We start from the raw sequence: 109,351 nt of genomic DNA, 5'->3' as shown, positions 1-109,351 counted from the left end.
GCGCCCGACCGGCGCTGATCGACGATGTCGATGCGCGCGCTATCGACGAACAAGGCCTGTTTCATCTGATCAATGCGGTGCGTGGTGCCGGCTCGACGCTGCTGTTGACCGCACGACGCTTTCCCTCGGCCTGGGGCGTGTCGCTGCCTGATCTGGCCTCGCGGCTGAAGGCGGCGGCGACCGTCGAAATCCACGAACCTGACGATCTCCTGCTGGCCGGTGTCATCACCAAACTGTTCGCCGACCGTCAGGTCGAGGTCGAGCCGCATGTCGTGCAATATCTGGTGCGACGCATCGAGCGCTCGCTGGCGACAGCCATGCGCGTGGTGGAGCGGCTGGATCGCACCGCGCTCGAGCGCAAGATGCCGATCACGCGGGCGCTCGCCGCCGAAACGGTCAACGCCATGGACGAGGGGCAGGGCGCGTTCGAGATCTAGCGTATCTCGATGCTTGGACCGTCGACAAACGCGGGACGTGTCCCATTTTGGGAAACAATAGCTGGCACCTATCTTGCAACGCGAGCTTGCCGGCTGACCCCGGTCCTGATTGCGTTCCAAATCAGGTTGTAGGCTCGTCGGGCATGAGGCGGTTGGGGTTCTCGCCCGGCGAGCTTGCCTTCAGGTGTATCGAGCGATCGCCCGTGCCGCGGCAGCGGCATGCGACACGCATCGCTTACATCATCGGAACTCGAGCTTGGCCAATCTCACAGCCACATTCTGACGAAATGCTGGACCAGCAGATAGACGGCCGAATGAGCGGCGACGTAGCAGGCTGCGATCAGCACAAAAATCCCAATGCTGACAGGCCAGGAACGGGAGGCAATGGTGCCCTGGGCCAGCCTGGCCTGTCTGCGGCTCTCACGATTGTTCCATGTCGCCAGCGCCGCACAAGCGACCGCCCACGCCACCATGAATGGAACCGTCACGCCCGCATAGGCAAAGTAAGCTGGCCCAAACAGCGACACCCAGGCATCGATCCCAAGCATCTTCTATCCCCCGTTTGCGGGAGTGTAGGCCGGCAAGGGCGACGGATGCGAGCTTGAAATGGTGAAACGCGGATACGGGGATCAGCCCTTGTCTGACAATTCGGCCGCGCGGCGGTAGCCGGTGAGCTGAGCGTCATCGACGTTGGGAAGATTGATCACGATGTTCTCTGGATTGCGGCAGGCAGCCACCACAATTCTTCCGTCGTGCTCGTATTGGCTTCGAGATGCGGCAGGAATGGCGGCACGAACATGAAGTCGCCAGCCGAGAGCTCGACAAGCTCCTGATAGTCCTTGCCCAAATAGATGCGGGCGTTGCCGGACAGCAGATAGGCACCGGTTTCCGCCCCGCCATGGTGGTGCGGCAGCGAACGAAAGCCGGGCGCGTTGCTGGCCGTGCCGAACCACAATTTCGTTGCCGAGGTGTGTTGCGGCCCGACCCCGGTCACCAGCGCCATACCGCCGGACTGGCTGGTCTTGCTGCTCTCCTGGCCTTTGCGGGTGATCACCGGCCTGTCGTTGGCTGCCATTCGAAGCGCTCCCGTTGCAGTAACAGACTCGCACCGGAAAACTGTCGCGGCAAGGCCCGCGACCGGAGCCGCGCAAGATGGCCAGGTGGCCACGCCGATGGCTATCGATACTGCATTTTCGAGAGGATGGTCGGAGTGGAGAGATTCGAACTCCCGACCCTCTGGTCCCAAACCAGATGCGCTACCAGCCTGCGCTACACTCCGAACGGTCTGTTGCCTATTCATTTCGGTGTTACATGGCAAGTGCAAAAACCTTGCCGCCATGCGCATTGCGCAGTAATGACGGGCGAAGGGGCGGCGATGCTGCCTTGTACAACCATGAGGTGGTCATGTCCGCGCGCATTTTCAGCCCAGCCAAAACCGCGATGCAGTCCGGCAAGGCCAAGACCGGCCACTGGGTGCTGGAATTCGACCCCGAGATGCGCAAGAAGATCGATCCCTTGATGGGCTATACGACGTCGGGAGATATGAGAAGCCAGATCAGGCTGACCTTCGACACGCGCGAAGAGGCCGTGGCTTACGCCGAGAAGGAAGGGCTTGCCTTCCGTGTCGAGGAGCCGAAAGAGACCAAGCGCCGCCAGATTTCCTATGCGGAGAATTTCCGCTATGACCGCAGGACGCCCTGGACGCATTGAACGGCGCCAGCGCCAGATACCCAGCCGGCCTCTTTGGCCTGCCAGCGGTCCCGTAGCTCAGCTGGATAGAGCACCGGCCTTCTAAGCCGATGGTCACAGGTTCGAATCCTGTCGGGATCGCCAATAAACTGCGGATTTACCAAGCTATTTCTCTTCATATTTAGGGAGCGCAGGACGTCTGCCGTATCGGAACGGCGTCAGTCCGCGCCGAAAAAGAAATCACCGGCGGGAACCCGATAGCCGCCAGCGCGTTGCCTCGGATGCTCAAAAAGATCGCCTTCGCCGCCGTGTTGTTTCAGGTCGCCGTTTTCTCGGCTTTGATAACTCAGACGGTTCTCTTCGCATCCACAGCGACTCAAGCGGCCGGCGTGCAGCCCAGCGAACCCGTTGCGGTCGCCGACAAGGAATGCGCCGCCGCGATTTGGCCGAACCTTCCGGGTCGGTGCCTGGAGCGGGTCGAGGCGCGGAATTCTGTTACGACAAGAGTTCTGGTGGCCGGGCAATAGGGCAAAGCTGCCCGGAATTATTTCGTGATCCTCCAAGGTTGGAACCTTAGCCCACATCAGGCGTTCGGGGCCTTGTATTCGCCGAGACTCATAAAAGAAGGCAATGTGCGGCCGGCGAATGGGCGGGGCAAAACAAGCACGGGTTGGGGGAGGAGAAAACGAGGCCATGTCGAAACGTGAAATTGGAACGTCCCCTGCCTTGGGGCGGCGTATCGCTCAACTCAAAGCCAGAATGCAGCATGCCGAAATTTCCGATTATGAGATGAAGACCTTCCACAAGGTCGCAGCCATCATGGGGGCAGGCGACGGGTCCCTACGACTGGATGCCGACGACCTGATCGCCGCATCCTTCGTCGTCGAGGCGGGTGAATCGGCGTCCAGCCGCTGACGTTCGGGATTTCTCCGCAGTAGCGCAAAATTCAGTGAACGAGCTTGCTTTCATCGCCGGAGCACGGCCGTCCAGCGCGCGTGCTCCGGCTCCTTGATCTCGAATTGAAGGGAAAGTCTTATCATTTTGTTTGTGTTGGCGCGTCATAGTAGGGACGGCTAACGGAGTGAAATGGGATGAAGCTCGACCTCTCGCCGACCAGCTGGGGTAGGGTGATCGCGGTCACCGCCGCCGGCACGGCATTCTTCATTGCCGTGGCGTTTTTCGTCGATTCGTTCAATTTCCCCTATCTCTCGCCCGAGGCCGTCTGGCGGGCACAAATGACGGACCTGATGCTCCCCCTGGTGCTGGGCGGGTCGTTTCTGTTTTTTCTCATGTGGAAGATCCGCCAGCTGGCCATAGCCCAGCGTGACCTCAGCGTCATCGCGGCGACCGACAGCCTGACGGCGGTGCTGAACCGTGGCGCCTTCTCGATGCTGGTCGAGGCCTATCTCGAGCAGACCCGCAAGCAGGAGGATGCCCGCTCCGGCGCGCTGCTGATCATCGACGCCGACCACTTCAAGTCGATCAACGACCGCCTCGGCCACGACTGCGGCGACCAGGCGCTCAAGCTGATCGCGCAGGCAATCAAGGGACAGCTGCGCGGCAGCGATATCGTCGGCCGCATCGGCGGCGAGGAGTTCGGCGTGTTCCTTCCCGGTGTCGACCCCTCGCAATCCTGGCTGGTTGCCGAAAGCATCCGCCGGCGCATTCGCGAAATGGACTTTTCGCCCGGCGGCCGCGCCTGTCCGCTTTCCGTCTCGATCGGCGGCACCAGCTTCAGCGGGCCGACGACCTACGAGGCGATATTCTCAGCCGCCGACAGACGGCTCTATGCCGCCAAGTCGAATGGGCGCGATCAGGTCAGCTTCGACCCGACGGAAGCCTCGCAGGTGCCCCAGCCCAGCGTCGCCACGGTGCATTGACCCCAGCCTTGGACCGGGTGACGGCCAACGTTCACCGCTTCCTTGACGCTTTCTTGTCGGTGTGCTTCCTCCGGCGTTCGGGCCGCCCAGGTAAGCGCAACGCATGATCCATTTGTTCAACGGTTTTCAGAACCCGTTTGGCGGCAGCGAGCGCGAAACCCTGGACCTGTACCGGCTGTTGAGCGCCGACCAACAGGTGCGTCTTTGGGCAACCTCCTCGCGCGTGTCCGACGAACTGATGCGGCAATTTCCGATTCGCCGTGTCTCGCCGGCAAAGCGTGACGTGCCGGATGGGGGCACCTATGTCTTCCTCGGTGCGCATTGGCGCAACAAAATCTGGCCTTATCTGATCCGGCGGCCGCGCCGGCTGATCTATGTCTTCAACACCTTCCATCCGAAGATCATCGCGCTGACGACCGGCATGCCGCGCCTGCTGGGTTGGCCCGACGCCGAGCTGGTGCTGATCTCCGATTTTCAGAAGCGCATGCTGCAGGTCGAAGGCACCGTGCATCCGTCGCCGATCGATATCGGGCGTTTCTCACCACGGCCGGCAAGGCCGGACGGTCCGTTCACGGTGGGGCGGCTGAGCCGCGACACGGCGGACAAGCATCACGCCGACGATGTGACGCTCTACGAAGCCTTGCTGGCCGACGGCGTTGCGGTGCGGATCCAGGGCGGCATGCCGCTCAAGGACAGGCTCGCGCCACATCCACAGCTCGAGCTCCTGCCGCAGGGCCAGTTTGCCGCCGAGCAATTCCTGCCGACGCTCGACGTGTTCTACTACCGCACCGGCTCGCATGTGGAGACGTTCGGCCGCGTGGTGTTCGAGGCAATGGCCTGCGGTTTGCCGGTGGTCTGCCATTCGCATGGCGGCTACGCCGACCATATCAGCCATGGCGAAAACGGTTTTCTGTTCGAGACGACGCAACAGGCATTGCACATACTGGCCGAGCTCAAAGCCGATCCGGCGCTGCGGGCGAGAGTGGGCCACAAGGCGCGGCAGACCGTCGAGCGACTGTTTTCGCCGCAGGCATTGCAACAGCGGCTGGATTTCTATCGACGTTAGCGATACCGCCCGGAACGACATTTTGCCCACTCCGTTTGTCATCAATCTCGACATCGCCAAAGCTGGCATGCAAAAGAACCAACGGTCGGACCGCATCGGTGCCACCAGATCGAGCGGGGCTTCCTACCGATGACATTCACGGGTTCCGCCGCACTGCTGATCCTGGTCCTGACCTATGCCGGCGTCGCCATCGGCCGCATCCCCGGCCTGCGTCTCGACCGCGCGGGCATTGCGCTGCTCGGCGGTGCCGCGATGATTGCCATTGGCGCGATCAGCATGGAGGATGCCTACCGCGCGATCAATTTCGACACCATCACGCTTCTGCTCGGCATGATGATCGTGGTGGCACATCTGAAAGTCTCCGGCGCCTTTCGCGGCCTCGGCGCCATCGCCATTGAACACGCACATGCACCGTTCATGCTGCTGGTGATGGTGACGCTGCTGACCGGCGTGCTGTCGGCCTTCCTTGTCAACGATGCCATCTGCCTGGTGATGGCGCCGATCGTCGTCCACGTCACCCGTGTCATCAACCGCAACCCGATCCCGTATCTGATCGCCACCGCCACCGCGTCGAACTGCGGCAGCGTCGCCACCATCACCGGCAATCCGCAGAACATGGTCATCGGCGCGCTGTCGGGCATTTCCTATCCCGCCTTTTCGGCGGCGCTCGCACCGGTCGCCCTGTTCGGCCTCGTCGCGGTCATCGTCATCGTGCGCATCGTCTATCGCGCCGAATTCAACCGCACCGCTGAATTGACGCCGCATGTCGCGCGCGGCCGCATGCATCGCGGGCAGGTGCTGAAGGCCGTGATCGTCTGCATCGGGCTGGCCATCGCCTTCTTCGCCGGCGTCCCCGTTGCCAAGGCCGCGTTGATCGGCGGCGCCATCCTCCTGTTCACCCGCGCCATCAAGCCCGAACGCATCTACCGCGAGATCGACGGGCCGCTGCTGTTCATGTTCGCCGGTCTGTTCATCGTGGTCGCCGGTGCCGAAAGGACGCTTCTGACGCCTGATCTCATTGCTTCGGCCAAGAATCTCGGCCTGGACGACGTCTGGCGCCTGTCTGGCTTCACCGCGGTGCTCTCCAACATCATGAGCAATGTGCCGGCCGTGCTGGCATTACGCCCCTTCATACCTGGACTGGAAAACCCCGAACGCGCCTGGCTGGTGGTGGCGATGAGCTCGACGCTTGCCGGCAATTTCACGCTGCTCGGCTCGGTCGCCAACCTGATCGTCGCCGAGCAGTCCAAGGCTGCCGGCACGCCGCTGTCTTTTGGTGCCTTCTTCAAGGTCGGCTTGCCGCTGACACTGATCACGCTCATGGTCGGTACCGCGTGGCTGGCGTTCGGGTTCTAGAGGGAGCTTAATTTCGTGGTCAGCACCAGTCAGGGCGATAGCGGAGATCTGATCCGCCGGGCTGTGGCCGCTTTCAATTCCGGTAATCATGGCCAGGCAGTGGATTTGTGCGAGCTGGGCTTAAAGCAGCACCCGGGCGATTCGGCGCTTTGCCATCTGATGGCCGCGGTCCTCTTCGCGAGGGCCGACTTGCCGGAGGCTCGTGCGCGCATCGAAGCGAGCCTTGCCGCTCGTCCGGACAATGTACCAGCCTTAATTCTCGCCTGCCGGATTGCCCGGGCCCAAGGCAGGCTCGAAGCGGCGTTGCAGCATCTGGACCGCGCGGCAAGGCAATCATCGCAGGCGGAGATTCTGCTCGAGCGGGCACGTACCCTCGACCAGGCAGGCGATGCCGCGGCTGCGCGTGAATGTTGGACACTTGTCTTGCGGCAGGATCCGGAATCGGCGGAGGCTGCGGCGCGCCTCGGGCGCCTTGCCTGGAAGAGCGGTGCGTCTGTTGAGGCAGAGGGCTTCCTCGAGCGCGCCGTCGCCGGCGGTGGGCAGCCGGCTGCGTGGTTTGACCTCGGACTGGTGCGCCAGGACATGCGCAAGTTCGGCGGCGCCGCCGAAGCCTATCGACGCGTGCTTGAGATGAACCCGGACGCACCGGAGGCTGCCGTCAATCTGGGCGTCGTCTTGCAGGAAACCGGCGACCTCGAGGGGGCCATGGCGGCGTATTCGATGGCCTATCGTTTGCGCCCATCCACGTTCGGCGTGATCGCCATGGCACTCACATCGGCACCGAGCGGCAGGCTGTGGCTCGATGAGGAAGCGCTGCGTCGCTCACTCGCCGGTGGCGCGCCCCCGCCTGGCGCGAAACCGCTTGCGGTAGACGCCGGGCGTTGACAGGACATCCGCGACCGTCTGCGCATAGGATGCCTGCCGTTTCTCGTCAAACACCTCGTATTCCAGCTGAGGCGCGGCCCGCGGAACCGCAAAGCATTGCGCGACCGGAGTTCCTTTCCGGAGCACGCCGGAGAATTCGGGCTCCGTCCAGACCGCCGGGAAATTGATGCCGCCATCGCTGAATCGGTCAGAATCCACCAGGCCCGTCACCAGCCTGAAGGGAAGATCCTCGCGATTGACCGGATGTGTCGCGAACAGTGACCAGCCGTCCTCGACCTCAATGGTCCAGAAGCTGTTGAATTTAAGGGCGGCCTGGCTTGGGTTGGCAAACGGGCTGCCGGCGAGCTGGCCCGGCGTATGGAAGCTCAGTGGCGCCCTGGGGTGGTTTTTAGTGACCGGCTCTGGAATTTGCCAGTCCCAGGAAAAAGTGCCTTTGTCGACGACGACGTCGCATGGCAGCAAGACCATGAAGCCATAGGTCATCGCGTCGACCACCGGTGGGCACTGCTTGAGCGTGCGAATGTCGCGACCATGGATCGCAGAGTAGGCCGTGGCGGGCATTGCACGCAGCCAATCTGGCAGAGCGCTGCGCGCCAGGATCGGGCGCGGCAAATGCTCAACCAACATTGGATCACATCGGAAAATGACACGCATCGCCGCCTCCTGGCACCTGCGATACCATGCTTGCCGGCCACGTTCCAAGCGCGGTTGGTCAGTCCTTGTTACGGCATCTCGCCCCAACAAGCGTGGCAGCGGCTCGTCCTGCTGCTTCGATGTAGTCGGGATTGCGATGGATCAGCATGATCGAAAAACAGCCGTCTATCAGCAGCACGATCTCGCGGGCCAAGGCTTGCGGCTCCTCAATGTCGTGCCCGGACAATTCGCCAGCCAGCCATGCCTCGAAGTTGGACTTGTGTCGTGACCCGACCTTGACCGCCGGATGGCCGGGCATCGAGGCGAGTTCCGCGGCCGTGCGCAGAAAACCGCACCCCTTCCATTTCGGATGGCGCGCAACCCGTGCCAGATTGCTGAAGATCGCTTCGACCTTGCGGTCCGCACCGCCCTCCGCGGCATCAAACCAACTGGCCATCTGCCGCAGATTGGGCTGGTCGCGGCCGTCGAGATAGGCGGCGATGAGGTCGTCCTTGCTCTTGAAATGGTAGTAAAGCGTACGCTTGGTGAGGCCTGCCTTTTCGGCAACGGCATCGACGCTGACACGACCGATTCCCTCGGCATAGAACAGCTTCGTCGCGGCATCGACAATGCGTTTGCGGGTCGGGCTGGCGGCTTCAGGCATGGGGCATGTATACCGACTAGTGAATATACACGCAATCGAAAGCATGATCCCTTTCCGCCGTATCTGGAAAGGAAGAACAATGGCCGATCTTGTCCTGAACGAGACCCGTGACGGTGTGAGCGTCCTCACGCTCAACCGCCCGGAAAAGCTCAACGCGCTGAACTATGCCCTGATCGATCGCCTGCTCGCGGTCCTCGACGACATTGAAGTCGATGGCAGCATACGGGCTGTCATCCTCACCGGAGCAGGGGAGCGGGCGTTTTCGGCGGGTGGCGATATCCACGAATTCTCGGCGAGCGCGGCTCGCGGTGCGGATGTGGCGCTGCGCGACTTCGTCATGCGCGGCCAGCGGCTGACGGCAAGGCTTGAAGCCTTCCGCAAGCCCATCATCGCCGCGGTCAACGGGATTGCCTTCGGTGGCGGCTGCGAGATCACCGAGGCCGTGCCGCTGGCCATCGCCAGCGACCGCGCGCTGTTCGCCAAGCCGGAGATCAACCTCGCAATGCCGCCGACCTTCGGCGGCACGCAGCGTCTGCCGCGGCTCGCCGGGCGCAAGCGCGCGCTGGAACTGCTTTTGACGGGCGACTGGTTTCCGCCGCCGCGGGCGCTCGAACTTGGTCTCGTCAATCAGGTCGTGCCGCATAGCGATCTGATGCCGGCGGCGCACGATCTTGCCCGCCGCATCATCACGCATTCGCCGGCAGCACTCGCCGGCATCCTCACCGCGGTGGCGCGCGGCATCAACCTCAGCATCGCCGAAGGGCTGCTGGTCGAGGCCGAGCAGTTCGCCCGCATGGCCCCGACCGCCGATCTCAGAGAAGGCCTCGCCGCCTGGATCGAGCGGCGCAAGCCCAGCTATGACGGTTCCTGGACGCACATCGCAAGGCCGGACGAGGCAAGGCGCGCCTCACTGCGGCTCGACCAGGCCATGGGGGAGGCCAAGGCGTCGAGATGAGGTGCCATGTCGGGGGAGCGTCGCTACGGCCGTCACTTCGCCCTGAGGCAAGTCTCCTCCTTTCACGTCAGCGCAGGAAGTCGCGGATAGCTGCGGCGATCTCGTTGGCATGCGTTTCCAGCGCGAAATGGCCGGTGTCGAGGAAACGCACCACCGCGTCCGGCATGTCACGCTTGAACGCTTCGGCGCCGGGCGACAGGAAGAATGGGTCGTTCTTGCCCCACACCGCCAGGAACGGCGGCTTGTGGGTGCGAAAGTAGGACTGGAAGGCGGGATAGAGGGCAACATTGCTCTTGTAGTCGCCGAACAGGTCGAGCTGTATTTCCTCGGCGTCGGGCCGGCCGAAGTAGAAGCTGTCCAGCGAATAGCCGTCGGGCGAGACCAGATCCGCCGGCGCGCCATGCGTGTACTGCCAGGCGATCGCCTCCGGCTTGAAGGCGGGGCGCAGTGCCTCGCGGTTGGCCGGCGAGGGGTCGCGCCAATAGGTGCGGATCGGGTTCCAGTCCTCGCCGAGACCTTCCTCATAGGCGTTGCCATTCTGCGAGATGATCGCGCTGATGCGCTCGGGGTGCTTCACCGCCAGCCGGAAACCGGTCGGCGCGCCATAGTCGAACACATAGAGCGCATAGGGGTCGAAGCCGACCACTTCGGTGAAGCGGTCGATGATTTCGGCAATGTGGTCGAACGTATAGGCAAATTTTTCGCGCGGCGGCATGTCGGAGCGGCCAAATCCCGGCAGGTCGGGCGCGACGATATGGAAGCGACCGGCAAGCAGCGGAATGAGGTCGCGGAACATGTGGCTCGAGCTCGGGAAGCCGTGCAGCAGAAGCAGCTTCGGCGCGCCTGGTGTACCGGCCTCGCGATAGAAGATGTTGAAGCCGTCGACATCGGCGTTGCGGTAGGCGGTCATGGTTCTCTCCGTTGTGGTAACCGAAAAATCGGCATTGGTAAGGTTATTGAGATCAAGAGCGGCAAGCCCGCCGCTGGGCTCAGGCTCACGCTTTGCCGGCACGTGCCGCTTCGATGATGATGTCGACGACGGCATCGGGCGCGGTGACCATCGGCGTGTGGTCGACTGGCTGCACTCGCGTCATGGCGTTCATGCGCGTGGCCATGAAATGTTGGGTTTCGGCAACGATCATGCGGTCCTGCTCGGCAATCAGGAACCAGGCCGGCCGGTCCTTCCATAACGGCCGCGCCATCGGCACCGTGATGCAGGCCGGCGAGATCGGCCGCTGGACCGCCCGCAGCACCGCCAGCTCATCGACCGATGCGTTCTGCGCGAAAGCGGAAGCGAACGCAGTGTCCGGCAGGTAGATCAGGCCATGATCGTCCGGCGCGAGCTTGGGCGCCTTGGCATGCGGCGTCGCGCGGTAGAAGACATCCGCCACGGTCTCGCCTTCGTCGGGCGCCAGTGCGGCGACATAGACCGGTGCCTGCACCTTGTCGCTGCGTGTTGCCCCGATCACCGCGCCGGCATAGGCATGGCCGGCGAGCACGACAGGCCCGGCGACGCGCTCCAGCGTCCGGTCGAGTGCCGCCACATCGTCGGCGAACGAGGTCAGCGGCAGCGGCGCGGCAACCACGTTGAAACCCTTGGCCGCGAGCGGCGCGACGACCTTGGCCCAACTCGACCCGTCGGTCCAGGCGCCATGGACGAGCACAACACTGACATCGTTCGAGGGCATCGCGGCATCTCCTCCCGGGTTGAATTGACTAGTAACCTGTTAAAGTGATGCAAAAGGGTTACGAGATGTGAGCGTAACTTGTCAACCGGCCTCGAAGGGGTTATCACTGATTTGTGTTTAGAGCGCTCGGCGGGACCGACGCGCGATTGGAGTTACGATGACCCCTGCGATCTTTGTCGGTGACGCGCTCGGCCTGGATTTCCTCAATTCGATCGCGACGCCGGTCGATACCCCTGTCGATTGGATCAAGGACGGCGAGGGATTGCTGGATTGGGTCGAACAGGCGCGGCTGGCGCCGCCCGAGGCGGTCGTCAGCGTTCGCACGCACGCTCTCCCGGGTGAACTCGATAAGGTGGCCGACCAGGCAAGGCATCTCAGGGAGTGGTTCCGCGGGTTCGTGTACGAACACAAGGGGCGTCCGCTGGCCGCTGAGGATCTTGCGCAATTGGAGCCGCTCAACCGTCTGCTCGAGCGCGACGAGATTTTCACGCGGATCGCCCCCGTCCTTGCCGACAACGACATGTCCGTGGGTAACGAGATCCCTTTTCAGCTTCAGACGGCCCGCAAGTGGCGCACACCCGAGGCGCTTCTGCTGCCGATCGGCGAAGCACTGGCACGGTTCGTCTGCAGCGAGGATTTCTCACATGTGAAAGCCTGCGAGGGCCCGGCCTGCACGCTGCTGTTCGTCGACCATACCCGCGGCCACCGCCGCCGCTGGTGCAGCATGGCGCAGTGCGGCAACCGGGCAAAGCAAGCCGCGCATCGCCACCGCGTCAAGGCGCATCACGACTAGAGTTGCGACGGCTCGCGAACACATATCGCGCGACCTGACGAGGCCGGAAGAAGCCCGCGTCCTCCAAACAAGCGCAGCCTGATAGGCTTAATTTTCCTAAGCCTAGGCGCTAGAACTACTCGTTTGCTTCAAGACAATCACAAGCGCCATCCTCGTCGCCATCCGCAGCCGGCTTGTCGGCGAAGGCAATGGAGGCATCGTTGGTCGCTCTCGCTCGCAGGTCCTGGGTCCCCTCACATTGCGAAATGTTGGCCCAGCAACTGGCAGAGCAAACCAGTCATCAGACGACCGATGCGGTCATGGCGGCAATCGCCGGAAGTATTGAACTCAACCGCTCGATCCACGAGAGCGACTGCATCAACCTCAACCCCGCGACCAATGTCATGAACCCTAAGGCCGAGGCAGCGCTCGCCTCGGGCCTCGGATCGCGCCCATCGCTTGGCTATCCCGGCGACAAATATGAAATGGGCTTGGAAGGTGTCGAGCGGATCGAAGTCATCGCGGCGGAACTCGCCGCGGAGGTCTTCGGCGCGAAATATGCCGAAATCCGGGTGCCGTCGGGGGCGATCGCCAATCTCTACGCCTTCATGGTCGCGGCCCGGCCGGGCGACAGCATCATTGTCCCGTCGCCGGCGGTCGGCGGCCATGTCACCCACCACATGGCTGGTTGCGCTGGACTCTATGGACTTGATATCCACACCGCACCGGTTGATGCGGACGGCTACACCGTCGATGTCGGGAAACTGCGCGACCTGGCCAGATCGACAAAACCGAAGATGATCACGATCGGAAGCAGCCTCAATCTGCTGCCGCATCCTGTCCGCGAAATCAGGGCAATCGCCGACGAGGTCGGCGCGCTGGTCCTCTTCGACGCCGCGCATCTGTGCGGCATGATTGCCGGGCACGCCTGGCAGCAGCCCCTGCAGGAGGGGGCTCATCTGATGACGATGAGCACCTACAAGAGCCTTGGCGGTCCGGCGTCGGGGCTGATCGTCACCAACGATGCTGCAGTCGCCGAAAAACTCGACAGGATCGCATTCCCCGGCATGACGGCCAATTTCGATGCCGCCAAGTCGGCGGCGCTGGCAATCACGCTTCTGGACTGGAAAGACCACGGCAAAGCCTATGCCGCAACGATGGCGCGGACCGCAAAGGCCCTGGCCGATAGCCTTGCGGATCACGGTCTGCCGGTGTTTTCGACGAGCAAGGGCTACACGACATCGCACCAGTTCGCCATCAAGGCAGCCGAATTCGGCGGCGGTCAGGCCGCGGCAAAAAAGCTGCGGCTGGCCAACATTCTGAGCTGCGGCATTGGCCTTCCCGTAGATACGGTTGACGGCGACATGAATGGGCTGCGCCTCGGCACGCCCGAGATCGTTCGTTGGGGTATGACCGAAGACGACATGCCGGAACTCGCGGCGCTTATCGCCAGGGGGCTGCGCGGCAACGACGCCAGCGAACAGGTCGCCGCTGATGTCACGGCATTCCGGCGTCGGTTCAACAAACTTCATTTTGTGAACTGACGGCCAGAACCCGCGGGCAATGCCCGCCACTCTAAAAACAGGGGAATGAAATGCGCATAATCGTGCAGATGATGACTGCTGCCCTAATCACGGCTGCCGCTGTCGGCGTTGCGAGGGCGGATATCGTGTTCGGCGTCGCGGGTCCGATGTCGGGACCGAACGCGGCTTATGGAGAACAGTACCGCGTCGGTGTCGAAACCGCGGTCGAACGCATCAACGCCAATGGCGGCGTTCTCGGACAGAAGCTTGTCGTATCGGTCGGTGACGACGTCTCCGACCCGAAGCAGGGCGTTTCGGTCGCCAACAAATTTGTCGCCGACGGCGTCCACTATGTCGTCGGGCACTACAATTCCGGTGTCACCATTCCGGCCTCCGAAGTCTATTCGGAAAATGGCGTCCTGTTCGTGACGCCGACAGCCACCAATCCGACGGTTACCGAGCGCAGTCTGTGGAATGCGTTCAGGGCATGCGGCCGCGACGATCAGCAGGGCTCGATCGCCGCCAAATTCATTCTCGGCCGTTTCAAGGACAAGAAGATCGCCATCGTCGACGACAAGTCTACTGCGGGCAAAGGCCTCGCCGATGAAATGACCAAGGCCTACAATGCCGGTGGCGGCAAGGAAGTCCTCCACGAGGAGGTTAACCCGGGCGAGAAGGACTACAGTCCACTGGTGACCAAGATCAAGCAATCGGGTGCCGATCTCGTCTATTACGGCGGCCAGCACACGGAGGCCGGGCTCATTGTCCGTCAGATGCACGATCAGGGCGTCGCCGCGAACCTGATGGGCGGTGACGGCATCAGCAACAGCGAATTCGGCGCCATAGCCGGTGACGGTGCTGCTGGAACCCTGATGACGTCGTTCCCCGATCCGGCGACATTCCCGGAAGCCAAGGACGCCGTCGCCGATCTGAGGGCCAGGAACGTGCCGACCGAAGCGGTGACCCTTTACGCCTACGCGGCAACGCAGATCCTTGCCGAGGCCATCGCCAAGGCCAGGGCCGATGATCCGAAGGCTGCTGCCGACTACCTCCATTCCGGCGCTGCCATCTCGACGGTCCTTGGTTCGATCTCCTACGACGACAAGGGGGATATCAAGCAGCCGGGCTTCGTCGTATTTGAATGGCAGAAGGTCGACGGCAAGCTGGTTCCCGTCGCCCTCAAATAGAAACATCGCGTCGGCGGCCACTGGCCGCCGACGCCGTCCTGGGATGCTGGATGGCTGTCAATCCGCCGCGACCTCGAATGCCGCCCCTCAACTCCTTGCGGGCCTTCGAGGCCGCTGCTCGGCATGAGAGCTTCGCCAAGGCCGCGGATGAACTCGGTGTCACGCCCGCGGCCGTGTCGCATCAGGTCAAATCCCTCGAAGCGTGGCTTGGCTCGCCGCTTTTTGTCCGGCATGCGCAAGGGCTGCATCTGACGGAAGCGGGACGCGCGGCAATCCCGGCCTTCTCCACTGCGTTTGACGCCTTGGGCCTTGCCGTTCAGGAACTGCGCATCTGGGCGCCGAAATCGCAAGTGAGTATCGCTGCGCTGCCGTCCATTGCCCAACTGTGGCTGGCCCCGCGCTTGCCGGCTCTGCGCGCTGCCTTGCCGGCTCTTCGTCCATCCATACACGCGCTCGAGGAGCCGCCGGATTTCAGGCGAGAACCATTCGACCTCGCCATCTTCCTGACAAGGCAAAGAGCCGGCGGCAGCCGTTCGTTCAAGCTTTGCGACGATGTCCTGTTTCCGGTCTGTACTCCCGGCTTGGCCGCACAACTGAAAACGCCCGCGGATCTCGCCTCGCAGCTCTTGTTGTGGGACACCACCTGGACCGGTGATTGGAACCTTTGGTTTGACAGTGTCGGCATGAAAGGCCCATCGATCGATGCCGGATCGGAGTTTTCGCTTTATAGCCTTGCACTTCAGGCCGCTATCGATGGCGCCGGCGTGCTGATGGGGCATGAAGTGCTGGTCTCTCGCGCCCTGGCGTCCGGCGCGCTCGTGGCGCCGTTTTCCCAGCGTGTCCAGAGTGGCCTCAGCCTCGAAGTGCTGGCTCCAGACCGGCCACCTGCCCAAGCAGCGCAAATGATCGAATGGCTGCTTTCGCAGGCAGAGTTGACCAGCTCGGGATAGCGATCGACGGCGAAGCGGTTTTCGCCGTCGATCTCTCAGTCTCAGGGCGCCACCACCAAGCGGCCTTTCATGTTGGGGTGAAAGCGGCAGAAATAGTCGACCGCTCCGGCCGCCTTCACTGTCAGGCTTGCCGATTTCTTCGGCGGGATCATCACCTCCCAGCCGCCCTTCACGGTGGCCGTATGGGCAATCACGTCCTTGTTCACCCACTCGATCGTGTCGCCGACCTTCGCCTCGACGGTTGCCGGCGAGAAGACGAGCTTGTCGATGGTGACCTCTATGGTTGCGGCGGCCGCCGGCGCCACCGTAAGCGCCAGGGCGGCGAGCCATGACAGACGGATCAAGGCACCCGCTTTCATTTCAGCATGCCGGCGACATGTTCGGCATGCTGCTCATGCCCCTGGAAGATCTTGAGGCCGGTCTCGAGCAGGCTCTTCAGCTCGGCATTGCTGGCCGAAGGAATGAGCAGCGTTTCGAGCGCGCCGTTGACCTGCTTGTGATAGGCGACTTCGTTCTCGATATAGGCCTTGTCGAAGGCTGCCCCTTTCAGCTTGGCGAGCTTGGCGCGTTCTTCTTCCGCCGCCTTGCTCAGCGCCTGGCTGGTGGCGTTGTCCTCGGGTTTCACCTTGAGCTTCTTGACCAGGTCGAGCGCCTGCTTGTTCACCGCCTCATGGTCGCGCTCCATGTCCTTGGCGAAGGCGACGACCTCCTTGTTCTTCGATGTCTTGATCGCCAGCTTGGCCGCCTCGATGTCGAGGACGCCGGCAGTGTAGGCGATGTGGGCGATCTGCGGATCGGTCGGCTTGTCCGCGGCTTGCGCGAAAGGGGCGGCGCTGACGAAGAGCAGGGCGGCAAGGGCGGCGGTATATCGGGTGAACATGGCATCCTCCTTCGCCCGGCCGCGCTGGAGGCGCCGGGCTTACATTTTCAGTTGACGCTGATTGGATGCGCAGCCGGGACAAACGTTCCCGAAAATCAGAACAGGATCACTCGAAACCCAGCCGTCCCATCACGGCCTTGGTCAGCCGCTCGCAACGGCGGCCGGCGAAGGGAAAGGCGTCGAGCAGCACCGGGCCGATCTCATCGTCCAGGGCCCTGCGCAACAAGGTACGCGCCCGGTGCAGCCTTGTCTTGACGGTCTCCGGCCGCACGCCAAGCAGATCGGCGGTTTCCTCCATGCTCAGGCCCTCGATGACGCGAGCCACGAAGACCATGCGGTAGATGTCGGGCAGACTGTCGGTCGCCCGTTCGACGAGTGCCAGAATCTGCCGCTGCGCCATCGTCCGCTCCGGGTCGTCGCTGGGGTTGAGGGGAAAGCGGATGATCTGCGCTTCCGGGTTTTCGGGCATCGCCACGGTGCGGCGCCTCTTGCGCAGGCGGCCCAGCGCTTCGTTGATGACGATGCGCGACAGCCAGGTGGCGAGCGAGGAGTCGCGGCGAAATGCGGCGAGGCCGGCGAAGGCGCGGACATAGGCCTCCTGGACGACGTCCTCGGCTTCGGCGTCGTTGCGCAGTATGCCGCGCGCGATGCGGTAGAGCCGCTGGTTGTGCATCTTGATGATGACGCGAAAGGCGCCCGCCTCGCGTGCCAGTGCTCGCTGTACGAGCAGCACGTCGCCGGAAGGGGCCTCGGCCACCCCAGGCATTTTGACGGGCATTGCGAGCTTGCTCATCGCGACCGGATCTCCCCGAACAGGCACTTGACTGTACGTTGGATGCACCTGCCTGAAAAAGGTTCCCGGATTTCGGCACCTGGCTTCGCTATTCTAAGCCGCCGCCAATCCCTTGTCTGCGGCTTGCACGCGTGCGGCCGCCGCCAGCAGGTCGGTCTGGGTGATCAGGCCGAGAATGCGCCGCTCGCCGTCGACGATGACCACGGCATGGCTGCGGCCGTCGGTCAGCACGGGAAGCAGGCTCATCGCCGGCGTGTCGGGCGAGGCGGTGCCGGCCTTCGACATCACGCCCTTCACCGTATCGGTGGCCTTCGTCAGCTCGCGCAGGCCGACGGCCCCGACCAGCCGGACATCCGCGTCAACCACCGGCAAGGTGCGGATGTTGTGATCGAGCAGTTGCTGTCGCGCCTCGTGGGCCGTGGCCTGCTCGGACACCGAAATCACGTCGCGGGACATGATGTCCTGGCACAGCAGGGTCCGGTGCGAGCGCACCATGGCCTGTAGCTCGACTTGTCTCAACAGCCGTTCGAGGTCGTTGCGGTTGATGTCGAAGGTTTCGTCGAGCGTGGTCAGCGCCGCGTCGATATCCTCGGGCCGGAAGCCGACGCGCTGTTGCGCCGGCGGATCGGCGGTCCCGTGGCTGTTGGCGGCGGGTGCGGCGACATGCGGGTAGTTGCGCCGCGCCAGCCTGTGGAAAAGGAAACCCAGCGTGACCAGGATGATCGAATTCAACGCCACCGGCACGAAGGGAAACAGGAAGCCCGCGCTGACAACGGCAGGCCCGCCAAGCACTCCCGTCAATGCCGCCGCGCCACCTGGCGGATGCAGGCAGCGCGTGAACGACATCGCCGCGATGGCGAGCGCCACGGCAAGGCCCGAGGCAAATACCGGATCATGGATGAAATGCGCCACGGTCACACCGACCAGCGCCGATATGGAATTGCCGCCGATGATCGACCAGGGTTGCGCCAACGGGCTCGCGGGCACGGCGAAGAGAAGCACGGCGGAGGCGCCCATCGGCGCCACCAGCAGGGCCACATGCGGGCCGCCGCCCATCGCCAGCCCGCTGATCACGCCGGTCAGCGCGATGCCGATCGTGGCTCCGATACACGCCAGGATGCGTTCACGCAGCGTCGCGCCGGCAAGGATGGGGACAAAAAGACGAAAGGCCATGGCAAGCTTTGTGACAAATGGATTGCTGACGATGCCGTGCAGCAGGCAATGCAGCCGAACCCATGGATTTGAAAGTCAAACAAATCCGCCAAGTCGACGGCCAAGAGAATAATATTGCGCGCCACGCCTCGCTGGGATGCTGCGAACGGCTCGCACTTTGTCATCAGCGTCAGAGCCTTGCGCCCTTCTGCCGATTCTGCCCGGCAGCCAGCCCGTATGCGCCGTCAGGCGGCGGCAGCCGCCAGCCCGCGCAGGATGTCGGCTTTCAGGTCGTCGACATCCTCAAGGCCGATCTGCAGGCGGATGAGTGGTCCCTCATAGGGGCCTTTTGCAACGACACGGTCGCTGAGCCAGACCGGCACCGCGAGGCTCTCATAGCCGCCCCAGGAATAGCCGAGCCCGAAGATCTGCAGCGCGTCGAGAAAGGCGTGCTGCTCCTTCTGGCCGCCGCCGGCCATCACGAAGGAAAAGATGCCGCTCGAACCGCAAAAGTCGCGCTTCCACAAATCGTAATCCGGGTGGCTGGGAAGGGCAGGGTGGAGCACGCGTGCCACGCCCTTCTGGCCTTCGAGCCACGATGCGATGGCGAGTGCGCTGCGCTGGTGATGTTCCAGGCGCACGCCCATCGTGCGCAGGCCGCGCAGCACCTGGTAAACATCATCGGGGCCTGCACAGCAGCCAAGCGTGCAAAAGCTCTCGAAGAGCTGCTTCCAATGGCTCTCATTGGCCGAGACCGTACCAAGCAGCACGTCGGAATGGCCGGCCGGATACTTCGTCGCCGCGTGGATGGAGATGTCGACGCCGTAGTCGAGCGGCCGGAAATAGAGCGGCGTCGCCCAGGTGTTGTCCATCATCACGATGGCGCCGGCGGCATGCGCCGCCTTGGCGATCGCCGGTATGTCCTGCACCTCGAATGTGTTGGAGGCCGGCGATTCCGTGAACACCACTTTGGTGTTGGGCTTGATCAGGGCTGCGATATCAGCGCCGATATGCGGATCATAATATTCCACCTCGACGCCGAGCCGCTTCAGCATCGTGTCGGCGAAATTACGGGTCGGATGGTAGACGCTATCGACGATCAGCAGATGATCGCCGGCCGATACGAAGGCGAGCAGCGGAATGGTCACCGCCGCCAGGCCCGACGGCACCAGGATCGTGCCGGCGGATCCCTCCAGCGCGTCAATGGCATGGGCAAGGGCGTCCGTCGTCGGCGTACCGCGTGTGCCGTAAGTGTATTTCTGGTCGCGCGCCGCCATCGTCGCGGCATCGCGGAACAGCACCGTCGAGGCGTGCACGACAGGCGGATTGACGAAGCCGAAATAGTCGTGCGGGTTGTTGCCCGAATGGGCAAGCCGCGTGTTGATGCCCATTTTTCCGGAAACCTGCTCGTTGCCGTCCTTAGCCATTCTTCGTCTTCGCCTTGTTTGACAAGGCGCTAGCCATAGTGCGGTGTCAGGGACCGTGCAACCGCCCACCGTCCGCCAGGGATAGACTTCGAATATGCCAATTCTCTCGCGGACCGGCGTCGCCGTCAGGTCGTGAAAGCGGCTGGCCGGATGCGGCAGTGCGCGAGCGAGCGACGCGGCACCTGGCCTTGCCAGCGGCTAGGGGAAGCCTGTGGATCGCCGGCATCGCCATCCTCCTCCTCCTCCTGGAAAGACAGTCACGAGCGGGCAGTTGATTCCGCGCATTTCCGGTGTGTTGATGGCGGCGGCCGACGTGTGGCTCGTTTCTCGCGCGTTTTAACAGCACATGTCTGATGACAGTCTTCGGGCGTGCCAATTCATTCCGTATCCAGATCAGTGACGCAACGCTGGTGCCAGGGATGGATTTCGCCGCTGGCCCGCATTTTGCGTTGAATACGCTTTGCCGACTTTATTCGCGCCGTGACTAAATTGCGGGCGCGTTTGTCTGCAATTCGGGCATTTTAGGCAATCGATTTTCAAACACGTTCGGATTCGGTCATTTTCCTTGACCTCACGAGAATTATCGCCTTCGATGCTGTTCGTGAATGGGAGGCGGCGCGTCGGTTACGATGTGGAATTCCGGGGAATGGGCTGGAATGGGAGCTGCGTTCACACGGGAAAAAGAATCAGGGTTTGCCTGAAAAACAGAGAAAAGGGTCTGTGGGTCATGAAACATATTGCTATCGGCATTCTTGGCGCCGCTACGCTCGGGCTTATGGCGTCGGCCGCGTCGGCGACGACGCTCGACACCGTCAAGGCGAAGGGCTTCATCCAGTGCGGTGTCTCGACCGGTCTCGCCGGCTTCTCAGCGCCGGACGACAAGGGCGACTGGCAAGGCATCGATGCGGATTTCTGCCGCGCTGTCGCGGCCGCCGTCTTCGGTGACGGCACCAAGGTCAAGTTCACGCCGCTCAGCGCCAAGGAGCGCTTCACCGCGCTGCAGTCCGGCGAGGTCGACATCCTGTCGCGCAACACCACCTGGACGATCAACCGCGACACCGCACTTGGCCTGAATTTCGTCGGCACGACCTACTATGACGGCCAGGGCTTCATGATCAACGCCAAGAAGCTGCCGGGCGTCAATTCGGCGCTCCAGCTCTCCGGTGCCGCCGTCTGCGTACAGAGCGGCACCACCACCGAGCTCAACCTCGCCGACTACTTCAAGGCGAACAAGATGGAGTACAATCCGGTCGTCTTCGAAAAGCTCGAAGAGGTCAACGCCGCCTATGACGCCGGTCGCTGCGACGTCTACACCACCGACCAGTCGGGCCTTTACGGTATCCGCCTGACGCTGGGCGCGCCGGCCGATCACGTCGTGCTGCCCGAGATCATCTCGAAAGAGCCGCTCGGTCCGGCCGTGCGCCAGGGCGACGACCAGTGGTACCACATCGTCAAGTGGACCTATTTCGCGCTGCTCGACGCCGAGGAACTCGGCATCACCAAGGCCAATGTCGACGAGATGAAGAATTCCCCGAGCCCCGAGATCAAGCGCGTGCTCGGCCAGGAAGCGGACACCAAGATCGGCACCGATCTCGGCGTCTCCAACGACTGGGTCGTCAACATCGTCAAGGCCGTCGGCAACTACGGCGAAATGTTCGACCGTAATGTCGGCTCGGGCAGCCCGCTCAAGATCGCCCGCGGCATCAACGCACTGTGGACCAAGGGCGGCTTGCAATACGCTCCGCCGATCCGCTGACCGAAATGTGATCCGGAAGGCAGATATCTGCCTTCCGGTTTCTCTTTCCAGGGGACGGTCACATGGCATCGCAGGAAGTTATTCGCGAGGAGCCGAGCCGCGGTTCCTTCATCAACGACCCGAAAGTTCGCAGTCTTGTCTTCCAGACGGTGGTCGTCGTCCTGCTTGTTGGGGGCGTCTGGTGGATCGTCAACAACGTCATCGACAATCTGACGCGCCTTCACATCGCTTCCGGCTTCGGCTTCCTCCGGGGGCGCGCCGGCTTTGACATCAGCGACAGCGCGATCGCCTACACGTCGGATTCGACCTATGGCCGGGCTATTATCGTCGGCATCATCAACACGCTGATTGTCGCCGCCGTCGGCATTGTCACAGCCAGTATCATCGGTTTCTTTGTCGGCATTGGCCGGCTGTCGCGCAACTGGCTGATCCAGAAGATCTGCACGGTTTATGTCGAGATTTTTCGTAACATCCCTCCGCTGCTGGTCATCTTCTTCTGGTATTCCGGCGTGCTGGCTGTGCTGCCAACACCGAAGGAGAGCATTCATCTGCCGTTCGGCTCCCTTCTAAATCAGCGCGGCATCTATTTTCCGCGCGCCGTGTGGGGCGACGGCTCCTGGCTGATCTTCGTCGCTTTTCTTGTCGGCATCGCCATGGCGTGGTTCGTCGCCCGCATGGCACGCCAGCGGCAGATGGCGACCGGCCAGCAATTCCCGGTGCTTTGGACATCGGTGGCGTTGATCGTCGGACTGCCACTGCTTGCTTACGCGCTGAGCGGCTTCCCGCTGAGCCTTGACTTTCCAAAACAATCGACCTTCAACCTGACCGGCGGCTTCGTCGTGAAGCCGGAGTTCCTGTCGCTTTATCTCGCCCTTTCATTCTATACGGCCGCGTTCATCGCCGAGATCGTGCGCGCCGGCATTCGCGGCGTCGCAAGGGGCCAAAGCGAGGCCTCGGAGGCACTCGGCCTGCGGTCGGGGCAGGCGTTGCGCCTGGTCGTGGTGCCGCAGGCGATGCGCATCGTCATCCCGCCGCTGGCGAGCCAATACCTCAACCTGACCAAGAACTCCTCGCTCGCCATCGCCATCGGCTATCCCGATCTGACGGCAACCGCTGGCACCGTGCTCAACCAGACCGGCCAGGCGATCGAGTGCGTGCTGATCATGATGACAGTCTACCTGTCGATCAGCCTGCTCACCTCGCTGTTCATGAACTGGTTCAACGCCAAGATGGCGCTGGTGGAGAGGTAGGGCCATGCAAGAACACGACATGTCCTGGGTCCGTACGGAAATGGTGTTGGCGCAGCCGGCGCCGGCCGGAGTAACCGGTATGGGCGCCTGGGTTCGCAAGAACCTGATCGGTTCGGTCAGCGACACCATCATGACCATCATCGGTATCGCGCTGGTGGCGCTGATCGTGCCGCAAGTCATCAACTGGGCTTTCATCAACGCCCAGTGGACTGGCCCCGACCGCACCGTCTGTCTCACGGCGGCGCAGGCGCAGGGCGGCATCCAGCCGGACGGCTGGTCCGGCGCCTGCTGGGCCTTCGTCAACGCCAAGTTCGGCCAGATCCTGTTCGGCACCTATCCGACCGAGGAGCGTTGGCGGCCGATCCTGGTCGGCATATTGCTGTTCGTGCTGCTGGTGCCGATGCTGATGCCCAAGGTGCCGCGCAAGGGCCTCAACGCTGTCCTTCTGCTCATCGTCTTGCCGATCGTGTCCTTCTTCCTGCTTTCCGGCGGGGCGTTCGGATTGCCTCACGTCGAGACGCCGCGCTGGGGCGGGCTGCTGATAACGCTTAGCCTGTCCTTCGTGGCGATCGTGGTGTCGCTGCCGCTCGGCATCGTGCTGGCGCTCGGCCGGCGTTCGAATATGCCGATCGTCAAGATGCTGTGCGTGATCTTCATCGAGGCGGTGCGCGGCGTGCCGCTGATCACCGTGCTGTTCATGGCCAGCGTCATGCTGCCGCTGTTCCTGCCGGCCGGCGTCACCTTCGACAAGTACCTGCGCGCGCTGATCGGTGTGTCCCTGTTCTCGGCCGCCTATATGGCCGAGGTGGTGCGTGGCGGCCTGCAGGCCATTCCGAAAGGCCAGTATGAAGGCGCCGATTCGCTCGGTCTCGGCTATTGGCAGAAGATGTATTTCGTCGTCATGCCGCAGGCGCTGAAGCTGGTCATTCCAGGCATCGTCAACACCTTCATCGGCATGTTCAAGGACTCCAGCCTGGTCTCGATCATTTCGATGTTCGACCTGCTCGGCATCGTCAAACAGAATTTCTCCGACCCCAACTGGGCAACGCCGGTAACGGCCAAGTCCGGCCTGGTGTTCGCGGCCTTCATCTTCTGGCTGTTCTGCTTCGGCATGTCGCGCTATTCAATGTACACGGAACGCCGGCTCGACACCGGCCACAAACGCTAAAAACAAAAAGGGGACCCTGTCATGGCCACCGAAAATGCCGTCAGCGCGGAAGAGATCAAGGTCAACGCCGCCAAGATGCACATCTCGACCACCGATGTCGCCATCGACATCATCGCCATGCACAAATGGTATGGCGAGTTCCATGTGCTGAAGGACATCAACCTGAAAGTGATGCGCGGTGAACGCATCGTCATTTGCGGCCCATCGGGCTCGGGCAAGTCGACCATGATCCGCTGCATCAACCGGCTGGAGGAACACCAGAAGGGCAAGATTATCGTCGACGGCAAGGAACTGACCAACGATCTGAAGAAGATCGACGAGGTGCGCCGCGAGGTCGGTATGGTGTTCCAGCACTTCAACCTGTTCCCGCATCTGACCATCCTGGAGAACTGCACGCTGGCGCCGATCTGGGTGCGCAAGACACCGAAGAAGCAGGCCGAGGAAATCGCCATGCATTTCCTCAAGCGGGTGAAAATCCCGGAGCAGGCCAACAAATATCCGGGCCAGCTGTCGGGCGGCCAGCAGCAGCGCGTGGCGATCGCTCGCTCGCTGTGCATGAACCCGCGCATCATGCTGTTCGACGAGCCGACTTCGGCGCTCGACCCGGAGATGATCAAGGAAGTGCTGGAGACGATGGTGGGCTTGGCCGAGGAAGGCATGACCATGCTGTGCGTCACCCACGAGATGGGCTTTGCGCGAAAAGTCGCCAACCGGGTGATCTTCATGGATCAGGGCCAGATCGTCGAGCAGAACACGCCGGCCGAGTTCTTCGACCATCCGCGCCACGAGCGCACCAAGCTGTTCCTCAGCCAGATCCTGCACTGAGCGGGTTCACACCGAGCGCAAGAGCCCGGCCGCAATGCGGCCGGGCTCTTTTCTTGTGGATCGGCCGATGCGATTGGCGGCGGAGCAGCGGGGGGCGTCATCGATGAGAAAAGTCCTGCGTTTCCTCTCCATAGTGCTGGCAACCGCCCTCGGCACGCTGGTGCCGCGCCCGCTCTGGCCGGCGGCATCCGCGGGCGAGGGTACGCGCCACATACTGGTGCTGAAGAACCCGATCCATACCGACATCGCCATTCCGGTGGACGATGCCGTGCGTCAGCGCTTTCATTTTCTGGTAGACGCCGGACTGCCGTCCGATGCGCCCGAGGTGCGCTATATCGTCTTCGGCTGGGGCGGCCGCGCCTTCTATCTGGAAACACCGACCTGGTCTGAGCTGAAAGCCGTTCCGGTAATGAAAGCGCTGACCCTCGACGACTCGGTCATGCATGTCGATGTCGCCGGCGATATCGTCGAACCGCATCCAGATGTCGCCGGCTTCGATATTGGTGACGACCAGTTTGCGGCACTGCTCGATTTCATCGAGGCCAGTTTTCAGCAGGGACCGAGTGGTCCGATGCATATCCAGAATGCCGCTTATTCCAAATTCGACGGCTTCTTCGAAGCCAACGGCCATTTCAACGCACTGGTCGGCTGCAACACCTGGACCGCCGCCGCACTGCGCACTGCCGGTCTGCGGACCGGCTGGTGGAACCCGCTGCCGGTGTCGCTGGGGTGGTCGTTGAGGCTGTACAATTAGCTAACCGGCTTTGCGGTCCTGCTTCGTCACATATTCGCGCAATGCCTTGTTAATCGCGCTCTGGTAACCGCGACCGTCGGGCGTGCGCCCCTTGAACCATGCGACGAGGTCAGAGTCGAGGCGAAGGGTCAGCTGCTGCTTGATCGGTCTGAAGTACGGGTTCCGGACAGCCTTCTGCCAGAACTCTTCCGTCAATTCTGGGATATCGCTGGTATCAACATCGTCCTCCGGGCGTGCCTTCAAAGCCGCGATTTCTGCCTTCTGGGCTTCCGTCAGCGGAGGCGGATTTGCCGGATCAAACTTATATCGAACGACTTTGCGCATAACGTTTTCTTTCTACCGGCGTGGCCCGCCGCGCTGAAATGATCCGGATCACCTCTATGCCGTCTTCCTCCCTGTCGGCATGGGCAACCAACAACACAAGCGCGCCGTCAACCACGCCCGTCGTCTGCCAGCGGTATTCGCCGTCGTCGACCCTGTCCTGCTCCACCAGCGCGAAGGGATCGGAGAAAACGCGAACGGCAGTCTCGAAACTCACGCCATGTTTACGCAGATTTGACCTAGCCTTTTCCGGATCCCATTCAAATCGCAATTCTTCCATATGACGTAACCACAAAAATGTAACTACAAATAGCCATTATGTCAATGTAGCTGGCTTCAACGTCCTATCGCCTGACGACCTTCTGCTCCTGCCAGCCATAAAGCCAGTCGAGGTCCGCGGCGAGCTTCTCCGCCGGCCGCGCCGCCAGCACCAGGTTGCGGGCAAGAGCCACCGGGCCTCTGGCATGCCAGGCGAGGCGGTTGAGTGCACCGCGCCGGGCGACTTTGGCGACACGCGGCCGGCGCAGGTTCTCCCAGATTTGAAGGCTTCCCGCCGAACCGGTGGGAAAGTCAGCCATGGTATTGGCAAGCATCGCGGCGTCCTCGATCGCCATCGCCGCGCCCTGTGCCGCGAACGGCGTCATCGCATGCGCGGCGTCGCCGACCAGTGCGATGCCTTGCGGGCTGGTCCACCGCCTCTGTTGGACAGTATGGATCGGAAAGGCCGTCCAGGGGCCGGCCAGTGCGACAAGCTTTCTCAGCGCCTGCGCGGTACCGCGCATGGCCCCGCTGAGGATGGCGGGGTCGGCGTGACCCGACCAACCTTCCGCGATCCGCTCGCCTCTGGTGAAGGCAGCAAGATTGAAGGCGCTGCCTTTGCTGACGGGATAGGCGACCATGTGGAAGCCGGGGTGTAGGAAGGTGGTGACGCAGTCGACGGCGCCAATGGCGGCAAAGGCCTGTCCAGCGGGGCTGTCGGCCGCCACGGTTGCACGCCATGCCAGTTCACCGGAAAAACGGCTGGCCGCGAACACGGTTCCGCTTTCCGAACCGGCAAGCCCGCGCACCGATGACCATACGCCGTCGGCTCCGACCAACAGCACGCCATGCGCCTCGGTGGTCTCGCCCCCGGTCTCCACGCTTGCCGTGATGCCATGGGGACCGGCCGCAATTCTGCCGACGCGCGCGCCAGTGGTGAGATGGATATCGCGCATCTCGGCAGCACGCGCCATCAGCGCCGCCTGCAGGTCGGCGCGGTGCGCGACGAGATAGGGGGCGCCCCAGCGGTCTTCACCCGATTGCCCGAGCGGTACGTGCGCCAGTTGACGCAGCGTCCTTGCATCCTTCAGCACCACGGCCCCAGGCCGCACCGCCGACGACAGCAGCCGGTCGAGCACGCCGAGCTGGCGAAGAATGCGCGTCGCGTTGGGGGAAAGCTGGATGCCGGCACCTGCCGCTTCGAGGCGCTGGGCCTGTTCGAAAACCTGCACGGAATAACCGCGTTCGGCAAAGGCGATGGCTGCTGTCAGCCCGGCGATGCCCGCTCCGGCGATGACGACTTGCCGGGAGCGCGTGTCGTCCATCAGCTCTGTCGCGAAAGAATCAGGCGGCCTGGTCGATGTAGAGGCAGCCGGCCGGCACCGTTTCCGTCGCCTTCAGCTTCGGCGAATAGCGATAGAGCGTCGAGCAATAGGGGCAAACTTTCTCATTGTCGTCGCCCATGTCGAGAAACACATGTGGGTGGTCGAAAGGCGGGTTGGCGCCCGTGCACATGAATTCCTTGACCCCGATGTCGATCGCCGGATGGCCGGCATCGTTCTGGAAATGGGGAATGGAACCGCCTGCCATCGTCGTCTCCTTAACGCAGTCTCGCATGCATCTGGATCATAACAGGTCTCTTTGCAAGATCGATGAAATGAAACTGTCGCAAAAGCCTGTCAGAGGATAAGTTGAGCCGGTTAAGCGTGTGACCGCGGACGCAAAGCGATTCCGCGACCGATCATGCGTCACAATGGCATGTTAGAGCGTCCATCGCCATCTGGCGGCGCTGCAAAAGGAACGGTTGCGGGCAGGAATCATGAATGAACTGAAGCCGGTACAGAGCGAATTCGTCAACGTCGAGGCGGCCAGTTCAGAGGGCGGTAACCCGGATCGCTTCGTCAACCGCGAGTTTTCCTGGCTGCAGTTCAACCGCCGCGTGCTCGAGGAATCGCTGAACACCCATCACCCGCTGCTGGAGCGCGTCCGCTTCCTGTCGATCTCGGCAGCCAATCTCGACGAGTTCTTCATGGTGCGTGTCGCCGGCCTCGCCGGCCAGGTGCGCGAAGGCATCACGCTGAAGAGCCCCGACGGCCGCACCCCCGAACAGCAGCTCGAACAGCTGCTGCGCGAGGTCGAGCGGCTGCAGGAAGACCAGCAGAAGAGCCTTTCGGCGCTCACCGTGCTGCTCAACAAGGAAGGCATTGAGAGCATTGCGCGCGATGCGCTGACCAAGGACGAGAAGGTCTGGCTGGAAGACCATTTCCAGGACCAGGTGTTTCCGGTGCTCACGCCGCTGTCGATCGACCCGGCGCACCCGTTCCCGTTCATTCCCAATCTCGGCTTCTCGATGGCGCTGCAGCTGCGCCACCGCAAGAATGGCGAGGAGATGAGCGCGCTCTTGCGTCTGCCGGTCGCGCTGAAGCGCTTCATCCGTTTGCCCGATCGCAAGCACCATGTCCGCTTCATCCCGCTGGAAGAGGCGGTCGGCCTTTATATCGGCAAGCTGTTTCCCGGCTATGAGGTCAAGGGTTCCGGCACATTCCGCATCATCCGAGACAGCGATATCGAGGTAGAGGAGGAGTCGGAAGATCTCGTGCGCCTGTTCGAGACGGCGCTGAAGCGCCGCCGCCGCGGCTCGGTCATCCGCATCGAGTTCGACAAGCTGATGCCGGCCGAGCTGCGCGACTTCGTTGCCGGCGAACTTGGTGTCTCGTCGAGCCGTATCAGCGTGCTAACCGGTCCGCTGGCGCTCAGCCAGATCTCCGAGATCGTCTCCATCCCTCGCGATGACCTGAAGTTCACGCCCTACAATCCGCGCTTTCCCGAGCGCATCCGCGAGCATGGCGGCGACTGTTTTGCCGCCATTCGCGAGAAGGACATCGTCGTCCACCACCCCTACGAATCCTTCGACGTCGTTGTGCAGTTCCTGCGCCAGGCGATGGCCGACCCCGAAGTGGTGGCGATCAAGCAGACACTTTACCGCACCTCCAACGACAGCCCGATCGTGCGCGCGCTGGTCGACGCCGCCGAGGCCGGCAAGTCGGTGACCGCACTTGTCGAGCTCAAGGCGCGCTTCGACGAGGAAGCCAACATCCGCTGGGCGCGCGACCTCGAGCGCGCCGGCGTCCAGGTCGTGTTCGGTTTCCTCGAGTTGAAGACCCACGCCAAGATGTCGCTGGTGGTGCGGCGCGAGGATGGCAAGCTGCGCAACTACGTGCATCTTGGCACCGGCAACTACCACCCGGTCACAGCGCGCATCTACACCGACCTGTCCTTCTTCACCACCGATCCGACGATTGCCCGCGACGTTGCCCAATTGTTCAACTTCATCACCGGCTATGCCGAGCCGACCGATGAAATGCGGATCGCGATCTCGCCGTTTACGCTGAGAAGCCGCATCCTCAAGCACATTTCCGACGAAGTCGCCCATGCGCTGGAAGGAAAGCCGGCGCGCATCTGGATGAAGATGAACGCGCTCGTCGACCCGATCATCATCGACGCGCTCTATGATGCCAGCCGCGCGGGGGTGGAAATCGACCTCGTCGTGCGCGGCATCTGCTGCCTGCGGCCGCAGGTGCCGGGTCTGTCGGAAAACATCAGGGTCAAGTCGATCGTCGGCCGGTTCCTCGAGCACAGCCGCATCTACTGCTTCGGTAACGGCCATGGCCTGCCGTCGGACGAGGCGATCGTCTACATCTCCTCGGCCGACCTGATGCCGCGCAATCTCGACCGTCGTGTCGAGACCATGGTGCCGATCACCAATCCAACTGTGCATGAACAGATCCTGGGCCAGATCATGCTGGGCAATATCATGGACAATCAGCAAAGTTTCGACGTATTGGCTGATGGAACCTCCCGGCGCGTCGTGCTGGAAGAGGGCGAGGAACCGTTCAACGCGCAGGAATATTTCATGACCAATCCGAGCCTGTCCGGACGGGGTGACGCGCTGAAGTCGCATGCGCCCAAGCGCATTGCGCAGTTCAAGCGCCGCAAGAAGAACGCCGCAGCGTCCACCTGATGCTGTCTGATTCCCAGGGCCGGCTACAGGACCGCCGACCGCTGTCCATCATCGACATCGGGTCGAATTCGATCCGCCTCGTTGTCTATGAAGGACTGGCGCGCTCGCCGACCATGCTGTTCAACGAAAAGATGCTGGCTGGTCTTGGCCGCGGCATCGTTTCGACCGGAAAGCTCGACCCCGAAGCGGTGACCCGCTCGATGGAAGAGTTCCGCCGCTTTCGCGCGCTGTCCGACCAGGCCGGCGCCGAGCATATGTATGTCTTGGCCACCGCCGCCGCGCGCGAGGCGATCAACGGTCCCGATTTCATCCACCGCGCCGAAGACGTGCTCAAGACCGAGATCCGCGTGATCAGCGGGCGCCAGGAAGCCTATTATTCGGCGCTCGGCGTCATTTCCGGCTTCCATCCAGCCAATGGCATCGCCGGCGATCTGGGCGGTGGCAGTCTCGAACTGGTCGACGTTAGCGGCGAAGCCATCGGCGACGGCATAACGCTGCCGCTGGGTGGCCTGCGCCTGCAGGACATGGCGAAGAACTCGCTCACCCAGGCGCAGAAGATCGCACGCGACGAACTGGCGCGGGCCAAGCTGTTGAAGGGCGGGCAGGGCAGGCCCTTCTATGCCGTCGGCGGCACCTGGCGAAACCTCGCCCGGCTGCACATGGAGATGAACAACTACCCGCTCGGTGTCATGCACCACTACGAGATGTCGGCCGACAGTGCGACGAACTTTCTCAAGCAGGTGGCCAAAGCCGAGATCGAGAAGGTCAAGGGGATCGAGGGCGTCTCGAAGAACCGCCGCTCGCTGCTGCCCTATGGCGCCATCGTGTTGCAGGAGATCATGGCGGCGATGCAGCCGTCGAAGATCATCGTTTCGGCGCTCGGCGTACGCGAAGGCTTCCTCTATTCACTGCTCGACGAGGCCGAGCAGAAGGCCGATCCGTTGATTTCGGCGTCCGAGGAACTCGCCCGTCTGCGCTCGCGCTCGGTCACTCATGCGCATGAGCTGGTCGACTGGACGGCCAAATCCTTTGCCGCTTTCGGCATCGACGAGACGGAGGACGAAGCGCGCTATCGCCACGCCGCCGCCTTGCTGGCCGACATCGGCTGGCGCGCACATCCGGAATATCGCGGCAGGCAATCGCTCAACATCATTGCCCACGCCTCCTTCTTCGGCGTCGACCATCCCGGCCGTGCTTTCCTGGCTTTGGCCAACGCCTATCGTCACGACGGCATCTTCAACGAGTCCATTGCGCCGGAAATCAAGGCGCTGGCGACGCCGCGCTACCTCGAGCGGGCCCGGGTGCTGGCGGCGATGATGCGCGTCGTCTATCTGCTGACAGCCTCGATGCCCGGCATCATGCCCAGGCTGAAATGGGAGCAGCGCGCCAATGGCGTGCTGGCGCTGGTGTTGCCGGCTTCGCTCTCCGACCTCTACGGCGAGCGGCCGGCCGGCCGGCTGGCGCAGCTGGCGCGCATCACCAACCGCAGGCTGGTGCTGGCGGTGGAGGGCGGGCCGAGCGTTTCGGTCAAATAGAGCGTTCTGGCAGCATGAGGCTCAGGTCACGTCTGCACCGACACCGAAACCGCGCCCGTCGGCCGACCAGGCTCCCGCACCGGCCATCGCCAGCGCCAGGAAACCGCCTGCTATCGCAATGTCCTTCATCAGCATCTGCTGGTGCAGGAAGGCGAGCGTTGCGTCGTCGGCCCCCTGGCCGTAGTGGCCGATAAAACCGGCCACGACGCAAAAGGCCGCCAGAAGCAGCGCCACGATCTGGGTCTGGAAGCCGATGAGGATCAGAAACCCGGCGATCAGTTCAAACAGGCCCGTGCCCCACGCAGCGAGCCCCGGCAGCGGCAGGCCGAGGCCGGCGAAATAATCTGATGTACCGGCGATGTTGGCCAGCGCCTGGAAGCCGGACGGTACGAACAGCACGGCAATCAGCAGTCGCGAAACCAGAAGCAATGCGTTGCGGGTCATGGCCACCTCCCTTGCCGGCGCCCGGTTGGGCTCCCGGCCACCGCACAGTCTACGCCTGCGCGGCTGCGGCCGAAACCGGCGAGCCAGCTATTCCAGACAACGAAAAAGCGGCGCGGAAAATTCCGCGCCGCTTCTTTCAAGGTCTGGGAGGGGGGCTTGGGAGGGAGGCTCAGCCGCGCTTGGCGTCGATCGAATAGGCGCCGGCGCCCGACGAGGCGAGCAGCAGGAAGCCGCCGGTGATGGCCACGTTCTTCAGGAAATGGATCATCTGGTTCTGATCGGCCCAACCGGTATGGGCGACAAGAGCCGTTGCGATGGTGAAGACAGCAAGCGCCCAGGCGGCGATGCGGGTCTGGAAGCCGACGAGGATGGCAAGGCCGCCGAGCAGTTCGATCAGGCCGACGACAATCGCCGTGACGGTCGGCGCCGGCAGGCCCATCGCACCGAAATAGGCAGCGGTACCGGAAATGGCGGTGAGCTTGCCGAAACCGGAAAGCAGGAAAATGACCGCGAGTAGGATGCGGCCGAGCAGGATGGTGACAGAGCTGTTGGACGCGGTGCCGGCGCCGGCGGTGGAAGTGTTGATGGACATGGTGACTCTCCGAATGGGTTGAATGATCCAGAGATAGATGATGGCGACTGTTCACCAAAGCCGCCTATCCGGCGACACATCGTTCACAGGATGTACATTTCTGTGAGTGGGCAAGAAGCGCGAAATTCGTGTCGGGAGATGCGGTGGCGGGAGTAAATTCTCCCGCCGAAAAACACATTACCCCGGATGCGTCATGTCTTCCGGCCGCACCAGTCGGTCATAGTCGGCCTCGCTGACCAGTCCGGTGGCCAGCGCTTCTTCGCGAAGAGTCGTGCCCTTCTTGTGCGCCGTCTTGGCGATCTTGGCGGCATTGTCATAGCCGATGCTGGGCGCCAGCGCCGTCACCAGCATCAGCGAGCGGTCGAGCGCCGCCTTGATGTTGTCTTCGCGCGCCTCGATGCCGACGACGCAATTGTCAGTGAAGGAGACCGAAGCGTCGGCGAGCAGCTGCACCGACTGCAGGAAATTGTAGGCCATCAGCGGGTTGTAGACGTTGAGTTCGAAATGACCCTGGCTGCCGGCGAAGGTCAGCGCCGCATTGTTGCCGAACACCTGCACGCAGACCTGCGTCATCGCCTCGCACTGCGTCGGGTTGACCTTGCCCGGCATGATCGACGAGCCGGGTTCGTTTTCCGGCAGCGACAGTTCGCCGAGGCCCGAGCGCGGGCCCGAACCGAGGAAGCGGATGTCGTTGGCGACCTTGAACAGTGCGGCGGCCGCCGCGTTGATGGCGCCGTGCGAGAACACCATGGAATCGTGCGCGGCGAGAGCCTCGAACTTGTTCGGCGCGGTGACGAAGGCGATGCCGGTGATGGCGGCGATGCGATCGGCCACTTTCTCGGCAAAACCAACCGGCGCGTTGAGGCCGGTGCCGACGGCGGTGCCGCCCTGCGCCAGTTCCTGCAGGCCGGGCAGCGTCAGTTCGATGCGCTTGATCGACGAGGCGACCTGCGCCGCATAGCCGGAAAATTCCTGGCCCAGCGTCAGCGGCGTGGCATCCTGCGTGTGGGTGCGGCCGATCTTGATGATGTGGTTGAAGGCCCTGGCCTTGGCGTCCAGCGCCTTGTGCAGATGGTGCAGCGCCGGGATGAGGTGATGGACGACCTGTTCGGCGCAGGCGATGTGCATGGCCGTCGGATAGGTGTCGTTCGACGACTGGCTCATATTGACGTGGTCGTTCGGGTGCACCGGCTTCTTCGAGCCCATGACGCCGCCGAGCATCTCGATCGCCCGGTTGGAGATCACCTCATTGGCGTTCATGTTCGACTGCGTGCCGGAGCCGGTCTGCCAGACCACCAGCGGGAAATGATCATTGAGCTTGCCGTCGATGACCTCTTGCGCTGCCGCGATGATCGCCTTGCCGATCGCTGGATCGAGCCGGTTCAGCTCCATATTGGCTTCCGCCGCCGCCCGCTTGACGATGCCCAGCGCGCGCACGATCGAAGCCGGCTGCTTTTCCCAGCCGATCTTGAAATTGCCGAGGGAACGCTGCGCCTGCGCGCCCCAATAGCGGTCGGCAGCAACCTCGATGGGGCCGAACGTATCGGTTTCGGTTCTGGTCTTTGGCGTGCTCACGGCAAGTCTCCGGTCTGTCGATTTGGGCAACGGCGTATCGCGTTGCACAAAACGCATCAAGCGGAGATTGCGGGCGGCGCGGATGCAAATCGGTTGAAGGAACGCACCTCGCTCCCGCGGCGCAACCGCGTGCGCGGGAAGGAGATGTTGCCGAAGGGGAGAGTTGGCTTGCTTCTTGTCAGGCTAAGGGTGGGCCAACAATGTCGATGCCATTGCTTGCGCAGAGCTGCACCAGTGCCGCGATGATCTCCGGCGTTGGCTCCATCTGCGACGGCAGTTCCGGCCGTTCTGCCGGACGGCTCGCCCTACGCAGCATCGTCTCGAAATCGGAGCCGCGCGTGACGGTGAGGCTGCGCGCGCCTTCGGGCGACTCGACCCGGTAGGTGTGCGGCAGGCCTTTCGGCGCGATGACGGTCTCGCCGACGCCCGCGATGCACTCGTGGCCGTCGATGGTGAAGCGCATGACCCCTCCCAGGATATGAAACACCTCGTCCTCGTGCCGATGCACATGCAGCGGTGGAGAGTCGCCATATGGCATGCGATGTTCGACGACGCAGATGCCGTCCTCTCCCGCCGCCGACGAGACGTGGATCGCGACGAGCGTGTTGTTGAACCAGAAGAGTTCCTTGCCTGTGATTGTCCCGGAGGTCATTGTCATGGCTCTCTTGTTCCTTTTGGGTCGCTTTTTGCCGACGGGGCGGCGCCGACAACGACCTAACCAGGGACATGCCGGCGATGGAAATCCAATGATCGTATGGGGCGAATTGATGCGATGAATTTGAATGGCCTCGATCTCAATCTCGTCAGGGTGCTCGACGCGCTGCTGCGGGAAAGAAGCGTGACGCGCGCTGGTGAGCAGATCGGCCTCAGCCAGCCGGCCGTCAGCGCGGCGCTCAATCGCTTGCGCCACGCTCTCAACGACCAGCTGTTCGTGCGGCACGGCAACGACATGGTGCCGACGCCGCGCGCGGAGAGCCTGGCGGAGCCGGTGCGCCTGGCACTGCGCGAGATCGAACGCGCCTTCCATTCGGCGCAGTCGTTCAATCCGGCGGAGCTCGAGCGAACCTTCACGCTCATGGGTGCGGATTTCTTTTCCATGCTGCTGATGCCGACGCTGGCGGCGCGCGTCGCGGCTATCGCGCCGCGTGTGTCGTTGAGGTTTCTCGATAGCGCGCGCGGCGATGTTTCGCGGCTGCTCCAGGATGATGAAATCGATGCGGCACTGGAACGTCCGCTGGAGGTCTTGGACTGGGTCTCCAGCGTGCCGCTGTTCCATTCGCCATTCGCAATCATTGCGGCGCGGGACAACGCTGCGATCAGACAGGCGGGGATTGCAGATGGCGAGCTGCTGCCGCTTGAGCTTCTCTGCGAACTGCCCCACGTTCTTCGCTCGATCGACGGCTCGATGTCGGGCTCCACCGACGAGGCGCTCGGCAAGATCGGACGAAAGCGTCGTGTCAGCTTAGCACTGCCGCACTTTCAGGCCGTCGCGTTGGCCGTGGCAAACGGAAACTACCTTTCCGCGGTTCCCAGGCAGTTCGCGGTTTGGGCGGCCAAGACCCTGCCGCTCGCCATGTTTGAACCGCCACTTCCCATTGCTGTTCCTGAAATCAGGATGTACTGGCACGCACGCCACGACGACGAGCCACCTCATCGCTGGATTCGCAATCAGATCCTGGAAGTTGTCGACGCTCTTGGATTTGTGGAAAGCGCCGCCGGTCAAGTTGTCGCGCCGTAGCGGCCAGGCAATTCACCCGCCGTATAACGGCCTTCGATCGCAAAAAATGCCGCCGCTGGTCGAGGTGTAGCTTCCCGCTGCATGTGCGCGGAACTCTTTTCCTTGACCTAAAGGCCGCGGCGGCCAAATCCCGTTGGACCTGTGGGACGCCTCGTTTGCGATGTCGGAGGTGCGGAATCCATCCTGCTGGCTTGCTGTTCCAGCCTGGTGGATCGCGATTGCTGCTGAACAGAGCGTTCGGCCGTCATACGTGAAATGTGGGCGTTGAGGTCGCTCCTCGAATCCCCTGTACCGTATGGCGGGCCATAGTCGTTGTTGCCGTCCGAGCCGGAGAAAAAGCCGCACTCGACGAGCACCCACAGCCCGCCAATATAGGGGAGGAACAACAGCAGCGACCATCGGCCCGATTTGTCCAGGTCATGGTACCGCTTGATCGTTGCGGCGAAATTGACCCAGATCGAAAGTGCGGCGCCGATGAGCAGCACCAGATTGGCACTTAGCCCGTCTGACTGAAATGCTCTGAGCCTATGTCCGGCCGATGCACCTCCGACATGGACAAGGGCGGCGACGGTCACCACCAACAGGGCCAGCACTGCGAACTGGGCCAACCACCACTGCCCACGCCCAATGCGCCCGGAAAATCCAAACAAAAGATTCATCTACATCTCCCCATCGGCAATGAGCGCAATATTCATTGTGTATGTAAAAAGTGACTAAAGATAGTTTGGTGGAATAATGGGTATGATGGCCCGACTAGTTGGATGGTTAACTGATGTGAAATTGTATGTATAAATAAAGGCGGATATTTTATTCCTGTCGATGGGGCTGCGCTCGGCAGCGGAAAACAACCGTTTGGTCGACAATCGGATTTTCCAGGTCCAGACCAACAGTGCGCCGAGCCCCTGACTGGTCTCACGTAAGGCAACAGCCAGCGCTCACCCCGCAGTATTTCCACCGTCGATCGCGAAGATACCGCCGCTCGTCCACGCGGCCTCGTCGCTGGCGAGATAAACCGCCATCCCGGCGAGGTCGTCGGGGCGGCCGATGCGCCCCAGCGGATAGCTGCGTTCGACATAGGCCTTCAGCTCCGCCTGTGCCTCGGCCGGAAGATTGTCGACGGTCTTGCGCCGCATGGCGGTGTCGACCGTGCCGGGCGCGATGGCGTTGACGCGGATGCCGCGCGGGCCAAGCTCGAAGGCCAGCGATTTGGTCAGCGAATTCAACGCCCCTTTGGACAGGGAGTAGAGGCTGGAGGGCCGCTTCGGGATCATCTTGTTGGCGAAATAGGAGGAGATGTTGATGACGGATGCACCGGCACCGAAATGCGGCAGCAGCCCCTGTGTGAGGAAGAACGCCGCCGTCACATTGAGCGCGAAGGAGTGCTGGAACTGCGCCTCGCTGACGGTCTCGAACGGCACGAGATAGGCGACACCGGCATTGTTGACCAGAACGTCGAGCGGCCGGCCGGATGCTTTCACGTGCTCGACAACGGCTGCGATGCCCGGACTGGTGGCAAGATCGGCCGACACTGTCTCTACGGTTCCAACCGGGCCGGGAGCCGTCAGCCTGTCACGTGCGGCTTCGAGCTTGCCGGCGTCGCGGCCGACGATCAGGACATCGGCGCCCTCGCGCAGGAACGCTTCTGCGATTGCCAGGCCGATGCCGTCCGAGCCGCCGGTCACCAGCGTGCGTTTGCCTTGCAGTCTCATCAGGCACTCCGAGGTCGCCTTGGCCAATGCCAGAGCACTGCATAGTCGCAGCCCGGGTCAAGCCGCTGACCTATCCCACGGTATGAACTTCGCCAGTTGCCGACAGGACCGTCTGCCCTTGCATCCGCCGCACCAACGCGATAGCCGCGTTGATCGAAACGGGTCGCGGCGAGACGTCTTCCAAAATGGCACCACTCAACACCGGTCTGAAGGCGCTTCCGATGGCTGTCGACGTCGTCGAGGTTGGCGCTTCCTGCCCGGCCTCAATCGCGGCGAGATCCACTGCCGTTTCGAAGGCGGCAAGCTCAAGGTGCGCTCCCGTGCCGCCTGGCTTGAAAGGCATGTGCAGGTGCTGACCTTGATAGCCGAGGCGTTGGCATCCCTGGGCGTCCGCAGCCTGCCACCGTTCTATATGCTTCTCGGCGACACGCCGTCGCGCCGAAGGCATCGCTATTTTCGCACGCGTTTCGCCTTCTCTCAGGCCGACGGCTATGGCGAGGTGGCGGCGCCCGATTTCGTTTTCGATGGCTGGCCGGATGCGAAGTTCAACGACTACGACCAGAAGACGCGGGCGATGGCGGCCGCATCGGAAGAGCCGCCGCGCGACAACAGGTTGTTCTGGGCGGGGCGCTGCATGAACGGTGCCCGCAAAAGGATTGTCGAGATTGCGCCGGCCCGCCCGGACCTGATCGAGGCGTATGACACCGAGGCGAATTACGATGTCGCCACCAACCGGTATTCCACCAAATTCAGGACGATGGAAGACCAGGTCACCACCTACAGGTACATGATCGATGTCGAAGGGGCGGGTTATAGCGGCCGCTTCAAGATGCTGCTCCACACCAAGCGCGTCGTGCTGCTGCAGGATCGGCCGTGGCGCGAATGGTTCTTCGAAGATATCGAACCGTTTCGCCACTACGTCCCTGTGGCGCGCGACATGTCTGATCTCGCCGAACGCATCGAGTGGCTGCGCGCCAATCCGAAGCTGGAAAGCGAAATAGCCGCGGAGGCGCGGCAGTTCGCACAGACCCACCTGACCCGCGCGGCGGCGGCGGCGGCATGGGCGAAGCTGCTGGGGGATCACGCCGCTGCCGGCGGCAATCTGAAATCCGGCCTTGAACGGCGCAAGCGCGCGACCGGTTGGCCGGTCTGACAGTCCGCACCCGCTGCGTGGTATGAAATTCGCGCAGGCTTAGGCGCCGGCAGTCACATGCTGGCGCATGGCCAGTCGGGCGGCGACAAAATCCTTGACCTGGCGGATCGCCTGTTCGCGCGACACGCTGCCCGGCTCCAGGCCGAGGCGCAGCCAAAGCCCGTCGATCAGCGCGGTGACGCCAAGCGCGATGTCGTCGGCATCTTCAGGCGAGGCAAGGCCGTGCAGGCCGGACAACAGGTTCGAGCGCATGCGCGCGTGCAGCACCTTCTGAATCCGCGCCAGCTTTTCGTCACGCGGCACCTCGGCGCAGAGCGAAAGCCAGGCATGGCAAAGAGGCGGCAGGAACAGATGCTCCTCGAAATTGCCATCGATCACCGCATCGAGCCGCTCCATTGGCGTGCGCGCCTGGCGAAGCCGGGCGACGACCGCGTCGCGCAGCACGGCGTTGGCCTCGCGCATCGCATGCTCGAACAATTCCTGCTTGTTGCGGAAATAGTGCAGCACGATGCCCTTGGAGGCGCCTGCATGGGCTGCCACCTTTTCCAGCGTCGCACCCGCAATGCCCTCGCGCTCCAGCACCGCGAAGGCGGCCTGCCGCAACTCCTTGCGGCGTATGTCACTGAGACGCTTGAGTTTCACGGCTTCGATCCAGGCATTGCGAATCCACGTTGACATTTTCGTCCGCCTAGATCAACAATTGACCAGTGGGACAATAAAAAGACCAGATGGTCAATTGAGCGATGACGAGGAGAATCGAAATGGTCCGCATGCTTGCAAATGGCGTCTGTCTTGCAGCCCTGATGCTGGGCGCCCATGCGGCCCAGGCGGCCGAGGCCGACGCCGAGCAGTGCAGGGCGGTCCGCATGGCCGAGCCGGGCTGGAACGATCTTGCCTTCACCACCGGCGTCGCCAATGTCTTGCTCGGCGCGCTCGGCTATCAGCCGCAAAGCTCGGTGCTGGGCATCAACGTCATCTACGAAGGCATGAAGAACAACGATCTGGACCTGTTCCTCGGCTATTGGGATCCGGCCATGGTCACCTATTACGAGCCCTACAAGAAGGATGGCTCGGTCGAGAATGTGCGCGTCAATCTCGAAGGCGCCAAATACACCTTCGCCGTGCCGACCTATGTCTGGGATGCCGGCGTCAAGGATTTTGCCGACCTGCACAAATTCGCCGACAAGTTCAGCAAGAAAATGTACGGGATCGAGCCCGGTTCGAACCAGCTGATGATGGACGCTATCGCCGACCCGTCGCTCGGTCTCGACGGCTGGCAAGTGGTTGAGTCGAGTGAAGCCGGCATGCTTTCCGAAGTCGGCTACGAGATCAAGGAGAAGCAGTTCATCGTCTTCCAGGGCTGGGCCCCGCATCCGATGAACACCATGTACGACTTCAAGTACCTGACCGGCGGCGACAAGTTCTTCGGCCCGAATTTCGGCGCCGCGACGGTGACGACGCAGGTGCGCAAGGGCTATCTGCAGCAATGTCCGAATGTCGCGCAATTCCTCAAAAATCTCGCCTTCGACATCGATTTCGAGAATGTCGGCATGGGCTATCTCATCAATGACGGCATGAAGCCGGAGGACGGGGCGCTGAAGGCGATCACGCTGAACAAGAACCGCCTCGACACCTGGCTCGCCGGCGTCACCACCTTCGACGGCAAGCCCGGCCTTGCCGCGGTCAAGGAGAAGCTCGGCCTGTGACGTCGGTCGCGCTGGAAGCGGCCCCGGATGCCTGGGCGGAGCAAGACGCCTGGGCCGGCCGCAAACAATCCATCAATTCCGGCGGCCTCGAGATCGCCTATGTCGAGATTTCGGGCGCCGAGCCGGCGCTGGTTCTGGTGCATGGCTTCACCGATACCAGCCGCAGTTTTTCGCTCCTGGCGCCGCATCTGGCCGGCCGCCGGCTGATCATGCCCGACCTGCGCGGCCACGGCGCGTCACAAGCGGGCAGGGGTTTCGGCATTGCCGACTTTGCCGACGATATTGCCGGCCTGATCCAGCATCTGCGGCTCGAGCGCCCTGTTGTCGTCGGCCATTCGCTTGGCGCAATGGTCGCCGTCGCCTTGGCTGCTCCGCACGGCGAACTCATCGGCGGACTGGTGGTCATGGCCGGCACGTTGAAGCCCGATTTCGCGCACGATCACCCGCTTGTCGCGGGTGTCCAGGCTCTGCGCGACCCGATATTACCGGCCGACCCGTTCTATGCGTGGTGGCATGCCTGCAGGCCCGGTGTGCCCCAGCCGTTTCTCGCCGGCCTGGCGAAGGACGCCTCGGCCATGCCCGCGGCGCGCTGGCGCGCCATTCTGGAAGAGATTTGCCGGGCTGACCTGACCGGTGCGGCGCAAGCTGTGCGGACCCGAACGCTGATCATCGCCGGCGCGTGCGACCCGCTGTTCGGCGAGGTGCATCAGCAGGCGCTGTCGCGTTGCCTTTCGGAGGCACGCCTCGTGCGCGCCGAAGCGTGCGGCCACAACCCGCATTGGGAGGACCCGGCCTTTGTCGCGCGGGCCATCGCCGAGGCGTTCGTCGCCTAGCGCCCGACCAAGGATCGTGACGTGGACGACAGCCGCAAAGTCTCGGTCGGTTTGGTCAGATCAGGCTGGGCGGCCTGCCAATAGGCCTGCCATGCCGGCGCGGCGGCGAGGGCGGCTTCGTGGCGGGCATGCGCCTCGGCGCTGTCGAACCGGGTGACGGAAAGGAAGACGTTTTCGCTGGCCCGCACCGGCAGGCGCGGAAAGCTGTTTTCGGCATGCTCCGTGATAAAGGCAGCGAGGAGATGGACGCCGGGCGCCTTCATCATAGGTGCCGCCTCGGCCGCGAAGCGACTGGCGAAGCCGGTCTCCGCTCCGGGCCTGAGATGATGAATCTGGATGACAACAATGCCAACCAGCGGCTTGTTTGGAATTGGCTTTTCGCCAGTGGCCACGGCGACGCGCTGCGTGCCCGAGAGGTCGAAGCCGGCACCCGGCCAGGCTGGCTTCAGCAGCAACACGTCGTCGGAATCGATCATTGTCGCATTGGCCGCATCGCGATGCGCCGCCCAGACCGGGCCGTCGTAGAAGGCGGTTAGCGCCTGCTTGCGGGCGTCCATGCCGCCGAAGCCGCGCAGCCAGATGAACATCTCCGGACGGTCGAGATCGCGGAATTGGCCGATGATGGTCATCCCAGCTTCTTCCTGGCCTTCGATCAACTTACCGTCGAAGACGTCGATGAGTGTGTCGCGTTTGCCGGTCTTCAGCGTGTACTGCCGCAATTCGACGACAGGTGAGGCGAGCGCGGCAGCTTCCGGTGCAACGTTCAGGGGGAGGTTCATCAGCGGGTCTCCAGAAACAGGGTGATCATCCTGTTTATAAACAGACCGGTTGTCCTGTTTTGTCAACATGCTATTGTCGGGCAATGTCAGCAGAGATGATCCTTCGATCAGGCCCACGGCCAGGAAAACGCGTCAACGACCCCGAGGGCATGCGCCGGAAAGTGCTCGATGTCGCCGAGGTTGCGTTCCAGGCGCGCGGCTATCACGCGTCCAGTCTCGGCGACCTGATGGCTGCGGCCGGGGTCAGCGGCGGCGCGCTGCATCATCATTTCCCGACCAAGAAGGCGCTGGCGCTGGCGGTGATCGACGAGCGCGTGGCGGCGGCGGTCGAGGCGACATGGATCGCGCCGGTTGTGGCAGCGGCTTCGGCGCGCGAGGGGGTGCGGGCCGTGTTCGAGGCCGTGGCGGCGGAACTGGATCAGCAGGGTTTCGTGCGCGGCTGCCCGCTCAACAATCTGGCGCATGAACTGTCGCTCGCCGATCCCGATCTGCGCGCCGCCCTTGCCGGCATCTTTTCAGCCTGGCGCCAGGCGATCGCCGGCAAGGTCAGGGCCGACCAGCAGGAGGGCAGGGAGCAAGGCACCGATCCCGAGCGTTTCGCGGCACTTGCCGTCGCTACCTATTCCGGCGCCATGTCGATGGCCAAGACAGCACAGGACGCCACCGTGCTGCGGGACTGTCTGGCGGCTCTCGGCGAAGCCTGAACCGCAGCCGCGCTATGCGTGCCTGGCGATGGCGTTCGAGGGCGGGCCAACGGAGCCGCGCTCGAAGATCGATGTGGGCAGAATGAGCCTTTCCGCCGGGCGCTGATCTCCCTTCAATCGCCGGATGAGCAATTCCGCGACACTCTTGCCAAGCGCGTAGACGGGCTGGTCGATGACGGTAATGGGCGGGGTTGTCACGCTCGTCCAGTCCGCATCGTGGAAGGTGATCAGCGAAATATCCTCGGGAACCCGCAAGCCGCGTTGGCGGATCACCCGGAATATCTCCAAAGCTATCACGCTGTCGGAGGCAAGGATCGCCGTCGGCCGATCTGGTCCGGACAGCATCTCGTCGGCGACCCTGCGCGTTTCGGCGGGGCTTGTTGCACCAAGCCGGACATAACGCTCCGGCCGATCAATGCCGGCATCCCGGCACACGGTGAGGAAGCCGTCGATGCGCTCGCGAACCGACGAGGTGTAGATTTGCGTGAGATCGCGGTACTCATGCCCTTCGGCGTCGACCGCGGTCACATAGGCGATGTTGCGGTGTCCGGCATCCACAAGAATGCGGGTCGCGCGCATGGCGATGCCGCGATCGTCGACCGTGACCGTATCGACATCCAGATCGGGCAGCGCCCTGTCGAGCAGGGCAAGCGGCCGGCCAGAACGATGGATGTCGCGCAGATGTGAGATGTCACGCGATTCCGATGGCGTGACGATCAGCCCGTCGACGCGCTTGCCGATCAATAGCCGCACGGCTGCCTTTTCAGCCTCGATCCGCTCGCCGGAATTGGCCAGAATGACGTTGAACCCGGCTGCCCTTGCGGCGTCGCTGATGCCACGCACAGCGAGGCTGAAGAACGGGTTCTCGATGTCGCCGACAACCACCCCGATGATGCCGGACCGACCGGTCGTCATGCTGCGAGCCAGCTCGTTCGGACGGTAGTCCAGTGCCTTGGCCGCGGCCATGACATCAGCGCGGATCGTGTCACTGACGACGCCGTATCCGCCCAGCACGCGCGCGGCTGTCGCTTTCGATACGTTTGCCGCGCGTGCGACGTCGCTGACCGTTATCGACGGGGTCTTGGGCGCGGTTCTTTTCATCGGATGAACGACTACAAGAGTTGTTGACGGAAGGTCAATCTGGCGATAACGATTATCAAAGAGACCGGTCTCAATCAATAAGAGACCGGTCTCTTTAAGAAAATTATGAGCCGAGAGGCGTGAGGAGACGTGCCGCGCATACCGCAGTCGCGGGCGCGTCAAATGCGAGATTGCGGGCTCGACGTAAATATCAACAAGAACAGACCTTCAGAGTGGAGAGAAGACATGAGCAGGACAGGAATTCTCAAGTCGTTGATGTCACCGGTCAGGACCGGCGCGATGGCTCTTATGGCCGTGTGCATTGGCGCCGGGTTGGTTTCGGGAGCAGCCGCCGCGGATGACAATCCCTATGGTCTTATTGATGCGAAAGTCATCAGCGTTGGTACCATGGGCGATGCCAAACCCTACGCTTTCACCCAGGCGGATGGCACGTTCACCGGCTTCGACATCGAATTGTTCCGCAACGTCGCGAGCCGCCTTGGTTTCAAGCCGGACCAGGTGATCTTCACCGGCCAGGAATTCTCGGCGCTGATGCCTTCGGTTGCGAACGAACGCTTCGATGTCGCGGTCGCGGCAATCGGCACGACGGAAGCGCGCAAGAAGACCGTCGACTTTTCCGACGGGTATCTTGCGGGCTATCTCTCCGTGCTTACCTCGGACAAGGCGATCACGTCGGCGGAGGGGCTCAAGGGCAAGCGCCTCGGCGTCGTGCAGGGCACGCTCCAGGAAATCTACGCGGCGAAGAACTTTGTCGGAACCGATCTCGTCAAATTCCCCGACAACAATTCCGCCGTTTCAGCGCTCAACAACGGAACCGTCGACGCGCATTTCCTCGATTACGAGGCCGCCAAGGACTATGGCGTTCGCTATCCGAACCTGAAGATCGCGGTCAATATTCCTTCCTTTGACGCGCCGGCCGGCTTCGTGGTGCGCAAGGGCAACGACAAGTTCCGTGGTGCCTTGAACACCGCCCTTCACGCAGCCATGCAGGACGGAACCTGGAAGACGCTCTACGAGAAGTGGTTCCCCGGTTCGCCGATGCCCGACCAGTATCTCCCCAAGAAGTAACCGCATCCGGCCGCCGGCTTTCGCGCCGGCGGCCGGACCTTACGCTGCCGTGCTTGATGGCGGACGATGCGGACAGCGCACCCGAAAGGCGGGCGAATGGACTGGCTTGAAAACCTGCGGCGCAGTTTCCTCGACTGGCAGGCCATGGCGGACGTGCTGCCCAGCATGATCACCATCGGATTGAAGAACACCTTGATCCTCGCGGCCGCGTCCACGGTACTGGGTGTCATTCTCGGCATGATCCTGGCGGTCATGGGCATCTCGCAATCGCGTTGGCTGCGCATTCCCGCCAGGGTCTATACCGATATTTTCCGTGGCCTTCCGGCGATCGTCACGATTCTGCTGATCGGCCAGGGCTTTGCCCGCATCGGCCGTGAAATCTTTGGCCCTTCGCCCTATCCGCTCGGCATTCTCGCCCTCAGCCTGATCGCCGGCGCCTACATCGGCGAAATCTTCCGCTCGGGCATCCAAAGCGTCGAGCGCGGGCAGATGGAGGCCTGCAGGGCGCTTAGCATGAGCTATGGCCAAGGCATGCGCCTGATTGTGATCCCGCAAGGCATCCGCCGCGTCTTGCCGGCCCTGGTCAACCAGTTCATCGGCAACGTCAAGGATTCGAGCCTTGTCTACTTCCTCGGTCTGCTCGCGTCGGAGCGCGAGATTTTCCGTGTCGGCCAGGACCAGGCAGTGGTCACCGGAAACCTCTCTCCATTGCTTCTGGCCGGTGTTTTCTATCTCGTCATCACCGTGCCGCTGACCCACGTGGTCAATCACATCGACAACTCGCTGCGCGTCGGAAAGCAAAAGGCCGGTCTCGTCACCAGCGGTCTCGCCGAGGTCGATGAACTGGAAAACGCCATCAGCAATCCACCTGCGCAGACCAGTCTTGAGGGCAATTCCGCGCTTCCTCGCTTCAAGGGCGGCAGTCTCACCATCACCGATCTCGACATGGCCTATGGCAATCTCGATGTCCTCAAGGGTGTCAGCCTGACGGTCAAACCGGGGACGGTCACCTGTGTCATCGGCCCGTCAGGGTCGGGCAAGTCGACCCTGCTGCGCTGCCTCAACCGCCTGGTCGAGCCCAAGGGCGGTGACGTGCTGCTCGATGGCGCGAGCATCCTGGCGACGAAGTCGGAAAAACTGCGCCGGCGGGTCGGCATGGTGTTCCAGCAGTTCAACCTGTTTCCCGACCACACAGCCCTGGAAAACGTCATGCTGTCGCTGACCAAGGTCAAACACCTCCCGGTGCAGGAGGCCGAGCGTATCGCCGAGGCGCGCCTTGCCGACGTCGGGCTGGCTGCCCGCAAACACCATCGTCCCGGAAGCCTATCCGGTGGCCAGCAGCAGCGTGTGGCGATCGCTCGTGCACTGGCGATGGATCCGGAGGTTATCCTGTTCGACGAGGTGACGAGCGCTCTCGATCCCGAACTGGTGAAGGGCGTTCTCAACCTCATGGCGGACCTCGGCCGGCGCGGCATGACAATGGTCGTGGTCACCCATGAAATGGGCTTTGCCCGCAAGGTCGCCGATCAGGTCGTGTTCATGGATGAAGGCCGCGTCATCGAGGTCGGCACGCCTGCAGCAATCTTCGACACGCCGAAAAGCACGCGTCTGAAGCACTTCCTTGCCGAAGTGCTTTGATCGCGCATGAGCCCCGAGACGGCCGCCCAATCCAACTCCACCAGTGAAAGAATATCCCATGGCTACAGCACATTCCGTCTCAAAGGTCGTTGTTGTCGGGGGCGGCATTTTCGGTGTCTCCTCGGCCGTCCATCTGGCAAGGCTCGGCATCCAAACCGTTCTGGTCAATGATGGACCGCTCGCCAAGGGAGCCTCCTGCCGTTCGCTCGCCTGGCTCAATTCAGCGCGCAAGCGATCGGCTGAATATCATCGCCTGCGCATGATCGGTATCGACCGCTACCGGACGCTGTCGGCGAGATATCCGGATGCCGCCTGGCTGCGTTTCGACGGTGGCCTGACATGGGATGCGGACAATGTCTCGAACGAGATCGCCGATGTCTTCGCTCATGAAAAAGCCCTCGGCTATGATGCGCAACATCTGTCTGCGGACGCCATAGCCTCAGTCACGCCAGGTGTCTCTGCAAGCGCTGTCACGCCTCAAGGCGCGATCTTCAATCCGGGCGAGGGCTGGGTCGACCTGCCGTCGCTGATCGAGATATTGATTGCGGAATTCGTCGAGCGCGGCGGGCAACTGGTCACCGATGCCGGAAGCGCCGCGGTCACGGTCGTCGACGGTCGTGCCACTGGCGTCACCACGACAAGCGGCATCAGCCTTGCTGCCGATGCTGTACTCCTGGCGACCGGCGGTGATGTGCCACGAATGGTTGCGGACTCCGGCCGGTATATCGCCGATGGGACGCCGATCGCGCTGCTCGTCAGGACCAAGCCGGTCGACTTGCCCCTTCGGGCCGTGCTCAACACGCCGCGGGTCGCCATCCGGCCAACGCCGGACGGAGCGCTCGCGCTCGATTCCGCCTGGTCGGAAGAAGAGGTGGTGGTCAATTCGGACGGCACCTATGGCGTAAAGGCTTCGACCGTTCAGGGGCTTCTCGACGAAGCCTCGAATGTTCTCGAGGGTCATCCAAGGTTGGAATTGCAGAGCTACGGTGTCGGGCCCAAGCCGATCCCCGGAGACGGCGAGCCGGTCTTCGGCCAGTTGAAGGATATCCAGGGATATTACGTTGCCTTCAGCCACAGCGGCGCAACGCTTGGCCTGATCGCCGGCGAATTGCTTGCCGGCGAGATCGCCAGCGGCACTGAGCATCCGCTGCTTGCGAACTTCCGTCCAAGCCGCTTTTGATCAGACCGGTCCAAAGGCTTCCTGCGCACCATAGACCCTCTATTCGGCCAGCGGCTTGATCGTCTCGTAGCCGTTGACCGATTGCGCGCTGCTGCCTTCATCGTAGCGCCGGGCGAGGGCAGCCTGCAGGTCAGGCGAATAAAGCGCTGTGAATGCATCGAGCGTCTCGCCGGCCCCGTTCTTGAAGGTCTCGTTGACGGCAAGCACGTTGTATTTGCAGTCGCCCAGGCTGAACGTCTCCTTGCCCTTGACGACCAGGGTCAGCGTCTTGGTGGCCTTCGGCTGCTTGTCTGGCGACAGCTCGACGAACTCGATCGTGCTCTTGGCTCCCGTCTTCAGCGGAAACAGTTTTCGCAGATCGGAAAACGGGATCATTGCCAGCCGGCCGGTGTCGCTGTCGCGAAAAACCTCGATCAGGCCGGCAAACAGGAACTGCTTTTGCGGTGATTGCGACTCGTAGGTGTTGGTGACGGAAATCATCCCGCCGGCCACGGGCCGAAACTCGCTTTTGATCCCGGGCCGCGCCAGGATGAACCCATTTTTCGCGGACTTCGCATCGACGCAGGGACCGGCAAACGCAATACTTGCCGGCAGCAAAACCGCCAATGCCATGCCGACAAACGCGCTCTTCATGACGCTCCCCCGTTTCTTCCAAATCAAATGCAAGCGCAGGTAGAAGTGGCAGACGTTCATTGCGATGTCGATGGTCAAGGCAGTCACGATTCGATGCCGTCGCGACATTGCTGAAACTGGACGGACGGACGTCGCTTGTGCTGAAATTCCGCCGATGATGAATCACCGGCCGCCAAAATTGTTTTCACGACGCAGCTTTCTGGTGCAGGCCGCCGGTCTTGCCGCGGCTGGTGCGCTGTCACGCCCGGCGTTCAGCCAGACCGGGCAGCGCATCCAGCCCATCGACGCCACCTTCCTGTTCATCGCCGATGTCCACGCCTGCCGCATGGCGAGCGGTCTGAGCCCCAACTGCCAGCAGGAGGGCAAGACCGACGCGGCACTTTTGCGCAATGTCGCGGCATTGAACGGCATCGGCGACAAGGACTGGCCGGCCGAGATCAACGGCGTCGCTACTGGCTTGCGTTCGGCCGGCAGCCGGATCGGCACGCCGCTCGGCCTCGTCGTCGGCGGCGACATCACCGACGATGGCGGCGGCCAGATCGCCCAGCCAAGCGAGGGCACGCAGTTGCTGCAATTCAGCCAGCGCTATAGCCAAGGCGTCGGCCCGGATCGCATCCACATGCCGGTCTATGTCGGGCTCGGCAACCATGATCTCGACCAGAACGGCCCGCCGCACCATGTCGACTGGTACCGGCGCGAGCTGCGTGACTATGTCGAGGTCAACCACCGCGCCGGCGTGTTCTTCAAGCCGCCCGTGCCGGCCACCGACTACGATGTCGACACCGACTGCTATTCATGGGACTGGGGCGGCCTGCATCTCGTCCAGACGCATCGCTTTGCCGGTGACACCGGCCATGGCGCCGAGAGCAGCCTGCCATGGCTCAAGCAGGATCTGGCGACCTACGCGGCGGACGGCCGCCCCGTCATCCTGTTCCAGCACTATGGCTGGGACACATTTTCGACGGAGCGGTGGGATCCCGCCAAGAAAACCTACGACGATGAGGGCGCCGGCCCGCCGCACTGGTGGGGCGATGCCGACAGGCAAGCGCTGCTGGCGGCGCTGAAGGGCTACAATGTCGTCGGCATCTTCCACGGCCACCAGCATGACGCCTCGCTGATCTATCGTCGTGACGGGATCGACCTGTTCAAGCCGAAGGCCGCCTATATGGGAGGGTTCGCCGTGGCAAGGGTGACCAGCGATGGCATGGACGTCGTGTTAGGCGAGGCGACCGATGACCATGGCGAGGTCACCTTCACCAACGCTTTCAGCAAGGGCTGGAGCACGTGAAAAGGCGGCCTTGGCGGCCGCCTTTCCGATAGGAGCGTTTCTCGATGCGGGATCAGAACGCCTTCTTGACCTTGTCCTTCACGTCGCCATAGGCCTTCTGCACCTTGCCGGCGAGCTTGTCGGCCATGCCTTCAACCTGGGTCCGCCTGTTGCCGGTCGCCTTGCCGGCGGCCTGTTTTACCGAGCCTTTAATCTGCTTGGCCATGCCAGCAACCTGATCCCTGTTCACCACTTTCGCATCTCCTGGGAGTCTTTGAATTCCTGGGAATTCATCCGCGCGAATAAACGGACCGGCATCATTTAGGTTCCAGACATCCCACCGGAAGCAGACGAAACGCGCGAGGCGGCTTCCGGCGCCTAGGCAGGCAGGCTAGGCTGTGGATACGCGCCGACCAATCGCGCGCACGGGGAGAAAAATGGCGGAATTCAAGCTCTACATCGGCAACAAATGCTTCTCCTCATGGTCGCTGCGGCCATGGGTGGCGATGAGGCACCTGGAGATCCCGTTCGAAGAAGGCTTTGTGCGGCTGCGTACCCCCGAGACCTTTGCCAATCTGGCGAAAGTATCGCCGACCGGTCAGGTGCCGGTCTTGAATCACGAGGGAAGGATTATCTGGGAAACCCTTGCCATCCTTGAATATCTTGCCGACCTGTTTCCCGAGAAAAAGCTCTGGCCCGATGATATAGGCGCCCGCGCCTTGGCGCGCGCGGCGGCGACCGAGATGCATTCCGGCTTCCGCGAGGTCCGCTATGGCTGGCCGATGAATTTGCGGCGGCCGGAGGGGCACAAGCCGCTCGACGCCGAAGGGGAAGTGCAGCGGGCGCGCATCGAGGCGCTGTGGCGCGAGTGCCGCGAGAAATACGGTAAGGGCGGCCCGTTCCTGTTCGGCCATTTCACCGCGGCCGATGCCATGTATGCGCCGGTCGTCACCCGCTTCGACACCTATGGCGGCGAGCTCGCGCCCGACACCAGGGCCTATGTCGACGCCGTGCTGGCAATGCCGGCGATGCGGCACTGGTATGCGGAGGCGGCCGGGGAAACATGGCCCGAACCCGGCCCCGACGAATAAGCCGAACAACGGGCGGGAGGAGGACGGATGGCCAGCAACGAAGCACCGCATGAAACCGCAACGGCAAAAATCTTTCATTGCCGGCTGATTCCGCCGCGGCCGGACTTCGCCTTCACCATGACGGAGGAGGAGAGGGAACTGATGGGCCGGCATGCCGACTACCTGCGCGGCAAGCTTCGCGAGGGCGTGATGATCATGGCCGGCCCGGTCGCCGATCCGGCCGGCCCTTGGGGCCTGCTGATCCTGCGTGCCGGCAGCGAGGCCGAGGCAAAGGTGGTGACCGACGGCGATCCAGTGGCAAAGTCAGGTCGTGGCTTTCGCTATGAGATCCTGCCGATGATCAGCACGATCATGTAGGCCGCTGGCATGGGCTCGCGGCCGGCTCCGGCCACGGCCTCCTGGCATCCGGCACAAATGCGCTGGCTCGGTGCCTTTTTGAAGCACGGTCTTTCAGCCGGTTGGTCAGTTGAGGTCTCTGCGTCGAGCAACCCAGAATTGAATTCTGTTCGCTGGAGAACCAGAGATTGACTCGGCGCCCAAAGCAGTCTACAAGAAATATGTCGATATTTGTTTGACCGACTTTTGTTATCCGCGCACGCAAGCGTGCCTTTGACGAACTTCCCCATCAAAAATCGAGACAAAAATCGTTGTGCGTTCGCACCGCGATTAACGAATATTTGCCATGGAAAGGGTTCGTTTATGAGCACCGGCACAGTTAAATGGTTCAACGCCACCAAAGGTTTTGGTTTTATTCAGCCTGACGACGGCTCGGCCGACGTTTTCGTTCACATCTCGGCCGTAGAGCGCGCCGGCATGCGCGACATCGTCGAGGGCCAGAAGCTCGGCTACGAGATGGTCCGCGACAACAAGTCGGGCAAGATGTCCGCCGACCAGTTGAAGGCGGCCTGAAGAAAGAATTCAGCCGTCCCGGTGACCACGGATGTACTGGCACTGGTGAATGGCGAATTCGAGCGCATGGCCGCGGAGACGTGAGTTTCCACGGCCCATGACGCGCACGAGGAGTTTGCCTTGTGCATTCAATTGGATGCGCGGTGCTCCTATGGAAGGTCAGGCGGTGCCTGGCCTTTTTCATTTTACGCTTGTTGCCGCCGAAAATGCGCTGCGCGTCGGGCTGAACGTGCTAAGGAACGCCTTAGCAATTTGAATCCGCTGCCGTATTGCCCCAATGCAGTGTTGCTTTGTGCGTGGTCCTGACCGAAGACCCGGTCTCGCCCTATCGGCACCAGGCTCCTGACAGGAGAAAGATTTTGACCGCCAATCCGAAGACCGCCGCCGATCCGGCGGTGTCGCTGTTCAGCAAGACGCAAACCCAGTCTATGTCGCTCGGCCGCATCCTATCCGAGCGCGATGCCGTCAGCGAGGCGCGGGAAGCCAAGACCGCCCGCTTGCGCGAACTGCGCCTGGAAAAGGAAGCTGACGAGATGGCGGCGGCCGCAGCACTCGCGGCGCTGCCGAAACGAGCCGGAAAACGCTGATGGCCACCAAGCGCGTACCGCCAACGCCGATCGCGGCCGATGCGACCATCGCCGACATGGTCGAAGGTCTCGACAAGCCGGTCGAGTATGTCCGGCGTGTGCTGGAAAAACTCGAACGCTGCAAACGCGCCCATGGCGATGCCCAGGTGCGTGTCGGCGTGCGCGGCCGCGCCGAAGCCCCGAACTACTTGATCGAATATGTCCGCGAGGACAAAAAGACCCAGGAGCGGCTGACCTACCAGGACGCCGCCTACAGCGGCAGCACGCATCGTGAGCTGGCGCCGCATCACATCGCGGAGGCCAGGAACTGGTCGCCCGAGGAAATGAACATCACGGCGGTTTCGGCACTGATCGGCCGCTTGCGCAATCCGCGCGCACCATCATCGCGCTTCGCCGACGAGGACTGACATGGCCATCAAATTCTCCGCCAAGGACCAGCCGGCTGCGCCGGCTCCCGCTGCAAAGCCTGCGAAGCCGGTTGCCGTGAAGCCCGGCGAACCTGCCGAAGCCGCGACCGATCTGTTCAAGTCGCCGGTCGAAGCGCCGGCGCGCAAGACAGGCAAGAAGAAATAGCGCCTTGCCGCAGGACGCCGGTCGCAATCCTGCCGCGCCGGGGCTGCTCGCCCTGGTCGCTGCCGCAAACCTTTCGTCGTCGCAACACGAGACCGCTCCGCTCTTCGACTGCCAGAGCTGCGGCGCCTGCTGTTCCTATTCGGCCGAATGGCCGCGCTTCTCCACCGAGGATGATGCGCAACTCGACCGTATCCCTGAAAAATATGTAGCGGCCGACCTGTCGGGCATGCGCTGTGACGGCGTGCGCTGTTCGGCGCTGTCGGGCGAAGTCGGCAAGTCGACAGCATGCGGCATCTACGAATTGCGCCCGGATGTCTGCCGCGCCTGTATGCCTGGCGACGCGGAGTGCCTGATGGCACGTCGGGCGGTCGGATTGCCGGTGTAGCTGCCAATCTATCCTATACGGGAGTACGCCGATCAGCCCGCTTGTGCGCCGACCCGCAGCCCGATACTTTCCCGGCCGGGCAGGCCGCTGGAGGAAATCATCGTGAGTATCGAATTTCTGTTGACGTCGCTGATCGTCGTGGCCTCGCCCGGCACCGGCGTTCTCTACACGCTGAGCGCCGGACTTTCGCGCGGTGCGCGGGCCTCGATCATTGCCGCCTTCGGCTGCACGCTCGGCATCATCCCGCACATGGCAGCCGCCATCACCGGCCTTGCGGCGCTGCTGCACACCAGCGCGGTCGCCTTCGATACGCTGAAATATCTCGGCGTCGCCTATCTGCTCTACATGGCCTGGAACACGCTGAAGGAGAAGGGTGGCCTGAGCGTCGAGGACAATGTCGCGCCACGCTCGGCCGGCAAGGTGATCGCCACCGGCATCCTCGTCAACGTGCTCAATCCGAAACTGTCGATCTTCTTCTTCGCCTTCCTGCCGCAATTCGTCAGCACCACCGAGCCCAATGCGCTGTCGAAGATGCTGGAACTCAGCTCCGTCTTCATGCTTTTGACCTTCGTGGTTTTCGTCGGCTACGGCATCTTCGCCGCTTCGATCCGCAACCATGTCGCCTCACGGCCGATGGTGCTGACGTGGATGCGCAGGACGTTTGCCGGCGCCTTCGTCATGCTTGGCGCCAAGCTGGCATTGGCTGATCGGTAGCGGCGATCGGCCGACTATCCCTTCACATAGCCCATCGCCTCGACGATGCGGCCGTCCTGGACGCGCATCAGATTGACGCCGCGGACGGAGGTGTGGTCGGCCATCCAGTAGCGCCAGCGGATGATCGCCCGGTCGCCGGCGACAAAGGTCTCCTCGAGGTCGAAGCGCGTGCCCAGCTGGGTGGCGATCGCCGACCACAATTCGATGCAAGCCGCCTTGCCGGCGCGGCGCGCGCCGTCCGGCGCGGGCGTGGTGTTCTCGATCACGCAGTCTTCAGCAACCAGATCGGCAAGCGCCGACGGGTCGTGGTGCTGGAAGACGTCGTTGAAGCGCCGCATCATCTGTGCCGTTTCGCCGGAGCGCGCGGCAGCGGTGCTGTCGATGATCAGTTCCATAGGATTTACTCCTTCCGTTTCAGTCGTTGAGGTGTCAGGTCAGTGCTGCCTTGAGCGTGATGCTGGCGACGCCGGCCAGCGCCCGCGAGACCAGGCAGGCCGCCTTGGCCTTTTGCGCCAGCCGCTCGAAGTCCTCGGCGGCAATGCCTGCGACGCTGGCTTCCGTGTCCAGTTCGATGCGGGTTATTGTCGGCCCGGCTGTGGTCGCACCGAGATGCGCCTTCGCGATAGTGCGGATGCTGTCGGGCGTGTGGCCTTCGCTGCCAAGGATGGCGCTCAGCGCCATCGAGAAGCAGCCGGCATGGGCAGCCGCGATGAGTTCCTCCGGGTTGGTGCCGGGGCCGTTCTCGAAGCGGGAAGGGAACGAGTAGGCGCCTTCGAAGACCCCGCTGCCCAACTTGAGCCGGCCGGATCCTTCCTTGAGTGTGCCGCGCCATTCGGCCGATGCATCGCGAACAGTCATTGCTTGCTCTCCTCTGGTTGATGGAATGCGGGATCACGCGCCGTCGATGACGACCTTGCCGAAGACATCGCCCTGCATGAAATGCCGATAGGCCTCGCGCGCCTCGGCGAACGGAAAGACCTTGTCGAGGATCGGCTTCAGCTGATGCTTGCCGACTGCGGCCAGAATCGCCTCCAGCCCAGTGCGGTTGCCGACGAACACGCGGCCAATGGTGGCGAGGCTGCGCTGATAGATAGCGCCCGGAATCTCGATCGAATTGCCTCTCGCATCCTGAACGGTCAGCACAACGATGCGGCCGTAAAGGGAGCTTGCGATCAGCGATTGCGCGAAGGTCGTCGGACCACCCGTCTCCACCACCACATCGATGCCGCCGGTCGCCTCGCGCAGCTTCATGCCCCATTCCGGGGTTTCTGTGGCGGCGATAGCGATATCGGCGTCAAGCGCGCGCAGCCGGTCAGTCTTTTCGGCGCGCGAGGTGACGGCGGCGACGCGGCAGCCAAGCATCTTGGCGAACTGCAGGGCAAACAGCGCCACGCCGCCTGAGCCTATCGTCAGAACCCATTGTCCGGGCTGCGGGATCTCTGCTCCGGTCAATGCGCTCCAGGCGGTCAATCCGGCGCAGGTGAAGGTCGCGGCTTCACGCCAGGAGAGATGCTCGGGCAACCGTACCGCCCATTGTTCATCGAGAAGCGCATATTCGCTGAGCATGCCGTCCAGCGTGCAGCCCAGCTGGTCGATGATTTCGGGATGAAGCCGGCCGTCGATCCAGCGCGCGAAATAGCTGCCGGTGACCCGGTCTCCGACCGCAAAGCGCGTGACACCGTCGCCGATCGCCACCACTTCCCCGGCGCCGTCGCTCAATGGAACGATGCCGGCGCGGGGTGGCAGCGGGTATGTGCCCTTGAGGATCATCGCGTCGCGGCGGTTAAGCGACGTGGCGTGCACCCGCACCAGGATCTGATGGGCGCCGGGCTCGGGTATTGCCTCTTCGCGCGTTGCCAGCTTCTCGATCCCGCCAAAACCCTCAAGTCGGTAACGCTGCATTGTTGCCTCCAAATTATATAGACCGATCTACATATTATGTAGACCGGTTGTCATATTCCAAGCAAGGCCTATAATGCGTATTCCTGACAGAGGCTGACATGGCGACAGACACACGCACCCGCATGATCGAAGCGACGGCGCTGCTTTTGCGGCGGCGCGGCTATCACGGCACCTCACTGAACGACATTTTGAGCGCCAGCGGCGCGCCGCGCGGCTCGCTCTACTTTCATTTTCCAGGCGGCAAGGACCAACTGGTCATCGAGGTGACACGCGACAGCGTGGCCGGCGTGACGGAGCGTCTCGGCGCGGCGCTGGCGGCGGAACACGATCCGGCGGTCGCCGTGCATCACATTTACCAGTCGGTGGCCCGCATGCTGGAGGAGAACGAGTTCTCGTTCGGCTGCCCGATCGCGCCGGTAGTGCTCGACGCGCCGAACGACGTGCCGGACCTGGTCGAGATCTGCCGCGCCGCCTTCGAGCAGTGGATAGGCCTGCTGCGCGAGGCCTTCATGCGGGCAGGGGTGCCCGAACGCCGCGCCCATGCGCTGGCGCTGCTCGTCGAATCGTCGCTGGAAGGCCTTATGGTGATCGCCCGCGCCACCCGCGACCGCGCCCCGCTACAGGCGGTCGCCGACGAGGTCGCGGCGCTGATCGAAGCCGCGGTGCTTGCCGGCGAGGTGCGGCGACGCGCGGACGCCGCTGTCTGAAGTCAGGCCCCCTGGTTCGGGAAGCATGCGCTGGCGCTGAGGTTCGGGCCATTCGCCAGCGACGTCAGGAAGGCCGGCAGCACGGTCGCGAATGTGTAGGAAACCTGGACGCTCGAAAAGCCGGACAGGCCCGAGCAGGTGGTGTTGTTGCTGACGGTGATGTTGGCGTTGCTGAGCACAATGCCATCGGTCGCCGCCCTGCTGCTGATATAGCTGATTGTGCTGGCGGCGTTGTAGACGCCGTTCTGCGTGCATCCACTTTGCAGCACGCCGACGCAACGCGCGCCTGCCGCGGCGATTTCATTCAGCACATGCTGGGCCCAGTACATGCGGCCAAACTCGAACGTGCCCATCAGCACCATCAGCAGCGGCACCGACAGCAGCGCGAACTCGACCGCGTGGGCGCCGGATCTGTCACGCAGGAAGGATCGGCGACGGCTCATTGCGGTTGCACCACCGCCTGGATGGTGATGTTGCCGTTGCTGACAATGCCGAAGCCGCCGAAAATCGGCGTATACGGCTTGCTGGCCGTGATCGTCACGAATTTTCCTGCGATGCCGCCGGCACTGCAGATGCTGCCACACGTCACCGGGGTGCTCCAGGCCACAGCCCCGGAACTGCCTGGGCAATAACAGAGGTCGGCATTGGCGGCTGTGCCGGTTTGAGTGGCCGCGGATGTGGTGGCGTTGTACGCAAGCGACGCACCGTTGTTGATGACGACCTGAATGCTGCCGCCATTGCCGCTCAGGCCGCTGGTGACCACCGTCGCAATGTTGCCGGCCAGCGTGCTGCCGCCGGAGGAATTGACCTTGTCGCCATTGAGCAGCGCATAGTTGGAACCGGCCGAGACCGCCGAGCTCAGTTCGAATTTGGCCTTCAGCGCGCCGCCGATGTCGACGGTTCCGGCCAGGATGAGCAGCAGCACGGGGCTGACCAAAGCGAACTCCACCGCCGACACGCCTGTTTTCTGGTGCCGCAGGAAGTCGATCAGCGAGGAACGTCCGCTGGCAGGCAGGCCTCGGCAGAGGCGTGACGGCTTTCTCATTGCACGAGGCTCACCTTGCTGCTGCCAGTGGTGCTCGAGGCGGCGATGCATTCCGATGCGGCCGCGGTGCCGCCCGACAGCGTGATGCGTGAGCCGATCATCTGCAGGCACTTGCTCGCATCGGTTTTCGATCCCAGCACGCTCGAGCCGCCATTCATGATGATCGGGCCGTAGGGAAAGTAGAATGCGCCCGATATCTGGGCGTTGGCGCCGCCTTCGGCGAATGTGGCGCCACCGGTGTTCGTGGTCGCTGTCGGACCGATCACTGCCAGCTTCGCCGTTGCTCCCGACTGCGGTGCGGTGAGCACGATGTTGCTGTAGCCGGCGGCCACACAGAAGACATAGCCGTTGCAACTTCCCGAACTGGATTTGGCCTTGCCTGACAGCACAAGCGTCACATTGGTGCCGCTGACGCTGATCGTGCTGCCATTGCAGTTGGCGCTGCCGCCGCCATTGCCGCCAAGCGCGAAATAGCCGTCCACGGTGTAGACGCCGGCGCCAAGCAGGATGGCGCCGGAGCCGATGAAGTTGCCGGAGATGTCGTGCTGTGCTGCGGTCGGCACCACAAAGCAACTGCCGCCACCGCCGCCATTCACATTGCCGACGACCTGGAAAACGCTGTTGGCGCCCGTCGCATCGGACATGATCGTCGTTGAACCGCCGCCCAGCGTGATGGCGTTGCCATCGCTACCGGGGCCGATCTTGTAGGAATTGGTCGTGCCCGAGCCGAAGGTGAGTGTCGAACCGCCGGTGTTGGTGTAGCCGCCGGGGAGCTCGAACGTGCTCGGCCCGCCAAAGGTCAAGGCGGAGGTGTTGCAGATGCTGACCTGCCCCGAGCCGCTGCAGGCGGTGTCGCTGCGGCCGATCTTGAAGGTGCCGGCTCCGAACGTCGTCGTGGAGCCGCCGCCGGTGGTCAGTCCCTTGGTGAAGTTGAATGTGCCGGCGCCGAAGGTGGTGGTTCCGGCGGTGGTCACCTGCTTGCCGAAATTGTAGGTGCCGGCACCAAAAGTGGTGGTTCCCGCAGTGGTCAGGGTCTTGGCGAAGTTATAGATGCCGGGTCCGAAGTTCGTCGTGGCGCTGGTCGTGAGATCGCCGGCGAAATTATAAGTGGTCGTCGCTGCACCCGTGGTGGCGAAGTTGAGGTTGATGCCGCCGCCGATTGTCAAGGTGCCTATGTTGACGACGCTCTTGCTGCCGCAGTCGAGCGTCCATGTGCTGCCGCTGACGGACGCCGTGCATCCCAAGGTTACCGCCTGGCTCTGCGTCGAGCTCGGATTGTAGGCAAAGTCGATGTTGGTACCTGCCGGGGTGGTCGGCGCGCTGGGTGCTGTCGTTGCCGACAGTGCGGCTACGGTTGAAAACCGGGCCACGGCGGCGGTGACCGCGGCGTTGCCGGCCAGCGGGTCGGGGGTCGACTTCTTGGTAATCACCGCGGTTGCTCCGCTTGGCCCGGTAATGCCGTTGCACGGCTGGCTCGGGGCCGCGGCGGAATTGTAATTGACGCCGAGCGCCGAAATGCTGGTGCCGCAGGGGACGGTCACCGTGTTGTTGGAAGAGACGGTGCATTTCGGCGCCGAGATCGAAGTGCCGCCGCTCAGCGTTATCCCGGTCTGTGTGCCGTCGAGCGCAAGCATGCATCCCGGCGTCTGCGGCTGCGCGCCCACCTCGGCCACCGAATTGGCATAGATCTGCAATTGCTGACGATCGTTGAGCACGCGCGCCAGGAACAGGGTCCTGTAAGTATTGATCGACACAGAGACGGCGTTGACGCCGGTCGTTTTCGGGGAGGCAACCAGGCTGACCTGGACATTGGCGGCGGGGACGCCGTTGAGCACCGCGACGCTAACGGCGGTGGCAGTCATCTGGTCGGTGGACTTGTTGACATTGTAGGCGAGGGCGCCGGCATAGGCCGACAGGTCGGCTACGCGCTGATTGTCGGCCCGCTCGACCAGCCCAGCGCCATATTCGGTCACCAGGGCGGCCATGCCGATCAGGACCGGCATCACCAGTGCCGAGATGATCAGCACGTTGCCGTCGCGGCTCTGAAAAAATCGCCGGAAAAATTGCATCGATGGTTACCCGACACGCCACACGTTGGAGCAACCTCGCCGTGCTCCAGCTCTTTAGTAATCGTGAATGTGTTAAAAAATATTGTCCGACAAATTTGCGCGGCGCCGCCAAGGCGTAATCGAAGTCGCTGATTTTGCTAAGAAAACTGCACAAGAACGAGGCAGTGCCAAAAAGGCGAGATCACTCCACCCTCGTGGCATATCAGCAAAGGCACAACAAAAAGGGCGCCTTTCGGCGCCCTTTCCGTATCTGAAGCTGATGGAAGCGTGGATTAGAAGTCCATGCCACCCATGCCGCCCATGCCGCCGCCGCCCATGCCGCCAGGCATGCCGCCGCCAGCCGACTCCTTCTTCGGAGCCTCCGCGATCATGGCTTCGGTGGTGACGAGCAGGCCGGCGACCGAGGCCGCGTCCTGGAGAGCCGTGCGCACAACCTTGACCGGATCGACGATACCCATGGCGATCATGTCGCCATATTCGCCGGTCTGGGCGTTGTAGCCGAAGGTCGCGCCCTTGTTCTCAAGGATCTTGCCGGCAACGATCGAAGCTTCCGCACCGGCGTTCGAGGCGATCTGACGGGCCGGAGCCTGCAGTGCGCGACGCACGATGTTGATGCCAGCGGCCTGGTCGGCATTGGCGCCGGTGGCCTTGATGTTGGCCGAAGCGCGCAGCAGGGCCACGCCACCGCCTGCAACGATGCCTTCTTCCACGGCCGCGCGGGTCGCGTTGAGGGCGTCATCGACGCGGTCCTTCTTTTCCTTGACTTCGACTTCCGTCGCACCGCCGACGCGGATCACCGCAACGCCGCCGGCGAGCTTCGCCAGACGTTCCTGCAGCTTCTCCTTGTCGTAGTCCGAAGTGGTCTCTTCGATCTGCTGCTTGATCTGGGCAACGCGGCCCTGGATCTCGGCCTTCTTGCCGGCGCCGTCGACGATGGTGGTGTTCTCCTTGGAGATCGACACCTTCTTGGCGCGGCCGAGCATGTTGAGGCCGACGTTCTCGAGCTTGATGCCGAGGTCTTCCGAGATGACCTGGCCACCGGTGAGGATGGCGATGTCTTCCAGCATGGCCTTGCGGCGATCACCGAAGCCCGGAGCCTTGACGGCGGCGATCTTCAGGCCACCACGCAGCTTGTTGACAACCAGCGTGGCCAGGGCCTCGCCTTCGACGTCTTCCGAGATGATGAGCAGCGGCTTCGAGGTCTGCACGACGGCTTCGAGAACCGGCAGCATGGCCTGGAGGTTGGAGAGCTTCTTCTCGTGGAGCAGGATGTAGACGTCCTCGAGCTCGGCAACCATCTTGTCGGCGTTGGTGACGAAGTAGGGCGAGAGGTAGCCGCGGTCGAACTGCATGCCTTCGACGACTTCGAGTTCGGTCTCGGCGGTCTTGGCTTCCTCAACGGTGATGACGCCTTCGTTGCCGACCTTCTGCATCGCTTCCGCGATCATCTTGCCGACCGACTCGTCGCCATTGGCCGAGATGGTGCCGACCTGGGCAACTTCCTCGGAGGTCTTGATCTTCTTGGCAGCCTTGCCGAGCGCCGCGACGACTTCGGTGACGGCGAGGTCGATACCGCGCTTCAGGTCCATCGGGTTCATGCCGGCGGCAACCGCCTTGTGGCCTTCCTGGACGATCGACTGCGCCAGAACGGTCGCGGTCGTGGTGCCGTCGCCGGCGATGTCGTTGGTCTTCGAAGCAACTTCGCGGACCATCTGCGCGCCCATGTTCTCGAACTTGTCCTCAAGCTCGATTTCCTTGGCGACGGTGACGCCGTCCTTGGTGATGCGCGGGGCGCCGAACGACTTGTCGATGACGACGTTGCGGCCCTTGGGGCCGAGGGTCACCTTCACCGCGTCGGCGAGGATGTTGACGCCGCGCAGCATGCGCTCGCGGGCATCACGGGAGAATTTTACGTCTTTAGCAGCCATTTTTAAGCTCCTGGCAGGGGCTTGGGGTAAGCCCGGAATTCAGTTGACGGTGAGGCCGATGATCAGCCGATGATGCCCATAATGTCGGATTCCTTCATGATCAGAAGGTCTTCGCCATTGAGCTTGACTTCGGTGCCCGACCACTTGCCGAACAGGATGCGGTCGCCAGCCTTGACGTCCAGGGGGACCAGCTTGCCGCTTTCGTCGCGGGCGCCGGAGCCGACGGCGATGATCTCGCCTTCCTGCGGCTTTTCCTTCGCCGTATCCGGGATGATGATCCCGCCGGCGGTCTTGGATTCGGATTCGACCCGGCGAACGACCACGCGGTCATGAAGCGGGCGGAACTTCGACTTTGCCATTTTTTCTTCCTCGAATGAGAACGGTGAGAAACAGTTCCTCCGTCCGGCGAAACCGGACAACCTACAACGCCCGGCGGCGCCGGAGCTGTGGTTAGCACTCACCGAGGGCGAGTGCTAACGTGGCGCTGAAATAGGCCGCCGACCTCAGAGAGTCAAGGCGCGCGGGACGGGGCAATCGCGGGAAATTTTTCTCGTACAGCCGTGCGATCGCGCAAAATAAGGCTTGCCGCTCGAACGCAGCCCGAATGCTGCCCTGTCAATCGGAAGTCAATGTCTCAGAGGCAGCCCGATCTCACGAGTTTCAAGTTCAAGCATTAGGAGATCCAAGCACCAGTAGGGGGCAGCGTTCCGCCAGGGGATAAGAGCCGCTCGGCACGACGCGCACGTCGCCGAACCATCCGCTCGCCTCGTCGATCAGCATGGCCAGCGTCGCGAAGCTGTAGCTTATGTCGGAGCCGGCATAAACGTCGACCGTGTTGATCGAGGTCATGCTCCATCCTGTCCTTGCAGCAAGGGCTACGCGGTCGGGGAACAGGCTGTCGAAGGTGTCGCGGATCGTTCGCACCTTGATTGTGGAATCGCAGTCGTCGCTCGTGCACGCCATCGCGATGCGCCATTTGAGTGCGTGAAAATTCTCGACGCCGCCGGCCGTAACCAGAGCTTCGATGCTGTGCAGGTCATCCGCCGTTTCCGGCCGTGCAAAAACGCGGATCGCCGCACGCCTGCCGGGCTTCAGCACCCTTGCGATTTCGCCGAACAGCAAATTGCGTGCGGCCTTGGAATCGACCGCCGAGAGGCATCCGTCGCCGATGATCGCGTCGAAGCTTGCCCGCTGCAGGGGGAGGCTGAGCCAGTTTCCCGCCATCGCCTTTCGCGAGGCGTTGTCGCCGGCCCATACGCCGGAAATCATGGTTGCCGATTGATCGATCGCCAACATCGACCTGCCCAGGACAGCCAGTTCAGGCGTCACGCCGAGCAGAAGGACATCGGCATTTCCGAGATCAAGTTCGCGATCGAATATGCCGACAGTTTCCGCGGTCGGCCGCAGCGGTGCGTCCAGAAGCTTCCAGTGCCGATGATAGTTATCCCAATGATTTGTCATTCAAACCCGTTGGAGCCCAGGAAAGTCTGGCATCGATCGATTAGAGCCGCTTAATAGAAGCGGGCATTGAAGCCAAGGGGAAAGCCGTGTCGCGCATAGTCGTCATAACGCATGAGCATGACCGGTTCCTGGGCAAGCGCAACCTGATGTTGCGCAGGGGCAGCCCCTATCTGCTTTTCGATGTTCTGGAGGAATTGAAAAGGCGTGGCCATTCGGTCCGGATTCAACAGGGTCCGGCAAAGACACAGGATGCCGATATCGCGGTTCTGCATGTCGATGCGACAGTGACGCCCGCGGACTATGTCGACTATGCCAAGTGTTTTCCGTTCTGCCTCAATGTCGGGGCGGCCGACATCTCCAAACGGCGGATCAGCGGGGCTCTGCTATCGGAAGTCGACGCCTGGCAAGGCCCGGTCATCGTCAAAAGCAACCTCAACAATCAGGGCATTCCAGAGACACTCCTCAACCGGCGATCGAAGCGTGCGGGCAAACCGCCGCCTTTTCCGCTTCTGCCTACCCTGCGGCCCTATCAGGTCTATGGATCTCTTGGCGAGGTTCCGGATGGCGTCTTCGAGAATGATGATCTGGTCGTGGAAAAATTCATTCCCGAAAGAGAACCCGACGGCTTTGCCGCGCGTTTCTGGGTGTTTTGCGGAGACCGCGAGCGTTGCACCCGCTACGTCTCGCCAAACAGCCTGGTCAAGGCGTCGGAAACGATCCGGCGTGAGCCCGTCCCGGTACCCGACGAAATGCGCCAGCGGCGGCGTGAGCTCGGCTTCGACTATGGGAAATTCGATTTCGTCATGCATGAGGGCAGGGCCATCCTGCTCGACGCCAACAAGACCCCCGGCCGTCCCCAGAACCTGGTGAAAATGTTCGCGGCCGGCGCTGCCGAGTTGGCCGACGGCTTCGAAGGCCTTATCCGCCGGGCGAGATAGGTCACAACGGACCGATCGTCATTGCGCCGGCCTACAGAAACAGCCGCAATTGGGTGTGGATGATCGACCGGTAATCCTCGATGGTCCGGCGGCTTTCCGCTTCGCCCTCCGCAAGCGCCAGGCGCACCACGCCACCGGCGAGCTGGAAGATCAAAAGAACAATGCGTTCGAACTGCTCGTGTTTGCCCGGCTCGAGCAAGGTGATGACATGGTCGCAGAACATCTTGGCCTGATGGCGGGTTTCGGCGATGTCGAGATTCTTGAGCGCCTTGTCGGCCTGGATGGCGTTCTGCAGATCCTGGATGGCCGGATCGCCGGCAACGCGGCTGAGATAGTCGTCAAGCAGCCGGTCGGCCGCAACGATGACGTCCTTGGCTTCGCGGACATCGGCGATGATCGCAGTCAATCGCGCGCGGCTGACCTCCGAGAACCGCTCATAGAGCATTGCCAGGATCGCCGATTTGTTGGGGAAGTAGTGATAGACGGTGGCGATCGGCCCGCCCGCCAGCATCCCGACCTCCTTCATGGTGACGGCATCGATGCCTTTCTCGCCGATCAGCCGCATGGTCGTCGACAGGATGGCGTCGATGCGCTCGCGGCTGCGCTCCTGCTTGGGCTGGCGCCTCGGTTCGGTCGCTGTGCGCCTTGCTTCCGTCATGCACCGGTCTTTCGCACGAATTGCCAAATTCTGGTTGACAAAAAATATGATCAAGTATCAGTTTCCGAAATACTGACAGAGTGTCAGCTTTTTTGCCGTGCGGCAAGGACGTTGGGAGGCGGCTTTGACTTCGACAAGTGCCGGTGATGTGGGCGACGGCGACTGGCTGGTCGGCAATCCGACCGGCGGGCAGCTTGCCTCGGCCCTGTGGATCGGCTCGGTCGGCCTGCTCATTCTGGGACTCCAGCCCGTCCTGCTCGGTGCTCTCTACACCGAGGGCCATGTCAGCGGCGATGAGCTGGCGTTGGTCGCCACCGCCGAGATGATCGCCATTGCGATCGGTTCGGCTGTTGTGGCGATGCTGCTGTCGGCCCGCAACATGCGCCGGAAAAGTGCGATCCTCCTCGCCCTGCTGGCGCTGGCGAATGTCTGGACGGCCTATGCCGCCGGCGCCAATACGCTCATGGCGGCACGCGCTTTGGCCGGCCTTGCCGAAGGCGGCCTGGTCGCGGTCGCCACCGAATTGATCGCCCGTTCGCGGCGCGCCGAACGCATCGGTGGCTTTTTCGTCACCATGCAGACCTTGGCGCAATGCGCGCTTGCCCTGCTCTTGGCGCTCTATGTCATCCCCGCCGCCGGATCGGCCGGCGGCTTCCTCATTCTCGCGGTCGTCTGCGTCCTGTCGCTCGTGGTCGCCTTCATTGTCCCCGCTGACTACGCCGATCTGCCGAAGGACGAGAACCTGGCCAATGTGCTGACGGTTCCTTCGATCACCGCGCTGCTGTGCGTCTTCTGCTACTTCATGTTCTTCGGCTCCGTCTGGGCCTTTCTTGAGCCGCTTGGCGCGCAATTCGGCATCGATGGCCGCACCGTCGGGTTGATCGTCTCGGCCAGCCTCGCGGTGCAGGTCCTGGGCGCGATGACGGCGACCGTGTTCGAGGCGCGTATCGATTATCGCATTGCCATTGTGGTGATCGGCGTGGTGGCGCTTTTGTGTTCGCTGGTTCTCGCCAGCGGACCTGGCCTTACGACATTCTGGGTCGCCGCCCTGATCATGGGTTTTATCCTCCTGTTCATCGTGCCCTACCAGATCCGGCTGGCGATCACCGCGGATGAGACACGTACGGCCGTGCTGCTGGTGCCGGCCGCGCAGCTCTTCGGCCTGGCGATCGGGCCGGTTGCCGCGTCGCTGCTCATCGACGGCAAGGATTTTCGCCCGGTGCCGGAATTCGCCGCCGGCAGTGCCCTGGCCAGCGTGGCGCTGCTTGGCCTGTTTGTCTTCGTGGCGCGACGTCGCCGGGTTGTTGCGTGAGCGCCATGTCGAACATCTGGAGCAACTGGTCCGGCTATGTCACCGCCGAGCCGCAGCTGATCGCCAGTCCCGCCGATGCCGGCGAACTCGGCGATCTCATTCGCACCGCGCCCGGCCCGATACGCGTCGTCGGCGCCGGTCATTCCTTCACACCGCTGGTGAAATCCGAGGGCACGATCCTGTCTCTGGAAAAGCTGGAGGGGCTGGTTTCGCATGACGCTGCAAAGCATCAGGCGCGCGTACGGGCAGGGACGCGGCTCGGTTCGCTGATGCACATCCTGCAAGGCATCGGCCAAGGCCTGCCCAACATGGGCGACATCGACCGCCAGGCGATTGGCGGTGCGCTGGGAACCGCTACCCATGGCTCGGGACCGACGCTCGGCGCCTATCACACGCAATTGGAGACCGTGCAGATCGTTGATGGGCTTGGCAAGGTTCGCGACTTCACTAGGGTAGGGGACCAGGACACGATCCACGCCATCGGCGTCGCGCTCGGTGCGTTTGGCGTCTTGAGCGAAGTGACGCTGAACAACATTGCGACCTACCGGCTGCGCCGCCGCAAATGGGTGCTGCCGATCGCCGACATGCTGCGCGACTTCGAAAAGATGATGACCGCGCATCGCTCGGCCGAATTCTACTACATCCCGTTTTCCGGCTATGCGCAGTTCATCGCCAGCGACTTCAGCACCGAGGCGACCACCGCGCGCCCGACCGAGGATGATGAGGGCTCTTTGCGCACACTGCGCCGGTTGCGCACCGGACTTGCCTGGCTGCCGTCGCTGCGTCGCCGGCTGATCCTCGGCGCGGTCGCGAAAGTGCCGTCCGAGGACTATGTGCAGGACTGGCTCAACGTCTATGCCAGCGACCGGCAGACCAAATTCAACGAGATGGAATACCACCTTCCGTTCGAGGAGGGGCCGAAGGCGCTGGCCGAAATCATCGAGCTGACCGAAAAGCACTTTCCCGAAGTCTATTTCCCGATGGAGGTGCGCAGCGTCGCGGCCGATCAGTTCTGGCTCTCGCCCTTCTACAACAGGCCGACCTGCTCGATCGCCATCCATCATGATGCCGCGAGTGATCCGCTTCCCTTCATGCAGGCGGCCGAGCCGATTTTCCGCAGATATGGCGGCAGGCCGCATTGGGGCAAGATGCACAGCCTGAAGGCGGCGGACTTCAAGAAGCTATATCCGCGCTGGGACGATGCCATGGCGGTGCGCCGCGACATCGATCCGCAAAACCGCTTCGTATCGCCCTATATGGCTGGGCTGTTCGGCATCGAGCCCAGTCCTTTTGGCATCGAACGATGAGCGCCTATTTCGCCACGCTCTCGGAGGCGCTGAAGCAAGCCTGCATCTTTCAACCTTGCCTGCTGCTCGACCGCGATCGGCTGGATAGCAACATTGCCCTGGTGAAGGAGAGGCTTGATCCGGGCCTTGCCGTGCGGTTGGTCGACAAGTCGCTCGCTTGCCTGCCACTGCTTGCGCATATCGGCAAGGCGCTCGGCACGGATCGCTTCATGACCTTCCATCCGCCGATCAGCGCGGCGGTGCTGGAGGCGTTTCCGGATGCGGATCTGCTCTACGGCAAGCCGATGCCGGTTGGCGCGGCAAGGGCGGTGCTTTCCAGAGGCGATGTGGCCTGGTCGCGTGTCTGGTGGCTGATCGATACGCAGGAGAGGCTGGCTGAATATGGCGCGCTGGCAGCCGAGCTCGGCATCGAACTGCGCATCGCCTTCGAGATCGACGTCGGGCTGCATCGTGGTGGGTTTGCCAGCCCCGAGGCCTTGTCTAAGGCATTGAGTGCGCTGCCGGCGCACAAAGGGCTGCGCTGCGCAGGCGTCATGGCCTATGAGGCGCATGCGCCGCATATTCCTAGCCTGTTCGGTGGCCCGGCCAACGCGTTGGCGCAGGCCTCGGAACGAGCCGCCGCTTTCGTTGCGCGTCTCGGCGCCGACCAGCGGAGCATTCTCAACATTGGCGGCAGCAAGACCGCGCTGCTCCATCACGGCGGCGCTGCCAATGAAGTGTCGATGGGGTCGGCCTTCGTGCTGCCCAGCGATTTCGACACAGCTGGTCTCGAAGGTTTCCAGCCGGCGGCCTTCATCGCGACGCCGATCCTGAAGGTTGTAGAACCGATGCTGCCGGGTCCGCTGGCCGTTTCGCGCCTGCTGCAGGCGCTCGGCCGGTTTCCACGCAAGGGCTGCTACCTCTATGGCGGCAAATGGATGGCCGAACCGGTCTTTCCCCTGGGCATGAAGACGAACGGTTTGCTCGGTCTCTCATCCAACCAGCAATTCATGGGCTTGCAGGCCGATGCCACTGCCAGGCCCGGCGATTACGCGTTCCTGCGGCCGACGCAAAGCGAGGCCGTGCTGCAGCAATTCGGGCCGATCGCGGTGCTTTCCGGCGGCCGGATCGTTGATCGCTGGCCGGTGTTGTCGATAATGTGATCATGCCGATAATTGACTCAGTCAAGTAAATGGTTGATCCTGCGAGGGCAGGAGATACTCATGACGATTCATCATCAGCCCAACAACGATGCGCCCAACAAGCAGCTGATCGATGCGGTGCGGGCCTTCAACCGCTTCTACACCCGCCAGATCGGTCTGCTCGACGAAGGGCTGCTCAAAAGCGCCTTCTCGCTGACCGAGGCGCGCGTGCTCTACGAGCTGGCGCATCGCGACGGTCTGATCGCGACCGACCTTGGACGCGATCTCGGTCTCGATGCCGGCTATGTCAGCCGTCTGCTGAAAAAGTTCGAACGCCTTCACCTGATCTCGAGATCGACGCTGGTTTCGGACGCCAGGCAATCGTCGATTGCGCTGACCCAGGCGGGCAGGAATGCCTTCGCGCCGCTGAACAGGGATTCGCACGACCAGGTCGCGGCCTTGCTCGACCGGCTGCCTGCGTCGGAGCAGGACCGGCTGGTGAAATCCATGCGCACGGTCCAGGCTCTGCTGGGCGAAAGCGCCGAGCCAAGGATCCCTTATCTATTGCGACCGCTGCAGGTCGGCGACATCGGTTGGATCACCCGCCGGCAAGGGATGCTCTACACGCAGGACTATGGCTGGGACGAAACTTACGAGGCGCTGGTCGCTGAAATCCTCGCGGCGTTCGTCAAATCCTTCGATCCGAAATGGGAACGCAGCTGGATCGCCGAGCGCGATGGCGAGGTCGTCGGCTCGGTCTTCGTCGTGCGCAAATCGCCCGAGGTGGCCAAGCTGCGCCTGCTCTATGTCGAACCTTCGGCGCGCGGCCTCGGCATCGGCAAGCGGCTGGTCGAAGAATGCATCGGCTTTGCCCGCGCCAAGGGTTACAAGTCGCTGACCTTGTGGACCAACGACATCCTGACCGCCGCCCGGCACATCTACCAGGTGGCTGGTTTCAAACTGATCGAGGAAGAGCCTCACCATTCCTTCGGCAAGGATCTGGTCGGCCAGACCTGGGATCTCGACCTTTAGCGAAGCCTGTCCGACATCCGTTGCCATGATGCGCGGTTGTTGGCGGCTCGCGCCGATGCTATGGAACACGGGTCGAAAAGGACCCTGGAGCGGCAAACGGTAAGCCCGCTCCCTTCCACCGGCTGGAAGCTCCGTTCCCATGCAATATGGGAACCCACGGCAAGCCCACGGCGTGCTTTTACGCCCGGCTTGGCGTTCGGGGTTTTCGCGGATCGGCGTTCCTTCGTTTGCCAGGCGCCAACGAAGGAGAAGAGAGAATGCCCATCATTCGCGCCGAGACCGGCGTCATCACCCAGATCAATGTCTTCACCGTGCCCGAAGGCGGACAGCAGGCGCTGATCGACCTGCTGCACGAGGCGGCAATGAGTTGCCGCGGCATTCCCGGCTGGATGTCCGCCAGCCTGCACCGAAGTCTCGACGGCACGCGTGTCGTCAATTACGCCCAGGCGCACGACCATGCGGCCATGCGGCAGGTCTTCGAGCATTTGCGCAGCAACGGTTTTCTCGATCGCAACCAGGCCTTGGGCCAGGCCCATCCCGGCCTCTATGAGGTCGCCTGCACCGTGGAATAGGCGGAGCGGCGGACCGTCTCTTGGCCCATGCCAAGGGACGGTTGCTCGATATCTATGACTTGACCGGTATCCAGATCTCCAGCCCGCCATTGCCGCTGCGCGGATCGAACTCCGGGCCATAGCGTTCGAATTCCGGCGCGTCCGCTATTTCGTGCCCCGAGGCCGGCAGCCATTTGTTCCAGATCGTGTTGACGGTGCGGCGGATGGTCGAGATGTGTTCGCGATGCGCGAACACCGCATATTTCTGCGCCGGTATGCGCACGCGGCTGAATTCCCTGGGAAGGTCGGAGAAGTCTGAGACCTCGACACCGGCGATGTAATCGAAATTGCCGGCGTCGTCGCCATTCACGCAGACGCCATAGGCAACGTCGCCGGTCTCGCCCGGAATGTTGCCGATGTAAGGGCCGAAGCGCTGCCATTGCATCGGAATGGCAGCACTGGTCTCGCAGCTGTAGCGCTCGCCGAGCCCGGCGATCAGGAATGGCCGGCTGGTCTCGAAGCGTGGTGGTTCGAGGTTGGCAAGAAAGGACTGGTCCATCAGGATCGGCTCCACGAGGTCGAGGGTTTTGGTCGAGCCCTGCGCACGCACCAATTCCGGCGTCGTGCCGAACTGGTCGCGGAAGGCCCGGGTGAAAGCCTCATGCGAGTTGTAGCCGGCATCGAGCGCCACCGAGAGGATGTCGGGCGCCCCGCCGGCCAATCTGCGCGCCGCCTCGGTCAGCCGGCGCGCCCGCGCGTAGCCCATGACCGACCGGCCGGTGGCGGCGCCGAAGGCGCGCGTCACATGAAAGCGCGACACGCCGCTGCTCGCCGCGACGTCGTCAAGACTGATCGCCTCCGGCAGATGGCTTTCGACAAACCACAGTGCTTTCTCGGTCGGGTTCATGGCTCTCCTTCTCGCATCGGCCGGATCATATTGCCACCTCGCCACGCCGCCAGTTTGATCGAAATTGCGCAGCACCTAGATTTGGCCGGGAAAGCCATCGAAGCGATTGCGCAAACGTTTCGATGGCACTATGCTTCATCAAAATCCGCCAAAGCCAATGAGAGCGGACTGGAACGCATCATCAGGGAGGAGCGCTTGCCAGCACTCCGTTTGTGCCGCCATGCCGACAATGGCTGAGGTCGCGCGCCGCGCTGGCGTGTCGGTTTCGACAGTCTCGCATGTCATCAATCGCACCCGCTTTGTCTCGCCGGAGAAGGCGCGGCTCATCAATGATGCAATCGCCGCGATGGGCTATCAGCCCAACGAGCTGGCGCGGTCGCTGAAAGTGGCCTCGACCAACAGCGTCGGCCTGGCGATCTCGGCGATTTCCAACCCCTATTTCACCGATATCATCTGCGCAGTGGAGGCCGAATGCGCGCGCCTCGGCCTCATGGTGTTCCTGTCCGACACGCAGGAAGACCCTGACCGCGAGCTTTCGGTGGTGCGCGCCTTCCACCAGCGGCGGGTCGACGGCGTTATCCTGGCGCCGTCGGGCGCGCCGCAGCGGGCCATCGACTACCTGGCCGAGAAGAAACTGCCTTGCGTGCTCATCGACCGTTTCGCCGACGAGCGCTTCGACCAGATCGGCGTCGAGAACCAGTCGTCGATGCGCGCGCTGATCGATCATGTCGCCGCCTTCGGCCACAAGCGCATCGGCTATATCGCCGGCCAGCCGGGCCTGGCGACGACGCGCGAACGCATCGAGGCCTTTCGCGCCTCGCTGGCCGCCAATGGACTTGAATGCCTGCCGCACTATGTTTCGCCGGATAATGTCGACACGGCGAGCGCGACGGCATCGACCCATGCGATCCTGTCCCTGCCGTCGCCGCCCACCGCACTGGTCACGGGCAACAACATGACGACGATCGGAGCGGTGCGGGCGATTCGAGAACGCGGCCTCTCAATACCGGGAGACCTCTCGCTCGCCGGCTTCGACGACTTCGAATGGGCTGATTGCTTCGAGCCGCGGCTGACGCTGGTCGCGCAGCCCTGCACCGAGATCGGACGGCAGGCGGCAGCCTTGCTGTGCGCCCGCATCGCATCGACCGGCCTGGAGCCGCAGGCAGTACGGCTGCAGGCGGTGCTGCAGGTCCGAGAGTCCTGCGCGAGGCCGGCCCCATGAGGTCAGCCCCCATGAGGTCAGCATGAGCGCGCCGCTGCTTTCCGTTACCGGTGCTGTCAAACGCTTCGGCGGCGTTCAGGCGCTGCGCGGTGTCGACTTCGACTTGAAGGCCGGCGAGATCCATGCGCTGCTCGGCGAGAACGGCGCCGGCAAATCCACGCTGATGAACCTGTTGTCGGGTGTCTACACGCCCGATGAAGGTACCATCCACATCGACGGCAAGCCGGTCGCCTTCAACAATCCGCGCGAGGCGCAGGCGGCCGGTATCGCCACCATTTTCCAGGAGCTCGACCTCGTGCCGACGCTCGACGTGGCGGCCAACTTGTTCCTCGGCCGCGAATTGATGCGGCCTGGCGGCTTCCTCGACGTGCCGGCGATGCGTAGCGAGGCTCGTAGGCGGCTCGAAGCCATCGAGTTGGCCATCGACCCGGCCAGCATGGTGGCGAACCTGTCGATCGGCCAGCGCCAGGTCGTGGCGATTGTCAAGGCGCTGTCCTACGCCTCGCGCGTGCTCATCATGGACGAGCCGACGGCGGCGCTCACGGTGGGTGAGGTCGACCGGCTGTTCGACATCATGCGCAAGCTCGCCGCCAGCGGCGTCGGCATCGTCTACATCTCGCATCGCCTGGAAGAGGTGCCGCAGATCGCCGACCGGGTGACGGTCATGCGCGACGGCCGCGTCGCCGGCGTCACCGAGCCGCACGCCCCACAGGCCGAGCTGGTCCGGCTTTTGGTCGGGCGGCCGCTGGACGAGCTTTATCCCGAACGGTCAAGGGCGGCCGGCAATACGTTGCTCAGCCTGCGCGATGCGCGCTTCAGGCTCGCCCATGAAAGCGCTGGTTGGCAGCCGCCGGCTGGCGTCTCGCTCGACGTCAAGGCCGGCGAGATCGTCGGGCTGGCCGGGATCATGGGGGCAGGGCGCACCGAGCTGCTCAGCGCGCTCTACGGCACCGGCCTGTCCGGCCGCTGGGAAGGCGAGGTCGCCATCGATGGCCGGTCGGTGAAACTCGATTCCATCAAGGCCGCGCGCGACGCCGGCATCGCCTTCGTCACCGACGACCGGCGCGGCAGCGGGCTGATGCTGAGAATGGCGGTGGGCCTCAACCTGGTCATGTCGGTCATCCGCCGCATCTCACCCTTCGGCCTGATGTCGTCGCGCCGCCAGGCGGATGCGGTGAAGCAGTCCTTTGGCCAGTTCGATATCAGGCCGAAGAATCCCGACATCGCTGTCGGCGCGCTGTCCGGCGGCAACCAGCAGAAGGTGGTGCTGGCCAAGGAGATCCTCGGCAATCCCCGGCTGTTGCTGCTCGACGAGCCGACTCGCGGCGTCGACGTCGGTGCCAAGGGCGAAATCTACGCGCGGCTCAGGCAGTTGGCGGCGCAAGGGCTCGGCATCCTGGTCGCCTCCAGCGAGATGCCGGAGCTGATCGGTCTGTGCGACCGGATCGTCGTGCTGCGCGAAGGGCGCAACGTGGCGGAATTCATCGGCGGCGTCGACGAGCACACGGTGCTTGACGCGGCAAATGGCAGGGAGGCCTGATGTCTGAACAGAAGATCTCGGAGGCAAGCGGTCCGGTGGCCGCGGCACCGGTGCATCGCGATCCGCTCGCTTTGGTGGTGCGCTTCCAGAGCCTGATCGGCCTGGTCGTGGTGGCGATCGGCGGCATCATCTTCTCACCGCGCCGGCATGGCCAGATACTGTTCCTCGACCCCGACAACATCGCCAACATCGTGCGCGCCGTGTCGGAGACCGGCATCATCGCCATCGGCATGACCTTCGTCATCATCACCGCCGGCATCGACCTGTCGGTTGGCGCGGTGCTCGGCCTGTCCAGCGTCGTCACGGCATCGATGATGATCTCGGGCGGTTTCGGGCTCATTCCCACCATCCTCGCGGTGCTCGTCATGGGCATCGTCTTTGGCGCGATCCAGGGCACCATCTCCACCCGGTTCCGGCTGGAGCCGTTCATCGTCACGCTCGCCGGCCTGCAGGCGGCGCGCGGCCTGGCGCTGGTCGTGTCGGGCAACCAATACATCAACATTTCCTATGGCGACGGGCCGGGCCTGGCACCGCCGGTGTTTGCGATCCTCGGCGAGCGGCTGTTCAACAACACCGTGCCGGTCGCCACCATCGTCTTCATCGTCTTTGCCGCGATCGCGACGATCGTGCTCAACACCACGCGCTTCGGCCGCTATGTCTTTGCCGTCGGCGGCAATGAGCGCGCGGCGCGCATTTCCGGCGTGCCTGTCTCGATGGTGAAGATCTCGGTCTATGCCATCACCGGCTTTGCCGCCGCTCTTGCCGGCATCGTGCATGCCGGCCAGTTCAATTTCGGCAGCGCCAATGACGGCATGGGCTACGAACTCACCGCGATCGCCGCCGTGGTCATCGGTGGCACCAGCCTGTTCGGCGGCGCCGGCTCGATGGTGGGCACCGTCGCCGGCACCATCATGCTGGGCGCGCTCGCCAATATCCTGCAGCTCAACAACATCACGCCCGCCATGCAGTTGCTCGCGACCGCCGCGATCATCGTGCTGGCCGCAGTGCTTCAATCCCTCGTTCGCCGCCGCGAGGGTTTGGGTCGTTAGGAGGAAAGCGGCAGCAAGTTGAAGTCAAACCAAGGTCTGGCCCCCGGCCCGACGAGGAGGAGAGTGAGTATGAAAACCATAAGACAAGGAACGAGGCGCGCGCTTCACGCCATGCTTCTGGCAGGCGCTGGCCTGTGCATTGCGGGAGCCGCCCAGGCTGCCGAACCGTTGGTCAAGGCCTGCGCCAAGGACGGCCAGTTCATCATCGGCTTTTCGCAGGCGAACAATGCCGAGCCCTACCGCCAGCATGTCAATGACGAGCTGACGGCGGCGGCCAAGGAAGTACCGGGCTTTACGCTGCAGATCGCCGACGGCGCCGGCAACGTCAACACGCAGACCTCGCAGGTCGACAACTTCATCACCCAGAAAGTCGATCTGCTGCTGATCTCGCCCTTCGAGGCGGCACCGCTGACGCCGGCAGTGAAGCGCGCCATGGATGCCGGCATCCCTGTCATCGAGCTCGACCGCAAGACGGTCGGCGATCCCGGCAAGGACTACACTGCCTTCATCGGCGGCGACAATTACAAGATCGCGCTCGAAGCCGGAAAATACACCGCCAAGACCTTGCTGCCGGACGGCGGCGAGGCGGCGGTGCTGGAAGGCTTGCCGAGCTCGACGCCGGCAGTGGAGCGGCTGAACGGCTTCAAGGACGGCGTCAAGGAGAATGCCAAGATCCAGGTCGTGGCCGAGCAGGCCGCCGACTGGGTGCCGGACAAAGCCCAGACCGCCTTCTCGGCCATGCTCCAGGCGCATCCCGATATCAAGGTGCTCTACGCCTCGAACGACATGATGGCGGCCGGCGCGTTGCTTGCCGCCAAGGGCGCAGGCAAGCAGGTCAAGATCATCGGTACCGACGGCTTGCCAGGCCCGGCAGGCGGCATCGAGGCGGTGGCCAAGGGCGACTGGGCGGCGACCTTCACCTATCCGACGGGCGCCAAGGAAGCGATCGAGATGTCGAAGAAGATCCTGCTCGATTGCGCTACTTCGGTGGATACGACGGTCACCGTCGACACGACCGCGATCACGCCGGAGAACGCCAAGCAGCTGGCGGGGAAGTAAGCCCGTCTGCCTGTAGACCATCCGATCCAGGGCGGGTTCACGCGAACCCGCCCTGTCTACGTTCGCAACCTTCTCCGGCACTCGAAGGGTGGTGGCAAAGGATTGACAGCGACAGAGGATATGTCTTTAACAGTTCTGTTATTACATAACAGACGGAGATGTTGTATGCGCCTTCTCTGACGAGGTCGCAGGCTGCTGGTGCCACGATGGTGACAGGACCAGTCGAAAAGAATCGTTGCGATGCGTCCGGGGCAAAACTACGATTGCCCGGTGATGGTCCCCGCGCCGAAAGGCAAGGGGTGAAAAGGGAACACGGTGAGACCCTCAAAGGTCGAGACCGTGGCTGCCCCCGCAACTGTAAGCGGTGAGCAAGATCCGAAATGCCACTGGCCGGCAAGGCTGGGAAGGCAGGATTGCGCCGAGACCCGCGAGCCAGGAGACCTGCCATCACTGAGTTGACCGGACGGGGTGTGCCGGGAGGAAACGTGGACGTCGGTCTTGTCGGCCGGCTCGCCAACATCCTTCCGTCGCCAGTTTTGGAAAGTGACGGAAAGTTGGACGGCTCCATCGATCATCGCATCATCGTGTGCACGCTTTGCCGTGACGTCCCGACCGGCATCAGGTCGGGCGAAAGCCTGTGCGCCGATTTGCGCTCCCGGCTCTCGGCCCATCATGAACCCGCCGTGGCGCATGGCTTCACGATCGAAGGCGTCGAGTGCATGGCGGGCTGCGCGCGGCCGCTGACGGTGGCCTTCCAGGCGCCGGGCAAGGCTTCCTATCTTTTCGGCTCCATCGACGCCGGTGATCTCGTGCGATTTGCAAGGCTATACGCCTCGCTCGCTGACGGCTGGTGCAATTCCGGACAACGTCCGCCGCGACTGGCGGGCAAGACGCTGGCCCGTATCCCCGGCCCGGCCAAGTTTGCGGGTGACAGCCGATGACAATGCCGCTTCTCGAAGCGCACGACCTCTGCGCGATGGCGAATGGCCGCGACCTGGTCCACGCCGTCAGCCTGTCGGTGGCCAAAGGCGATCGCGTTGCCATTATCGGCCCCAATGGCGCCGGCAAGACCACGCTGCTGCGCATGCTGTCGGGCATGCTCAGGCCAACTGCGGGCGAGGTGAAGCTTGGCGGGCGGCGCCTGGACAGGATCTCGACCGCCGAGCGGGCCCTGCACATCGCCGTCGTCGGCCAGACCGACCAGCCGGACCCGCGGCTGGCGGTGATCGACTATGTCGAGCTCGGCCGCGTCCCGCATGCCGGACTGAGGCGCAGGAGCGAGGAACGCGACATTGTCGTCGACGCGTTGCGCCGGACCGGCCTGTTGCCGCTGCTTGGCCGCAGCATCGGCTCGCTGTCGGGCGGCGAACGCCAGCGCGCCCAGCTGGCGCGCGCCATCGCGCAGCAACCGAAAGTGCTGTTCCTCGACGAGCCGACCAATCATCTCGACCCGCGCGCCCGTGGCGAACTGCTCGAACTCGTGTCCGGCTTCGGCATGACGGTGATCGCGGTGCTGCACGATCTGGCTCTGGTGGCGCCCTTCGCCACCAGGGTCGCGGTGATGCACGAAGCGCGGCTGCATGCGCTGGCCGCGCCGCGCGAGGCGCTGACCCAAAAACTGATCCGCGAGATTTTCGGCGTCGACGTATTTCGCCTGCGCCATCCCACCGAGGACCGGGAACTGACCGTGTTCGATGTTCCGAACCGTGCCGCGCCGCTGTCCTGATCAAACCTATCCTTCATCCGATACTGTTCAATCAAGGAGCAAAATCCGTGAAACGTCTCGTCTTGTCGCTTGTCTTCTCGCTGCTGGCCTCGACGGCCTTCGCCTTCCCGGTCACCGTCGACAGCTGCGGCAAGCCTCTGACCTTCGACGCGCCGCCCAAGCGCGCCGTCATCCACGATCTCAACATGGCCGAGATGGCCTTCGCGCTGAAGCTGCAGCCGTCGATCGTCGGCCTGACCGGCATCACCGGATGGTACAAGGTCGGTCCGGAATTCAAGGCCGAGCAGGGTTCCATTCCGGAACTGGCGCCAAAATATCCGACGCTCGAAAACCTCGTCGCGGTCGAGCCCGATTTCTTCTTCGCCGGCTGGTACTATGGCATGAAGCCGGGCGGCGACGTGACGCCCGACACGCTCGCCCCGCACGGCATCAAGACGCTGGTGCTGAGCGAAAGCTGCGTCCATCTCGACAAGACCAGGCCCGCCGCCTCGATGGATCTTCTGTATGGCGACGTCGAAAAGCTGGGCAAGATTTTTGGCAAGGAGGCCGATGCGGAAAAGCTCGTCTCCGGCTGGAAGGCGCAATTGGCTGATATCACCGCCAAGGTCGGCAGCGCCAAGGGGACGCGGGTCTTCCTCTACGATTCCGGGGAGGACAAGCCGTTCACCGCCGGAAAATTCGCCATCCCGAGCGCCATGATCACGGCGGCCGGCGGCGACAACATCATGGCCGACATGGACACCAGCTGGGGCAATACTGACTGGGAAACGGTGGCGTCGCGCAATCCGCAATTCCTTATCCTGCTCGATTACCAAGATGGCGGCGGCTACAAGAAACTGCTCGATTTCCTCAAAGCGCATCCGGCAATGAAGGAGACGGACGCGGTCAAGAACGAGCGCTTCGTGGCGCTGCGCTATGCCGAATTGACGCCCGGGCCGGCAAACATCGAAGCGATCGCCAAGATCGCCAAGGCGATGCATCCGGAAGCGTTCTGATGCTTCTTGCCCCGGGGCATAAATCCGGCGCGCTTTCAGGGCACAAGGGATTTGCGCTGGCCATGGCAGCGGGCACGGTGGCGGTCGTCGCCCTCGTGCTCATGTCGATCGCCTATGGATCGACACTGATCCCGCTGACCGACGTCATCGCCTCGCTTGGCCATGCCGTCGGGTTGAACGGGCACCAGGTGTCGGGTCCGGTCGGCAAGATCGTCGTCGATCTCAGGCTGCCACGCACGATCCTGGCAATCTGTGTCGGCGGCGGCCTCGGCATAACAGGCGCCTTGCTGCAGACGGTGACCCGTAACGATCTTGCCGATCCCTTCCTGTTCGGTCTGTCGTCGGGAGCCGCTGCCGGTGCGGTTTCCGTCATCACCGTGTTCGGCGACAGTTTTGGCATCTGGACCTTGTCGGTCGCCGCCTTCACCGGCGGCATACTGGCCGCCGGCATTGTCCTGCTGCTGGTCGCGCGGGTGCGGGGGCAGGGGCCGGAACGGCTGATCCTCGCCGGCCTTGCCGTCTCCTTCCTGTTCACCGCCCTGACCAACTATCTGGTCTTTGCCGGCGACCAGCGCGCCGCCCATTCGGTGCTGTTCTGGACGATGGGCGGGCTCGGGCTGGCGCGCTGGGACAATGTCTGGCTGGGTGCCTTGGGGGCCGGCACTATTGCGGTTTACGGGCTGTGGAACCACCGCAGGCTGGACGCCTTCCTGGCCGGTGAAAGTGCCGCAGAAAGCCTTGGCGTGCCGGTGGTGCGTATGCGCCGGACGACGTTCCTCATCGCCGCCTTCTCGACGGCGATTCTCGTCTCGGTCGCCGGTGTCATCGGCTTTGTCGGGCTGATGATCCCGCACCTGTCGAGGCCGCTGGCCGGTCCCTTGCATCTGCGCCTGATCGCCAGCTGCGCGCTATTCGGCGCGGTGCTGTTGCTGGCCAGCGACCTTCTGGCGCGAACCCTGCTGCCGCCGCAGGAACTGCCCATCGGCATCATCACCAGCTCGCTCGCTGCCTTCTTCGTCGTCACGCTGGTTGTCCGCAACCGGCTCTGATCGCAAGAGCAATTCCAGAAAAAGTGTGAAGCGGTTTTCCCGGGAAAGCGCGTAGCGCTTTCCCTAGGGAATCGCGTTAAAACAAAGAGGCCAGAGTTTCCCGGTTCAGACCGTCCAGAAATAGCGCACGATGTGAAAGAAGATCGGGGCGGCGAAGATCAGGCTGTCGGTACGGTCCATCATGCCGCCATGGCCTTCGATGAGATGGCCCCAGTCCTTGACGCCCTGGTCGCGCTTGATGGCCGAGGCGACCAACCCGCCTAGAAAACCCATCGAACAGGCGACGAAGGCGACACAAGCCGCCTGCAGCGGCGAGAACGGCGTCACGAACGACAGAAGCGCGCCGAGCAGGCTCGCCGACACCAGTCCGCCGATCAGGCCTTCCCAGGTTTTCGACGGCGATACGGTTGGCGAGAAACGGTGTTTTCCGAACAGCTTGCCGAAGATGTATTGCAGCACGTCGCTGCCTTGCACGACGATGATCAGGAAGGCGATCAGCAACAGGTTGCGGCCTTCGAAGCCCGGCACGTCGAGCGTCAGCAGCGCTGGAACATGGCTGACGCAATAGACCGAGATCATGACAGCCCATTGCTGCGCGGCGATCCGCTCGAGAAAGCGCTCGGTGTCGCCATGCAACGCGGTGATGGCCGGCATCAGCAGGAAGCAATAGACCGGAATGAAGATGACGAAGAGGCCGTACCAGGCGGTCCACACCAGCCAGTACTGAAACGGGATGATGATGCCGAACATGCCAAGCAGCACCCAATGGTCGCTGCGGCGCGTGTGCGTCAGCGTCACGAATTCGCGCAGCGACGCAAACGAGATCAGCGCGAACAGGATGGTCAGCCCGTAGCGGCCGAAAAAGAAGGCGACCGTCATCAGCGCCACCATCACCCACCAGGCGTTGATGCGCTGGGTGAGATTGACCAGCGTCGAACTGAGCGGCTTCGGCGCGCGCGCCGACAGTATGGCGGCGACGATGCTGGCAGTCGTCAGCACCACCAGCAGGCCGATGATCAGGATCGAGATGTCGTGGCGCATCAATCGTCTCGTTCGGGACGCGGGTTGAGCGCCAGAAGCGTGGCGTGGGCACGGTCGAGAAAGGCGCGCCGTTCTTCGCCTGGGGCGACCGTCACCGGCGCGCCGAAGACGACGCGGCACAAGAGAGGCACCGGCAGGAACTGGCCCTTGGGCAGCACGCGCGACATGTTCTCGATCCAGCATGGGATCAGCTCGACCTCCGGCCGCGCCATCGACAAATTGTAGAGCCCGGAGCGGAAGGCCAGCAGCGGCTCCTCGGTCATGTTGCGGGTGCCTTCGGGAAACAGGATCAGCGAGTGGCCCTGGTCGAGGACCGACAGCATGATCTCGATCGGGTTTTCCTCGGGCTTCGTCCATTGCCGGTTGATGAGCACGGACGACAGCATGTCCTCGGCGATAAAGCGGCGCAGCCGCGATTTTCCCCAATACTCGCCGGCTGCCACGGCATGGGTGATCGCGCGCTCCTTTTCGCTGAGGCACGCCGACAAGAGGATGAAGTCGCCATGGCTGGTGTGGTTGGCGAAATAGATGCGCTGCCGGTCCGACGGCTGGCTGCCGTTCCAGATCGGACGCACCCCAGTCACCACCCAGGCCAGCGCCGAGAGGCCAACGGAGGTTACCGTCTGCAGCAGGGTGAAGGTCTTTAATGCAATCTTGCTCATCGCGGCGCCCAAAATCCCGCTGCGAAAAGCATCACAACGAACAGGCCAAAGGCTATGCGTTGCCTGGTGAGCAACCGGCGCGTGCCGGCCATGCGCTCGTCGAGCGGACGTGTGAAGGGCGGCAGCGGTTTCAAGCGCATGCGCGCCAATATGTCATCCACCGCGGCACCACCGGAAGTCTCGTCGTCATGGCTGGCCATCAGCCGGAACAGCAGCGCGTCGAATGCCAGCAATGCAGACAGCGCCAGCACGGCGACCGCGCTCGCCGCGGCGAGCGATAGCGCGAGCGCCGCGTGCAAGGTCTCGAAGGCGCCGCGCGCCGAAGCGGCCAGCGGCGCAAGGATGTTCGCGGCCACCACGAATGCGGCCGGCCAGGCGGCCTGCCGCATCAGCATGCCGGCGAAGCGATCGGTGCTTTCCTGATAGGCATTGCCGGTCATGACGCCGCCCGTTCCGTGGCCTCGGCAAGATGGACCGGCCGGCCGGCGGTCGTCAGCATCTCGCGAGCCAGGGCCAGTGTCTTGGCCCTGCCGGTCGCCACCAGCCATTCGGCGACAACGCCGGCACTGCGCTGGAAGCCCAGCGCGCAGCAGACAAGCACAGTGCCGTGGCGTCGCGCACTCTCCAGCGCGTCGGCTGCCTGCTGCTGTGTCATCACAGGCGGCGGCAACAGGTCGACCATCGGCAAGCTGATCCAGCGGCACGTCGCTCCCGCCGGTCTTCCAAGTTCGGCGGCGAGGTCGATGACCGTGCCGAAGCTGTTGGCCTCGCTTGCTGTGGGAAAGCGCCCGAGAAAGACGCCGTCGGCCACCGCGACCTGGGGCGAAAGATGACGTGTCCAGGCCCAAATATTTGTCCTGGCGCCGAGGCGGTAGGGCAGGAGCAAGATGCGGCTTGCCAGCGTGATGCTGCCATCCGCGGATTTCTGGAACACCTTGGCGCCGGCTCCGGCATAGGCGAAGGCGACGATGGCCAGCGCCAAAGCCGGCCAAAGCAGGACGAGCGCGACAGCGAAAAAGAATGCGCCGAGCGCGGCGCCGGCCAGCGCAACGATGGCGCCCAGCGCATAGAAGAGCGCCAGCCGGCGGGCTTTCGCGTCGCTGGTCAGCCGGGTGCCCGAAAACGGCAATTCGCCACTGCGCGGAAACAGCCACAGCGCGAAGAAGCCGAGCAGCGCGCCGGTCGGGATGTCGATGAAATGATGCTGCCAGGTCGTCAGCACCGAGGCGCCGATCAGGAAGCACCAGCCATGCCAGAGCGGCAGCAGAAAGCCACCGAGGCGGTGGCGCCAATGGTCCCAGATGATCACCAGCAGAGCGATGTGCAGCGAGGGTGCCTGATTGAACGGCTTGTCGAAACCGCCAAGCACGGCAAACATGAAACCCGGCAGGCCGGTCGTTTGCGGCCGCACGAATGTCGCGGTCAGCGGGAACAGGATGAAGCAAGTGACGGCGACGATTTGCGCGGTGAGAAAGCGGCCGGCCAGGCGGTCGACCCCTTGCCGGTTGTCGTTGAGCAGCAGCGACAGGCCGTAGAACAGATTGATCGACCAGTAGGGCACGATCGTCCAGGCGACGAACGGGATATTGTGTTCCCAGGAGAACACGATGCTGCCGACATCGTCGCGCCGCGACGCCAGCCAGTTGGCGAAGCCATAGGTCAGGTAGAAGAACGGCGCCAGGAACGCCAGCCACAACGCTGCCCTGACGACCACCCGGCTGTAGGGTTCGGCGGCTATTGTGGCTGCGGATTGCGAAGCTTCAGGGTCAGTCGGCATGCCTCGGCTGGTCCTACAGGCGCCGTGCGACCGAGACGGTGAAGATGCCCCACTGGTCGATGCGCTGGTCGAGTTTTTCGAAACCGGCGGCTTCGACGAGCTGGTCCATTTCGCCTTGCGTGCGCCGGCGCATGACCCAGGCCTGGCCGCCGCGATGCGAGGTCAGGCTGCGCGCGATCATCTCCAACTGTGGATGCCAGGGCTGGTTGGTGTATAGGAGCAGGCTGCCCGGTTGCATGGTGCGGGCCAGTCCACCGAGCGAGCGGGCGATCATCGCATTGTCCGAGAACAGTTCGTAGAGGCCGGAAACGATGGCGAGGTCCGGCGCCGGATCGATCGCGGCGAGCATGTCGGCATCGAAAGCGTCGGCGCGCTGGAACGAGACGCTGGCCGGCAATTGCCGCTCGGCGATCAGCTTGCGGCCAAGCCCGACATTGAGGTCGGAATAATCCTGCAGACGCACGCTTGCCGGCTGGTCCGGGCTCTTCACTATGGCATCGAGAACGTAGCGGCCGTGGCCGGCGGCGATGTCGAGGATGTGCGCCGGCTGGCCGGCGGCCTTGAGTGTCGACAGCGCGGCGCCGATCAGTTCTTCGAGATGCAGCTTGCGCTGACGGATGCCGCGCCAGCCGATGGCCTCCAGGAAGATGCGGTCGATGAAACGGCCAATCGGCGTCAGACCCCGCGCGTCGTTCTCGTAGACATAATCCAGCGTCGAGCCGGAATCGAAGCCGGTGGTGACGCCGGCCTTCATGCCCGACGAGACCCAGGCGCCCATGCGGATGGAGGCGCGGCTGAACGCCCAATAGAGGCCCTTGGGCGACAACAGGTCGAGCGGCGAGGCAAGCCTGTCGGCCTCGTCGCGCGTGTAGCCGGTGATATCAGCCTGCTTCAGGTCGACCGGTGCGTCCGGCGCCGTGAACTGCCTGGTGAGGAACGGCCGGATCAGGTCGAGGGCCTGCGCCCGGTCGCGCTCGCCCAGCGTGTCGTGGAAGAAACCCGGCAACACATGGCGTTCCTTGGTCCGGCTGCCGAGATTGACGAAGAATTCGTGTTGCGGGCCATGGCGCACCACCCAGTCGCTTCCCGAGAGCAGAAGCTGCGTCGGCACGGTGATGGCGCGGGCGTCGGCAACGATACGGGCGGCATGCTGGTAGAGTTCGACCAGGATGTTGGAGGCGATCGGCCGCGTGATCAGCGGATCGCTCTCGAAAGAGGCGATGCGCACGGGATCATGGGTCAGGAATTTCGCCTTGACGTAGGAGTTGACGAAGAAACGCCCCTTGAGCTTTTGCCAGAGCGCGATGCCCTCCTTGGCGAATGGCACGTAGAGCTTGACCGAAAAGGCCGGCGAGGCCAGCACCATGGCGCGCAGTTTCGGCGCGTAATCGTGCACCCAGGCGGCGGCAAGCACGGCGCCGAAAGACTGCGCGATCAGCGCGACATCCTGCGTGGCGAAGCCGTCTCTGGCCGCGATCTCGCGCATGAAGCAATCGATGTCGCGCACCAGCGCCGAGAAGGACGGAGCATAGCCGCGTTCGCCGGATGAACGGCCATTGCCGCGGGCATCCCAGGCGTAGAAGGCATGATCCGGCATCCGCAGTTCGTCGACGAGATGGGCCATGCGGCCGCCATGCTCATGGCCGCGATGGAAGAGCACCACCGCGCCCTTGGCATCGGCGGAGGCAGCCGGCCAGAACCGGTAGAAGATTTCTGTTCCGTCATGGCTGTGGAAGACACGCTCCTGTGCTTGCCGTCCAAGGCTCTCCGCAGCCGCTGCAATCGGTCCGTGCATCATGGTCTTCCCCTCTGGCGGCATGGCGAGCCTCGCTGCTCAGCTGGCGCTGCCAATAAGACCGGCGCGTATCCGGTTTATGGCGGTCAGCAGCGAAAGCGTTGCCATGGCCGGAAACACAAGCGGCGCGATGGATGGCGGCCATAGCCCGGCGGCGCACAGAACCGCCACCACGCCCAGCGCCAGCGCCCTGTCGCTCTTGCCGAACGGTCCGGCATAGTTGCGTCCGATGCCGGCGGCGATGCCGAGCACACCGGCGAACTCGGTCAGCACCGCGGTGATGGCGAAGGCGATGACGCCCCAAGCGCTGAACAGCGCAAAGGCGGCGAAAGGCAGGATCAGCGCCAGGTCCGAAACGACGTCGCAAATCTCGTTCAGATACATGCCGAGCGTCGAAGCCTGGCCATGTTCGCGCGCCAGCATGCCATCCACGGCATTGAGCGCCATGCGCACGAACAGCACGACGGGAATGAGCAGCAGCGGCCAGCGCCATTCATGCAGGATCGCGATGGCCGCTCCGGCCGCGATCGACATCAGGGCGGCCAGGATGGTTATGCTGTTGGCGGTGACGCCGATTGCCGCCAGCCGGTTGACCAGCGGCCGCAATCTACCCTGGAAAGCCGGCTTGAAAGCGTAAAGCGTCGGCATTGCGTCGATCCCCCGATCCTGACCAGCGGCTGTACATGAATATGTCATAAGCGACCAGCGGCTGCAGCGCCCAAACGGGTAATCGCATCTTGATGTGGCCGATGTTGGAACGCCGCCTGGCGATGCTCGGTCGCTGCGTAGCCATCTCGGGCCACGGCTTTCACCAGTCGCTAACGATGATTATGTTGCGCCATTGCCATGCACATTTGTCGGCTTCCGGGACCACACAGCCGCTTGAATAGTAAGCACGCTTATTATATATACCGCTCATGGTTTCAGATGGCATCGACAGATTGGGATTTTTGATCCACGACGTGCAACGCCTGATGCGCAAGCGTTTCGAGACGCGCGCCAGTGGGCTTGGCCTGTCCTCGGCGCAATGGCGGCTGATGGTGCGTGTCGCCAAGGAGGAAGGTGTTACTCAGGCCCGGCTGGCTGAACTGCTCGAAATCGAGCCGATCAGCGTCTCGCGCCTTGTCGACCGGATGGAGGAGGGCGGCTGGATCGAGCGCCGCGCCGACGCCGCCGACCGCCGCGTGCGCATGATTTTCCCGACCGCCAAGGCAAGCGCTGCCTATGCCGAGGTCAAAAGCCTCGCCGGCGAAGTCTATGAGGAATCGCTTGTCGGCGTTTCGCCGGAGGACCGTCGCGTGCTGATCAGGGCGCTCGATGCGATGGCGCAGAATCTCGCGGACGGCGATACCTCGGAAAAAGTCGAGCCTAAGAAAGGCGCAGCAGCATGAACGCGGTAGCCAAGGTAGACGAAAACGCTGCCAAGGTGGAGATGGAAGCGCCGGCCCAGCCGGTTGCTGCTCCTGTTGCGGTCGCTCCTCCCATGGAGCCGGTCCCGGCGCCGAAGAAGAAGCGCCGCATGGGCCGCTTCTTCTTGATGTTTGCCTTGCCGGCGGCGCTGATTATCGGCGGCGGCTATGTCTGGGTGACCGGTGGGCGCTATCAGGAAACGGAAAACGCCAATCTGCAGCAGGCCAAGGTGTCGATCGCCTCGGACACGGCCGGCCGCATCGTCCAGGTTGCCATAGCGGACCATCAGATGGTCAAGCAGGGCGATCTTCTGTTCACAATCGACCCCGAGCCTTACCGGATCGCGCTTGCCCAGGCCGACGCCGCGGTTGCCGCCGCGCGCCTCAATGTCGAGCAGCTGCGCGCCGCCTACAGCCAGTCGACGGCGCAGGAGAAATCCGCCAGCAGCGAGGTCGACTATGCCCAGTCGCAATATGACCGCGCCGCCGATCTCGCGCAGAAGGGCATCAACGCCAAGTCGTCGCTGGATCAGGCCCGCAACGACCTCGACAAGGCAAAGCAGCAGGTCGCCGTCGCCCAGCAAGGTATCATCAGCGCCAAGGCCGCACTCGGCGGCAACCCCGACATCGAAACCGACAAGCATCCGACCGTGATGGCCGCACTCGCCGCGCGCGACAAGGCCGCCTACGACCTGGCGCGGACCACGGTGAAGGCGCCCGCCGATGGCGTCGTCTCCCAGGCCTCGTCCTTCAAGGTCGGCCAGTATGTCGGCTCCGGCACGCCGCTGTTTTCGCTGGTCGAGACCAACGACACCTGGATCGATGCCAATTTCAAGGAAACCCAGCTCACCAACATGCGGCAGGGCCAGAAGGCCGAGATCGTCGTCGATACCTATCCGGGCAAGACTTTCGAGGCGACGGTCAAGGCGATCGGTGCGGGAACGGGTGCTGAATTCTCGCTGCTGCCCGCCCAGAACGCCACCGGCAACTGGGTCAAGGTCACGCAACGCATTCCGGTGCGCCTGGAACTGACCGATCCCGACGCCAAAATGGCGCTGCGGACCGGCATGAGCGCCTCTGTCACCGTCGATACCGGCGTTGCCCGCGGTTTTCCCGCAATATTCGGTCACGCCACGGCTGGTGAGGCCGCGCAATAAGTCAGCGGAAGCCCGTGCAGACCAGCGGGTGGAAGCGGATAGCAGGATTGGTCTGAGGGGAGGAGTGGGAAGGGGCAGCGTTTGGTTCGAGCCGCGTCGCGGCCTGGCCGAAATCTGAAATCTTCGACACGGACCCTTCGGTCCTCATGTTTCCGGGCGGCAGGCATCCGCTCATCAGAGACTTTCGATCGATGTAACCCCCACATCGATAATCGCGTCCCACCGCGATGAGGGTCTCTCAACGGAAGGCGTTGCCGCCCGGAAACCCTATGTACACGTTTTTGTTATCTGCTGGAAGTTCCGCATCATGAGCACGCCAGAACCATTTCGAGAGGTGCCGCATCGCGGCCTGATCACGGTTGCGCTCATGCTGGCGACGATCATGCAGGCGCTCGACACCACCATCGCCAACGTCGCGCTGCCGACCATGACCGGCGATCTCGGTGCCTCCCCCGACAACATCAAGTGGGTGCTGACCTCCTACATCGTCGCCGCCGCCATCATGACGCCGGTCACCGGCTGGCTCGCCGACCGCTTCGGCCGCAAGGAATTGTTCCTGACGGCCGTGGTTGGCTTCACCATCTTCTCCATGCTGTGCGGCCTGGCATGGAGCCTTGAAACCATTGTGCTGTTCCGGCTGATGCAAGGCGTGTTCGGCGCCGCCATCGTGCCGCTGTCGCAGACCTTTCTGCTCGACATCAACCCCAAGGAGCGTCACGGCCAGGCCATGGCCATCTGGGGCGCCGGCATTATGCTGGGACCGATCCTGGGCCCGACGCTAGGCGGCTGGCTGACCGACAATTTCAACTGGCGCTGGGTGTTCTTCATCAACCTGCCGGTCGGCATCGTCGCCTTCCTCGGCATGGCGGCCTATCTGCCGGCCGTTGCCCGGCGGGTGCGCAGCTTCGACTTCTTCGGCTTTGCCATGATATCGCTCGGCGTCGGCGCGCTGCAGCTGATGCTGGACCGCGGCGGCGAGGTCGATTGGTTTTCCTCGGTCGAGATCTGGATCGAACTCGGCTTGGCCATCACCGGCTTCTGGGTGTTCATCATTCACACAGTGACGGCGGAACATCCCTTCATCGATCCGAAGATCTTCCTCGACCAGAATTTCGTGACCGGGCTGGCGTTCATCTTCGTAATGGGTGTGCTCATCCTGGCCTCGATGTCGCTGCTGCCGCCAATGCTGTCGACCATTTTCGGCTATCCGACCATCACCATCGGTGTCGTCATAGGTCCACGCGGTATCGGCACGATGGTTTCGATGCTCGTCGTCGGGCGGCTCATGGGCAAGATCGACGCCAGAATTCTCGTCGTCATCGGCTTCCTCCTGACCGCGCAGTCGCTCTACACCATGGCGAGCTTCACCCCGCAGATGGATAACTGGCTGATCATCACCTCCGGTGTGATCCAGGGCCTGGGCATGGGAATGGTGTTCGTTCCGCTGTCGACGGTCGCCTTCGCCACGCTCGACGCACGCTACCGCACCGATGCAACCGCGCTGTTCAGCCTGGTGCGCAATCTCGGCTCATCGATCGGCGTCTCGGTCGTGACGGTGCTCCTGGTGCGCAACACACAGATCAACCACGCCGAGCTTTCAGCCTTCATCAACCCGTTCAATCCCAATCTCTGGGCGGTCTCGCCCGCGGCCGCGGGCGGCGATCCGATGGCGCTGTCGGAGGTCGATCGCATGGTCAATCTGCAGGCGATGATGATCTCCTACGTCAACGACTTCAAAATACTGATGGTGATGACGCTGCTCGCCATCCCGTTCGTTTTCCTACTGCGCAAGCCGAAGGCTGCGCCGGCCGGCGGCGGCGCACCTGCAGCACATATGGACTAGGGCCGCCGCAGGCAACGTGCCTGCCGTTTTGGATGGACTAGGATCGCCGCATCGGCTGGTCCTAGCCCATAGCCGAAGCGGCCTGCATCGTTCCGCCATTGACCGCTGGACAGCAAACAATGCGACACCAGACCTTTCCGGTATTCGACCTCAAGCGTTTCGAAAACGCCGGAGCGCGGGAGAAGAAGACGCTCGGCGCCGAGGTCGACCGCATCTGTCGCGACACCGGGTTCCTGGCTGTGACCAACCACGGCATTCCGCAGGTGGTGATCGACGCGGCGTGGTCAAAGGCACGTGCCTTCTTCGATCTGCCGCCGGAGCAGAAGCAGCGGTCGAAGGCGCCCTACAAGGGCTATCCCTACGGTTATCTTGGCCCCGAACTCGAGGCGCTGGCCAAATCCCGCAATGTCGACACGCCGCCAGACCTCAAGGAGAGCTTCAACGGCGGACCACTTAGGGCGCCGCAAGGCATGTCCGACCCGGAAGCGCTGGCCTTCTGCTATGCCGAAACGATCTGGCCTGAAGAACCAGACGGATTCGTCGACGCCTGGAGAACCTATTATGCTGCGCTCGAGGATTTGGCGCTGCGCATCATGCGGGTCTTCGCCACCGCGCTCGGCCTGCCTGAAAATCATTTCGACAGCTATCTCGATGCGCCGATCAGCGCGCTCAGGGCGCTCAACTATCCCGAACAACATGTTGCGCCCAAGCCCGGCCAGATCCGCGCCGGCGCCCACACCGACTATGGCAGCCTGACCATCCTTTTGCCGCAGGCCGGATCGCGCGGCCTTCAGATCATCACACCGGACGGAGAATGGACCGAGGTGCCGCCGATCCCGGGAGCCTTCGTCATCAACATTGGCGACCTGATGGCGCGCTGGACCAACGACCGCTGGGTCTCCACCGTGCATCGCGTAGTCAATCCGCCTGCCGATCAGGGCGGCAAGGACCGGCGCCAGTCGATGGCATTCTTCCTTCAGCCGAACTGGGATGCCGAGATCAAGGTGCTCGATGCCTGTCTCGCCGATGGCGAGGCGTCGAAATACGCACCGGTGCGTTCCGGCCCTTATCTGATGGGAAAATTCAAGGCGACGACGAAGTAATGCATGTCGCCCAAAAGTGCGTAGCGGTTTTGGGGCAACGACATGCATCAAACAAGAAAATGCATGTCGCCCAAAAGTGTGTAGCGGTTTTGGGATAACGACATGCATCAAACAGAAAATGAAGCTTACCTGCCGAGAACCAGCGACCAATAGCGCAGGTTGGGGTCACGCCCGTCGCGGACATAGGCGAGCCCGAAGCGGCTGAAATCCGGATCGAGTATGTTGCGCCGGTGGCCCTGCGAATGCATCCAGATGTCGAACAGTTTTTGCTGGTCGAAGCGGCCCTCGGCGATGTTCTCGGCCGCGGCTCCGCGCACGCCGTTGTCCTTCATGCGCGAGGCAAAATCCTTGCCCCAGCCGGTGCTGTGGCTCATGCGCTCCCGCGATGCCATGTAGCCGGCCTGCTGCAGCGCCGCCTGCTCGAGCTGGGCGTCCGGCGTCAGTGGCCCAAACCCGGCTGTGGCGCGCAAGCCCGCCAACGTGGCCGTGGCGGAGGAAGAAACGCCCGCGCCTTCGCCCGTCGGGACAGAGACGGTGCTGCAGGCGGAAAGCATGGCAATGGCTGCGAGGCCAGCTACCTTGAGCAACGTGCGCCTGTTTGGATTCGGGATTGGGGAGTTTGCAGTTTTCGCGATCATCATGCCCATCTGACATAATGGCGATCATGGCTTTTGCCGGGCGGGGCGGTAAAATCTGAGATGGAAATGAGAGGCTAGCCGCTCATTTCACAAGCGTGATCATCCGGCTGGCATACATTTCGCGATTTCCAAACACGGCCGAGCAGTCGGTTTTGATGGATGAGTTTCCGGTCATCTGCACGGTCAAGCCAACAAGCCTCAGACAGTCTCCCTGACCGCTCATATCTGAGTTGCCGGCAAACGAAACCGCCGCGTCGGGCGCATAGACGAACCCGCTGATCACGGAATTCGCGCCGCCATTCAGCGTCAAGGCCGATGTGTTGCCGTGGTTCTGGAAAATGGTGATGCCGGCGTAGGGACCGTTGGTGGGTGGCGATAGGTTCACCTGTTCATTGGCATTTATGGTGATCTGTGAGCCCTCCATAAGGAACAAGGTCACGCCCTGACCGGTCAGGCTGCCGTTGCCGCCGGGTTTTATCGTGACGCCACGGAAGATGTAGACGCCCGGATTGAGCGTGATGTTTCCCGACAACGTCTTGTCGCAATAGGTTCCGGGCGACAGCGTATAGGTTTTGCCGTTCGGGACCGGCAGGCACAATGTGTAGGGGGGAGGGACGACGTCCGCCAGAGGGTCGAAAGACGCATATTGATGTTCGAGCGGGGCTCCGCAGGTGAGATTGGCGCTGGGCGGCGAAAGCCCGTAAGTGCCGCCGACGGTCGAGACGCAGCCCGCCGAAACCTGTGCGGAACCGCCTCTGCTGACGGCATCGGACGCGTCCGAGTTTGCCGCGATGACGCAGCTGCTCATAGAGACATCGGTCGAGCCCTGCAGGCTTACGGCTGCCGACGCATGTGGATCGAGCGCCAGCACACAGGCCTGCGCACCGGGGTTCATCTTGACCGTGGCCGAGCGGTGAGCTGGCCAGGGGGCCGCGCCATTGATGAAGCTCGGATGGTTGATGCTGGACGAAAGCGAGATGTAATAGGCGCTCGGGTCGCCGCTGGCGGTTGTCGAAAAAGCGGAGACGCTGTCGGAATATTCCTGCTGGTCGGTGAGGCTCAAATTGGCCGAAAAGAATGTCAACCCAAGTCCCTGGACATCACTCGCGGCCATGCTGGGTAGGTACTTCGTGCCGACGGCAAGCCCTGCCGCGTCCAGCGAGTTCTGCAACTGCGCGGCGTCGTCACTCGTGCCCGTCAGATCGATCGTGCCGGCCACGACAACCATTATCGGCACCATCGCTATGGCGGTCGCCATGGCAAAGTTGCCGTGCTTCGAAGGCCAGAAGCCCCTCAATGTGAACATCGTCCGCCGCCCAGGTTTGCAATGCCTAGGTGATACGCTTGGGGTCTCTATGAGTAATTTAAGCAATAGCTAAAATGCATGGATTCTAAAAAGAGGCGAGGTGGCTCGCCAAACGAAGGTCGCCCGGCACGCCCAATGAGGGGCAATAGCCGGAGATGAACACGACTACGATTGGTTCCAGCCATTGACGCGGCGACAATCGACGCCAGATCTGCTATCGTCACTCTCGTTCTTGCAGTGGCAGCTACGGGCGGCCTCACCGCGTGACCGCCCCCGACACACGGGAGGATGGTTATGGCCGGCTTTCACGTCATGGCGGACGCGTATGGGATGCATGTGCAGCCCACGGTGCGCCGCATCACCACGACGGATCTCTGGGACGCGCTCAAGCTCGGCGCCGAGGATTTCTGGGCAAAACCGTCCCACTACGTGTTTCTGTGTCTGATCTATCCGATTGTCGGCCTGATCCTCACGCAGTGGTCGTCGGGCTCCAACGCCATCCAGCTCGTCTATCCCTTGATGTCGGGCTTTGCCCTGGTCGGGCCTTTTGCCGCGATCGGGCTCTACGAGATCAGCCGCCGGCGCGAGCTTGGCATGAACACGGATTGGCGCCATGCGCTGGATGTGCGCCGTTCCCCGGCACTGCCGTCGATCGCGGTCATCGGCATCATGCTGTTTGCGCTGTTCCTGTTGTGGCTGTTCACCGCGCAATCGATCTACACCAGCCTGTTCGGCGATCAGCCGCCGGCATCGCTCGGCGCCTTTGTCCGCGACGTGCTGACGACCGGCAAGGGCTGGACCTTGATTCTGCTTGGCAATGCAGCCGGGTTTGTCTTTGCCGTGGTGGTGCTGGCCACAACGGTGATCGCCTTTCCGTTGCTGCTCGACCGTGATGTCGGTGCCGTCTCGGCAATCGAAACCTCGGCCCGGGCGGTGATGGCAAACCCGCTGCAGATGGCGCTGTGGGGGCTGCTGGTTGCGGTGCTGCTGGTGATCGGTTCCATCCCGCTGTTTGCCGGACTGGCCGTGGTCATGCCGATCCTGGGCCATGCCACCTGGCACCTCTACCGCAAGGTGATCGAGCCGGCGCAGATTCGGCCGATCCGCCGACCGATGTAGGAGAGCATGATCCCCAAAAGTGGGAACCGGTTTTGGGAAAAGATCATGCTCAACTAGGGTCCGGACTCATAACCAGTAGCTGACGATTGCCGCGAGGCAGACGGCGGCGAGGAAGCTCGTCGTTGATCGATCGTATCGTGTGGCAATGCGGCGGAAATCCTTGAGCCGTCCAAACATCCGCTCGATGGCGTTGCGATCGCGGTATAGGAATGGCGAGAAGCAGTTCTTCCAGCGTCGGTTAGCTTTCGGCGGAATGTTCGGCATCGTCCCTTTGCCCTCGACCTTGTGCCGGATGGCATTGGTGTCATAGCCCTTGTCGGCATGCAGGATTGGGCTCTTCGGCATCTGCTCCAGAAGCAAATCCGCGGCACTGCAATCGGCGACCTGGCCACCGGTCAAAAGGAAAGCGATTGGGCGGCACAGGCCGTCGGTCAGGGCGTGGATTTTCGTGGTTCGACCACCGCGCGATCGGCCGATCGCCTGATTTTGTTCCCCTCCTTTGCCGCCTGAGGCACATCGATGCGCCTTCACCGCCGAGGAGTCCATAAGTACCTCCGCGGGTGGTCCGCTAGCGGAGACCAAGGCATGGAAGATGTCGACCCAGACGCCCTTGGCCGCCCATCGGACGAAGCGGTTGTAGAGCGTCTTGCGCGGGCCGTACGCATCCGGTGCGTCGACCCAACGACCACCTGACTTCAGGACATGCACGATACCGCTGATCACCCGGCGATCATCAACCCGCGGCTTCCCGCGTGTGTCAGTTGGCAAGAGCGCCACGAGCCGCCCAAACTGCTCCTCGGTCAGCCAGAAATAATCGCGATTCATCCGTGTGGTCTCCCTTGGAGACCGTGAATCACGAAGCAGATTCCGACGAAATCCCTGTTGATTCCGTGCCCCCTTTGGACCACTGTCCCTAGATCGGGCAAAGGCCGCGCCCGGATGGTGGACTCGGGGAGATCGCAATGCCCAACGCTTTCACCACTCTCGTCGGCATAGAAATCCCGATTGTCCAAGCGGCAATGGGTGGAGCTACGTCTCCGCAATTCGCGGCCGCGGTCAGCAATGCAGGCGGTCTCGGGATGCTCGCCCTCGGCTGGAGTTCGCCCGAAGCGGTACGCGCAGAAATTCGGGCCACCAAGGCCCTGACCGAGCGACCATTCGGCGTCAATCTCGTGTTGACTTATCCGCAGGAGGAGCGCCTCGCGATCTGTTTGGAAGAAGGCGTGCCGGTAGTCTCATTTTTCTGGGGCCAGGCAGGTTCGCTGACGGCTGCGGCGCATCGTGGCGGGGCAAAGGTCCTGCATACGGCGGGAGGCGCCGAACAGGCTCGGATATCAGCCGCAGATGGTGCCGACGCAATCGTCGCGCAGGGCTGGGAGGCGGGTGGCCACGTTTACGGTACAGTTGCCACGATGGCGTTGGTTCCGGCGGTTGTTGACCAGGTCGCGCCAGTCCCCGTTCTTGCTGCCGGTGGCATTGCGGATGGACGCGGTCTAGCTGCGGCGATGGCACTTGGTGCCGCGGGCGCCTGGATCGGTACCCGCTTTCTCGCGAGCGTCGAAGCTCCAATCCACCCGCGCTATCGCGACCGCATCCTGACAGCTAAGGAGACGGACACAGAATACGGGACTGTTTTCGATGTCGGCTGGCCCGACGCTCCGCATCGTAGCCTCCGCAACAAAACGATTGAAGCTTGGGAGGCAGCCGGACGCCCGCCGGCGGGTAGGCGTCCCCACGAAGGCGCGGTCGTTGCAAAGTCGCCATATGGCGACGTGGTTGCATACCAATCTCATACGCCGGGATCGGGTGACGAGGGCGATATCGACGCCCTTGCCCTATGGTCGGGCCAAGGCGTCAGCCTCGTCCGCCGCGTCCAGCCGGCCGCCGAGATTGTCCGCGAAATCAGCGACGAGGCGCGGGCAATCCTCGCACGGCTTGGGAACGATCCATCTTTCTAAAGCTCACGTGGGAAGTACTGCCGATCTCAATCGCGGAGTTATGGGTCCGGACCCTAAGGCATGATCCCCAAAAGTGGGAACCGGTTTTGGGACTATGCTCTGCCGAAGGGGCTCAGCGCTGCGCGTCGGTAGCCATCTTCAGCGCCAGCGCCGTCAGCACGCCTCCCATCATCCAGCGCTGGATGACCAGCCACAATGGCCGCCCGGCAAGGAAAGTGGCGATCGAGCCGGCCGTTACCGCGATGATGGCGTTGACGGTCAGGCTGATTGAGATCTGCGTCGCGCCCAGAACGAGAAGCTGCGACAGGACGTGGCCTTTGCCGATGCTGATGAATTGCGGCAGCAGCGACAGATAGAGCACCGCCACTTTCGGGTTGAGCAGATTGGTCATCAGGCCCATGGCGAACAGCTTGCGCGGCCGGTCTTTCGGCAGGTCGCGCACCTGGAACGGCGAACGTCCGCCCGGCTTCACGGCCTGCCAGGCAAGCCACAAGAGATAGAGCACGCCGGCAAAGCGCAGCGCGTCATAGGCATAGGGCACGGCGAGCAGCAGCGCCGTAATGCCGAACGCCGCCGACACCACATAGAACAGAAAGCCGACCGCGACCCCGCCAAGCGAGATCAGTCCGGCCTTCGGCCCTTGCGACAGCGAACGCGAGATCAGGTAGATCATGTTCGGCCCTGGCGTCAGCACCATGCCGAGGCAGACCAGCGCGAAGGCGACATGATTGGCGGTATCGGGCATTGTTCTTCCCCTAAGCGTGCCGCGATGGATGCGCGATCCCGCGAGCGGCCAATATGTGCCTGTCACGGCAGGCGCCCGCAAGGGCTTGCCGACGCAAGGCGTTGCGCCAGAAAAATGACAAAACCTGTCATCGACATGCCAATTCCCCGTCTTAAGGGACAAGCGGAGACGTCTCTTAAGTTGGCGTTTCATTTCATGCCGCTTATGCCGGCAAGGCTTAGGAGTTAATCGTGACCGCGAACAAAGCGATCAAAGTTGCGGTGATCGGACGTGGTCTGATCGGCTCGGCGGCTGCGCGACATCTGTCCAAAATGGGCCATGATGTTGCACTGATCGGGCCCGATGAGCCGGCCGACTATTCGCGCCACGGCGGCGTCTTTGGAAGCCACTACGATGAGGGCCGTATCACGCGGGTTTTCGATGCGCACCCATTCTGGCGGCAAGCGAACAGCGCTGCGATTTCGCGCTACGGCGAGATTTCAGCCGAGAGCGGCGTGGAATTCTACCGGGAAGTCGGCGTGCTTCATGTTGGCCCTCGCGAAGGCACGGATATCGCTTCGGTTGGCAAAATCGCCGCCGAGGCCGGCATTCGCTGTGAAGCCTATGATGATACGGCGCTCGCGGAGCGATTTCCGTTTCTGAAATCGACGGCGGGAATGCGCGGATATTTCGAACCGCGCAATGCCGGATACATCAGCCCGCGCCGCCTGGTCCGGGCGCAGACGATTGCGGCGGAGCGCGCCGGGGCTCGGATCATCGATGAGCCTGCCCTGGGGATTTCGGAAAGCGGTTCCGGTGTGACGATCCGGACGCGATCGGGTAGGGTCGAGGCCGAGCGTGTTCTCGTCGCGGCAGGCGGCCATACCCAATCGCTGCTCGGTCGATCCTTGGGCTTTACGGTCTATGGGCGTACCGCGGCGATGTTTCGGCTCGGTGCGGCACAGGTTCAACGCCTGGCCGGAATGCCGTCGATGCGTTGTTTCGGCCCCAAGGGCGAGGACCCCTATATTCTGCCGCCAATCCCCTGTCCGGACGGGCAAACCTGGTTGAAGCTCGGCGGCGATCCGGTCGATCTGCCGCTCGAAAGCGAGGCGGATATCAAGGACTGGTTCAAATCGGGCGGGTCGATCGAGGTTGCCGATGGGCTTCAAAAGCAGATCTTAGACCGTATTCGCGACCTCGATTTCGAAGAACGCCGGGTCGTGCCTTGCATGACCACCTTTGGCGACACGGGCTTGCCCTGCATCGGGCCGCTCTCGCGGCGTGTAACGGTTGCATTCGGCTGCTACGGCAAGAGCGCGAAATGTTCGGACGAATTGGGTCGGCTGGGCGGCATGGCGCTGCTCGGCGAGGTCAGAGCCGAGTTCGCACCCGCGAACGCGTTCATTGCCGGCTCCTAGCCGACCACCCGCAGGTTCGACAGTTCGTTGCCGATTTCCTTGAAATCGTTCGACAGGCTGGCGCCGGTCGCATTCCAGAACAGCTTGACCGGCTTGGTCGGATCCGTCGGGTCCTTGCGGAAGCGCGAGTCCGACGAGCAGGATTTCAGCGCATCGATCGCCAGCTTGTCGCTGGCCTTGGTCGTCGACAGGTCGAGCGCCACCGTCATCACCATGATGTTGGCTGCCTTGGCGTTGTTGCAGAGCGTTGCCATCTGCTCGTTGAGCGCGTTCGTGTAATTGCCGTTCGAATAGTCGAGTTGACCGATGGCGCTCGATGTGCCCATGAACATGCGGCCGACCGAGGTGCCGTTATAGCCGGGGTTGAGATAGCCGTAGGACGCATAGGTCGATTTCGAATTGGCGGGATCTGAATAGCCCAGCGAGGACGGTGTGTAGTAGGTGTTGGCGCCGTCGGTCAGCACGATCACCACCTTGTCGTCGCCTTTCTCGGTTTCCGGGCGCCCTTGCGTGAACGGTTCGCCGCTTGAGACCACCCGCCAGCCCCATGCCAGGCCCTCGGGAACATTGGTGCCGCCATTCGGCTGCATCAAGTCGATCGCGGCCTTGATCGCGGTGGCCCCATCGGTGACGCTGACATCGGTCAGCGGCGTGATCGGGTTGGTGGTGCAGCTGTAGTTCGGGCCATTGCCGGAGGGCAGCGCTGGCGCATCTATCGGCCGCGGCTGGAAATATTTGGCCATATTGCGCAGCCGCGATTGACCGGTGCTGCTCGAAGGATCGTCGTTCCACCAGCTGTTCACCGCGCCGTAGGTCACCGGGGCGGCTTCGTCGGGGTCCTGGGTGAGCTTCCAGTGATTGCCGGGCTCGTCGGGAGCGAACATCGGCACGAACATCGTTGCCGGATCGCCGACGCCTATGCCGGTGTTGGCCGAACCGCCGGATGGCGGGGTGTCGTTGACATTGTAAGGGTAGGGCCGGGCCTCCACGCAGCCCTGCCAGCTGGCAAATGGACCGTAGGAATCGATGTAGTCATATTCGTCGTGGCTGCGTTTGCAGGTGTTGTTCGAATTGTACTCGTCGCAAACCACCCGCTTGCTGTTGACGACGCGCTCGTGGTTGGTGACGACCTTCATGTCCCGGTACAACGAAAACCGGGTCAGCATCTGGCCTTCCTCGGTGCCCCAGCCAGTGCCGCGCTTGTACCAGATACCGTTGGTCTGCTGGGCGTATTTGTTAGCCGCATTCAGCGTCGACCAGTCGAAATTCTCGGTCGACACCGGCGACAGGCCTTCTGTGTCCATCCACGACGCGTTGCCATTGCCGGGGCCGACATTGACCGAAGCGGCGAAGGGCACGAGGCCGAATTGCACCGGCTTGTCGACCTGCTTGATCATGACCGCCTGCTGGGCCAGCGTGTCGACCAGCTGCTTCGACGCAGTCTTGAGAAGATCGATGCGCTTTTGGCCCGAGCCGGTGCCGAGTGTGGTCATCGATCCGGAATTGTCGAGCACCAGGGCAACTTCCAGCGTGTTCTTCAGCCGCACCTGGGAGGTGACGTTGAAGCTGATCCTCTGGTTCGCATCGGTTGCCGATTTGCCGACCATCTGGGCGAAGGCAGGATAGAAATAGGGCTTGTAGGCAAGCTGCGCCGTCATAGTGAGCAGGCCGCCGCCGCTGGTGTTGCTCGGCAAGGTGACGTTGAGCGTCGTGCTGGCGGGATCGACATCGTTCAGGTTGGCATTGAAGAAATCGAGCGCATAGGCTCTCAACTGGTCGTCGGTCGCGCCTTCCGTCAGCCGGCGCGCCGTGGCGAAGTTGGCGGCGTCGAGCGCATTCGTCACCATCTGCTTTTCGCGGTTCATTTCGGTGAAGTCGACCGCGATCGCCAGGCCGCCCATCAACGGCACCATCGCCACCACTGTCATAAGAGCATAGTTTCCGCGTCTGTCGCGGCGGAACTGGCGCCAGATTTCATGCATGTCTTGCAGCGGCCCCCGCCGGCGGATTCTCGATTTGACGCCAACTTTTCACAAAACGCTGAAGGACGGGTTTGGGAAACCGCTCTATTGCTTGGTTGGCGCTTCACCAACCGCTAACCAATCAAAAGCCCACAGCCCAGATGCCGTCCAGAAAAACGTCTGCCGACGCAGGACGTGGGCATATCGGGCTGACAAATAACAGGGATAAGACGGCGATCATGGTCGTCCAGTCCAACTCTCATGATCAAATGACGAGGCTGCCAGGTGAAAGCTGGTGACAGCATGGGTCGGTTCGGATAATTCGAACCCGCTGCGGCGAACCGTCGGCCGCGGCGCTCGCAACGCTCATATTGAAGGACACGGCATGGCGGATTCGCCTGAAATCGTCGGCTCGCTCGAAGACGTCTCGAAAGCCTATTCGGCAATTCTTTGCGATGTCTGGGGCGTGGTGCACAATGGCGAATGGCATTTTCCCGCGGCCGCGGCGGCGTTGGCCAAAGCAAGGGCAGCCGGTATTCCCGTTGTCCTTATCACCAATTCGCCCCGCCGTAACGCCGATGTCGTGGCTCAGATGAGCGCAATCGGCGTTCCGCCGTCAGCCTACGACCGTGTGGTGACCTCGGGCGACGTGACCCGTGACCTGATCGCGGAGGGGCCACGCAAGGTTTTCCACATCGGCGCCGACCGCGACCTGACCCTCTATGACGGCCTCGATGTCGGTCTCGTCGAGGAATTCGAAGCCGCCGGCGTTGTCTGCACCGGGCTGTTCAACGACGAGGTCGAGAAGCCTGAGGATTATGCGGAAATGCTGCGCCGATTGCGGGCCAGGAACCTGCCGTTCATCTGCGCCAATCCCGATATCATGGTGGAGCGCGGCGAACGGATCATCTGGTGCGCCGGTGCCCTGGCGCGCGACTATGCCCAGCTCGGCGGCCGCACGCTGATCGCCGGAAAGCCCTACGCGCCTGTCTACGACGTTGCGATGAAGGAGGTGGCGGAGGTGCTTGGCCGGCCGGTTGAGCGTTCTCAGGTGTTGGCCATCGGTGACGGGATGATGACCGATGTGAAGGGCGCGGCCGACAATGGTTTCGACGTTCTCTATGTCTCCGGCGGCATTCATGCCCGCGACTACGGCGATGCATCCCGGCCGGATCCGGCAAAGCTCGGGCTCTTCCTGGAACGGCACGGCTATCGTCCGGTGGCCGTCATGGTCAGACTGCAGTAGGTGGCAATGGTAGCCTTCCAGCATCTCTCGGCAACCGCGCCGCTGCCCGCCGACCTGCGTGGCGGCGTTGTCGCGATCGGCAATTTCGATGGCGTCCACCGTGGTCATCAGGCGGTGCTCGAACGGGCGTTGGCCGAGGCTGTGCGGCGTGACGTGCCAGCCCTGGTGCTGAGCTTCGAACCGCACCCGCGAAAGGTCTTCAGGCCTGACATGCCGTTGTTCGTGCTGACGCCGCCGCCGATGAAGGCGCGGCTCTTGTCGTTGCTGGGCTTTGCCGCACTCGTCGAGCAGCCGTTCACGCGCGACTTCGCCGCGCTGTCGGCGGAAGCGTTCGTCACCGACGTGCTGGAGAGGACGCTCGGCATCACCCACGCTGTGACCGGTTTCGATTTCCATTTCGGTAAGGATCGCCAGGGCGGACCGGCCTATCTGATGGCGGCCGGCGAACGCCATGGCTTTGGCGTCACACTTGTCGACGCCTTTCGCGACGAGGGCGCCGAGGTGGTTTCATCGAGCCGGATCCGGGCCTTGCTCTGCGATGGCGAGGTGGCCGAGGCCGCCGGTCTGCTCGGCTATCGCTTCACGGTGGAAAGCGAGGTCGTCGGCGGCCAGCAGCTTGGAAGAACGCTCGGCTTTCCCACGGCCAATATGCGGCTTCCCGCGGAAGCGACCCTCAAGGAAGGAATCTATGCCGTCCGCTTTCGGCGAGCCGACGGCACGCTATATGACGGCGTCGCCAGCTTCGGCCGCCGCCCGACCGTCGACGACAACGGCGCGCCGCTTCTGGAAACCTTCGTCTTCGATTTTTCCGGCGATCTCTATGGCGAGACCTGCGAGGTCTCGTTCTTCGGCTTGCTGCGCAGCGAGATCAAATTCGACGGGCTTGATGCCTTGGTGGTGCAGATGAAGCGCGATGAAGCCGAAGCACGCACGCTGCTTGCCGGCGTCAAGCCGCTATCCGGTCTGGACGCTTCCGTGGCGTTCTGAGCTACTTCTTCAGCGCCAGGCCGACCGCGATGAAGGTCCAGCCCTGGAAGATCAGGTCGATTGCCAGGAACAGCCCGAGCACCCACAAGCTGTTGACCGGCCAACCCATGGCGATGATCAAGCCCGCAAGCACGCTGATGATGCCCGCCGCGACGATCCAGCCCCAGCCCTGTTCCGGGCGGTGACTGTAGCCGACCCAGGCCCGCAGCGCGCCGGAGGCGACAAGCGCAACGGCCAGCAGGAAGGTCAGCGCAGCCGAGGCCAGCAGCGGATTGTCGAAAGCGAAAAATCCGGCGACCGCATAAAGCTGTCCGCTGAGCTGCCAGTAGAAGAAGCGGCTCCAGGTCTTGACGCCGAAAGCATGCATGATCTCGATGACGCCGGCCACCAGCATCAGCCAGCCGACGACATAGACGGAAGCCACCGTGGCGATGAACAGATTGCCGAAGGCAATGCCGCCGAGGATCAGCAGCACCACGCCCAGTCCGACAAACCATCCCCACTTTGCCCGGGTCTCCCCGATCGCGTTCTTCAGTGTATCGCCGTGCAAGGTCATGATCCATCTCCCTCCACATCTGGCCGCGCATCCTGCAGTTGAAGGAAGGTAATCCCAACGGCACTACCCGTCCAGCGCGGTGGCTATTGCAAAGGCGCGTCGAAGCTGGTGTCATCCCCCTTTGCACCAGGGAGGTATGACAATGAAGCGATCCCATGGGCTCGCCCTGTTTTCCTCAACTCTCGCCCTGCTCGCTGCCACTGCAGCTTCCGCATTCGCAGCGCAGCCCGGCGATCCGCCGGATGGCATCACCAAGATAGAAACGGTGGTCGTCATCTTCGCCGAGAACCGCGCCTTCGACAATCTCTATGGCCATTTTCCCGGTGCCGAAGGCGTCGACAAAGCCAGCCAGGAAAGCCTACAACAGCGCGACCGTGATGGCTCGGTGCTGTCCGAACTGCCGCCGGTGTGGGACGGGCTGACCGCCAAGGGCGTCACGCCGCCGGTGACGCAGGCGATGACCGAGCACCTTCCAAACTTGCCGTTCACCGTGAACGACGCGAAGGGTTTCAACGTGCCGCTCAGCGTCACAACGCGCGATCTCTGGCATCGCTACTACCAGAACCAGATGCAGATCAACGGCGGCAAGAACGACATGTTCGTTGCCTGGGCCGATTCAGGTGCCATGCCGATGAGCAATTGGGACGCTTCCAAGACCGACATGTGGTCGGTCGCGCAGAAATACGTGCTGGCCGATCATTTCTTCATGGGTGGGTTCGGCGGCTCGTTTTTCAACCACCAATGGCTGATCTGCGCTTGCGCGCCTTACTACGCCGATGCCGACAAGAGCCCGGCCAAACCGTCGATTTCGGTGACGGATGATAGCGGCACAGCGCTGAAGATCGCCGACAATTCGCCGAAATCGGCGCGCGACGGCATTCCGAAATTTATCTCCGATGGCAATCTGACGCCGGACTTCCACGCGGTGAACACGATGCAGCCGCCTTACCAACCGAGCGGCACCGATCCGGCGCCTGGCGGCGATCCGCTCCTTGCGGATCCGGCCAAGCCCACCACGCTGCCGCCCCAGACGGAGCCGACCATCGGTGACATGCTTAGCCTCAAGCACATCACCTGGGCATGGTATTCGGGCGCCTGGCAGTACACGCTCGACCACGGCAACAACTCGCCGATTCCGAATTTTCAGTACCACCACCAACCGTTCAACTATTATGCCAATTACGCGCCGGGCACCGCCGCCAGGCGCGAACATTTGCGCGACGGCGGGCTGGGCGGCGTTAGCTTCATCCAGGCGATCGACGACGGCGCCCTGCCACAGGTCTCCTTCTACAAGCCACAGGGCAATCTCAACGAGCATTCTGGCTATGCCGACATCGAGGCCGGAGATCGCCATATCGCCGACGTCGTCGCTCATCTGGAGAAAAGCCCGCAATGGCCGCATATGCTGGTCGTCGTCACCTATGACGAGAATGGCGGCATCTGGGATCACGTCGCTCCGCCCAAGGGCGACCGCTGGGGGCCGGGCACACGCATCCCCGCCATCATCGTTTCGCCCTTCGCCAAGCACGGCTATGTCGATCAGACGCCCTATGACACGACTTCGATCCTGCGCTTCATCACCGAGCGCTTCGAACTGCCGGTGCTGCACGGCATCGTGGTTCGCGACAGGGCCGTCGCCGCGCACGGCGAACCGCCGCTCGGCGATCTTACCGCCGGGCTCGACCTCAATTGAAGGCCCGTGTCCGCAGGAAAACGATGAACGTTGACGGGATCGTCGCCCTTGTCACCGCTGCCGGCATCGAGCTTATCGACCGCCGCCGCAACGCCAAGGGCGACGGCTGGTCGCTAAGCTTTGCCAACGGTGCAACGGTGGAGGTGGGTGACGACGGATCGGCGCGCATTGCCGGCAAGGGCAGCAAGACCGTGAGAGGGCTGCTGGACTTGCCGACCGCGCCGCGCCGTACCTGATCCGGCGCGGCCAGACACAAGGTTGGCCGACGCAACTGTTACGGATGTTAAGTCAAATTTTACCGAACTGGCGCCATGGCTTGAGCGATGCCGGGTGTTTGTTCCGGCGTGTTTCGCGTAAGGGGTATCGATGCGTATTGTCCGAGCGATTCCGCTGCTTCTGACCGCCTCCTTGCTGGGCGCCTCCGCGGCCGAGGCTGGCGACGGCGCTTTCGGCTGGCTGTCCGGCGACTGGTATCTGACGGTTGGCGCCACCGGCCTGGTCGCGCCCAATTTCGAGGGCGGCAAGCAGTACATGCTGAGCGCCCAGCCCATCATCTCCTTGGGCAAGGCCGGTCCCCAGGCGCGCTTCACCTCGCGTAACGACAACATTTCGCTGGCGCTGGTCGACGATGGCGGCGTTCGCGCCGGCCTGACCGGCAAGTTCCTGTTCTCGCGCGATGACAGCAATGCCGACGAACTCAAGGGCCTCGATCCGGTCCGCTGGGGCGGCGAAGTCGGCGGCTTCTTCGAATTCTATCCGACGGACTGGCTACGCGCGCGTGCCGAATTGCGGCATGGCATCCGTGCCCACAATGGCTTTGTCGCCGATATAGCCGCCGACGCCTTCTATGATGTAACGCCGACCGTCAGGATTTCGGGTGGCCCACGCGTGTCCTTTGCCTCGGCCAACTATTTCGACGCCTATTATGGCGTCAATGCGCAGGAAGCCGTGGTCTCGGGTCTCAGCCAATACAATCCCGGTGGCGGCCTGAAATCCGTCGGCCTCGGCGGCGCGGTGACCTGGAAGGTGACCGATCCGATGACGGCTAGCCTGTTCGGCGAATATTCGCGCCTCGAGGGTCCGGCAGCCGATTCTAGCCTGGTCAGGGAGCGCGGCGACCGCAATCAGTTCACTGTCGGTGTGTCGACCACCTACCGTTTCGACTTCACGATGTAAGCGATTCGACGCTTTATTCCTGCCGCCGCATCGGCTAAAAGCCCGGTGATGACGCACTTTATCGGCGCTTTCGCGATTGCGATACGAATTATGAGCCCGGTGTTCCGGGCGGCCTGAGCGCCGCCGGAGCCGCCGGGAATGTTGCGCGCGGCCTCTCGCGCTTTTTCCAAATCATGATAGTTCAACGCCCGAGCTCCTTTGCCGCCGGGCAATGCACATGGCAGATCAATGACCGATACCGCTGAAACGATCGACTATTCCAAGACGCTTTACCTGCCGCAGACGGATTTCCCGATGCGCGCCGGCTTGCCCGAGAAGGAGCCGGTGCTGGTCAAGCGCTGGCAGGACATGGACCTCTACCGCAAGCTGCGCGAGAGCGCCGCCGGCCGCACGAAATACGTGCTGCATGACGGCCCTCCTTACGCAAACGGCAACATCCATATCGGCCATGCGCTGAACAAGATCCTCAAGGATGTCATCACCCGCTCGTTCCAGATGCGCGGCTATGATTCCAACTATGTGCCCGGCTGGGACTGCCACGGCCTGCCGATCGAATGGAAGATCGAGGAGCAGTACCGCGCCAAGGGCAAGAACAAGGACGAGGTGCCGGTCAACGAGTTCCGCAAGGAATGCCGAGAATTCGCCGCGCACTGGATCACGGTGCAGGGCGGCGAGTTCCAGCGGCTCGGCGTCATCGGCGACTTCAAGAATCCCTATACGACGATGGCTTTCCATGCCGAGGCGCGCATCGCCGGCGAGCTGTTGAAATTCGCTTTGTCGGGCCAACTCTATCGCGGCTCGAAGCCAGTGATGTGGAGCGTCGTCGAGCGCACCGCGTTGGCCGAGGCCGAGATCGAGTACCAGGATTATGAGTCCGATACGATCTGGGCGAAGTTTCCGGTGGCAAATCTCGTCGTTGCCAGTGTCGTGGACGGGCAGCCGGCGGAACTCAATCCGGACCTGAGCGGGCAGTCGCTGGACTTGCTGGATGCCCATGTCGTCATCTGGACGACGACGCCGTGGACCATCCCGGGCAACCGCGCCGTCAGCTATTCGCCGCGCGTCGCCTATGGGCTGTACGAGGTGACGGCGGCCGAGAATGCGTTCGGTCCGCAGCCGGGTGAGAAGCTGATCTTTGCCGACGCGCTCGCCGAGGACAGCCAGGCCAAGGCCAAGGTCACCTTGAAGCGCCTTCACGGCATCAGCGCCGAACAGCTTGGAAATCTTGTGCTTTCGCACCCCTTCAAGGGCCTTGGCGGCGGGTACGAATTCCCGGTGCCGATGATTGCGGGCGACCATGTGACCGACGATGCCGGCACCGGTTTCGTCCACACGGCTCCCAGCCATGGCCGCGAGGATTTCGACGCCTGGATGGACGCGGCGCCCCAGCTGCGCGCACGTGGCGTCGATACGGTGATCCCCTTCACGGTCGACGACGCCGGCTTCTTCACCAAGGAGGCGCCGGGCTTCGGTCCGGATCGCGAGGGTGGACCTGCGCGTGTGATCGACGACAATGGCAAGAAGGGCAACGCCAACCAGGCGGTCATCGATGAGCTGATCAAGCGCAACGCGCTGTTCGCGCGCGGCCGGCTGAAGCACAGCTACCCGCATTCCTGGCGGTCGAAGAAGCCGGTCATCTTCCGCAACACGCCGCAATGGTTCGTCTACATGGACAAGGACCTCGGCGACGGCACGACGCTGCGCAGCCGCGCGTTGAAGGCCATCGACGACACGCGCTTCGTGCCGGCAGCCGGCCAGAACCGCATCCGCGCCATGATCGAGGAGCGCCCCGACTGGGTGCTGTCGCGCCAGCGCGCCTGGGGCGTGCCGATCGCCGTCTTCGCGGATGAGGACGGCAACGTGCTGAAGGACGAGGCGGTCAACAAGCGTATCATGGACGCCTTCGAGGAAGAGGGCGCCGATGCCTGGTTCGCCGCCGGCGCCAAGGAGCGCTTCCTCGGCAACCACGATGCCTCCCGGTGGCGGCAGGTGATGGACATCCTCGACGTCTGGTTCGATTCGGGCTCGACGCATGTCTTCACGCTGGAAGACCGGCCTGACCTGAAGTGGCCGGCTGACGTCTATCTCGAAGGGTCCGACCAGCATCGCGGCTGGTTCCACTCCTCGCTGCTCGAAAGCTGCGGCACCAGGGGCAGGGCGCCTTACGACACCGTCGTCACCCATGGCTTCACCATGGACGAAGACGGACGCAAGATGTCGAAGTCGCTCGGCAACACGGTGGTGCCGCAGGACGTCATCAAGCAGTCCGGCGCCGACATCCTGCGCCTGTGGGTGGTGACGACGGACTATTGGGAAGACCAGCGGCTCGGCAAGAACGTGCTGCAGACCAACATCGACGCCTACCGCAAACTGCGCAACACCATCCGCTGGATGCTGGGCACGCTCGCCCATGACGATGGCGAGACCGTGCCGCTGGAAGCGATGCCGGAGCTGGAGCGGCTGATGCTGCATCGGCTGGCCGAACTCGATGAGGTGGTGCGCCAGGGCTACGATGCCTTCGAGTTCAAGCGCATCACCCGCGCGCTCATCGATTTCATGGTGGTCGAGCTGTCGGCCTTCTATTTCGACATCCGCAAGGACGCGCTCTACTGCGACGCACCGTCGAGCGTGAAGCGTAAGGCCTCGGTTCAGGTGGTGCGCCATCTGTTCGAGTGTCTGGTGAAATGGCTGGCGCCTATGCTGCCCTTCACCATGGAAGAGGCCTGGCTCGACCGGCATCCCGATGCCGTTTCGGTGCATCTCGACCAGTTCCCGGAAATCCCGGCGGATTGGAAGAACGAGGCGCTGGCGGAAAAATGGCGCAAGGTCAGGCAGGTGCGCCGCGTCGTCACCGGCGCGCTCGAGATCGCGCGTGCCCAGAAGGTGATCGGCTCCTCGCTGGAGGCGGTGCCGGTCGTCACCATCAACGACGCGGCGCTCGAGGCGGCGATAGCGGACGTCGACATGGCCGAGATGGCGATCACCAGCGATCTCGTCATTGCCCATGGCGAGGCGCCGAAAGGCGCCTTCACGCTCGACGACGTCAAGGGCATCGCCGTTGTGGTTGAGAAGGCGGAGGACCGCGGACTGGTCAAATGCGCGCGTTCCTGGCGCTACACGGCCGATGTCGGGCAGGATCCTGCATTTCCCGATGTCTCGGCGCGCGATGCCGCCGTGCTGCATGAGCTGAAGGCGCTCAGCCGGCTTTAGGTGCATGTCGGTTTTGGGGAAAACGACATGCACCCGATCAATAGTGCACAAATGCCACGCCGGGCGGTGCAAATCCGCCCGTGCGTTGCCCTTAACGAGTGGTTGAGGTAAACACGCGAAACTCCGGAAGACAAATTGTCGCCGGATTTCCGTCGCAAGTGCTTGGACGATGGGGATCGGTCATAAGACCGGTGGCGATCGAGAGGCTGTCTAGAGTGGGACTTTTTGGCATGACCGAGAGATATAACGCGCGCCTTGCGCTGCTGGCGCCGCTTGTCGCATCGGGCCTCGCTTTGTCCGGGTGCATGGGGTCTCCGACCTACGGAACCGATAAGACCGCTGCTGAGCAGTTGGCAGGCGATCTCACCGGTGCCGTCTCCTTTGCGCCGAAGCACAAGGATCCGATTGACTACAAGCCTCGCCCCACCTTGGTGAAGCCCGCTCCTGGACAGAAGGACGCGCTGCCTGCACCGCAGGAAAGCATCGAGACGGCAAGCGCCCAATGGCCCGAATCGCCCGAGCAGCGCCGCGCCCGCCTGCGCGCTGACGCCACCGCCCACCAGAATGATCCGAATTACCAGGCGGAGATCGTCGACGACGTGCAGACCGATCCGGCCTCTATCAAGAAGGCAATGGCGGACTCAGGCTCCAGCCATCCGCCGGCGTGGTCGCCCGCGGACTCCGACAAGGGCCGCGCCGCCGAGATCCAGCGTCGTCTTGCCGCGAGCAAGCAGGGCGACCCCAACACTCGCAAATATCTGAGCGAGCCGCCGTTGGCCTACCGTGT

General features: G+C 63.0%; 118 protein-coding genes, 2 tRNA genes and 1 riboswitch (2 of these 121 only partly in view). Of the genes, 67 read left to right on the top strand and 53 right to left on the bottom strand.

The window, feature by feature from the left end:
- Positions 1-437 carry the 3' portion of a DnaA regulatory inactivator HdaA gene (hdaA, locus tag CKW40_RS24690; protein WP_095202452.1) on the top strand. 268 nt of this gene lie to the left of the window's left edge, so only the last 437 of its 705 coding nucleotides appear in the window; the start codon falls outside the window, past its left edge; it ends in the stop codon at positions 435-437.
- A gap of 266 nt (positions 438-703) precedes the next feature.
- Here the strand turns inward: hdaA and CKW40_RS24685 are convergent, their stop codons facing one another.
- The 3 genes from CKW40_RS24685 to CKW40_RS24675 form a co-directional block, all read right to left on the bottom strand.
- Positions 704-985, bottom strand: coding sequence for a hypothetical protein (locus CKW40_RS24685; RefSeq protein WP_095202451.1), 282 nt, complete (start codon positions 983-985; stop codon positions 704-706).
- Between the two features lie 155 nt (positions 986-1,140).
- A complete protein-coding gene (locus CKW40_RS24680) occupies positions 1,141-1,512 on the bottom strand; it encodes a cupin domain-containing protein (RefSeq protein ID WP_095202450.1) in 372 nt (123 codons plus the stop codon).
- A gap of 127 nt (positions 1,513-1,639) precedes the next feature.
- Positions 1,640-1,716, bottom strand: a tRNA-Pro gene (locus CKW40_RS24675).
- A 125-nt stretch (positions 1,717-1,841) separates the two neighbouring features.
- Here CKW40_RS24675 and CKW40_RS24670 point away from each other — a divergent pair.
- Together CKW40_RS24670 and CKW40_RS24665 are read left to right on the top strand one after the other, a co-directional pair.
- On the top strand, positions 1,842-2,147 hold the full coding sequence (locus CKW40_RS24670; RefSeq protein WP_015318428.1) for an ETC complex I subunit: 306 nt from the start codon (positions 1,842-1,844) through the stop codon (positions 2,145-2,147).
- Between the two features lie 46 nt (positions 2,148-2,193).
- Positions 2,194-2,270, top strand: a tRNA-Arg gene (locus CKW40_RS24665).
- Positions 2,271-2,344: 74 nt separating this feature from the next.
- Here the strand turns inward: CKW40_RS24665 and CKW40_RS43895 are convergent.
- On the bottom strand, positions 2,345-2,689 hold the full coding sequence (locus tag CKW40_RS43895; protein WP_179298098.1) for a hypothetical protein: 345 nt from the start codon (positions 2,687-2,689) through the stop codon (positions 2,345-2,347).
- A 130-nt stretch (positions 2,690-2,819) separates the two neighbouring features.
- Here CKW40_RS43895 and CKW40_RS24655 point away from each other — a divergent pair, with 130 nt between their 5' ends.
- The 5 genes from CKW40_RS24655 (at position 2,820) to CKW40_RS24635 (ending at position 7,313) form a co-directional block, all read left to right on the top strand.
- Positions 2,820-3,041, top strand: a complete 222-nt coding sequence (locus tag CKW40_RS24655; protein ID WP_095202565.1) for a hypothetical protein — start codon at positions 2,820-2,822, stop codon at positions 3,039-3,041.
- Positions 3,042-3,217: 176 nt separating this feature from the next.
- Entirely contained in the window at positions 3,218-4,006 is a 789-nt protein-coding gene (locus tag CKW40_RS24650; RefSeq protein ID WP_095202448.1) for a GGDEF domain-containing protein, read from the top strand.
- A gap of 103 nt (positions 4,007-4,109) precedes the next feature.
- The gene (locus tag CKW40_RS24645) at positions 4,110-5,072 is read left to right on the top strand and encodes a glycosyltransferase family 4 protein (RefSeq protein WP_095202447.1); all 963 of its coding nucleotides are present in this window, start codon (positions 4,110-4,112) and stop codon (positions 5,070-5,072) included.
- A 129-nt stretch (positions 5,073-5,201) separates the two neighbouring features.
- Positions 5,202-6,428 (top strand): anion transporter, encoded by a 1,227-nt coding sequence (locus CKW40_RS24640; RefSeq protein ID WP_095202446.1) that lies wholly within the window; start codon positions 5,202-5,204, stop codon positions 6,426-6,428.
- 15 nt (positions 6,429-6,443) lie between these two features.
- Positions 6,444-7,313, top strand: coding sequence for a tetratricopeptide repeat protein (locus CKW40_RS24635; RefSeq protein WP_095202445.1), 870 nt, complete (start codon positions 6,444-6,446; stop codon positions 7,311-7,313).
- Here CKW40_RS24635 and CKW40_RS24630 read toward each other — a convergent pair.
- A complete protein-coding gene (locus tag CKW40_RS24630) occupies positions 7,251-7,967 on the bottom strand; it encodes a hypothetical protein (protein WP_095202444.1) in 717 nt (238 codons plus the stop codon). The two genes, CKW40_RS24635 and CKW40_RS24630, sit on opposite strands and share 63 nt — an antisense overlap.
- 58 nt (positions 7,968-8,025) lie before the next feature.
- On the bottom strand, positions 8,026-8,610 hold the full coding sequence (locus tag CKW40_RS24625; protein ID WP_095202443.1) for a TetR/AcrR family transcriptional regulator: 585 nt from the start codon (positions 8,608-8,610) through the stop codon (positions 8,026-8,028).
- Between the two features lie 79 nt (positions 8,611-8,689).
- Between CKW40_RS24625 and CKW40_RS24620 the strand changes: the two genes are divergently transcribed.
- Positions 8,690-9,565 carry a crotonase/enoyl-CoA hydratase family protein gene (locus CKW40_RS24620; RefSeq protein ID WP_095202442.1) on the top strand — a complete coding sequence of 292 codons (876 nt, stop codon included), beginning with the start codon at positions 8,690-8,692 and terminating at the stop codon, positions 9,563-9,565.
- 67 nt (positions 9,566-9,632) lie between these two features.
- Here the strand turns inward: CKW40_RS24620 and CKW40_RS24615 are convergent, their stop codons facing one another.
- Together CKW40_RS24615 and CKW40_RS24610 are read right to left on the bottom strand one after the other, a co-directional pair.
- Positions 9,633-10,475 carry an alpha/beta fold hydrolase gene (locus tag CKW40_RS24615; protein WP_095202441.1) on the bottom strand — a complete coding sequence of 281 codons (843 nt, stop codon included), beginning with the start codon at positions 10,473-10,475 and terminating at the stop codon, positions 9,633-9,635.
- Between the two features lie 85 nt (positions 10,476-10,560).
- Positions 10,561-11,253, bottom strand: a complete 693-nt coding sequence (locus tag CKW40_RS24610) for an alpha/beta fold hydrolase (RefSeq protein WP_095202440.1) — start codon at positions 11,251-11,253, stop codon at positions 10,561-10,563.
- Between the two features lie 157 nt (positions 11,254-11,410).
- On the opposite strand from CKW40_RS24610, the gene CKW40_RS24605 reads away from it, so the two are divergent.
- The 4 genes from CKW40_RS24605 (at position 11,411) to CKW40_RS24590 (ending at position 15,685) form a co-directional block, all read left to right on the top strand.
- Positions 11,411-12,046 (top strand): CGNR zinc finger domain-containing protein, encoded by a 636-nt coding sequence (locus tag CKW40_RS24605; protein WP_095202439.1) that lies wholly within the window; start codon positions 11,411-11,413, stop codon positions 12,044-12,046.
- A 200-nt stretch (positions 12,047-12,246) separates the two neighbouring features.
- Complete coding sequence (gene glyA, locus CKW40_RS24600) at positions 12,247-13,569, top strand: serine hydroxymethyltransferase (protein ID WP_198421163.1); 1,323 nt, start codon at positions 12,247-12,249, stop codon at positions 13,567-13,569.
- Positions 13,570-13,619: 50 nt separating this feature from the next.
- The gene (locus tag CKW40_RS24595; RefSeq protein WP_244571274.1) at positions 13,620-14,735 is read left to right on the top strand and encodes a branched-chain amino acid ABC transporter substrate-binding protein; all 1,116 of its coding nucleotides are present in this window, start codon (positions 13,620-13,622) and stop codon (positions 14,733-14,735) included.
- A 77-nt stretch (positions 14,736-14,812) separates the two neighbouring features.
- Entirely contained in the window at positions 14,813-15,685 is an 873-nt protein-coding gene (locus tag CKW40_RS24590) for a LysR family transcriptional regulator (protein ID WP_179298097.1), read from the top strand.
- A 41-nt stretch (positions 15,686-15,726) separates the two neighbouring features.
- Here CKW40_RS24590 and CKW40_RS24585 read toward each other — a convergent pair whose 3' ends face one another.
- The 5 genes from CKW40_RS24585 to CKW40_RS24565 form a co-directional block, all read right to left on the bottom strand.
- Entirely contained in the window at positions 15,727-16,044 is a 318-nt protein-coding gene (locus tag CKW40_RS24585; RefSeq protein WP_095202436.1) for a cupredoxin domain-containing protein, read from the bottom strand.
- Positions 16,041-16,565, bottom strand: a complete 525-nt coding sequence (locus CKW40_RS24580; RefSeq protein WP_095202435.1) for a DUF4142 domain-containing protein — start codon at positions 16,563-16,565, stop codon at positions 16,041-16,043. Before CKW40_RS24580 ends, CKW40_RS24585 begins: the two co-directional genes overlap by 4 nt.
- 106 nt (positions 16,566-16,671) lie before the next feature.
- The gene (locus CKW40_RS24575) at positions 16,672-17,358 is read right to left on the bottom strand and encodes an RNA polymerase sigma factor (RefSeq protein WP_179298096.1); all 687 of its coding nucleotides are present in this window, start codon (positions 17,356-17,358) and stop codon (positions 16,672-16,674) included.
- Between the two features lie 93 nt (positions 17,359-17,451).
- Positions 17,452-18,531, bottom strand: a complete 1,080-nt coding sequence (locus CKW40_RS24570) for an HPP family protein (protein ID WP_095202434.1) — start codon at positions 18,529-18,531, stop codon at positions 17,452-17,454.
- Positions 18,532-18,755: 224 nt separating this feature from the next.
- Entirely contained in the window at positions 18,756-19,937 is a 1,182-nt protein-coding gene (locus tag CKW40_RS24565) for a cystathionine beta-lyase (RefSeq protein ID WP_095202433.1), read from the bottom strand.
- 727 nt (positions 19,938-20,664) lie between these two features.
- Between CKW40_RS24565 and CKW40_RS24560 the strand changes: the two genes are divergently transcribed.
- The 5 genes from CKW40_RS24560 (at position 20,665) to CKW40_RS24540 (ending at position 25,690) form a co-directional block, all read left to right on the top strand.
- Entirely contained in the window at positions 20,665-21,693 is a 1,029-nt protein-coding gene (locus CKW40_RS24560) for an amino acid ABC transporter substrate-binding protein (protein ID WP_095202432.1), read from the top strand.
- A gap of 62 nt (positions 21,694-21,755) precedes the next feature.
- Entirely contained in the window at positions 21,756-22,943 is a 1,188-nt protein-coding gene (locus tag CKW40_RS24555) for an amino acid ABC transporter permease (protein WP_095202431.1), read from the top strand.
- Between the two features lie 4 nt (positions 22,944-22,947).
- Positions 22,948-24,111: an amino acid ABC transporter permease gene (locus CKW40_RS24550; protein ID WP_095202430.1), complete on the top strand. Its 1,164-nt coding sequence runs from the start codon at positions 22,948-22,950 to the stop codon at positions 24,109-24,111.
- 75 nt (positions 24,112-24,186) lie between these two features.
- Entirely contained in the window at positions 24,187-24,936 is a 750-nt protein-coding gene (locus CKW40_RS24545; protein ID WP_031240865.1) for an amino acid ABC transporter ATP-binding protein, read from the top strand.
- 103 nt (positions 24,937-25,039) lie between these two features.
- Positions 25,040-25,690 (top strand): TIGR02117 family protein, encoded by a 651-nt coding sequence (locus CKW40_RS24540; RefSeq protein WP_095202429.1) that lies wholly within the window; start codon positions 25,040-25,042, stop codon positions 25,688-25,690.
- Here the strand turns inward: CKW40_RS24540 and CKW40_RS24535 are convergent, their stop codons facing one another.
- The 4 genes from CKW40_RS24535 to CKW40_RS24520 all read right to left on the bottom strand — a co-directional run bounded on the left by CKW40_RS24535 (position 25,691) and on the right by CKW40_RS24520 (position 27,859).
- Positions 25,691-26,014: a BrnA antitoxin family protein gene (locus CKW40_RS24535; RefSeq protein WP_095202428.1), complete on the bottom strand. Its 324-nt coding sequence runs from the start codon at positions 26,012-26,014 to the stop codon at positions 25,691-25,693.
- Positions 25,992-26,291 (bottom strand): BrnT family toxin, encoded by a 300-nt coding sequence (locus CKW40_RS24530; RefSeq protein ID WP_095202427.1) that lies wholly within the window; start codon positions 26,289-26,291, stop codon positions 25,992-25,994. Before CKW40_RS24530 ends, CKW40_RS24535 begins: the two co-directional genes overlap by 23 nt.
- 64 nt (positions 26,292-26,355) lie before the next feature.
- Complete coding sequence (locus tag CKW40_RS24525) at positions 26,356-27,594, bottom strand: FAD-dependent monooxygenase (RefSeq protein WP_095202426.1); 1,239 nt, start codon at positions 27,592-27,594, stop codon at positions 26,356-26,358.
- Between the two features lie 19 nt (positions 27,595-27,613).
- On the bottom strand, positions 27,614-27,859 hold the full coding sequence (locus CKW40_RS24520; RefSeq protein ID WP_032929729.1) for a zinc-finger domain-containing protein: 246 nt from the start codon (positions 27,857-27,859) through the stop codon (positions 27,614-27,616).
- Positions 27,860-28,088: 229 nt separating this feature from the next.
- On the opposite strand from CKW40_RS24520, the gene CKW40_RS24515 reads away from it, so the two are divergent.
- Both CKW40_RS24515 and ppx read left to right on the top strand, forming a co-directional pair.
- Positions 28,089-30,290 (top strand): RNA degradosome polyphosphate kinase, encoded by a 2,202-nt coding sequence (locus CKW40_RS24515; protein WP_095202425.1) that lies wholly within the window; start codon positions 28,089-28,091, stop codon positions 30,288-30,290.
- Positions 30,290-31,825 (top strand): exopolyphosphatase, encoded by a 1,536-nt coding sequence (ppx, locus tag CKW40_RS24510; protein ID WP_095202424.1) that lies wholly within the window; start codon positions 30,290-30,292, stop codon positions 31,823-31,825. Before CKW40_RS24515 ends, ppx begins: the two co-directional genes overlap by 1 nt.
- Positions 31,826-31,846: 21 nt before the next feature.
- Here ppx and CKW40_RS24505 read toward each other — a convergent pair whose 3' ends face one another.
- The 4 genes from CKW40_RS24505 to CKW40_RS24490 all read right to left on the bottom strand — a co-directional run bounded on the left by CKW40_RS24505 (position 31,847) and on the right by CKW40_RS24490 (position 35,094).
- Positions 31,847-32,269 (bottom strand): DoxX family protein, encoded by a 423-nt coding sequence (locus CKW40_RS24505; RefSeq protein WP_095202423.1) that lies wholly within the window; start codon positions 32,267-32,269, stop codon positions 31,847-31,849.
- Between the two features lie 169 nt (positions 32,270-32,438).
- Positions 32,439-32,861 (bottom strand): DoxX family protein, encoded by a 423-nt coding sequence (locus CKW40_RS24500; protein WP_095202422.1) that lies wholly within the window; start codon positions 32,859-32,861, stop codon positions 32,439-32,441.
- Positions 32,862-33,038: 177 nt separating this feature from the next.
- Positions 33,039-34,436 carry a class II fumarate hydratase gene (gene fumC / locus CKW40_RS24495; RefSeq protein WP_095202562.1) on the bottom strand — a complete coding sequence of 466 codons (1,398 nt, stop codon included), beginning with the start codon at positions 34,434-34,436 and terminating at the stop codon, positions 33,039-33,041.
- 178 nt (positions 34,437-34,614) lie between these two features.
- Positions 34,615-35,094 carry a cupin domain-containing protein gene (locus tag CKW40_RS24490; RefSeq protein ID WP_095202421.1) on the bottom strand — a complete coding sequence of 160 codons (480 nt, stop codon included), beginning with the start codon at positions 35,092-35,094 and terminating at the stop codon, positions 34,615-34,617.
- A 96-nt stretch (positions 35,095-35,190) separates the two neighbouring features.
- Here CKW40_RS24490 and CKW40_RS24485 point away from each other — a divergent pair, with 96 nt between their 5' ends.
- Positions 35,191-36,174 (top strand): LysR family transcriptional regulator, encoded by a 984-nt coding sequence (locus CKW40_RS24485; protein WP_244571273.1) that lies wholly within the window; start codon positions 35,191-35,193, stop codon positions 36,172-36,174.
- 107 nt (positions 36,175-36,281) lie between these two features.
- Here CKW40_RS24485 and CKW40_RS24480 read toward each other — a convergent pair whose 3' ends face one another.
- The 3 genes from CKW40_RS24480 to CKW40_RS43890 form a co-directional block, all read right to left on the bottom strand.
- The gene (locus tag CKW40_RS24480) at positions 36,282-36,833 is read right to left on the bottom strand and encodes a DUF805 domain-containing protein (RefSeq protein WP_095202419.1); all 552 of its coding nucleotides are present in this window, start codon (positions 36,831-36,833) and stop codon (positions 36,282-36,284) included.
- Between the two features lie 276 nt (positions 36,834-37,109).
- Positions 37,110-37,883, bottom strand: a complete 774-nt coding sequence (locus tag CKW40_RS24475) for an SDR family NAD(P)-dependent oxidoreductase (RefSeq protein ID WP_095202561.1) — start codon at positions 37,881-37,883, stop codon at positions 37,110-37,112.
- Positions 37,884-37,953: 70 nt separating this feature from the next.
- On the bottom strand, positions 37,954-38,226 hold the full coding sequence (locus tag CKW40_RS43890; RefSeq protein ID WP_179298095.1) for a hypothetical protein: 273 nt from the start codon (positions 38,224-38,226) through the stop codon (positions 37,954-37,956).
- Between the two features lie 6 nt (positions 38,227-38,232).
- On the opposite strand from CKW40_RS43890, the gene CKW40_RS24470 reads away from it, so the two are divergent.
- Positions 38,233-39,036 (top strand): glycosyl transferase family 90, encoded by an 804-nt coding sequence (locus CKW40_RS24470; RefSeq protein WP_179298094.1) that lies wholly within the window; start codon positions 38,233-38,235, stop codon positions 39,034-39,036.
- 39 nt (positions 39,037-39,075) lie between these two features.
- Here the strand turns inward: CKW40_RS24470 and betI are convergent, their stop codons facing one another.
- Positions 39,076-39,714: a choline-binding transcriptional repressor BetI gene (gene betI, locus CKW40_RS24465; protein WP_095202417.1), complete on the bottom strand. Its 639-nt coding sequence runs from the start codon at positions 39,712-39,714 to the stop codon at positions 39,076-39,078.
- An 83-nt stretch (positions 39,715-39,797) separates the two neighbouring features.
- Here betI and choX point away from each other — a divergent pair, with 83 nt between their 5' ends.
- Positions 39,798-40,742, top strand: coding sequence for a choline ABC transporter substrate-binding protein (gene choX / locus CKW40_RS24460; RefSeq protein WP_095202416.1), 945 nt, complete (start codon positions 39,798-39,800; stop codon positions 40,740-40,742).
- Positions 40,739-41,575 (top strand): alpha/beta fold hydrolase, encoded by an 837-nt coding sequence (locus CKW40_RS24455; protein ID WP_179298093.1) that lies wholly within the window; start codon positions 40,739-40,741, stop codon positions 41,573-41,575. The genes choX and CKW40_RS24455 overlap by 4 nt, the downstream gene beginning before the upstream one ends.
- Here CKW40_RS24455 and CKW40_RS24450 read toward each other — a convergent pair.
- Positions 41,572-42,354, bottom strand: coding sequence for an NIPSNAP family protein (locus CKW40_RS24450; protein WP_095202415.1), 783 nt, complete (start codon positions 42,352-42,354; stop codon positions 41,572-41,574). The two genes, CKW40_RS24455 and CKW40_RS24450, sit on opposite strands and share 4 nt — an antisense overlap.
- 95 nt (positions 42,355-42,449) lie before the next feature.
- On the opposite strand from CKW40_RS24450, the gene CKW40_RS24445 reads away from it, so the two are divergent.
- Positions 42,450-43,058 carry a TetR/AcrR family transcriptional regulator gene (locus CKW40_RS24445; protein ID WP_095202414.1) on the top strand — a complete coding sequence of 203 codons (609 nt, stop codon included), beginning with the start codon at positions 42,450-42,452 and terminating at the stop codon, positions 43,056-43,058.
- A gap of 12 nt (positions 43,059-43,070) precedes the next feature.
- Here CKW40_RS24445 and CKW40_RS24440 read toward each other — a convergent pair whose 3' ends face one another.
- Positions 43,071-44,159 (bottom strand): LacI family DNA-binding transcriptional regulator, encoded by a 1,089-nt coding sequence (locus CKW40_RS24440; protein ID WP_095202413.1) that lies wholly within the window; start codon positions 44,157-44,159, stop codon positions 43,071-43,073.
- A gap of 225 nt (positions 44,160-44,384) precedes the next feature.
- Here CKW40_RS24440 and CKW40_RS24435 point away from each other — a divergent pair, with 225 nt between their 5' ends.
- The 3 genes from CKW40_RS24435 (at position 44,385) to CKW40_RS24425 (ending at position 48,045) form a co-directional block, all read left to right on the top strand.
- Positions 44,385-45,227, top strand: a complete 843-nt coding sequence (locus tag CKW40_RS24435) for an ABC transporter substrate-binding protein (RefSeq protein WP_095202412.1) — start codon at positions 44,385-44,387, stop codon at positions 45,225-45,227.
- Positions 45,228-45,323: 96 nt separating this feature from the next.
- Positions 45,324-46,865 (top strand): amino acid ABC transporter permease/ATP-binding protein, encoded by a 1,542-nt coding sequence (locus tag CKW40_RS45385; RefSeq protein ID WP_095202411.1) that lies wholly within the window; start codon positions 45,324-45,326, stop codon positions 46,863-46,865.
- 58 nt (positions 46,866-46,923) lie between these two features.
- Entirely contained in the window at positions 46,924-48,045 is a 1,122-nt protein-coding gene (locus tag CKW40_RS24425; protein ID WP_095202410.1) for an NAD(P)/FAD-dependent oxidoreductase, read from the top strand.
- A 39-nt stretch (positions 48,046-48,084) separates the two neighbouring features.
- Here the strand turns inward: CKW40_RS24425 and CKW40_RS24420 are convergent, their stop codons facing one another.
- Positions 48,085-48,678: a hypothetical protein gene (locus CKW40_RS24420; protein WP_095202559.1), complete on the bottom strand. Its 594-nt coding sequence runs from the start codon at positions 48,676-48,678 to the stop codon at positions 48,085-48,087.
- A gap of 154 nt (positions 48,679-48,832) precedes the next feature.
- Between CKW40_RS24420 and CKW40_RS24415 the strand changes: the two genes are divergently transcribed.
- Positions 48,833-49,966, top strand: a complete 1,134-nt coding sequence (locus tag CKW40_RS24415; protein WP_095202409.1) for a metallophosphoesterase — start codon at positions 48,833-48,835, stop codon at positions 49,964-49,966.
- A gap of 52 nt (positions 49,967-50,018) precedes the next feature.
- Here the strand turns inward: CKW40_RS24415 and CKW40_RS24410 are convergent, their stop codons facing one another.
- Entirely contained in the window at positions 50,019-50,198 is a 180-nt protein-coding gene (locus CKW40_RS24410; RefSeq protein WP_095202408.1) for a CsbD family protein, read from the bottom strand.
- A gap of 184 nt (positions 50,199-50,382) precedes the next feature.
- On the opposite strand from CKW40_RS24410, the gene CKW40_RS24405 reads away from it, so the two are divergent.
- The 8 genes from CKW40_RS24405 to CKW40_RS24370 all read left to right on the top strand — a co-directional run bounded on the left by CKW40_RS24405 (position 50,383) and on the right by CKW40_RS24370 (position 54,204).
- Positions 50,383-51,036, top strand: a complete 654-nt coding sequence (locus tag CKW40_RS24405) for a glutathione S-transferase family protein (protein ID WP_095202407.1) — start codon at positions 50,383-50,385, stop codon at positions 51,034-51,036.
- Positions 51,037-51,063: 27 nt separating this feature from the next.
- Entirely contained in the window at positions 51,064-51,393 is a 330-nt protein-coding gene (locus tag CKW40_RS24400; RefSeq protein WP_095202406.1) for a YciI family protein, read from the top strand.
- A gap of 342 nt (positions 51,394-51,735) precedes the next feature.
- Entirely contained in the window at positions 51,736-51,945 is a 210-nt protein-coding gene (locus tag CKW40_RS24395; protein WP_010915421.1) for a cold-shock protein, read from the top strand.
- A 359-nt stretch (positions 51,946-52,304) separates the two neighbouring features.
- Positions 52,305-52,532: a hypothetical protein gene (locus tag CKW40_RS24390; protein ID WP_095202558.1), complete on the top strand. Its 228-nt coding sequence runs from the start codon at positions 52,305-52,307 to the stop codon at positions 52,530-52,532.
- Complete coding sequence (locus tag CKW40_RS24385) at positions 52,532-52,939, top strand: hypothetical protein (RefSeq protein WP_095202405.1); 408 nt, start codon at positions 52,532-52,534, stop codon at positions 52,937-52,939. Before CKW40_RS24390 ends, CKW40_RS24385 begins: the two co-directional genes overlap by 1 nt.
- A gap of 1 nt (position 52,940) precedes the next feature.
- Positions 52,941-53,105, top strand: coding sequence for a hypothetical protein (locus CKW40_RS43885; RefSeq protein WP_095202404.1), 165 nt, complete (start codon positions 52,941-52,943; stop codon positions 53,103-53,105).
- Positions 53,106-53,109: 4 nt separating this feature from the next.
- Positions 53,110-53,490, top strand: coding sequence for a YkgJ family cysteine cluster protein (locus CKW40_RS24375; RefSeq protein ID WP_095202403.1), 381 nt, complete (start codon positions 53,110-53,112; stop codon positions 53,488-53,490).
- Between the two features lie 102 nt (positions 53,491-53,592).
- Positions 53,593-54,204: a LysE family translocator gene (locus CKW40_RS24370; protein ID WP_095202402.1), complete on the top strand. Its 612-nt coding sequence runs from the start codon at positions 53,593-53,595 to the stop codon at positions 54,202-54,204.
- Between the two features lie 14 nt (positions 54,205-54,218).
- Here the strand turns inward: CKW40_RS24370 and CKW40_RS24365 are convergent, their stop codons facing one another.
- The 3 genes from CKW40_RS24365 to CKW40_RS24355 are packed head-to-tail and all read right to left on the bottom strand — an operon-like array spanning position 54,219 to position 56,106.
- Entirely contained in the window at positions 54,219-54,599 is a 381-nt protein-coding gene (locus CKW40_RS24365) for a nuclear transport factor 2 family protein (RefSeq protein WP_095202401.1), read from the bottom strand.
- Between the two features lie 34 nt (positions 54,600-54,633).
- A complete protein-coding gene (locus CKW40_RS24360; protein WP_095202400.1) occupies positions 54,634-55,062 on the bottom strand; it encodes an OsmC family protein in 429 nt (142 codons plus the stop codon).
- 33 nt (positions 55,063-55,095) lie between these two features.
- Positions 55,096-56,106 carry a zinc-dependent alcohol dehydrogenase family protein gene (locus CKW40_RS24355; RefSeq protein ID WP_095202399.1) on the bottom strand — a complete coding sequence of 337 codons (1,011 nt, stop codon included), beginning with the start codon at positions 56,104-56,106 and terminating at the stop codon, positions 55,096-55,098.
- 98 nt (positions 56,107-56,204) lie between these two features.
- On the opposite strand from CKW40_RS24355, the gene CKW40_RS24350 reads away from it, so the two are divergent.
- Positions 56,205-56,813, top strand: a complete 609-nt coding sequence (locus CKW40_RS24350; RefSeq protein WP_095202398.1) for a TetR/AcrR family transcriptional regulator — start codon at positions 56,205-56,207, stop codon at positions 56,811-56,813.
- Positions 56,814-56,815: 2 nt separating this feature from the next.
- On the opposite strand, the gene CKW40_RS24345 is transcribed toward CKW40_RS24350, so the two are convergent.
- The 6 genes from CKW40_RS24345 to CKW40_RS24320 form a co-directional block, all read right to left on the bottom strand.
- Positions 56,816-57,256, bottom strand: coding sequence for a TadE/TadG family type IV pilus assembly protein (locus CKW40_RS24345; RefSeq protein WP_095202397.1), 441 nt, complete (start codon positions 57,254-57,256; stop codon positions 56,816-56,818).
- The gene (locus CKW40_RS24340; RefSeq protein WP_244571272.1) at positions 57,253-57,858 is read right to left on the bottom strand and encodes a TadE/TadG family type IV pilus assembly protein; all 606 of its coding nucleotides are present in this window, start codon (positions 57,856-57,858) and stop codon (positions 57,253-57,255) included. The genes CKW40_RS24345 and CKW40_RS24340 overlap by 4 nt, the downstream gene beginning before the upstream one ends.
- A complete protein-coding gene (locus tag CKW40_RS24335; RefSeq protein ID WP_095202396.1) occupies positions 57,855-59,927 on the bottom strand; it encodes a TadE/TadG family type IV pilus assembly protein in 2,073 nt (690 codons plus the stop codon). Before CKW40_RS24335 ends, CKW40_RS24340 begins: the two co-directional genes overlap by 4 nt.
- Before the next feature lie 272 nt (positions 59,928-60,199).
- Entirely contained in the window at positions 60,200-61,855 is a 1,656-nt protein-coding gene (gene groL, locus CKW40_RS24330; protein WP_091577362.1) for a chaperonin GroEL, read from the bottom strand.
- A gap of 62 nt (positions 61,856-61,917) precedes the next feature.
- The gene (gene groES / locus CKW40_RS24325; protein WP_010915433.1) at positions 61,918-62,214 is read right to left on the bottom strand and encodes a co-chaperone GroES; all 297 of its coding nucleotides are present in this window, start codon (positions 62,212-62,214) and stop codon (positions 61,918-61,920) included.
- A 307-nt stretch (positions 62,215-62,521) separates the two neighbouring features.
- A complete protein-coding gene (locus tag CKW40_RS24320) occupies positions 62,522-63,316 on the bottom strand; it encodes a class I SAM-dependent methyltransferase (protein ID WP_095202395.1) in 795 nt (264 codons plus the stop codon).
- An 86-nt stretch (positions 63,317-63,402) separates the two neighbouring features.
- Between CKW40_RS24320 and CKW40_RS24315 the strand changes: the two genes are divergently transcribed.
- Complete coding sequence (locus CKW40_RS24315; RefSeq protein ID WP_095202394.1) at positions 63,403-64,254, top strand: hypothetical protein; 852 nt, start codon at positions 63,403-63,405, stop codon at positions 64,252-64,254.
- Positions 64,255-64,285: 31 nt separating this feature from the next.
- Here CKW40_RS24315 and CKW40_RS24310 read toward each other — a convergent pair whose 3' ends face one another.
- On the bottom strand, positions 64,286-64,912 hold the full coding sequence (locus CKW40_RS24310) for a TetR/AcrR family transcriptional regulator (RefSeq protein ID WP_095202393.1): 627 nt from the start codon (positions 64,910-64,912) through the stop codon (positions 64,286-64,288).
- Positions 64,913-65,036: 124 nt separating this feature from the next.
- Between CKW40_RS24310 and CKW40_RS24305 the strand changes: the two genes are divergently transcribed.
- The 5 genes from CKW40_RS24305 (at position 65,037) to CKW40_RS24285 (ending at position 70,256) form a co-directional block, all read left to right on the top strand.
- Positions 65,037-66,224 (top strand): MFS transporter, encoded by a 1,188-nt coding sequence (locus tag CKW40_RS24305; protein ID WP_095202392.1) that lies wholly within the window; start codon positions 65,037-65,039, stop codon positions 66,222-66,224.
- Between the two features lie 5 nt (positions 66,225-66,229).
- A complete protein-coding gene (locus tag CKW40_RS24300; protein WP_095202556.1) occupies positions 66,230-67,531 on the top strand; it encodes a D-arabinono-1,4-lactone oxidase in 1,302 nt (433 codons plus the stop codon).
- Positions 67,528-68,673, top strand: coding sequence for a DSD1 family PLP-dependent enzyme (locus CKW40_RS24295; RefSeq protein ID WP_095202391.1), 1,146 nt, complete (start codon positions 67,528-67,530; stop codon positions 68,671-68,673). The genes CKW40_RS24300 and CKW40_RS24295 overlap by 4 nt, the downstream gene beginning before the upstream one ends.
- Positions 68,674-68,733: 60 nt before the next feature.
- Positions 68,734-69,684, top strand: a complete 951-nt coding sequence (locus CKW40_RS24290; protein WP_095202390.1) for a bifunctional helix-turn-helix transcriptional regulator/GNAT family N-acetyltransferase — start codon at positions 68,734-68,736, stop codon at positions 69,682-69,684.
- 257 nt (positions 69,685-69,941) lie between these two features.
- Positions 69,942-70,256, top strand: coding sequence for an antibiotic biosynthesis monooxygenase family protein (locus tag CKW40_RS24285; RefSeq protein ID WP_095202389.1), 315 nt, complete (start codon positions 69,942-69,944; stop codon positions 70,254-70,256).
- Between the two features lie 52 nt (positions 70,257-70,308).
- On the opposite strand, the gene CKW40_RS24280 is transcribed toward CKW40_RS24285, so the two are convergent.
- A complete protein-coding gene (locus CKW40_RS24280) occupies positions 70,309-71,142 on the bottom strand; it encodes an AraC family transcriptional regulator (protein WP_095202555.1) in 834 nt (277 codons plus the stop codon).
- 54 nt (positions 71,143-71,196) lie between these two features.
- On the opposite strand from CKW40_RS24280, the gene CKW40_RS43880 reads away from it, so the two are divergent.
- The 9 genes from CKW40_RS43880 (at position 71,197) to CKW40_RS24240 (ending at position 79,782) form a co-directional block, all read left to right on the top strand.
- Positions 71,197-71,379 (top strand): hypothetical protein, encoded by a 183-nt coding sequence (locus CKW40_RS43880; RefSeq protein WP_179298087.1) that lies wholly within the window; start codon positions 71,197-71,199, stop codon positions 71,377-71,379.
- Positions 71,372-72,364, top strand: a complete 993-nt coding sequence (locus CKW40_RS24275; RefSeq protein ID WP_244571271.1) for a LacI family DNA-binding transcriptional regulator — start codon at positions 71,372-71,374, stop codon at positions 72,362-72,364. Before CKW40_RS43880 ends, CKW40_RS24275 begins: the two co-directional genes overlap by 8 nt.
- Positions 72,365-72,386: 22 nt before the next feature.
- Positions 72,387-73,904: a sugar ABC transporter ATP-binding protein gene (locus CKW40_RS24270; RefSeq protein WP_095202387.1), complete on the top strand. Its 1,518-nt coding sequence runs from the start codon at positions 72,387-72,389 to the stop codon at positions 73,902-73,904.
- Positions 73,904-74,953: an ABC transporter permease gene (locus CKW40_RS24265; RefSeq protein WP_095202386.1), complete on the top strand. Its 1,050-nt coding sequence runs from the start codon at positions 73,904-73,906 to the stop codon at positions 74,951-74,953. The genes CKW40_RS24270 and CKW40_RS24265 overlap by 1 nt, the downstream gene beginning before the upstream one ends.
- 69 nt (positions 74,954-75,022) lie before the next feature.
- Positions 75,023-76,012 (top strand): substrate-binding domain-containing protein, encoded by a 990-nt coding sequence (locus CKW40_RS24260; RefSeq protein WP_095202385.1) that lies wholly within the window; start codon positions 75,023-75,025, stop codon positions 76,010-76,012.
- A 257-nt stretch (positions 76,013-76,269) separates the two neighbouring features.
- Positions 76,270-76,475: riboswitch (cobalamin riboswitch) on the top strand.
- Positions 76,476-76,497: 22 nt separating this feature from the next.
- Positions 76,498-76,953 carry a DUF1636 family protein gene (locus tag CKW40_RS24255; RefSeq protein ID WP_244571270.1) on the top strand — a complete coding sequence of 152 codons (456 nt, stop codon included), beginning with the start codon at positions 76,498-76,500 and terminating at the stop codon, positions 76,951-76,953.
- Positions 76,950-77,738 (top strand): ABC transporter ATP-binding protein, encoded by a 789-nt coding sequence (locus CKW40_RS24250; protein ID WP_095202384.1) that lies wholly within the window; start codon positions 76,950-76,952, stop codon positions 77,736-77,738. The genes CKW40_RS24255 and CKW40_RS24250 overlap by 4 nt, the downstream gene beginning before the upstream one ends.
- A gap of 47 nt (positions 77,739-77,785) precedes the next feature.
- The gene (locus CKW40_RS24245) at positions 77,786-78,733 is read left to right on the top strand and encodes an ABC transporter substrate-binding protein (RefSeq protein ID WP_095202383.1); all 948 of its coding nucleotides are present in this window, start codon (positions 77,786-77,788) and stop codon (positions 78,731-78,733) included.
- On the top strand, positions 78,733-79,782 hold the full coding sequence (locus CKW40_RS24240) for a FecCD family ABC transporter permease (RefSeq protein WP_179298091.1): 1,050 nt from the start codon (positions 78,733-78,735) through the stop codon (positions 79,780-79,782). The genes CKW40_RS24245 and CKW40_RS24240 overlap by 1 nt, the downstream gene beginning before the upstream one ends.
- 105 nt (positions 79,783-79,887) lie before the next feature.
- Here CKW40_RS24240 and CKW40_RS24235 read toward each other — a convergent pair whose 3' ends face one another.
- Genes CKW40_RS24235 through CKW40_RS24210 form a run of 6 tightly spaced genes read right to left on the bottom strand, consistent with a single transcriptional unit; the run spans position 79,888 to position 85,705 of the window.
- Complete coding sequence (locus tag CKW40_RS24235) at positions 79,888-80,823, bottom strand: phosphatidate cytidylyltransferase (protein WP_095202381.1); 936 nt, start codon at positions 80,821-80,823, stop codon at positions 79,888-79,890.
- Positions 80,823-81,485: a lysophospholipid acyltransferase family protein gene (locus tag CKW40_RS24230; protein WP_095202380.1), complete on the bottom strand. Its 663-nt coding sequence runs from the start codon at positions 81,483-81,485 to the stop codon at positions 80,823-80,825. Before CKW40_RS24230 ends, CKW40_RS24235 begins: the two co-directional genes overlap by 1 nt.
- Positions 81,482-81,925, bottom strand: coding sequence for a hypothetical protein (locus tag CKW40_RS24225; protein ID WP_095202379.1), 444 nt, complete (start codon positions 81,923-81,925; stop codon positions 81,482-81,484). Before CKW40_RS24225 ends, CKW40_RS24230 begins: the two co-directional genes overlap by 4 nt.
- Complete coding sequence (locus tag CKW40_RS24220) at positions 81,922-83,262, bottom strand: phosphatase PAP2/dual specificity phosphatase family protein (protein WP_095202378.1); 1,341 nt, start codon at positions 83,260-83,262, stop codon at positions 81,922-81,924. The genes CKW40_RS24225 and CKW40_RS24220 overlap by 4 nt, the downstream gene beginning before the upstream one ends.
- A 13-nt stretch (positions 83,263-83,275) precedes the next feature.
- Positions 83,276-85,060, bottom strand: coding sequence for a bifunctional alpha/beta hydrolase/class I SAM-dependent methyltransferase (locus CKW40_RS24215; protein ID WP_439331004.1), 1,785 nt, complete (start codon positions 85,058-85,060; stop codon positions 83,276-83,278).
- Positions 85,061-85,096: 36 nt separating this feature from the next.
- Entirely contained in the window at positions 85,097-85,705 is a 609-nt protein-coding gene (locus CKW40_RS24210) for a CDP-alcohol phosphatidyltransferase family protein (protein WP_095202376.1), read from the bottom strand.
- A 269-nt stretch (positions 85,706-85,974) separates the two neighbouring features.
- Between CKW40_RS24210 and CKW40_RS24205 the strand changes: the two genes are divergently transcribed.
- The 4 genes from CKW40_RS24205 (at position 85,975) to CKW40_RS24190 (ending at position 90,569) form a co-directional block, all read left to right on the top strand.
- Positions 85,975-86,448 (top strand): MarR family winged helix-turn-helix transcriptional regulator, encoded by a 474-nt coding sequence (locus tag CKW40_RS24205; protein ID WP_095202375.1) that lies wholly within the window; start codon positions 85,975-85,977, stop codon positions 86,446-86,448.
- Positions 86,445-87,623 carry an HlyD family secretion protein gene (locus CKW40_RS24200; protein WP_095202374.1) on the top strand — a complete coding sequence of 393 codons (1,179 nt, stop codon included), beginning with the start codon at positions 86,445-86,447 and terminating at the stop codon, positions 87,621-87,623. The genes CKW40_RS24205 and CKW40_RS24200 overlap by 4 nt, the downstream gene beginning before the upstream one ends.
- 307 nt (positions 87,624-87,930) lie before the next feature.
- Positions 87,931-89,466 (top strand): DHA2 family efflux MFS transporter permease subunit, encoded by a 1,536-nt coding sequence (locus tag CKW40_RS24195; protein ID WP_095202373.1) that lies wholly within the window; start codon positions 87,931-87,933, stop codon positions 89,464-89,466.
- 119 nt (positions 89,467-89,585) lie between these two features.
- Positions 89,586-90,569, top strand: coding sequence for an isopenicillin N synthase family dioxygenase (locus CKW40_RS24190; protein ID WP_095202372.1), 984 nt, complete (start codon positions 89,586-89,588; stop codon positions 90,567-90,569).
- A gap of 125 nt (positions 90,570-90,694) precedes the next feature.
- Here CKW40_RS24190 and CKW40_RS24185 read toward each other — a convergent pair whose 3' ends face one another.
- A complete protein-coding gene (locus tag CKW40_RS24185) occupies positions 90,695-91,210 on the bottom strand; it encodes a CAP domain-containing protein (RefSeq protein ID WP_095202553.1) in 516 nt (171 codons plus the stop codon).
- A 79-nt stretch (positions 91,211-91,289) separates the two neighbouring features.
- Positions 91,290-92,513 carry a TadE/TadG family type IV pilus assembly protein gene (locus CKW40_RS24180; RefSeq protein ID WP_095202371.1) on the bottom strand — a complete coding sequence of 408 codons (1,224 nt, stop codon included), beginning with the start codon at positions 92,511-92,513 and terminating at the stop codon, positions 91,290-91,292.
- 294 nt (positions 92,514-92,807) lie between these two features.
- Between CKW40_RS24180 and CKW40_RS24175 the strand changes: the two genes are divergently transcribed.
- Positions 92,808-93,632, top strand: coding sequence for a DUF2189 domain-containing protein (locus CKW40_RS24175; RefSeq protein ID WP_095202370.1), 825 nt, complete (start codon positions 92,808-92,810; stop codon positions 93,630-93,632).
- Between the two features lie 66 nt (positions 93,633-93,698).
- Here the strand turns inward: CKW40_RS24175 and CKW40_RS24170 are convergent, their stop codons facing one another.
- Positions 93,699-94,457, bottom strand: coding sequence for an IS5 family transposase (locus CKW40_RS24170; protein ID WP_095202369.1), 759 nt, complete (start codon positions 94,455-94,457; stop codon positions 93,699-93,701).
- Positions 94,458-94,594: 137 nt separating this feature from the next.
- Between CKW40_RS24170 and CKW40_RS24165 the strand changes: the two genes are divergently transcribed.
- Positions 94,595-95,590: an NAD(P)H-dependent flavin oxidoreductase gene (locus tag CKW40_RS24165; RefSeq protein ID WP_095202368.1), complete on the top strand. Its 996-nt coding sequence runs from the start codon at positions 94,595-94,597 to the stop codon at positions 95,588-95,590.
- Between the two features lie 112 nt (positions 95,591-95,702).
- Here CKW40_RS24165 and CKW40_RS24160 read toward each other — a convergent pair whose 3' ends face one another.
- Positions 95,703-96,335 carry a LysE family translocator gene (locus tag CKW40_RS24160; RefSeq protein ID WP_095202367.1) on the bottom strand — a complete coding sequence of 211 codons (633 nt, stop codon included), beginning with the start codon at positions 96,333-96,335 and terminating at the stop codon, positions 95,703-95,705.
- Positions 96,336-96,565: 230 nt separating this feature from the next.
- Between CKW40_RS24160 and CKW40_RS24155 the strand changes: the two genes are divergently transcribed.
- The gene (locus CKW40_RS24155; RefSeq protein ID WP_179298090.1) at positions 96,566-97,735 is read left to right on the top strand and encodes an NAD(P)/FAD-dependent oxidoreductase; all 1,170 of its coding nucleotides are present in this window, start codon (positions 96,566-96,568) and stop codon (positions 97,733-97,735) included.
- Here the strand turns inward: CKW40_RS24155 and CKW40_RS24150 are convergent.
- Complete coding sequence (locus CKW40_RS24150; RefSeq protein WP_179298089.1) at positions 97,732-99,717, bottom strand: TadE/TadG family type IV pilus assembly protein; 1,986 nt, start codon at positions 99,715-99,717, stop codon at positions 97,732-97,734. The genes CKW40_RS24155 and CKW40_RS24150 overlap by 4 nt on opposite strands.
- A gap of 364 nt (positions 99,718-100,081) precedes the next feature.
- On the opposite strand from CKW40_RS24150, the gene CKW40_RS24145 reads away from it, so the two are divergent.
- Entirely contained in the window at positions 100,082-100,942 is an 861-nt protein-coding gene (locus CKW40_RS24145; RefSeq protein WP_095202365.1) for a TIGR01459 family HAD-type hydrolase, read from the top strand.
- Between the two features lie 6 nt (positions 100,943-100,948).
- Positions 100,949-101,929 (top strand): bifunctional riboflavin kinase/FAD synthetase, encoded by a 981-nt coding sequence (locus tag CKW40_RS24140; protein WP_095202364.1) that lies wholly within the window; start codon positions 100,949-100,951, stop codon positions 101,927-101,929.
- Between the two features lies 1 nt (position 101,930).
- Here CKW40_RS24140 and CKW40_RS24135 read toward each other — a convergent pair whose 3' ends face one another.
- A complete protein-coding gene (locus tag CKW40_RS24135; RefSeq protein WP_095202363.1) occupies positions 101,931-102,485 on the bottom strand; it encodes an HdeD family acid-resistance protein in 555 nt (184 codons plus the stop codon).
- A 142-nt stretch (positions 102,486-102,627) separates the two neighbouring features.
- Between CKW40_RS24135 and CKW40_RS24130 the strand changes: the two genes are divergently transcribed.
- The 3 genes from CKW40_RS24130 (at position 102,628) to CKW40_RS24120 (ending at position 105,354) form a co-directional block, all read left to right on the top strand.
- On the top strand, positions 102,628-104,178 hold the full coding sequence (locus tag CKW40_RS24130) for an acid phosphatase (RefSeq protein ID WP_439331003.1): 1,551 nt from the start codon (positions 102,628-102,630) through the stop codon (positions 104,176-104,178).
- Between the two features lie 23 nt (positions 104,179-104,201).
- Entirely contained in the window at positions 104,202-104,414 is a 213-nt protein-coding gene (locus tag CKW40_RS24125; RefSeq protein ID WP_095202361.1) for a hypothetical protein, read from the top strand.
- A gap of 130 nt (positions 104,415-104,544) precedes the next feature.
- Positions 104,545-105,354, top strand: coding sequence for a MipA/OmpV family protein (locus tag CKW40_RS24120; RefSeq protein ID WP_095202360.1), 810 nt, complete (start codon positions 104,545-104,547; stop codon positions 105,352-105,354).
- Here the strand turns inward: CKW40_RS24120 and CKW40_RS43100 are convergent.
- Positions 105,330-105,539, bottom strand: a complete 210-nt coding sequence (locus tag CKW40_RS43100; RefSeq protein WP_143748368.1) for a hypothetical protein — start codon at positions 105,537-105,539, stop codon at positions 105,330-105,332. The two genes, CKW40_RS24120 and CKW40_RS43100, sit on opposite strands and share 25 nt — an antisense overlap.
- Positions 105,540-105,582: 43 nt before the next feature.
- On the opposite strand from CKW40_RS43100, the gene ileS reads away from it, so the two are divergent.
- Both ileS and CKW40_RS24110 read left to right on the top strand, forming a co-directional pair.
- Positions 105,583-108,564 carry an isoleucine--tRNA ligase gene (gene ileS / locus CKW40_RS24115; protein ID WP_095202359.1) on the top strand — a complete coding sequence of 994 codons (2,982 nt, stop codon included), beginning with the start codon at positions 105,583-105,585 and terminating at the stop codon, positions 108,562-108,564.
- Between the two features lie 230 nt (positions 108,565-108,794).
- Positions 108,795-109,351: the 5' portion of a hypothetical protein gene (locus tag CKW40_RS24110; RefSeq protein ID WP_095202358.1), read on the top strand. Its footprint extends 121 nt past the window's final position; 557 of the gene's 678 nt are visible here — the first part of the coding sequence; it begins with the start codon at positions 108,795-108,797; the stop codon falls past the right edge of the window.

Source organism: Mesorhizobium carmichaelinearum, assembly GCF_900199455.1.
Classification (GTDB): Bacteria; Pseudomonadota; Alphaproteobacteria; order Rhizobiales; family Rhizobiaceae; genus Mesorhizobium; species Mesorhizobium carmichaelinearum.
Note: the sequence above shows the minus strand (reverse complement) of the source record. Positions and strands in the feature narration are given on the sequence as shown.

Bases quoted from the DNA above. Each gene is read 5' to 3' on its own strand.
- CKW40_RS24190 (WP_095202372.1), top strand. From the start codon at position 89,586: ATGCGACACCAGACCTTTCCGGTATTCGACCTCAAGCGTTTCGAAAAC.
- choX (WP_095202416.1), top strand. From the start codon at position 39,798: ATGGTCCGCATGCTTGCAAATGGCGTCTGTCTTGCAGCCCTGATGCTG.
- CKW40_RS24560 (WP_095202432.1), top strand. From the start codon at position 20,665: ATGAAACATATTGCTATCGGCATTCTTGGCGCCGCTACGCTCGGGCTT.
- CKW40_RS24555 (WP_095202431.1), top strand. From the start codon at position 21,756: ATGGCATCGCAGGAAGTTATTCGCGAGGAGCCGAGCCGCGGTTCCTTC.
- CKW40_RS24225 (WP_095202379.1), bottom strand. From the start codon at position 81,925: ATGACCGGCAATGCCTATCAGGAAAGCACCGATCGCTTCGCCGGCATG.
- CKW40_RS24610 (WP_095202440.1), bottom strand. From the start codon at position 11,253: ATGCCCTCGAACGATGTCAGTGTTGTGCTCGTCCATGGCGCCTGGACC.
- CKW40_RS24165 (WP_095202368.1), top strand. From the start codon at position 94,595: ATGCCCAACGCTTTCACCACTCTCGTCGGCATAGAAATCCCGATTGTC.
- CKW40_RS24615 (WP_095202441.1), bottom strand. From the start codon at position 10,475: ATGACCGCCTACCGCAACGCCGATGTCGACGGCTTCAACATCTTCTAT.
- CKW40_RS24420 (WP_095202559.1), bottom strand. From the start codon at position 48,678: ATGAAGAGCGCGTTTGTCGGCATGGCATTGGCGGTTTTGCTGCCGGCA.
- CKW40_RS24485 (WP_244571273.1), top strand. From the start codon at position 35,191: ATGGGGCGAATTGATGCGATGAATTTGAATGGCCTCGATCTCAATCTC.
- CKW40_RS43885 (WP_095202404.1), top strand. From the start codon at position 52,941: ATGGCCATCAAATTCTCCGCCAAGGACCAGCCGGCTGCGCCGGCTCCC.
- CKW40_RS24680 (WP_095202450.1), bottom strand. From the start codon at position 1,512: ATGGCAGCCAACGACAGGCCGGTGATCACCCGCAAAGGCCAGGAGAGC.
- CKW40_RS24655 (WP_095202565.1), top strand. From the start codon at position 2,820: ATGTCGAAACGTGAAATTGGAACGTCCCCTGCCTTGGGGCGGCGTATC.
- CKW40_RS24140 (WP_095202364.1), top strand. From the start codon at position 100,949: ATGGTAGCCTTCCAGCATCTCTCGGCAACCGCGCCGCTGCCCGCCGAC.
- CKW40_RS24385 (WP_095202405.1), top strand. From the start codon at position 52,532: ATGGCCACCAAGCGCGTACCGCCAACGCCGATCGCGGCCGATGCGACC.
- CKW40_RS24405 (WP_095202407.1), top strand. From the start codon at position 50,383: ATGGCGGAATTCAAGCTCTACATCGGCAACAAATGCTTCTCCTCATGG.
- CKW40_RS24270 (WP_095202387.1), top strand. From the start codon at position 72,387: ATGAGCGCGCCGCTGCTTTCCGTTACCGGTGCTGTCAAACGCTTCGGC.
- CKW40_RS24530 (WP_095202427.1), bottom strand. From the start codon at position 26,291: ATGGAAGAATTGCGATTTGAATGGGATCCGGAAAAGGCTAGGTCAAAT.
- CKW40_RS24300 (WP_095202556.1), top strand. From the start codon at position 66,230: ATGTCGAACATCTGGAGCAACTGGTCCGGCTATGTCACCGCCGAGCCG.
- CKW40_RS24320 (WP_095202395.1), bottom strand. From the start codon at position 63,316: ATGACAAATCATTGGGATAACTATCATCGGCACTGGAAGCTTCTGGAC.
- CKW40_RS24640 (WP_095202446.1), top strand. From the start codon at position 5,202: ATGACATTCACGGGTTCCGCCGCACTGCTGATCCTGGTCCTGACCTAT.
- CKW40_RS43890 (WP_179298095.1), bottom strand. From the start codon at position 38,226: ATGCCTTTCAAGCCAGGCGGCACGGGAGCGCACCTTGAGCTTGCCGCC.
- CKW40_RS24350 (WP_095202398.1), top strand. From the start codon at position 56,205: ATGGCGACAGACACACGCACCCGCATGATCGAAGCGACGGCGCTGCTT.
- CKW40_RS24365 (WP_095202401.1), bottom strand. From the start codon at position 54,599: ATGGAACTGATCATCGACAGCACCGCTGCCGCGCGCTCCGGCGAAACG.
- CKW40_RS24355 (WP_095202399.1), bottom strand. From the start codon at position 56,106: ATGCAGCGTTACCGACTTGAGGGTTTTGGCGGGATCGAGAAGCTGGCA.
- CKW40_RS24150 (WP_179298089.1), bottom strand. From the start codon at position 99,717: ATGCATGAAATCTGGCGCCAGTTCCGCCGCGACAGACGCGGAAACTAT.
- CKW40_RS24505 (WP_095202423.1), bottom strand. From the start codon at position 32,269: ATGACCCGCAACGCATTGCTTCTGGTTTCGCGACTGCTGATTGCCGTG.
- CKW40_RS24480 (WP_095202419.1), bottom strand. From the start codon at position 36,833: ATGAATCTTTTGTTTGGATTTTCCGGGCGCATTGGGCGTGGGCAGTGG.
- ppx (WP_095202424.1), top strand. From the start codon at position 30,290: ATGCTGTCTGATTCCCAGGGCCGGCTACAGGACCGCCGACCGCTGTCC.
- CKW40_RS24215 (WP_439331004.1), bottom strand. From the start codon at position 85,060: ATGATGCACGGACCGATTGCAGCGGCTGCGGAGAGCCTTGGACGGCAA.
- CKW40_RS24335 (WP_095202396.1), bottom strand. From the start codon at position 59,927: ATGCAATTTTTCCGGCGATTTTTTCAGAGCCGCGACGGCAACGTGCTG.
- CKW40_RS24125 (WP_095202361.1), top strand. From the start codon at position 104,202: ATGAACGTTGACGGGATCGTCGCCCTTGTCACCGCTGCCGGCATCGAG.
- CKW40_RS24175 (WP_095202370.1), top strand. From the start codon at position 92,808: ATGGCCGGCTTTCACGTCATGGCGGACGCGTATGGGATGCATGTGCAG.
- CKW40_RS24260 (WP_095202385.1), top strand. From the start codon at position 75,023: ATGAAAACCATAAGACAAGGAACGAGGCGCGCGCTTCACGCCATGCTT.
- CKW40_RS24235 (WP_095202381.1), bottom strand. From the start codon at position 80,823: ATGCGCCACGACATCTCGATCCTGATCATCGGCCTGCTGGTGGTGCTG.
- CKW40_RS24540 (WP_095202429.1), top strand. From the start codon at position 25,040: ATGAGAAAAGTCCTGCGTTTCCTCTCCATAGTGCTGGCAACCGCCCTC.
- CKW40_RS24400 (WP_095202406.1), top strand. From the start codon at position 51,064: ATGGCCAGCAACGAAGCACCGCATGAAACCGCAACGGCAAAAATCTTT.
- groL (WP_091577362.1), bottom strand. From the start codon at position 61,855: ATGGCTGCTAAAGACGTAAAATTCTCCCGTGATGCCCGCGAGCGCATG.
- CKW40_RS24440 (WP_095202413.1), bottom strand. From the start codon at position 44,159: ATGAAAAGAACCGCGCCCAAGACCCCGTCGATAACGGTCAGCGACGTC.
- CKW40_RS24545 (WP_031240865.1), top strand. From the start codon at position 24,187: ATGCACATCTCGACCACCGATGTCGCCATCGACATCATCGCCATGCAC.
- CKW40_RS24280 (WP_095202555.1), bottom strand. From the start codon at position 71,142: ATGAACCCGACCGAGAAAGCACTGTGGTTTGTCGAAAGCCATCTGCCG.
- CKW40_RS24395 (WP_010915421.1), top strand. From the start codon at position 51,736: ATGAGCACCGGCACAGTTAAATGGTTCAACGCCACCAAAGGTTTTGGT.
- CKW40_RS24550 (WP_095202430.1), top strand. From the start codon at position 22,948: ATGCAAGAACACGACATGTCCTGGGTCCGTACGGAAATGGTGTTGGCG.
- CKW40_RS24160 (WP_095202367.1), bottom strand. From the start codon at position 96,335: ATGCCCGATACCGCCAATCATGTCGCCTTCGCGCTGGTCTGCCTCGGC.
- CKW40_RS24620 (WP_095202442.1), top strand. From the start codon at position 8,690: ATGGCCGATCTTGTCCTGAACGAGACCCGTGACGGTGTGAGCGTCCTC.
- CKW40_RS24425 (WP_095202410.1), top strand. From the start codon at position 46,924: ATGGCTACAGCACATTCCGTCTCAAAGGTCGTTGTTGTCGGGGGCGGC.
- CKW40_RS24360 (WP_095202400.1), bottom strand. From the start codon at position 55,062: ATGACTGTTCGCGATGCATCGGCCGAATGGCGCGGCACACTCAAGGAA.
- CKW40_RS24275 (WP_244571271.1), top strand. From the start codon at position 71,372: ATGGCTGAGGTCGCGCGCCGCGCTGGCGTGTCGGTTTCGACAGTCTCG.
- CKW40_RS24500 (WP_095202422.1), bottom strand. From the start codon at position 32,861: ATGTCCATCAACACTTCCACCGCCGGCGCCGGCACCGCGTCCAACAGC.
- CKW40_RS24625 (WP_095202443.1), bottom strand. From the start codon at position 8,610: ATGCCTGAAGCCGCCAGCCCGACCCGCAAACGCATTGTCGATGCCGCG.
- CKW40_RS24515 (WP_095202425.1), top strand. From the start codon at position 28,089: ATGAATGAACTGAAGCCGGTACAGAGCGAATTCGTCAACGTCGAGGCG.
- CKW40_RS24445 (WP_095202414.1), top strand. From the start codon at position 42,450: ATGATCCTTCGATCAGGCCCACGGCCAGGAAAACGCGTCAACGACCCC.
- CKW40_RS24265 (WP_095202386.1), top strand. From the start codon at position 73,904: ATGTCTGAACAGAAGATCTCGGAGGCAAGCGGTCCGGTGGCCGCGGCA.
- CKW40_RS24285 (WP_095202389.1), top strand. From the start codon at position 69,942: ATGCCCATCATTCGCGCCGAGACCGGCGTCATCACCCAGATCAATGTC.
- CKW40_RS24130 (WP_439331003.1), top strand. From the start codon at position 102,628: ATGAAGCGATCCCATGGGCTCGCCCTGTTTTCCTCAACTCTCGCCCTG.
- CKW40_RS24135 (WP_095202363.1), bottom strand. From the start codon at position 102,485: ATGACCTTGCACGGCGATACACTGAAGAACGCGATCGGGGAGACCCGG.
- CKW40_RS24230 (WP_095202380.1), bottom strand. From the start codon at position 81,485: ATGAGCAAGATTGCATTAAAGACCTTCACCCTGCTGCAGACGGTAACC.
- CKW40_RS24580 (WP_095202435.1), bottom strand. From the start codon at position 16,565: ATGTTCACCCGATATACCGCCGCCCTTGCCGCCCTGCTCTTCGTCAGC.
- CKW40_RS24250 (WP_095202384.1), top strand. From the start codon at position 76,950: ATGACAATGCCGCTTCTCGAAGCGCACGACCTCTGCGCGATGGCGAAT.
- CKW40_RS24120 (WP_095202360.1), top strand. From the start codon at position 104,545: ATGCGTATTGTCCGAGCGATTCCGCTGCTTCTGACCGCCTCCTTGCTG.
- CKW40_RS24240 (WP_179298091.1), top strand. From the start codon at position 78,733: ATGCTTCTTGCCCCGGGGCATAAATCCGGCGCGCTTTCAGGGCACAAG.
- CKW40_RS24525 (WP_095202426.1), bottom strand. From the start codon at position 27,594: ATGGACGACACGCGCTCCCGGCAAGTCGTCATCGCCGGAGCGGGCATC.
- CKW40_RS24295 (WP_095202391.1), top strand. From the start codon at position 67,528: ATGAGCGCCTATTTCGCCACGCTCTCGGAGGCGCTGAAGCAAGCCTGC.
- ileS (WP_095202359.1), top strand. From the start codon at position 105,583: ATGACCGATACCGCTGAAACGATCGACTATTCCAAGACGCTTTACCTG.
- CKW40_RS24290 (WP_095202390.1), top strand. From the start codon at position 68,734: ATGACGATTCATCATCAGCCCAACAACGATGCGCCCAACAAGCAGCTG.
- CKW40_RS24520 (WP_032929729.1), bottom strand. From the start codon at position 27,859: ATGGCAGGCGGTTCCATTCCCCATTTCCAGAACGATGCCGGCCATCCG.
- CKW40_RS24435 (WP_095202412.1), top strand. From the start codon at position 44,385: ATGAGCAGGACAGGAATTCTCAAGTCGTTGATGTCACCGGTCAGGACC.
- CKW40_RS24590 (WP_179298097.1), top strand. From the start codon at position 14,813: ATGCCGCCCCTCAACTCCTTGCGGGCCTTCGAGGCCGCTGCTCGGCAT.
- CKW40_RS24200 (WP_095202374.1), top strand. From the start codon at position 86,445: ATGAACGCGGTAGCCAAGGTAGACGAAAACGCTGCCAAGGTGGAGATG.
- CKW40_RS24345 (WP_095202397.1), bottom strand. From the start codon at position 57,256: ATGAGCCGTCGCCGATCCTTCCTGCGTGACAGATCCGGCGCCCACGCG.
- CKW40_RS24210 (WP_095202376.1), bottom strand. From the start codon at position 85,705: ATGCCGACGCTTTACGCTTTCAAGCCGGCTTTCCAGGGTAGATTGCGG.
- CKW40_RS24565 (WP_095202433.1), bottom strand. From the start codon at position 19,937: ATGGCTAAGGACGGCAACGAGCAGGTTTCCGGAAAAATGGGCATCAAC.
- CKW40_RS24415 (WP_095202409.1), top strand. From the start codon at position 48,833: ATGATGAATCACCGGCCGCCAAAATTGTTTTCACGACGCAGCTTTCTG.
- betI (WP_095202417.1), bottom strand. From the start codon at position 39,714: ATGTCAACGTGGATTCGCAATGCCTGGATCGAAGCCGTGAAACTCAAG.
- CKW40_RS24570 (WP_095202434.1), bottom strand. From the start codon at position 18,531: ATGGCCTTTCGTCTTTTTGTCCCCATCCTTGCCGGCGCGACGCTGCGT.
- CKW40_RS24605 (WP_095202439.1), top strand. From the start codon at position 11,411: ATGACCCCTGCGATCTTTGTCGGTGACGCGCTCGGCCTGGATTTCCTC.
- CKW40_RS24685 (WP_095202451.1), bottom strand. From the start codon at position 985: ATGCTTGGGATCGATGCCTGGGTGTCGCTGTTTGGGCCAGCTTACTTT.
- CKW40_RS24450 (WP_095202415.1), bottom strand. From the start codon at position 42,354: ATGAACCTCCCCCTGAACGTTGCACCGGAAGCTGCCGCGCTCGCCTCA.
- CKW40_RS24180 (WP_095202371.1), bottom strand. From the start codon at position 92,513: ATGTTCACATTGAGGGGCTTCTGGCCTTCGAAGCACGGCAACTTTGCC.
- CKW40_RS24535 (WP_095202428.1), bottom strand. From the start codon at position 26,014: ATGCGCAAAGTCGTTCGATATAAGTTTGATCCGGCAAATCCGCCTCCG.
- CKW40_RS24220 (WP_095202378.1), bottom strand. From the start codon at position 83,262: ATGCCGACTGACCCTGAAGCTTCGCAATCCGCAGCCACAATAGCCGCC.
- CKW40_RS24575 (WP_179298096.1), bottom strand. From the start codon at position 17,358: ATGAGCAAGCTCGCAATGCCCGTCAAAATGCCTGGGGTGGCCGAGGCC.
- CKW40_RS24475 (WP_095202561.1), bottom strand. From the start codon at position 37,883: ATGAGACTGCAAGGCAAACGCACGCTGGTGACCGGCGGCTCGGACGGC.
- groES (WP_010915433.1), bottom strand. From the start codon at position 62,214: ATGGCAAAGTCGAAGTTCCGCCCGCTTCATGACCGCGTGGTCGTTCGC.
- CKW40_RS24585 (WP_095202436.1), bottom strand. From the start codon at position 16,044: ATGAAAGCGGGTGCCTTGATCCGTCTGTCATGGCTCGCCGCCCTGGCG.
- CKW40_RS24170 (WP_095202369.1), bottom strand. From the start codon at position 94,457: ATGAATCGCGATTATTTCTGGCTGACCGAGGAGCAGTTTGGGCGGCTC.
- CKW40_RS24595 (WP_244571274.1), top strand. From the start codon at position 13,620: ATGCGCATAATCGTGCAGATGATGACTGCTGCCCTAATCACGGCTGCC.
- CKW40_RS24645 (WP_095202447.1), top strand. From the start codon at position 4,110: ATGATCCATTTGTTCAACGGTTTTCAGAACCCGTTTGGCGGCAGCGAG.
- CKW40_RS24205 (WP_095202375.1), top strand. From the start codon at position 85,975: ATGGTTTCAGATGGCATCGACAGATTGGGATTTTTGATCCACGACGTG.
- CKW40_RS24310 (WP_095202393.1), bottom strand. From the start codon at position 64,912: ATGACGGAAGCAAGGCGCACAGCGACCGAACCGAGGCGCCAGCCCAAG.
- CKW40_RS24670 (WP_015318428.1), top strand. From the start codon at position 1,842: ATGTCCGCGCGCATTTTCAGCCCAGCCAAAACCGCGATGCAGTCCGGC.
- CKW40_RS24185 (WP_095202553.1), bottom strand. From the start codon at position 91,210: ATGATGATCGCGAAAACTGCAAACTCCCCAATCCCGAATCCAAACAGG.
- CKW40_RS24630 (WP_095202444.1), bottom strand. From the start codon at position 7,967: ATGCGTGTCATTTTCCGATGTGATCCAATGTTGGTTGAGCATTTGCCG.
- CKW40_RS24195 (WP_095202373.1), top strand. From the start codon at position 87,931: ATGAGCACGCCAGAACCATTTCGAGAGGTGCCGCATCGCGGCCTGATC.
- CKW40_RS24650 (WP_095202448.1), top strand. From the start codon at position 3,218: ATGAAGCTCGACCTCTCGCCGACCAGCTGGGGTAGGGTGATCGCGGTC.
- CKW40_RS24340 (WP_244571272.1), bottom strand. From the start codon at position 57,858: ATGAGAAAGCCGTCACGCCTCTGCCGAGGCCTGCCTGCCAGCGGACGT.
- CKW40_RS24145 (WP_095202365.1), top strand. From the start codon at position 100,082: ATGGCGGATTCGCCTGAAATCGTCGGCTCGCTCGAAGACGTCTCGAAA.
- CKW40_RS45385 (WP_095202411.1), top strand. From the start codon at position 45,324: ATGGACTGGCTTGAAAACCTGCGGCGCAGTTTCCTCGACTGGCAGGCC.
- CKW40_RS24490 (WP_095202421.1), bottom strand. From the start codon at position 35,094: ATGACAATGACCTCCGGGACAATCACAGGCAAGGAACTCTTCTGGTTC.